Source organism: Ruegeria lacuscaerulensis, from assembly GCF_013034685.1.
In the GTDB taxonomy this organism is placed as follows: Bacteria; Pseudomonadota; Alphaproteobacteria; order Rhodobacterales; family Rhodobacteraceae; genus Ruegeria; species Ruegeria lacuscaerulensis_B.
The window spans coordinates 1-112721 of sequence record NZ_WQGO01000004.1; the positions used below are offsets into that span (position 1 = coordinate 1).

The 112721-nt window shown below is 59.2% G+C and carries 112 protein-coding genes, 2 tRNA genes and 1 pseudogene (1 of these 115 running past the window's edge); 59 read left to right on the forward strand and 56 right to left on the reverse strand.

Features of this window, described 5'->3' with window-relative positions:
• From GOV80_RS22250 to GOV80_RS11070, 5 genes are all read left to right on the forward strand, one after another.
• The coding region (locus GOV80_RS22250) for a hypothetical protein (protein WP_214648007.1) at positions 1-201 on the forward strand (201 nt) is incomplete at its 5' end.
• A gap of 223 nt (positions 202-424) precedes the next feature.
• Positions 425-1180, forward strand: coding sequence for a 5-oxoprolinase subunit B family protein (locus GOV80_RS11055; protein ID WP_170784703.1), 756 nt, complete (start codon positions 425-427; stop codon positions 1178-1180).
• On the forward strand, positions 1177-2175 hold the full coding sequence (locus GOV80_RS11060) for a 5-oxoprolinase subunit C family protein (RefSeq protein WP_170784705.1): 999 nt from the start codon (positions 1177-1179) through the stop codon (positions 2173-2175). The genes GOV80_RS11055 and GOV80_RS11060 overlap by 4 nt, the downstream gene beginning before the upstream one ends.
• Positions 2176-2188: 13 nt before the next feature.
• The gene (locus tag GOV80_RS11065) at positions 2189-2950 is read left to right on the forward strand and encodes a LamB/YcsF family protein (RefSeq protein WP_170784708.1); all 762 of its coding nucleotides are present in this window, start codon (positions 2189-2191) and stop codon (positions 2948-2950) included.
• Between the two features lie 150 nt (positions 2951-3100).
• Positions 3101-4348 carry a hypothetical protein gene (locus GOV80_RS11070; protein ID WP_170784710.1) on the forward strand — a complete coding sequence of 416 codons (1248 nt, stop codon included), beginning with the start codon at positions 3101-3103 and terminating at the stop codon, positions 4346-4348.
• A gap of 85 nt (positions 4349-4433) precedes the next feature.
• On the opposite strand, the gene GOV80_RS11075 is transcribed toward GOV80_RS11070, so the two are convergent.
• Positions 4434-5813, reverse strand: coding sequence for a D-alanyl-D-alanine carboxypeptidase family protein (locus GOV80_RS11075; protein WP_170775802.1), 1380 nt, complete (start codon positions 5811-5813; stop codon positions 4434-4436).
• 281 nt (positions 5814-6094) lie between these two features.
• On the reverse strand, positions 6095-6796 hold the full coding sequence (locus GOV80_RS11080) for an HAD family hydrolase (protein ID WP_170784712.1): 702 nt from the start codon (positions 6794-6796) through the stop codon (positions 6095-6097).
• A 94-nt stretch (positions 6797-6890) separates the two neighbouring features.
• Between GOV80_RS11080 and clpS the strand changes: the two genes are divergently transcribed.
• Genes clpS through hemF form a run of 4 tightly spaced genes read left to right on the forward strand, consistent with a single transcriptional unit; the run spans position 6891 to position 9946 of the window.
• Positions 6891-7232 carry an ATP-dependent Clp protease adapter ClpS gene (gene clpS, locus GOV80_RS11085; RefSeq protein ID WP_170784714.1) on the forward strand — a complete coding sequence of 114 codons (342 nt, stop codon included), beginning with the start codon at positions 6891-6893 and terminating at the stop codon, positions 7230-7232.
• 24 nt (positions 7233-7256) lie between these two features.
• Positions 7257-8222, forward strand: coding sequence for a class I SAM-dependent methyltransferase (locus tag GOV80_RS11090; RefSeq protein ID WP_170784717.1), 966 nt, complete (start codon positions 7257-7259; stop codon positions 8220-8222).
• A 37-nt stretch (positions 8223-8259) separates the two neighbouring features.
• Positions 8260-9057 (forward strand): SDR family NAD(P)-dependent oxidoreductase, encoded by a 798-nt coding sequence (locus GOV80_RS11095; protein WP_170775794.1) that lies wholly within the window; start codon positions 8260-8262, stop codon positions 9055-9057.
• Between the two features lie 4 nt (positions 9058-9061).
• Positions 9062-9946 carry an oxygen-dependent coproporphyrinogen oxidase gene (gene hemF / locus GOV80_RS11100; RefSeq protein ID WP_170784719.1) on the forward strand — a complete coding sequence of 295 codons (885 nt, stop codon included), beginning with the start codon at positions 9062-9064 and terminating at the stop codon, positions 9944-9946.
• A gap of 2 nt (positions 9947-9948) precedes the next feature.
• On the opposite strand, the gene GOV80_RS11105 is transcribed toward hemF, so the two are convergent.
• From GOV80_RS11105 to modA, 5 genes are all read right to left on the reverse strand, one after another.
• Entirely contained in the window at positions 9949-10356 is a 408-nt protein-coding gene (locus GOV80_RS11105) for a hypothetical protein (RefSeq protein WP_170775791.1), read from the reverse strand.
• 31 nt (positions 10357-10387) lie between these two features.
• On the reverse strand, positions 10388-10801 hold the full coding sequence (locus tag GOV80_RS11110) for a hypothetical protein (protein WP_170775789.1): 414 nt from the start codon (positions 10799-10801) through the stop codon (positions 10388-10390).
• A 126-nt stretch (positions 10802-10927) separates the two neighbouring features.
• The gene (modC, locus tag GOV80_RS11115; protein ID WP_170784721.1) at positions 10928-12025 is read right to left on the reverse strand and encodes a molybdenum ABC transporter ATP-binding protein; all 1098 of its coding nucleotides are present in this window, start codon (positions 12023-12025) and stop codon (positions 10928-10930) included.
• Positions 12022-12714 carry a molybdate ABC transporter permease subunit gene (modB, locus tag GOV80_RS11120; RefSeq protein ID WP_170784723.1) on the reverse strand — a complete coding sequence of 231 codons (693 nt, stop codon included), beginning with the start codon at positions 12712-12714 and terminating at the stop codon, positions 12022-12024. The genes modC and modB overlap by 4 nt, the downstream gene beginning before the upstream one ends.
• A gap of 3 nt (positions 12715-12717) precedes the next feature.
• Positions 12718-13497 carry a molybdate ABC transporter substrate-binding protein gene (modA, locus tag GOV80_RS11125; protein ID WP_170784725.1) on the reverse strand — a complete coding sequence of 260 codons (780 nt, stop codon included), beginning with the start codon at positions 13495-13497 and terminating at the stop codon, positions 12718-12720.
• A 196-nt stretch (positions 13498-13693) separates the two neighbouring features.
• Between modA and GOV80_RS11130 the strand changes: the two genes are divergently transcribed.
• Both GOV80_RS11130 and GOV80_RS11135 read left to right on the forward strand, forming a co-directional pair.
• Positions 13694-14947: an aminotransferase class V-fold PLP-dependent enzyme gene (locus GOV80_RS11130; RefSeq protein ID WP_170784727.1), complete on the forward strand. Its 1254-nt coding sequence runs from the start codon at positions 13694-13696 to the stop codon at positions 14945-14947.
• Between the two features lie 62 nt (positions 14948-15009).
• Positions 15010-15085: transfer RNA gene (locus GOV80_RS11135), tRNA-Val, on the forward strand.
• A gap of 449 nt (positions 15086-15534) precedes the next feature.
• Here the strand turns inward: GOV80_RS11135 and GOV80_RS11140 are convergent.
• The 4 genes from GOV80_RS11140 to GOV80_RS11155 all read right to left on the reverse strand — a co-directional run bounded on the left by GOV80_RS11140 (position 15535) and on the right by GOV80_RS11155 (position 20852).
• Positions 15535-17418: an amidohydrolase family protein gene (locus GOV80_RS11140; RefSeq protein WP_170784729.1), complete on the reverse strand. Its 1884-nt coding sequence runs from the start codon at positions 17416-17418 to the stop codon at positions 15535-15537.
• 70 nt (positions 17419-17488) lie between these two features.
• Positions 17489-18667 carry a carbohydrate porin gene (locus tag GOV80_RS11145; RefSeq protein ID WP_170784731.1) on the reverse strand — a complete coding sequence of 393 codons (1179 nt, stop codon included), beginning with the start codon at positions 18665-18667 and terminating at the stop codon, positions 17489-17491.
• The gene (locus tag GOV80_RS11150) at positions 18664-19428 is read right to left on the reverse strand and encodes a DUF3299 domain-containing protein (protein WP_170784733.1); all 765 of its coding nucleotides are present in this window, start codon (positions 19426-19428) and stop codon (positions 18664-18666) included. Before GOV80_RS11150 ends, GOV80_RS11145 begins: the two co-directional genes overlap by 4 nt.
• 26 nt (positions 19429-19454) lie before the next feature.
• Complete coding sequence (locus tag GOV80_RS11155; protein WP_170784736.1) at positions 19455-20852, reverse strand: amidohydrolase family protein; 1398 nt, start codon at positions 20850-20852, stop codon at positions 19455-19457.
• 142 nt (positions 20853-20994) lie between these two features.
• Here GOV80_RS11155 and GOV80_RS11160 point away from each other — a divergent pair, with 142 nt between their 5' ends.
• Together GOV80_RS11160 and GOV80_RS11165 are read left to right on the forward strand one after the other, a co-directional pair.
• On the forward strand, positions 20995-21999 hold the full coding sequence (locus tag GOV80_RS11160) for an AraC family transcriptional regulator (protein WP_170784739.1): 1005 nt from the start codon (positions 20995-20997) through the stop codon (positions 21997-21999).
• 506 nt (positions 22000-22505) lie between these two features.
• Positions 22506-23504, forward strand: a complete 999-nt coding sequence (locus GOV80_RS11165; RefSeq protein WP_170784741.1) for a LacI family DNA-binding transcriptional regulator — start codon at positions 22506-22508, stop codon at positions 23502-23504.
• Here the strand turns inward: GOV80_RS11165 and GOV80_RS11170 are convergent, their stop codons facing one another.
• Both GOV80_RS11170 and GOV80_RS11175 read right to left on the reverse strand, forming a co-directional pair.
• Positions 23505-24638, reverse strand: a complete 1134-nt coding sequence (locus GOV80_RS11170) for a Gfo/Idh/MocA family protein (protein WP_170784743.1) — start codon at positions 24636-24638, stop codon at positions 23505-23507.
• Between the two features lie 36 nt (positions 24639-24674).
• On the reverse strand, positions 24675-25778 hold the full coding sequence (locus GOV80_RS11175) for a Gfo/Idh/MocA family protein (protein ID WP_170784745.1): 1104 nt from the start codon (positions 25776-25778) through the stop codon (positions 24675-24677).
• 127 nt (positions 25779-25905) lie between these two features.
• On the opposite strand from GOV80_RS11175, the gene GOV80_RS11180 reads away from it, so the two are divergent.
• From GOV80_RS11180 to GOV80_RS11190, 3 genes are read left to right on the forward strand one after another with little or no spacing between them, the layout of a single operon-like run.
• Entirely contained in the window at positions 25906-26874 is a 969-nt protein-coding gene (locus GOV80_RS11180) for a PfkB family carbohydrate kinase (protein ID WP_170785466.1), read from the forward strand.
• A gap of 8 nt (positions 26875-26882) precedes the next feature.
• Positions 26883-27719 (forward strand): 5-deoxy-glucuronate isomerase, encoded by an 837-nt coding sequence (locus GOV80_RS11185; protein ID WP_170784747.1) that lies wholly within the window; start codon positions 26883-26885, stop codon positions 27717-27719.
• Positions 27716-28555: a class II fructose-bisphosphate aldolase gene (locus GOV80_RS11190; RefSeq protein WP_170784749.1), complete on the forward strand. Its 840-nt coding sequence runs from the start codon at positions 27716-27718 to the stop codon at positions 28553-28555. The genes GOV80_RS11185 and GOV80_RS11190 overlap by 4 nt, the downstream gene beginning before the upstream one ends.
• Before the next feature lie 2 nt (positions 28556-28557).
• Here the strand turns inward: GOV80_RS11190 and iolB are convergent, their stop codons facing one another.
• The 8 genes from iolB to iolG form a co-directional block, all read right to left on the reverse strand.
• Positions 28558-29364 (reverse strand): 5-deoxy-glucuronate isomerase, encoded by an 807-nt coding sequence (iolB, locus tag GOV80_RS11195; protein ID WP_170772357.1) that lies wholly within the window; start codon positions 29362-29364, stop codon positions 28558-28560.
• Positions 29365-29412: 48 nt separating this feature from the next.
• Positions 29413-30594 (reverse strand): phytanoyl-CoA dioxygenase family protein, encoded by a 1182-nt coding sequence (locus GOV80_RS11200; RefSeq protein WP_170784751.1) that lies wholly within the window; start codon positions 30592-30594, stop codon positions 29413-29415.
• A 47-nt stretch (positions 30595-30641) separates the two neighbouring features.
• Positions 30642-31541 (reverse strand): myo-inosose-2 dehydratase, encoded by a 900-nt coding sequence (iolE, locus tag GOV80_RS11205; protein WP_170784753.1) that lies wholly within the window; start codon positions 31539-31541, stop codon positions 30642-30644.
• Positions 31538-33370: a 3D-(3,5/4)-trihydroxycyclohexane-1,2-dione acylhydrolase (decyclizing) gene (iolD, locus tag GOV80_RS11210; protein ID WP_170784755.1), complete on the reverse strand. Its 1833-nt coding sequence runs from the start codon at positions 33368-33370 to the stop codon at positions 31538-31540. The genes iolE and iolD overlap by 4 nt, the downstream gene beginning before the upstream one ends.
• Positions 33371-33449: 79 nt before the next feature.
• Positions 33450-34268, reverse strand: a complete 819-nt coding sequence (locus GOV80_RS11215; RefSeq protein WP_170784757.1) for an ATP-binding cassette domain-containing protein — start codon at positions 34266-34268, stop codon at positions 33450-33452.
• A gap of 1 nt (position 34269) precedes the next feature.
• Positions 34270-35394 carry an ABC transporter permease gene (locus tag GOV80_RS11220; RefSeq protein WP_170784759.1) on the reverse strand — a complete coding sequence of 375 codons (1125 nt, stop codon included), beginning with the start codon at positions 35392-35394 and terminating at the stop codon, positions 34270-34272.
• Between the two features lie 84 nt (positions 35395-35478).
• Entirely contained in the window at positions 35479-36393 is a 915-nt protein-coding gene (locus GOV80_RS11225) for a sugar ABC transporter substrate-binding protein (protein WP_237215832.1), read from the reverse strand.
• Positions 36394-36556: 163 nt separating this feature from the next.
• Positions 36557-37555 carry an inositol 2-dehydrogenase gene (gene iolG / locus GOV80_RS11230; protein ID WP_170772372.1) on the reverse strand — a complete coding sequence of 333 codons (999 nt, stop codon included), beginning with the start codon at positions 37553-37555 and terminating at the stop codon, positions 36557-36559.
• 173 nt (positions 37556-37728) lie between these two features.
• Here iolG and GOV80_RS11235 point away from each other — a divergent pair, with 173 nt between their 5' ends.
• Positions 37729-37920 carry a hypothetical protein gene (locus GOV80_RS11235; protein WP_170772373.1) on the forward strand — a complete coding sequence of 64 codons (192 nt, stop codon included), beginning with the start codon at positions 37729-37731 and terminating at the stop codon, positions 37918-37920.
• Positions 37921-37961: 41 nt separating this feature from the next.
• On the opposite strand, the gene GOV80_RS11240 is transcribed toward GOV80_RS11235, so the two are convergent.
• From GOV80_RS11240 to GOV80_RS11250, 3 genes are all read right to left on the reverse strand, one after another.
• Positions 37962-38038: transfer RNA gene (locus GOV80_RS11240), tRNA-Arg, on the reverse strand.
• Between the two features lie 21 nt (positions 38039-38059).
• Positions 38060-38584: a GNAT family N-acetyltransferase gene (locus tag GOV80_RS11245; RefSeq protein ID WP_237215803.1), complete on the reverse strand. Its 525-nt coding sequence runs from the start codon at positions 38582-38584 to the stop codon at positions 38060-38062.
• Positions 38538-38849 carry an ETC complex I subunit gene (locus GOV80_RS11250; RefSeq protein ID WP_170772375.1) on the reverse strand — a complete coding sequence of 104 codons (312 nt, stop codon included), beginning with the start codon at positions 38847-38849 and terminating at the stop codon, positions 38538-38540. The genes GOV80_RS11245 and GOV80_RS11250 overlap by 47 nt, the downstream gene beginning before the upstream one ends.
• Positions 38850-39002: 153 nt before the next feature.
• On the opposite strand from GOV80_RS11250, the gene uvrB reads away from it, so the two are divergent.
• Both uvrB and GOV80_RS11260 read left to right on the forward strand, forming a co-directional pair.
• A complete protein-coding gene (gene uvrB, locus GOV80_RS11255; RefSeq protein ID WP_170784763.1) occupies positions 39003-41189 on the forward strand; it encodes an excinuclease ABC subunit UvrB in 2187 nt (728 codons plus the stop codon).
• 90 nt (positions 41190-41279) lie between these two features.
• Positions 41280-41708, forward strand: a complete 429-nt coding sequence (locus GOV80_RS11260) for a hypothetical protein (RefSeq protein WP_170784765.1) — start codon at positions 41280-41282, stop codon at positions 41706-41708.
• Between the two features lie 121 nt (positions 41709-41829).
• On the opposite strand, the gene GOV80_RS11265 is transcribed toward GOV80_RS11260, so the two are convergent.
• The 5 genes from GOV80_RS11265 to GOV80_RS11285 all read right to left on the reverse strand — a co-directional run bounded on the left by GOV80_RS11265 (position 41830) and on the right by GOV80_RS11285 (position 44055).
• Positions 41830-42120: an antibiotic biosynthesis monooxygenase family protein gene (locus GOV80_RS11265; RefSeq protein ID WP_170784767.1), complete on the reverse strand. Its 291-nt coding sequence runs from the start codon at positions 42118-42120 to the stop codon at positions 41830-41832.
• 210 nt (positions 42121-42330) lie between these two features.
• Positions 42331-42684, reverse strand: a complete 354-nt coding sequence (locus GOV80_RS11270; RefSeq protein ID WP_170785470.1) for an MmcQ/YjbR family DNA-binding protein — start codon at positions 42682-42684, stop codon at positions 42331-42333.
• 14 nt (positions 42685-42698) lie between these two features.
• On the reverse strand, positions 42699-43124 hold the full coding sequence (locus tag GOV80_RS11275) for an excalibur calcium-binding domain-containing protein (protein WP_237215804.1): 426 nt from the start codon (positions 43122-43124) through the stop codon (positions 42699-42701).
• 130 nt (positions 43125-43254) lie between these two features.
• Positions 43255-43662 (reverse strand): universal stress protein, encoded by a 408-nt coding sequence (locus GOV80_RS11280; RefSeq protein WP_170784769.1) that lies wholly within the window; start codon positions 43660-43662, stop codon positions 43255-43257.
• 66 nt (positions 43663-43728) lie between these two features.
• On the reverse strand, positions 43729-44055 hold the full coding sequence (locus GOV80_RS11285; RefSeq protein ID WP_170772389.1) for an antibiotic biosynthesis monooxygenase family protein: 327 nt from the start codon (positions 44053-44055) through the stop codon (positions 43729-43731).
• 123 nt (positions 44056-44178) lie between these two features.
• Here GOV80_RS11285 and GOV80_RS11290 point away from each other — a divergent pair, with 123 nt between their 5' ends.
• Positions 44179-44862 carry a hypothetical protein gene (locus tag GOV80_RS11290; protein WP_237215807.1) on the forward strand — a complete coding sequence of 228 codons (684 nt, stop codon included), beginning with the start codon at positions 44179-44181 and terminating at the stop codon, positions 44860-44862.
• A 9-nt stretch (positions 44863-44871) separates the two neighbouring features.
• Here the strand turns inward: GOV80_RS11290 and GOV80_RS11295 are convergent, their stop codons facing one another.
• The 4 genes and pseudogenes from GOV80_RS11295 to phhA all read right to left on the reverse strand — a co-directional run.
• A complete protein-coding gene (locus GOV80_RS11295) occupies positions 44872-47160 on the reverse strand; it encodes a glycosyl hydrolase family 28-related protein (protein ID WP_170784771.1) in 2289 nt (762 codons plus the stop codon).
• A gap of 129 nt (positions 47161-47289) precedes the next feature.
• Positions 47290-47691, reverse strand: a complete 402-nt coding sequence (locus GOV80_RS11300; protein ID WP_170784773.1) for a DUF4864 domain-containing protein — start codon at positions 47689-47691, stop codon at positions 47290-47292.
• Between the two features lie 48 nt (positions 47692-47739).
• Positions 47740-49314, reverse strand: a complete 1575-nt coding sequence (locus GOV80_RS11305) for a lysine--tRNA ligase (RefSeq protein ID WP_170784775.1) — start codon at positions 49312-49314, stop codon at positions 47740-47742.
• A 130-nt stretch (positions 49315-49444) separates the two neighbouring features.
• A pseudogene (phhA, locus tag GOV80_RS11310) lies at positions 49445-50251 on the reverse strand (phenylalanine 4-monooxygenase); the annotation flags it as partial.
• A 102-nt stretch (positions 50252-50353) separates the two neighbouring features.
• Between phhA and GOV80_RS11315 the strand changes: the two are divergent.
• Together GOV80_RS11315 and GOV80_RS11320 are read left to right on the forward strand one after the other, a co-directional pair.
• Positions 50354-50821, forward strand: coding sequence for an Lrp/AsnC family transcriptional regulator (locus tag GOV80_RS11315; RefSeq protein WP_170784778.1), 468 nt, complete (start codon positions 50354-50356; stop codon positions 50819-50821).
• Positions 50822-50904: 83 nt separating this feature from the next.
• Positions 50905-51327, forward strand: coding sequence for a tellurite resistance TerB family protein (locus tag GOV80_RS11320; protein ID WP_170772402.1), 423 nt, complete (start codon positions 50905-50907; stop codon positions 51325-51327).
• Positions 51328-51329: 2 nt separating this feature from the next.
• Here GOV80_RS11320 and dacB read toward each other — a convergent pair whose 3' ends face one another.
• The 3 genes from dacB to GOV80_RS11335 all read right to left on the reverse strand — a co-directional run bounded on the left by dacB (position 51330) and on the right by GOV80_RS11335 (position 53998).
• On the reverse strand, positions 51330-52808 hold the full coding sequence (gene dacB, locus GOV80_RS11325) for a D-alanyl-D-alanine carboxypeptidase/D-alanyl-D-alanine endopeptidase (protein WP_170784780.1): 1479 nt from the start codon (positions 52806-52808) through the stop codon (positions 51330-51332).
• Between the two features lie 66 nt (positions 52809-52874).
• Entirely contained in the window at positions 52875-53495 is a 621-nt protein-coding gene (locus GOV80_RS11330) for a nicotinate-nucleotide adenylyltransferase (protein WP_170785474.1), read from the reverse strand.
• 32 nt (positions 53496-53527) lie between these two features.
• On the reverse strand, positions 53528-53998 hold the full coding sequence (locus tag GOV80_RS11335) for an MOSC domain-containing protein (protein ID WP_170784782.1): 471 nt from the start codon (positions 53996-53998) through the stop codon (positions 53528-53530).
• 137 nt (positions 53999-54135) lie between these two features.
• Between GOV80_RS11335 and ettA the strand changes: the two genes are divergently transcribed.
• From ettA to GOV80_RS11360, 5 genes are all read left to right on the forward strand, one after another.
• A complete protein-coding gene (gene ettA / locus GOV80_RS11340; RefSeq protein ID WP_170784784.1) occupies positions 54136-55791 on the forward strand; it encodes an energy-dependent translational throttle protein EttA in 1656 nt (551 codons plus the stop codon).
• A 128-nt stretch (positions 55792-55919) separates the two neighbouring features.
• The gene (locus GOV80_RS11345) at positions 55920-56516 is read left to right on the forward strand and encodes a hypothetical protein (protein WP_170784786.1); all 597 of its coding nucleotides are present in this window, start codon (positions 55920-55922) and stop codon (positions 56514-56516) included.
• Positions 56517-56645: 129 nt separating this feature from the next.
• Positions 56646-57275, forward strand: a complete 630-nt coding sequence (locus GOV80_RS11350) for a hypothetical protein (protein WP_170784788.1) — start codon at positions 56646-56648, stop codon at positions 57273-57275.
• 404 nt (positions 57276-57679) lie between these two features.
• Positions 57680-57886, forward strand: a complete 207-nt coding sequence (locus GOV80_RS11355; RefSeq protein WP_170378838.1) for a cold-shock protein — start codon at positions 57680-57682, stop codon at positions 57884-57886.
• A gap of 160 nt (positions 57887-58046) precedes the next feature.
• Positions 58047-58607: a L,D-transpeptidase gene (locus tag GOV80_RS11360; protein ID WP_170784790.1), complete on the forward strand. Its 561-nt coding sequence runs from the start codon at positions 58047-58049 to the stop codon at positions 58605-58607.
• Here the strand turns inward: GOV80_RS11360 and GOV80_RS11365 are convergent, their stop codons facing one another.
• A complete protein-coding gene (locus GOV80_RS11365) occupies positions 58608-59267 on the reverse strand; it encodes an arylesterase (protein WP_170784792.1) in 660 nt (219 codons plus the stop codon).
• A 26-nt stretch (positions 59268-59293) separates the two neighbouring features.
• Between GOV80_RS11365 and GOV80_RS11370 the strand changes: the two genes are divergently transcribed.
• Positions 59294-59989: an ABC transporter ATP-binding protein gene (locus tag GOV80_RS11370; protein ID WP_170784794.1), complete on the forward strand. Its 696-nt coding sequence runs from the start codon at positions 59294-59296 to the stop codon at positions 59987-59989.
• Positions 59986-62514, forward strand: a complete 2529-nt coding sequence (locus GOV80_RS11375) for an ABC transporter permease (RefSeq protein WP_170784796.1) — start codon at positions 59986-59988, stop codon at positions 62512-62514. The genes GOV80_RS11370 and GOV80_RS11375 overlap by 4 nt, the downstream gene beginning before the upstream one ends.
• A 2-nt stretch (positions 62515-62516) precedes the next feature.
• Here GOV80_RS11375 and GOV80_RS11380 read toward each other — a convergent pair whose 3' ends face one another.
• On the reverse strand, positions 62517-62963 hold the full coding sequence (locus tag GOV80_RS11380; RefSeq protein ID WP_170772425.1) for an RrF2 family transcriptional regulator: 447 nt from the start codon (positions 62961-62963) through the stop codon (positions 62517-62519).
• A gap of 94 nt (positions 62964-63057) precedes the next feature.
• Between GOV80_RS11380 and GOV80_RS11385 the strand changes: the two genes are divergently transcribed.
• Complete coding sequence (locus GOV80_RS11385; protein ID WP_170784798.1) at positions 63058-63627, forward strand: gamma-glutamylcyclotransferase family protein; 570 nt, start codon at positions 63058-63060, stop codon at positions 63625-63627.
• A gap of 81 nt (positions 63628-63708) precedes the next feature.
• On the opposite strand, the gene gltX is transcribed toward GOV80_RS11385, so the two are convergent.
• Positions 63709-65034 (reverse strand): glutamate--tRNA ligase, encoded by a 1326-nt coding sequence (gltX, locus tag GOV80_RS11390; RefSeq protein WP_170784800.1) that lies wholly within the window; start codon positions 65032-65034, stop codon positions 63709-63711.
• A gap of 218 nt (positions 65035-65252) precedes the next feature.
• On the opposite strand from gltX, the gene GOV80_RS11395 reads away from it, so the two are divergent.
• The gene (locus tag GOV80_RS11395; protein WP_170784802.1) at positions 65253-66185 is read left to right on the forward strand and encodes an MBL fold metallo-hydrolase; all 933 of its coding nucleotides are present in this window, start codon (positions 65253-65255) and stop codon (positions 66183-66185) included.
• 3 nt (positions 66186-66188) lie between these two features.
• Here the strand turns inward: GOV80_RS11395 and GOV80_RS11400 are convergent, their stop codons facing one another.
• From GOV80_RS11400 to GOV80_RS11410, 3 genes are all read right to left on the reverse strand, one after another.
• Entirely contained in the window at positions 66189-67517 is a 1329-nt protein-coding gene (locus tag GOV80_RS11400; RefSeq protein ID WP_170784804.1) for an NAD(P)/FAD-dependent oxidoreductase, read from the reverse strand.
• Between the two features lie 130 nt (positions 67518-67647).
• Entirely contained in the window at positions 67648-67932 is a 285-nt protein-coding gene (locus GOV80_RS11405) for a hypothetical protein (RefSeq protein ID WP_170784806.1), read from the reverse strand.
• Between the two features lie 231 nt (positions 67933-68163).
• Positions 68164-69822 carry an NAD+ synthase gene (locus GOV80_RS11410; RefSeq protein WP_170784808.1) on the reverse strand — a complete coding sequence of 553 codons (1659 nt, stop codon included), beginning with the start codon at positions 69820-69822 and terminating at the stop codon, positions 68164-68166.
• Positions 69823-69968: 146 nt separating this feature from the next.
• On the opposite strand from GOV80_RS11410, the gene GOV80_RS11415 reads away from it, so the two are divergent.
• Complete coding sequence (locus GOV80_RS11415) at positions 69969-71426, forward strand: MORN repeat-containing protein (RefSeq protein ID WP_170784810.1); 1458 nt, start codon at positions 69969-69971, stop codon at positions 71424-71426.
• 2 nt (positions 71427-71428) lie between these two features.
• Here the strand turns inward: GOV80_RS11415 and GOV80_RS11420 are convergent, their stop codons facing one another.
• Positions 71429-72094, reverse strand: a complete 666-nt coding sequence (locus tag GOV80_RS11420) for an SDR family NAD(P)-dependent oxidoreductase (RefSeq protein ID WP_170784812.1) — start codon at positions 72092-72094, stop codon at positions 71429-71431.
• A gap of 286 nt (positions 72095-72380) precedes the next feature.
• On the opposite strand from GOV80_RS11420, the gene GOV80_RS11425 reads away from it, so the two are divergent.
• Positions 72381-73949: a 2-isopropylmalate synthase gene (locus GOV80_RS11425; protein WP_170784814.1), complete on the forward strand. Its 1569-nt coding sequence runs from the start codon at positions 72381-72383 to the stop codon at positions 73947-73949.
• Between the two features lie 153 nt (positions 73950-74102).
• Here GOV80_RS11425 and rlmJ read toward each other — a convergent pair whose 3' ends face one another.
• On the reverse strand, positions 74103-74888 hold the full coding sequence (gene rlmJ / locus GOV80_RS11430; protein ID WP_170784816.1) for a 23S rRNA (adenine(2030)-N(6))-methyltransferase RlmJ: 786 nt from the start codon (positions 74886-74888) through the stop codon (positions 74103-74105).
• Positions 74889-75043: 155 nt separating this feature from the next.
• Here rlmJ and GOV80_RS11435 point away from each other — a divergent pair, with 155 nt between their 5' ends.
• From GOV80_RS11435 to GOV80_RS11460, 6 genes are read left to right on the forward strand one after another with little or no spacing between them, the layout of a single operon-like run.
• Positions 75044-76090 carry a rod shape-determining protein gene (locus GOV80_RS11435; protein WP_039523195.1) on the forward strand — a complete coding sequence of 349 codons (1047 nt, stop codon included), beginning with the start codon at positions 75044-75046 and terminating at the stop codon, positions 76088-76090.
• A 56-nt stretch (positions 76091-76146) separates the two neighbouring features.
• Entirely contained in the window at positions 76147-77049 is a 903-nt protein-coding gene (gene mreC, locus GOV80_RS11440; RefSeq protein WP_170784818.1) for a rod shape-determining protein MreC, read from the forward strand.
• Positions 77042-77578, forward strand: coding sequence for a rod shape-determining protein MreD (locus tag GOV80_RS11445; RefSeq protein WP_170784820.1), 537 nt, complete (start codon positions 77042-77044; stop codon positions 77576-77578). The genes mreC and GOV80_RS11445 overlap by 8 nt, the downstream gene beginning before the upstream one ends.
• Positions 77575-79524 carry a penicillin-binding protein 2 gene (gene mrdA, locus GOV80_RS11450; protein ID WP_170772450.1) on the forward strand — a complete coding sequence of 650 codons (1950 nt, stop codon included), beginning with the start codon at positions 77575-77577 and terminating at the stop codon, positions 79522-79524. Before GOV80_RS11445 ends, mrdA begins: the two co-directional genes overlap by 4 nt.
• The gene (gene rodA, locus GOV80_RS11455; RefSeq protein WP_170784822.1) at positions 79521-80660 is read left to right on the forward strand and encodes a rod shape-determining protein RodA; all 1140 of its coding nucleotides are present in this window, start codon (positions 79521-79523) and stop codon (positions 80658-80660) included. Before mrdA ends, rodA begins: the two co-directional genes overlap by 4 nt.
• Positions 80661-80675: 15 nt before the next feature.
• Complete coding sequence (locus GOV80_RS11460) at positions 80676-81608, forward strand: 2-hydroxyacid dehydrogenase (protein WP_170784824.1); 933 nt, start codon at positions 80676-80678, stop codon at positions 81606-81608.
• On the opposite strand, the gene GOV80_RS11465 is transcribed toward GOV80_RS11460, so the two are convergent.
• The 6 genes from GOV80_RS11465 to GOV80_RS11490 form a co-directional block, all read right to left on the reverse strand.
• The gene (locus tag GOV80_RS11465; RefSeq protein WP_170784826.1) at positions 81597-83609 is read right to left on the reverse strand and encodes a M3 family metallopeptidase; all 2013 of its coding nucleotides are present in this window, start codon (positions 83607-83609) and stop codon (positions 81597-81599) included. The genes GOV80_RS11460 and GOV80_RS11465 overlap by 12 nt on opposite strands.
• Before the next feature lie 58 nt (positions 83610-83667).
• Positions 83668-84705: a HesA/MoeB/ThiF family protein gene (locus GOV80_RS11470; protein WP_170772454.1), complete on the reverse strand. Its 1038-nt coding sequence runs from the start codon at positions 84703-84705 to the stop codon at positions 83668-83670.
• A complete protein-coding gene (gene dut, locus GOV80_RS11475; protein ID WP_170784828.1) occupies positions 84705-85160 on the reverse strand; it encodes a dUTP diphosphatase in 456 nt (151 codons plus the stop codon). Before dut ends, GOV80_RS11470 begins: the two co-directional genes overlap by 1 nt.
• A 15-nt stretch (positions 85161-85175) precedes the next feature.
• The gene (gene coaBC, locus GOV80_RS11480) at positions 85176-86372 is read right to left on the reverse strand and encodes a bifunctional phosphopantothenoylcysteine decarboxylase/phosphopantothenate--cysteine ligase CoaBC (protein ID WP_170784830.1); all 1197 of its coding nucleotides are present in this window, start codon (positions 86370-86372) and stop codon (positions 85176-85178) included.
• A gap of 63 nt (positions 86373-86435) precedes the next feature.
• On the reverse strand, positions 86436-87251 hold the full coding sequence (locus GOV80_RS11485; RefSeq protein WP_170772460.1) for a ChaN family lipoprotein: 816 nt from the start codon (positions 87249-87251) through the stop codon (positions 86436-86438).
• Positions 87248-88126 carry an RNA polymerase factor sigma-32 gene (locus GOV80_RS11490; protein ID WP_170772462.1) on the reverse strand — a complete coding sequence of 293 codons (879 nt, stop codon included), beginning with the start codon at positions 88124-88126 and terminating at the stop codon, positions 87248-87250. Before GOV80_RS11490 ends, GOV80_RS11485 begins: the two co-directional genes overlap by 4 nt.
• A 49-nt stretch (positions 88127-88175) precedes the next feature.
• On the opposite strand from GOV80_RS11490, the gene cobU reads away from it, so the two are divergent.
• The 4 genes from cobU to GOV80_RS11510 are packed head-to-tail and all read left to right on the forward strand — an operon-like array spanning position 88176 to position 91820.
• The gene (gene cobU / locus GOV80_RS11495) at positions 88176-88748 is read left to right on the forward strand and encodes a bifunctional adenosylcobinamide kinase/adenosylcobinamide-phosphate guanylyltransferase (RefSeq protein ID WP_214648008.1); all 573 of its coding nucleotides are present in this window, start codon (positions 88176-88178) and stop codon (positions 88746-88748) included.
• Positions 88745-89323 (forward strand): histidine phosphatase family protein, encoded by a 579-nt coding sequence (locus GOV80_RS11500; protein ID WP_170784836.1) that lies wholly within the window; start codon positions 88745-88747, stop codon positions 89321-89323. Before cobU ends, GOV80_RS11500 begins: the two co-directional genes overlap by 4 nt.
• Before the next feature lie 58 nt (positions 89324-89381).
• Complete coding sequence (locus GOV80_RS11505) at positions 89382-90263, forward strand: glutathione S-transferase (protein ID WP_170784838.1); 882 nt, start codon at positions 89382-89384, stop codon at positions 90261-90263.
• Between the two features lie 45 nt (positions 90264-90308).
• A complete protein-coding gene (locus GOV80_RS11510) occupies positions 90309-91820 on the forward strand; it encodes a YifB family Mg chelatase-like AAA ATPase (protein ID WP_170784841.1) in 1512 nt (503 codons plus the stop codon).
• Here the strand turns inward: GOV80_RS11510 and gshB are convergent.
• The 3 genes from gshB to rsmI form a co-directional block, all read right to left on the reverse strand.
• Positions 91817-92749, reverse strand: coding sequence for a glutathione synthase (gene gshB / locus GOV80_RS11515; RefSeq protein WP_170784843.1), 933 nt, complete (start codon positions 92747-92749; stop codon positions 91817-91819). The genes GOV80_RS11510 and gshB overlap by 4 nt on opposite strands.
• A 61-nt stretch (positions 92750-92810) precedes the next feature.
• Positions 92811-93182 carry a YraN family protein gene (locus GOV80_RS11520; RefSeq protein WP_170784845.1) on the reverse strand — a complete coding sequence of 124 codons (372 nt, stop codon included), beginning with the start codon at positions 93180-93182 and terminating at the stop codon, positions 92811-92813.
• Between the two features lies 1 nt (position 93183).
• Positions 93184-94041: a 16S rRNA (cytidine(1402)-2'-O)-methyltransferase gene (gene rsmI, locus GOV80_RS11525; protein WP_170784847.1), complete on the reverse strand. Its 858-nt coding sequence runs from the start codon at positions 94039-94041 to the stop codon at positions 93184-93186.
• Positions 94042-94129: 88 nt separating this feature from the next.
• Here rsmI and GOV80_RS11530 point away from each other — a divergent pair, with 88 nt between their 5' ends.
• Genes GOV80_RS11530 through murJ form a run of 3 tightly spaced genes read left to right on the forward strand, consistent with a single transcriptional unit; the run spans position 94130 to position 99619 of the window.
• On the forward strand, positions 94130-95302 hold the full coding sequence (locus GOV80_RS11530; RefSeq protein WP_170772477.1) for a penicillin-binding protein activator: 1173 nt from the start codon (positions 94130-94132) through the stop codon (positions 95300-95302).
• Positions 95262-98081, forward strand: a complete 2820-nt coding sequence (locus tag GOV80_RS11535) for a [protein-PII] uridylyltransferase (protein ID WP_170784849.1) — start codon at positions 95262-95264, stop codon at positions 98079-98081. The genes GOV80_RS11530 and GOV80_RS11535 overlap by 41 nt, the downstream gene beginning before the upstream one ends.
• Positions 98078-99619 (forward strand): murein biosynthesis integral membrane protein MurJ, encoded by a 1542-nt coding sequence (gene murJ / locus GOV80_RS11540; protein ID WP_170784851.1) that lies wholly within the window; start codon positions 98078-98080, stop codon positions 99617-99619. Before GOV80_RS11535 ends, murJ begins: the two co-directional genes overlap by 4 nt.
• Here murJ and GOV80_RS11545 read toward each other — a convergent pair whose 3' ends face one another.
• A complete protein-coding gene (locus GOV80_RS11545; RefSeq protein WP_170784853.1) occupies positions 99620-100306 on the reverse strand; it encodes a rhomboid family intramembrane serine protease in 687 nt (228 codons plus the stop codon).
• A gap of 86 nt (positions 100307-100392) precedes the next feature.
• Here GOV80_RS11545 and trpS point away from each other — a divergent pair, with 86 nt between their 5' ends.
• The 13 genes from trpS (at position 100393) to GOV80_RS11610 (ending at position 111862) form a co-directional block, all read left to right on the forward strand.
• Positions 100393-101421 (forward strand): tryptophan--tRNA ligase, encoded by a 1029-nt coding sequence (gene trpS, locus GOV80_RS11550; RefSeq protein ID WP_170784855.1) that lies wholly within the window; start codon positions 100393-100395, stop codon positions 101419-101421.
• Positions 101422-101480: 59 nt separating this feature from the next.
• Positions 101481-102344, forward strand: a complete 864-nt coding sequence (locus GOV80_RS11555) for a branched-chain amino acid aminotransferase (protein WP_170784857.1) — start codon at positions 101481-101483, stop codon at positions 102342-102344.
• 60 nt (positions 102345-102404) lie between these two features.
• On the forward strand, positions 102405-102860 hold the full coding sequence (locus GOV80_RS11560; RefSeq protein WP_170772489.1) for a universal stress protein: 456 nt from the start codon (positions 102405-102407) through the stop codon (positions 102858-102860).
• Between the two features lie 9 nt (positions 102861-102869).
• Positions 102870-103463 (forward strand): 2-hydroxychromene-2-carboxylate isomerase, encoded by a 594-nt coding sequence (locus tag GOV80_RS11565; RefSeq protein ID WP_170784859.1) that lies wholly within the window; start codon positions 102870-102872, stop codon positions 103461-103463.
• A 69-nt stretch (positions 103464-103532) separates the two neighbouring features.
• Positions 103533-104096 carry a NifU family protein gene (locus tag GOV80_RS11570; RefSeq protein WP_170772492.1) on the forward strand — a complete coding sequence of 188 codons (564 nt, stop codon included), beginning with the start codon at positions 103533-103535 and terminating at the stop codon, positions 104094-104096.
• Entirely contained in the window at positions 104086-104673 is a 588-nt protein-coding gene (tsaB, locus tag GOV80_RS11575; protein ID WP_170784861.1) for a tRNA (adenosine(37)-N6)-threonylcarbamoyltransferase complex dimerization subunit type 1 TsaB, read from the forward strand. Before GOV80_RS11570 ends, tsaB begins: the two co-directional genes overlap by 11 nt.
• A complete protein-coding gene (locus tag GOV80_RS11580; RefSeq protein WP_170784863.1) occupies positions 104670-105083 on the forward strand; it encodes a GNAT family N-acetyltransferase in 414 nt (137 codons plus the stop codon). Before tsaB ends, GOV80_RS11580 begins: the two co-directional genes overlap by 4 nt.
• 158 nt (positions 105084-105241) lie before the next feature.
• Positions 105242-106240: a BMP family lipoprotein gene (locus tag GOV80_RS11585; RefSeq protein ID WP_170772498.1), complete on the forward strand. Its 999-nt coding sequence runs from the start codon at positions 105242-105244 to the stop codon at positions 106238-106240.
• Between the two features lie 86 nt (positions 106241-106326).
• A complete protein-coding gene (locus GOV80_RS11590; RefSeq protein WP_170784865.1) occupies positions 106327-107856 on the forward strand; it encodes an ABC transporter ATP-binding protein in 1530 nt (509 codons plus the stop codon).
• 3 nt (positions 107857-107859) lie between these two features.
• Positions 107860-108954, forward strand: a complete 1095-nt coding sequence (locus GOV80_RS11595; RefSeq protein ID WP_170784867.1) for an ABC transporter permease — start codon at positions 107860-107862, stop codon at positions 108952-108954.
• The gene (locus GOV80_RS11600; RefSeq protein WP_170784869.1) at positions 108954-109922 is read left to right on the forward strand and encodes an ABC transporter permease; all 969 of its coding nucleotides are present in this window, start codon (positions 108954-108956) and stop codon (positions 109920-109922) included. Before GOV80_RS11595 ends, GOV80_RS11600 begins: the two co-directional genes overlap by 1 nt.
• Positions 109923-110171: 249 nt before the next feature.
• A complete protein-coding gene (locus GOV80_RS11605; protein ID WP_170772506.1) occupies positions 110172-111092 on the forward strand; it encodes a sulfite exporter TauE/SafE family protein in 921 nt (306 codons plus the stop codon).
• 2 nt (positions 111093-111094) lie between these two features.
• Positions 111095-111862 carry a TIGR02186 family protein gene (locus GOV80_RS11610; RefSeq protein ID WP_170772508.1) on the forward strand — a complete coding sequence of 256 codons (768 nt, stop codon included), beginning with the start codon at positions 111095-111097 and terminating at the stop codon, positions 111860-111862.
• 1 nt (position 111863) lies between these two features.
• Here GOV80_RS11610 and GOV80_RS11615 read toward each other — a convergent pair whose 3' ends face one another.
• On the reverse strand, positions 111864-112592 hold the full coding sequence (locus GOV80_RS11615) for an SDR family oxidoreductase (protein WP_170784871.1): 729 nt from the start codon (positions 112590-112592) through the stop codon (positions 111864-111866).
• Positions 112589-112721: the final stretch of an ATP-dependent DNA helicase gene (locus GOV80_RS11620; protein ID WP_170784873.1), read on the reverse strand. It continues 1400 nt past the right edge of the window; only the last 133 of its 1533 coding nucleotides appear in the window; the start codon falls outside the window, past its right edge; the stop codon is at positions 112589-112591. The genes GOV80_RS11615 and GOV80_RS11620 overlap by 4 nt, the downstream gene beginning before the upstream one ends.

A 112721-nucleotide genomic window follows, 5' to 3' on the forward strand; every position in this document is an offset into this window, starting at 1 on the left:
CCGTCAGCACCGTCTCCAGCGCCCCAGCACCGCCTCAGCAGCGCCGGTGAAGGGGGTTCTAAGGTTTACCGATGGCCTCTGCAACAGCAAAATGACAAAAAGCGAAATTTTTTTGCGAAACTCTTTTTCTTTTATATTTCACAAGCACTTAGGCTGCACTTCGATGACGGAAACCTGCGTCCACCCATCGCAATCACCTAAGTACGCAAACGGCGAACCTCCAATCCAGTCTATATATAGTGGATGATACCTGTTTGGCCACAATAACCCCCGAGTCGAAGGGTGGACTCGACTCGGAATCCGCCCGCCCAAAACCAAGTGGACCGCGCCAAAAAACCAATTTCAACAGAACAGCCCCAGCTTGACCTTGCGCAATCTGACCTAATGGGGTCAGGTCGCAGTCAGGATAAGCGCGCATCATGAAATGACCTCTAAATACGCTGACACTTTTCCCTGTATTCGCACCGTTGGCTTCGACGGGCTGCTGATCTCATTTGCAGATACCATGGCTGAACCTTCCAACAGGGCGGCATTGGCATTTCGGGGGGCAATCGATGCGTTAAACTGGGCCGGCGTTCTTGAGACATCGGCCTCATTGGCGTCGGCCTATGTTCGTTTTGATCCAGCCGTGCTGCCGCATTCTGACATCAAGGACCGGTTGACACACCTGTTAGCACAACAGGACTGGTACAAAGCGGCGATGCCTGCGGGTCGCAGGCTTTGGACAGTCCCTACTGTTTATGGTGGTGAGCTTGCGCCGCAATTGGATGACGCCGCTCAGGCCGCTGGTCTGGAACCGGCCGAGGCTGTGCGGCGCCTCAGTGCCACGCGGGTGCGGGTACTGACCATTGGTTTTGCCCCTGGGCAACCTTACCTCGGGCCGCTTGGGCCGGAATTCAACATACCGCGCCTCAAGGATCTGACCCCTATGGTGCCTGAAGGTGCGCTGGTTCTGGCCATATCACAATTCGTTCTGTTTTCGGGGCCTACACCCACGGGCTGGCGGCATGTGGGGCAAACGGCGTTCCGATGCTTCCGTCCAGATGCGCCCGACAGCTTTGCCCTAAGACCCGGTGACGAGATGCAATTCGTTCCCATATCTGCCGATGAGTTGAACGCCATCCGCGCAGTCAATGGAGACGGGATGGGCGGCGCGACGTGTCAGGAGATCGAAGGATGAGCCTGTCAGTTCTGCGCATCGGTCCCGCCTGCACCATACAGGATCAAGGCCGCACCGGATATCTGGATCAGGGCCTGTCGCGTTCGGGTGCCGCGGATATTACGGCCCTTCACGAAGGCGCGGCGCTGTTGGCGCAAAGCACGGATTTGGCCGCGTTGGAAATGGCCGGAATGGGCGGAGACTTCGAAGCCACTCTAGGCACTGATATCGCCCTGACCGGTGCACCGATGCAGGCCAGCATTGATGGCAGTCCGGCCATGTGGAACGCCTCGCACAGGTTGGAGCCAGGTCAACGTCTGTCCATTGGGGCGGCCACGCAAGGCACGTATGGCTACCTCCACCTGAGCGGCGGGATTGATACGCCTCTGTTTCTGGGGTCTCGCGCGGCCCATCTGACCGCCAAGGTCGGGCGGGCCGTTCAGGCCGGTGATCAGTTGCCTGCCAAAGGCGGGGCTGGACGAGCGGGTATGAAGCTGCGGCCCGATGATAGGTTTTCCGGGGGGCGTCTTCGCGTTTTGGCCAGCTTCCAGACTTCTCTGTTCGATCAGGACACGCTGGATCGGTTCGCGCTGACCAGTTTCCAGCGGGGCGCGCGAGCGAACCGGATGGGGATGCAGCTTGAAAGCACGGGCGAGGGCTTTGCCGCCAATGGGCAGCTCAATATCCTGTCCGAGGTTATCACTCCCGGAGACATTCAGATGACCGGCACGGGCAATCCTTTCATCCTGCTCCCCGAATGTCAGACAACGGGCGGCTATCCCCGCATCGCAACCGTGCTGCCCTGCGACATCGCCCGCGCGGCGCAAACCCCGGCTGGGGGAGAGATACGGTTCGAGTTTGTGTCTCTGGAAGAGGCTATCACCCTGCACGCCGCCTATTTGGCCGATCTGGAGCGGCTACCCGGCCGTGTCGAGCCGATGGTTCGCGATCCACACGACATCCCGGACCTTCTGTCTTACCAGTTAATCGGCGGAGTGATCTCAGCCACCGAGTAAAGGAGAATTGCCGATGCCCAGCGTCGATCTGAATGCGGATATGGGGGAAAGCTTTGGCCCCTGGAAGATGGGCGATGATGACAGCCTGCTGAAGATCATCACCTCGGCCAATATCGCATGTGGCTTTCATGCAGGCGACTGGGATGTGATGGCGCAGACGATGACGCTGGCCGCAGAAAACGGCGTTGGGATCGGTGCGCATCCCGGCTTTCCCGATCTACAGGGCTTTGGTCGCCGCAACATGAAAATACCATACGCGTCCCTGCGCAATCTGGTGCGCTATCAACTGGGGGCCGCGTTGGGTATGGCGCAGGCGGTTGGTACCAAAGTCCGGCATCTGAAATTGCACGGCGCGTTGGCCAATATGTGCTCGGTTGATGTGGATATGGCGCGCGCCTGCTATCAGGGTGCGTTGGACGTGGACCCCGATATCATCATCATGGTGCTGGCCGTCACCAAACAGGAAGAAGCTGTACGCGACCTTGGCTGCAAATGGGTCGGAGAGATTTTTGCCGACCGCGCCTATAATGACGACGGAACGCTAGTGGATCGCAGCCTGCCCGGAGCGGTTATTCACGACCCAGAACTTGCCGGGCAACGCATCCTGAACATGGTGCGCGAAGGAGCCATCATCACTGAATCCGGCAAACGGCTTGAAACTTCGATCGACACCATCTGCCTGCACGGAGATGGCTCAACGGCAGTGCAAATCGCAGCCTCGGTGCGCGAAAACCTGATTGCAGGTGGGGTCGAGGTGACGAAGTTCATTCGCTGATCAGATTGGCTTAAGACGAAGCGGCTACACCCTTGGTGTTGCCGGGGTCAGTTTCAGCCCCTAGCATGACCACAAGTCCATGTTCTGAATACCACAATCCCGGCAACACCCTGTGCCAGCTGCAAGGCGCAGGAGCAAGGAGATAGCTTAATGTCTTTCGATCTGATGTCTTACCAACCGCGTGGCGACAAGAAAAACTCGAATTTTTTCACCGAGTATCTGCCCAAAATCTACGAACGCCGCACCAGCTCGGGCGTTGCCGATCTGGTCGGGGCGATGAAGGCAATCGTGATACAGGTGGAAACTGATGCGCTGTTTGACACTCTGGTCGAGCTCTACGTGATGACACCCTATCGCCACACGGCCAGCTATCTGGGGCACACACATAAATTCTCGGTCCTGCACTCGCATCCCGACTATCCGGCGCTGGTTGTGATGGCGCCACTCAATCCATCGTTCGAAGACTTTATCCCCCGCATCAACCGTATGTATCCGCTGGCGCGGAAGACCCCGCAGACCCGCTATGTCGGAGAGGTTTTTGCCGCTTCCGACCTGACTGCGCTGACCCAAACGCTGCAGGATCAGAATATTCGATTCGAATATTCTGGGGACACCGAAAACCCGTTCTACACGCTGGATGGCCTGCGCTTCACAACCCCGTCGGATTTCACCTGCAACCGGGTGGGCTATTCGACGCTGGATTTCAACGACACCGACAGCCTGGGCCTAGGCGACCGGATTTTGCTGAGCGACGACGAAAAAGCCCGTCTGGATCAGGCCGCCGCATTTGGTGCGGACAGCAAGATTGCACCGCTGATGCTGGGCATTGACCACCTCGCCACGCGGGTTCTGGCCGGCGAGCGTGAGGACGCGATCCTCGAATTTCTGACCATGGTGCCCTACTATTTCTGGGGGGCGTACAACATCTCTGAGATGAATTCGTCCACCAATGTGAACCGAAACCCAAACGTAGATGACGACAAGAAATCGCCTGCCAAAGTGTTCACCGCCAACAACACGCCGTCCTTCGTGAATTCCTTCGCCAAGCTGCCGATGCCGACCGAGGATTTTGTCCGCAATTTCGGCCGTCGCCTGCATCACATGGCGTTCGAAGTTCAGGATGGCGATCACGGCGCGGGTGAAAAGAACGTGGATTTCGTGGTGAATACGCTCAAGGACAAAGGCGTGCCATTTCTGGCCCATGTGGTGGGTGAATGTAAGGATGACCCGAACCTTAAGCAGATCTTCTCGAAACACTCGAAAAACACCCTGCTGATCACCGAATATATCGAACGTTGCCACAAATATGATGGCTTTTTCACCAAAGATAATGTCGCCGCGCTGACCGCAGCGGCCGGACAGGATGAGCAATATCAGCACGGACACGTGTTCGACTGAAGCGCTGATGTTTTGTATCAAGCGCCAAAAAAAGGCTGCGAGTTTCCTCGCAGCCAAATCCAACCAGGAGAGAGAATGTCGGGTCTTATGACGGCCCGATCATGAAACAGGTGACGTTGCGGGCTTGCAGCCTGCGGCACGCCAGATCGGCTTGTTCGCGGGTCATGCCCTGAAACGTCGCATCGAAGCCACGCGCGCTTTGGTTCACTTTGCGCAACGTGCCTTCCAGAGTGGTCATTTCCGCCAGAGCGGTTTTCAACAGCACCTTCTCGGCCTCGTATCGCGTGGTATAGCGGCCCACATTCACACCCCACAAATGTCCACCCGAGGTAGACAGACGGGTGACGATTTCGGGCTCGGGTTCTGGCTGAACATTCGGGTCGGTCGAGGCCAGAACCAGGCTATCCGGGCGCGCTGCGGGGCGCGGTGTGTCCCCCGTTGGAGCCTGCACATCCGCCTGCGCGATGGCTGCGGCGATCCCATTCTGGATGCGTGCATCATGCTGCGCAGCCGTGGCGGCGACGGCCCCGGCCAACTGCACAGTCGCCGCGCTTGGGCGCACAACCGGACGCAGGCTGGTGGTCGGGGCACCGACCAGACGGGCAACCTGCACATTCAGGCCCGCATTGCCCGCATAAGCCGGACGCGAAGGCTTGCGAATGGGCGCGCGCGACGGGGCGCGGCGGAAGCCCATATCCAGCAATTCTGCCACTTTGGCATTGCGCGATGCACCCGATTTGCCGCCAAAGACGGTAGCGATGATCCGTTCATCCTTGCGCTTGGCCGAGGCCACAAGGTTGAAACCCGCAGCCCGCGTGTAGCCGGTCTTGATCCCGTCCGCGCCTTTATAGGCGGCCAAAAGGCGGCGGTTCGTATTGGGCACCGTCTTGATCCCGGCATCGGTCGAACGACGTGAGAACAGGTTGTAATATTGCGGATAATCATACAGCAGATGCCGCCCCAGCGTGGTCATGTCGCGCGCCGTGGACAGGTGGCCCGACTCGGTCAGGCCATGGGCGTTCTTGAAGGTCGTGCGGCTCATACCCATCGCTTTGGCGGTCCGGGTCATGCGGCGGGCAAATGCTGCTTCGGAGCCGCTGATGGCGATCCCGATGGCCGTCGCCGCGTCATTTGCGGATTTCACCGCCGCCGCGCGGATCAGATACCGGAAAGCAATTCGCTGTCCCGAGCGCAAACCCAACTTGGACGGAGGCTCTGCAGCCGCCGCTTTGGTTATGCGAACCTGCGTGTCCAGCTCAATCTCGCCATTCCGAACGGCCTCGAACGCGATATAGAGCGTCATCATCTTGGTCAGTGACGCAGGGTGCAGCCGGGTGTCGGCATTGCGCGAATGCAGCACCTCGCCGGTGCGTGCGTCAATCACCATCGCTGCATAAGGCGCGGCGACAGATTGCACCGGCACCAAGGAAAGCAGCCATACGAATGCTATAAGAAATAAGCCCATTCGGGCCGGAACTGTCCGCCGAACCTGCACGATCTTTGCCTCTGTCTACCTCGGGCCGCCGGGTTTTCCCGGTCAGCAAATCATTTATTTTATTGCCCACCAGCGTAACACAGAGGTCGCGCGAAAGAAACCGAAAGCTGGCTAAATCGTCGTTTGTTTCAAGGCGTGTCGCACCACAATATGTAGAACAGAACCACCGCGCACCCACTAGATCAGCGCCTGACGCAGCGCCTCCACGCCCCTTGGCATCAATTTTTTGTAACTGGGGCCATTCGGCAACATCAGGAAAACGTGTTGATGAACCCCGACAACTCCCCAAGATCCCGCAGTTCTTTGTAGCGCTGTGAGGTGGATGGGACCTCGGCTTCTTCGATCTCCCATATCAGCCCGTGGGGCACATAGACGCCCCAACACCCAGCCTGAATCGGGGCGACCACATCGGACCGCATCGAATTGCCAACCATCATCGCATGTTCCGGCCCATCCCCGTGACGCGCGAAAATTTCGGTGTATGTCCCCGCGGTCTTTTCCGAAACGATCTCGACCTCATCAAACAGCTCGCCCAAACCTGATTGGGCCAGCTTACGCTCTTGGTCGATCAGATCACCTTTGGTGATCAAAACAACCTTGTGAGTCGTCGCGACAGCCTCGATCGCTTCGCGGGCATGGGGCAGCAATTCGATAGGGTGGGCCAACATCTCTTGCCCGGCTTCGATCAATTGGCGAATGACCGAGGCAGGCACTCGGTCTTCCGTCACCTCAATGGCTGTCTCGATCATCGACAAGGTGAAGCCTTTGATTCCATAACCATAATGGCGGATATTACGCTTTTCAGCGGCCAGAAGGCGGTCCATCAGATGATCCCGCTCGGCGTGATCCGCCAGCAGATCAGCAAAATGCGCCTGTGTCAGTTGAAAGAAACGCTCATTGTGCCACAACGTGTCATCTGCATCGAACCCGACGATGGTCAGCTTGTTTTCCATTGCATTTGCGTCCTGCTGGCTCTTTTCTCTGGCCCCTTGGACGTTATATAACCGCTCAGATAAACCGAAGCCTGAATCGGTATAGGTGCGCGCAATGTTTGAAAATCAATGGACAATGTCTGACAATTCGGATGACGAGGGTGACTCGTCCGTCCTGGTCGAGACGCGGCCGAAGACCAAACGCCCGCCGCTGTACAAGGTGTTGCTGTTGAATGACGACTACACGCCGATGGAGTTCGTGGTTCATGTGCTTGAACGTTTCTTCGGCATGACCCATGCGCAGGCGTTCGAGATCATGCTGACCGTGCATAAGAAAGGCGTCGCCGTCGTTGGCGTCTTCAGCCATGAGATTGCCGAGACCAAAGTGGGTCAGGTAATGGACTTCGCCCGCAGGCACCAACACCCCCTGCAATGCACCATGGAACGTGAAGAGTAACCCTGCTCTTCCCGAAAATCGCTGATGTCCCCTCGCCTTGATCTTGCCCTGAACAGCGGCCTTGCGCTGTCACAGCCGCTGACGGTGATCGGTCCGACACCTACCCACGACCTGTCCGCGATGCCGCGCGACGTGCAGGTGGTGCAGTCGTTCAAACCATTCCACGACCATTTTGAAGCGCAGGGGTTTGACGTCACACCCGAGGCCAGACATGCGTGTCAAGACGCGGTAATCTTTCTGCCTCGCGCCAAGTCGCTGGCTCGCAGTCTTGTGCAACAAGCCTGTTTACGCGCCGAGGGCTTAATCGTTGTGGACGGAGCCAAAACCGACGGGGTGGACAGCCTGCTGAAGGACATTCGCAAACGCGTTCCAGTCGAAGGGCCGATTTCCAAGGCGCATGGCAAGATATTCTGGTTCACCTCCGATCCAGCGGCGTTCGCCGATTGGGCTGCGCCCAAGTCGCAAGTGGTGGACGGGTTTAAAACTGCCCCCGGCGTCTTCTCAGCGGACGGAGTTGACCCGGCCTCGGCGCTGTTGCTGGACGCATTGCCCGCTAAACCAGGCGCGCGGGTGGCTGATCTGGGCGCGGGCTGGGGCTTCCTGTCCGCCAACCTGCTGCAAAAACAAGGGCTGCGCAGTCTGCATCTGGTTGAGGCAGACCACATCGCCCTGGCCTGCGCCAAGACCAACGTCACCGACGAAAAGGCATCGTTCCATTGGGCTGACGCCGTGACATGGCGTGCGCCCGAGGGGCTGGACGCGGTTGTTATGAACCCGCCCTTTCACACTTCGCGCAGCGCAGACCCCGCGCTGGGTCAGGGCTTTATTCAATCCGCTGCGCGCAATCTGGCGAAGCACGGAGAGCTGTGGATGGTGGCCAATCGCCACCTGCCTTACGAAACAACTCTGAACGACACATTCGCGCGTGTCGAAGAAGTGACCGGAGACAATCGGTTCAAGGTGTTCCACGCCTCTCGCCCTCGGCGATGATCCCGGTTAACCTGCGCGCAACTCAGGGAGGTTCCGCATGTCCTTTTCCATAACAGGCAAGACCGCCATCGTGACCGGCGGCGCCAATGGCGTTGGCCTGGCAATCGGTCGGCATTTTGCGGATGCAGGCGCCAATGTGATGTTCGCTGACATGGACGAGAAGCGCCTGGCCGAGGAACTGGGCGAACAGGCCGATGACAGCAACATCCGCTTCTTCGCGGGCGATCTGCGTGAAAAACTGACCATTGCAAACCTACTTTCGGCCACGATAGACGCCTTCGACCAAGTGGATATCCTGATCAATGGCTCACGGCAGGTGATCCCGTCGGACCCGCTGGATACCGATGATGACTCGGTCAAAACCTTGCTGAATCAGAACCTGATGCCTGCTCTGCGTCTCAGCCAGGTTGTGGCCAAGCGCATGATCAAACAGGCCGGTGACGGCGACGCGCCCGCCGGATCGATCATCAACCTTTCCTCGATTGCCGCACGCCGTACGCACCCGGACCTGATGGCCTATTCGGTCTCGACCGCCGCGTTGGATCAGATGACGCGATCGTTGGCCGTGGCCTTCGCCCCGCATCGCATCCGCGTAAACTCGATCGCGTTGGGGTCGGTGATGAGCGCCTCGTTGCAGTCCACGCTCAAGGAAAACCGCGATTTCCGCGATGATATCGAGAAACACACCCCGCTGGCCCGCATTGCCGCCCCGACCGAATTGACCGAGACGGCGCAGTTCCTGGCCTCGGACGCGGCAGGGTTCATCACCGGACAAATCCTTACCATTGACGGCGGTCGCACCCTGCTAGACCCCGTCGCAGCCCCGGCCCACTAAGCTTATGTTCGAGATCGAAAAATCCACCGCCTCTGCCTGGTTCCGCCAACTGCGCGACGACATTGTAGTCGCGTTTGAAGCGCTGGAAGACAGCCACGACACCGGCCCCTTTGCCGCAGCTCAACCCGGCCGGTTCGAGGTCAAGGAAACCAAGCGCCATTCGGATGATGGGTCAGACGCGGGCGGAGGATTGATGTCGGTCATGCGCGGCGGTCGTGTGTTCGAGAAAGTGGGCGTCAACGTCTCGACCGTTTACGGCACGCTGGGCGAGCGAGCGCAGCACGCTATGGCAGCGCGCAAGGGCATTCCGGGCATGACCGAGGACCCGCGGTTCTGGGCTTCGGGCATTTCGCTGGTGGCGCATATGCAAAACCCACATGTCCCGGCGGTTCACATGAATACCCGAATGTTCTGGACCCCTCACGCCTGGTGGTTCGGCGGCGGGTCGGACCTGAACCCGTGTATCGAATATGAAGACGACACCGCCCATTTCCACTCCGTCCAAAAGGCGCATCTGGACCCGCATGGGCCGGGACATTACCCGCGCCTCAAAGAGTGGGCGGATGAGTATTTCTATATCCCCCACCGCAAACGCGCACGCGGTGTGGGCGGGATATTCATGGATGACTATTGCACCGGCGTCTGGACGGCGGACTTTGCGTTGACTCAGGATATCGGCCGCGCGTTTTTGCCTGCCTTCCTACCGCTTGTTGAAAAGCGCCGGGTGCAGGGGTTTGATGACGCAGACAAAAACACCCAGTTGGTGCATCGCGGACTCTATGCGGAATACAACCTAGTCTATGATCGGGGCACCAAGTTCGGGCTGGAAACCGGCCACGATCCCGATGCTGTGCTGATGAGCCTGCCACCTTTGGCAAAGTGGGTTTGAGGTCAGAACCCAAACTCCAGGAAATTGTCAAAGCAATAGCCCTGCGCCGAGGCTGCCGACAGATTTTCGCCCACACGTTTGACGGTGACGGAATAACTCGTGCTGGTATCCGCGCCCTCCGGCGGCGTTAGGGAGAACTGCACGGTGCGGGTCTGTTTTTCGTAGGCGCGGTAGATATAGATGCGCTGTGTCGCCTTGGTTCTGAGCGTCCGAATAGCATAATCGCCAATACCACACCAATAGGCCACCGGCGCCGACGTTCCCCGCGTCGAGACTTCGTAAACGCCATTGCCCTTGTCTGCCACATTGATCCGAATGGCCGGGTTCAACCTGAACCCCACCCCAACAGCCTGTGCCAGGCCCGGCACTACAATAGCGATTGCCACAATCGCCGCTTTCCATGATGTCATCTGCGTCCTTAATCGGGCCGAATTGGCCGCGCTATTTCTTCCTTCGGAAATCAATAACGCTATCATAGCACAGGTTTTCGGCCCGCGACGCAGATAAGTTTTCCCCCACGCGGTTAACAGTGAGCGAATAGCCAGGGGTCGTGTCGATGTCCGCCGGAGGATCGAACGAGAATTTGACGGTGCGCGCACCCGGCACATAGGCTTCGGCGATGTAGATACGCTGAGTTCTTGCCTTGCCCAAGGTCTGAACCGCGTAGTCCCCAATACCACACCAATAGACCGGGGCCGACGAAATGCCGACCGGTTCCACCCTGTAGACGCCACCCTCCTCAGGCGTGACAATCACTTGGAACGTGGGGAAAATCCCCACCCCCGGTCTGTTTGACTGCGCGGTCGCGGACCCTGCGACGACGACCAGAAAAATCGCGGCCAGAATAGCTTTCACGAAAATACCTCCGTCCTAAAGGCCTGATGCCACTGGGCTTAGGTCCATAAGACGAATTGAAATATTTAGTTACAAGCGCACGCTTGACCACGATTGCGTTACCCGATTGATAACAAAAGCCAGAAGTTAGCTTTGATTCACCCGTCCGCCCACGTCATGCGGGGCAAGCGCAACTGTCTTGATGACCGCATAACATTGCATTCCGGTTTGCAAACCCAGCGCATCGACCGAACGGCGCGTGATGCGGGCCAGAACCGGACCGGCAGTGGTTTGCAGCGACACGATAGCGCCCGGCCCGTCGCCTGCGCGGATCGTGTCGACCGTGCCAGACAGCACGTTCAGGGCCGAAAGCCCCTCGGGCGGTTTGTTCGACAGGATGACCTCTTGTGCTGGGATGCGGATACGCAGGGTCTCGCCAATTTTATGCGGAATACGCGGCAGAAACAGGCTGGTCCCGCCGGCATCCAATTCCGTGAGGCCATCCGCATGGTGCTTCGACACCCGAACCTGCAACACCGCGCCAACCGCCCGGATACCCGCAGGCGCAACCGACGGGTCGGCCAGAACCTCGGAGGCAGGTCCGTGCCTCACCGCCTTGCCGTCCTGCAAAGCAACGACCGAAGTTGCCAGCCGCGCGACCTCGGCCGCAGAGTGGGTGACGTAGAGGATAGGCACCGAGACCTCGTCCCTGAGTCGTTCGAAATAGGGCAGAATCTCACCCTTGCGCGCATCATCCAGAGCGGCCAGAGGCTCGTCGGCCAGAATAAGGCGCGGGCTGGCCAGCAAGGCCCGGCCAATCGCCACGCGCTGTTTCTCACCCCCCGACAGACCCGCAGGGCGGCGGTCCAGCAGATGGCCGATACCCAGCATCTCGATCACTTTGTCCGGGTTTTCACGCCGCGCGCCCTTGGGTGCGAACCAACGCCCGTAGGACAGGTTCTGGCGCACGGTCAGGTGGGGGAACAAGCGCCCTTCCTGAAACACATAGCCCAGGCGGCGTTTATACGGTGGCAGCCACAAGCCCTGTTCGGTGTCAAACAACTCCCACCCGTCCACGGACACGCGGCCCGAGGCGGGCTTCAGCAACCCCGCCACGGCATTGACAACCGTGGTCTTACCCGAACCAGACCTCCCGAACAGAACCGTCACACCCGAAGGCGCATCAAAGCTGAGATCCAGCTTGATATGAGGCAGATCGTGCTGCAATCGAACGGATAAGCTCATGACCCGGCCACCCTTGCCGCAACGCGACGACCGATGAATTCCGACAGCAAAAGCGCGCCCATGGCGATGATGATCGAGATCACGACCAGTCGGGTCGCCGCCGCCTCACCGCCCGGCACCTGAAGGAAGGCATAGACCGCCGATGGCAACGTCTGGGTTTGTCCGGGGATGTTCGAGACGAAAGTGATCGTGGCACCAAATTCGCCCATCGCCTTGGCAAAAGCCAGAATAGCGCCCGCTATCACGCCCGGCAGGATCATAGGCAGAGTGACGGTTGCGAAAACCATCAGACGCGGGGCGCCCAGCGTTGCGCCGGCCTGTTCCAGCTTTGGGTCAACCGCTTCGATCGACAGACGGATCGCGCGCACCATCAGCGGAAAGGCCATGATGCCGGCAGCCAGTGCAGCTCCGGTCCAGCGGAATGCGAAAACGATGCCGACCTCCGCCAGCACGCGCCCTAGGGGTCCCTGCAGCCCAAAGGTCAGCAACAGCAAATACCCGGTGACAACCGGAGGCAAGATCAAGGGTAGATGCACCAGCCCGTTCAATACCTGCCGCCCCGGAAACCGCCAACGTGCCAGCGCATAGGCCACGAATATCCCAAACGGCAGCGTCACCAGCGTCGCCCAGAAGGACACGCGCAGCGACAGTCGCAACGCCTCAAGCTCATCTGGTCCCAGCCAACCCATGCGTTACTGGCCCGGCAGGGAAAATCCCTGCCTCTCGAACACCGCCTGCGCGGTCGGGGATTGCAAGTGATCCAGAAAAACTTTGGCCTTTGATCCCGCTATTGCGGTCAACGCGGCTGGATAGATGATAGGAGGATGCAAGTCGTCCGGAAAAGTCGCCATGACGCGGGCCCGGTCCTCGACCGTAGCATCCGACCGATAGACGACACCCAAAGGCACCGCACCTGCCGCGACAAGGGCCAGCGCCGCGCGCACATTATCAGTCTGCGCCACCTTGCCCTGCACATCGTCCCACAGGCCCAAATTGGTCAGAGCCGCTTTGCCGTAAATCCCGGCGGGCACCGCATCGACCAGCGCCATGGCCAGATACCCGTCTTCTAATGCCGCCAGCAGATCAGTCTCGACCGCGAACCCGTTCAGCCCTGGGACCGTTGGGCCACCAATCAGAACCAACCTATTGCCCAGCAGATCAACCCGTGATCCGGGCGCAATCAGGCTGCCCTCCTGCAACACATCCATCCACTCGGCATTCGCCGAGATGAACAGGTCTGCCGGAGCGCCCTGCTGAATCTGGCGCGCTAGAACCGAAGAGGCCGCGTAGGACACCGTGACCTCTTGCCCGGTCGCGTCCTCGTACTGGATGGCGATTTCGTCCAACGCGTTTTTCAGGCTGGCGGCAGCAAAGACCAGAACGCCGTCGGCCCCCGCACGCATCGGGGTCAGCATCAGGACGCAGAAAGCGAAAACCGTGACCAGCGCCCGGCGCAGATGTGACAGGATCATTCCCAGCCCGCCCGTTAGATCAACATCCCCTCGGGGATATCTGAGGCAACAGGGCGCACGCAAGTACCGATGCACTTCGACCCCGTCCAGACGCCCGAAATTACGCACAAAAAAGGCGGTGCCGTGTCGCAAAGAGGATTGATCTGCCCGACCGCTGGAAGGATGCTGCTCTGAGCCACAGAACAGGACCACCGTAATGCTGCACACTACTCCCGGTCTGATTGATGCGATCCGCGCGCGCTTTGCCCATGTTGAAACCTGCCCGTTTCAAGGGCCCCGCATCTTCTTTGAAAACGCAGGCGGCGCGCTGACGCTCAATTCGGTGGTACAGACCTCGGCCAAATTCGCCGCGATCCCCGACAATCAGGGCCGCGACAACGTGGCTAGCCATGCGCTGGTCGATATCATCAACACAGCCAAGGCCGATTTGTCGGTGTTCATGAATGCGTCTTCGGGTCAGTTCTTTGTGGGCGAAAGCGGGACCGAACTGCTGTTTCGGATGATCCGCACCGCCTGCGTGAACGCGCCCAAAGGCAGCAAAGTGATCGGCAGCTCGATTGAGCATCCCGCTAGCCGCAGCGCCGCCCGACGCTGGGCCGATATTGCGGGGCTGGATTATGTCAACGTCCAGCACGATGACGAAACGGGGCTGGTCACCGCGGATGCCTACCGCGCCGCAATGACCCCAGACGTCCGTGTGGCCACGATCGTTCACGCGTCGCCCGTGACCGGTATGGGTATGGACGTTGCCGCCATCGCGCAGGCCATCCGCGACGTCTCGCCTGACTGTTTCATCATTGTCGACGGTATCCAGCACGCAGCCCATGGGCAGTTGGATATCGACAGCTACAACGTCGACGGCTATGCGATTTCACCCTACAAAGTGTTCTCGCGTCACGGCTATGGCATTGCCTGGATCTCGGACCGGTTGACCGCCCTACCCCATGACCAGTTGATCGACGCCCCCTCAGACGGGTGGGAGTTCGGAACCCGCGACACCGGCTCTTACGCCACCATGTCCGATGTCGTGGCCTATTTCGACTGGCTGGGCGCGCAGGTCTCGAACGCCACGGACCGCCGAGCAAGGATCGAGGCCGCAGGCCGCGCCATCCACGCCTATGAAACTCATTTGACAAACACCATGATCAACGGCACTGGCAACCTGCCCGGCCTGCGAGATATGGAGCATATCTTGGTCCTGGGTGGCGCAGATAATCCCGCGCGCGAAGGGCTGGTGTCTATCGTTGTGCACGGGATGCCCTCGGCCGAGCTCGTGACCCGCCTGAACCATCAGGGCATCCGCACCCATATCCGCAAAGCCGATCACTACAGCGGCAACGTTCTGACCCCGCTGGGCTTGAACGACTGCATCCGTATATCACTCTGCCACTATAATACCGAGCAGGAAGTGGCCCAACTGCTGGCCGCACTCAAAGAGATGACGGACTGATCAAAGAATTTCTGTCCAACCCTCTTGCGCCCGCGCGCAGGCTTGGCTACATGCACCGTCACGGGTGATTAGCTCAGTTGGTAGAGCGCTTCGTTTACACCGAAGATGTCGGGAGTTCGAGTCTCTCATCACCCACCATCCTTTCCCACAATGTATCAAGGTCTTGCGCGACTAGTGCCTATTGTTGTGCTGCGCGAAAAACTGTGTCCGCTGCGCTTAGACAAAAAAGCTGTCTCCAACACAGGAGAGATAGGCCATGGCAACAATCATAAAACGGCCTACCGAAAAGTGGCAGGCGACGGTCCGGAACGACGGCAATCCCGATCCAAGACCTTTCAAAAGCGTGCTGATCCGGCGAAGTGGACGTGAGAGATTGAGGTGCGCGCCAAGGAGGGTCGTTCACGGAGACAAACAAAGCGATCATTCAGCCGCGCCGCAGCATTCGGCACATTGGGCTCAGAGTGGTCATTCTGATCTGACGGGCAGCTGCCATGCGGACAAAGCTACCCAAAGCTGACTGGTTGCTGATGATCGTTCTCCATTCTAAAGCAGACTTTGTTTTTTTCGCTACTCCGAGGCTCCGCGAATTAGTTTGCTCTTCGTTGTTCTGACTGACTGGGTTTGGATCCGCCTGTTTTGGACATCATGGCCTTCGCGTAGTCGCGTTTTGCCTGCGCAGGGTCCTCGAAGCGAGCATGTAAGACGCAAAAGAATAGGGTACTGTCATCTCGTCCGTTGCGAGGTGTGAACCAATCAAAGGGATCGCTCGGCTTTACCGATGCAGTCTGATTGGTTGGCGAAGTCGCAGGTGCGACACTGGCTTCACTGTTTGAAAAGTCATCAAGCAGTGTTGGTCGGGCAGTGCCAGTATCCGGCGTAAGAATTCCCATGATCTGCTCGCGACCAGCCGGAACAAAGCGCCCACTTTCTTCAACTGGAAACCGGATTGGCTGCCCAGCATAAACATCTCGTTGGACTTCGCTGTTCCGAACAACAATCGTGCCGTTAACAAGCACATACGGAATGCCTTCTGACGGAAGACCTTGCTGACCGAGGGTATAGTTCGCTTTTTCGGTCACAGTCTCCGGATCAAAGATCGTGATGTCTGCGACCATGCCTTCCTGCATACGCCCACGCACCTGCATTGCGCGCAAGCCCGTATCTCCCAATCGCTTCGCGTGTATGTAGCTTAGCTGTGTGAGCGTAAGCATCAGTGGCACATTCGCTTCGCGGGCCAATCTGAGGACAAGCGCGTGGCTACCTGCTGACCGAGGATGCCCGGCATAGTCTTCGTAGGGTGCATCCCAACTCATCAGATTGCCCTCGATATCCAACCCGGCCATACCGTCGCCCGAGATGCCATAGCCTGCGATAGTGATCCAATCATTGAGCCATTGCTCTCTTGGAGGGCTAAAAACAATGGCTGTCCGTCCCGGTTCATTCTCGGCAAAGCTCAAGAACTCGTCTTTGGTCACAAAGCGATCGAGTTGGGGATCAAAGATAGTGTCTTCGTATTTGTACCCCATCGAGCCTTCCCAATTTTCGGGGGCGATGATGGAGGCTCCGTAGTTTCCCGATCCGGCGGTCCAGGGATAGTAACTGGACCAGACGTTATAGCCTTGGTCGCGGGCCATCTGGAGTTTTTCCTGATTTTCCCACCACCCATAATCGTTGTCGTGATGAATGTGCAGCGGCGCGTCGAGCACCATCGCATTGACTAGGATTTCGTTGACGCCGGTCTGTGTCTCAGTGGGTGTCGAGGCACTGGGATGAAACCGGTGATGCACCGAAGTTAAACGCCCGTAACGCGCCGCAGCCCGCTGTGCTTCGAACATCTCGTAGGTTGTGATGCCTTCGCGGGCGTAGCCGATAGTCGATCCCACGCCGAGTGCTCCAAGACGTAGTCCTTCATCCAATTGGGCAGTGATTTCGTTCATCTGCTCGCGGTTGCTTGGAACCGATGACCACCCTTCGACGCCGTCTTCCACGGATTGTGCCCGCAGTGCGAAAAAGTTCCGGAAGTCTATGTCCCCACCTTCCAGCACTAGGCCGTCATGCACCCGCATCCGCGCGAATTCTTGTCCAACGACCGTGCCATAGTTTGCCTGCGTCACGCCTTGGCGCGCTGCGTACCAGTCGTCGATATTCGCGGCCCCGACCTCAAAATCCATTTGCGTCGTAACGCCGTCACGAAGATTGACCTTGATACCCCAAGGATCCAGCCCGTGTTGTTCAAGGTCGATAAACCCGGGCGCCACAACGTGCCCTGTCGCATCGATGGCTTCGCTGCCGCCGATATCTTCGTCGGTAATCGCAGTGATCCAGCCGTTGCCTATTCCAACATTAGCGATCTGGTCGAAACCGGTTTCCGGATCCATTACCCGACCATTGAGAATGACCACGTCGTACGTCTGCGCGACACATAAGGTCGAACACACAGACAATGTGCCAGCCAGAAACAGGGTACGCATGGTTAAGTCCTTTCTTTGGTCAGCAATTCAGGATGTTTCGTAATTTCTTGGCGTCTGCTTTCGCGACACATCAGAAAACGATCCGGGTTCTGAGGCTGAACAGTGTAATGCTGTCCTGCATGGGATTCAGCAGAGGGTTGGAAACGTATTGCAGGGACGGTGTGATCTGCAGTCCGGGTGAAATCGAGAAACGGTAGAAAGCTTCGAGCGTGAACTGGTCACCGTCTATGCCTCTTGCCTCGGCCCAGTTCAGGCCCAGCCCGGCCAAATCGGTATTGCGACCATAGTAGCCCAGACCTGCAGAGACGGACCGGTCATAAAGCGCTGCGGTCCCCTTTGAGGCCCCAGCCCGAAAGAACGGCATCCACTTGTTGTCAACAAACCATGCCGCTGAAAATGCTGCGCCGTAATCTTCCGCTCGACTGCCATCGTCAGCCGCATCCGCATGCCAGAGGGTCAGATGGATATTGTCGAAGTAGATGCGATCAAAGGCGGAGGTGTAACCAAGTTCGAGTGACTTGAAGAGATTGCCGTCGCTAAACACATCAAAGTTTGGATCGGACGGGTCGGCGTTTGCGTCTGATACGCTGGCAATGGCGTAGAGGTTCTCGCTCAGCTTTACCCCACCGGCAATACCAAGGCCTTGGTTGGGCGAGTTAATTGTCGGATTGGTATTGAAAGACAGGTTTTGAAAACCGCTATAGGGGCTTACCAACCCGTAGATATCCACAAAGTCCGTTACATCAATCTGCCCGACTTGCAGCGTCCACGACCCATTCTCGGCCCTTTGGGTCCAGAAAAGGTTAGTCAATAGCAGACCATTGTCGTTGAAGGCTGTTCCCGTGATTGAAAGGGCTCCGCCATCCAGCCCGAGAAACTGCGGAGCAACGCCAGTATAACTGTGCCGGTCTTCGATCTTGAATGTCAGGGAACCCCGTTCAGTTGCCTGCCAACTGCCGTAGAAACGAGCGATGCCGCTGGCCGCTTCGCCGGTTCCCAGATCAGCGTTCGTGGTTTGGCCCAATGCCAAGTAATCAATGTTGAACCGAAACCCACTCTCAGCCAGCCGGTCTTTCCACTCAAACCAACCAGGCGCGATGTTGCGCGGAAAATCAGAACGGTATTGTGGGTCGGTCAGCCCGTCCCCGGGCTCTAGATCAGCTTCGACCGAAGATGGGCCGGATAATCCCTGAGCCGACGCTGCGCCAGCAAAGGCAATGCTCAATGCGGCAACCAAAAGTCTTATCATTCAGGCGCCCTTGCTCCGCCGGTCTTGCGATTTCCCGCCGCCCGGATGCGATCAGCGGCACGCTGCTTCCATTCCAGACTATCTGCTTCAGTTTCCAGAGTTTCGACGCGTTCCGTCTCTAGCTGGAAGGTCGCATTCATCGGCATGAGACCATCCACAACTATCATATTTTGAACGGAAGGATCGATAGTCAGCTTACCGGTCAGCCGAACGGGTTCGTGGACATAGCTGGGCGTCCAGTCCCCGTTCAACCGCACGCGGATCATCTGGTTCGGCGGAGGTGGAGGCATATGACTGCACATCCCTCGTTCCGGCACTAAATACGCGACAGGCCGCCCGTCCGGATCATTCGGAGCAGGAATGGCAAAGCCCGCCAGTGTGATTGTTTGGCCGTCGAATTCCGGATTTCCGTTCGTGCCAGCCTTTCTTCGACGTTCCGTTACAACCTCTCGCTGATCGAGTAGCCAGTCGACATCAATTCCATCAGACGCCAAGGCATCCTCAGTCTCGGTCAAAAGCATTTGCCACTTTTGCCGCTCGTCTTCACTGCCATCATTCTGCTGCAGCCTGCCACGCAATCGCACGACGTAGAGGACATCGTCGAATTGTTCGGGACTGAGATCACGGTAGGGGTCTTCAAAGATCTGCGAGGATGGGTCCGGCAGGTCTGCCCAGTCCAACGCGGTATCGGGCGTCGCCATGGCAGACTGTCCACACCAAACCAACCCTGCCAATACTACGGTGCGAAACACATGGTGCATAGATGCTCTCCGGCTCTTTAGAGGTGTCAATCCAGTGTGTTTTTGTAGATGACGCCGTCCTTCATGATTAGGCGGATCGTCTCGGGGCTTTCGGGCCTCGGGTCGGCACCGAACCACTGATCGCCCGTACCAACGACCGAGAAATCTTCGAGCGGATTACCGTCGATCAGCAGGATATCCGCATAGGCACCTTCTTCGATCACACCCAGTTTCCCGGCGGTATACGGGTTCATGAAGTCACCTGACAAAGCGACCACCTCGCCACCTGTCGATGTCAGCGTGACCATGGATGTGTAGGGCCCGAAAAACTCGTTGTTCAGGTGTTTTTCATAGGCAATCTGGATATTGCAGGCCTCGACGGAACCAACGCAGTCGGTCTGGAACCCTCGCTTCACCGGACATTCCTTCATATTGTCGATGTAGCCTGCAAACGTGGCCGAGGCCGACTTTGCTTTAGCAAGGCTCGACGGGACGTTTGCCACTGCAGGAATATCGAGCAAACCGGGATCGAAGGCCGTCAGGTTAGTGGTAATGTATGCCCCTTTTTCGTTCATGACTTGGGCGATTTCACAGTCAAACGAGAAGCCGTGTTCGATGGACATGACACCTGCGTCAAGCGCACTGAGGATCGCTTCCTTACGATAGGAATGCGCCATGACATAGCTGCCATACTCATTTGCCACTTGCACGGCGGCCCTGATCTCCTCGGGCGATCCAGCCAACAATTGCCATGGGTCGAAGGCCGAAACGACACCCCCGGATTGCATGAACTTCAACTGAGTCGCACCCATGCGGAAGTTGTTGCGCGCGAACCTGTAAACGTCGTCCACTCCGCTCACCTCCTGCGCCAAGTTCAGACGGCTCATGTTTGTCTCTGAACCCGGAGGAGCGGTGAAATTCGCAAAGTCAGCATGACCGCCGCGCGTTCCGATAAATGCACCGGACGGAAAGTAACGCGGTCCGTCAATTTGGCCTGCGTCAATTGCGCGGCGTAACCCGCCATTGGCCCCACCCGCGTCCCTGACTGTGGTGAAGCCCTGCATCAAATACATCTCGGCCATCCGCGCACCGTGTATGGCAAAGTCTTCCCACGTTGTGTTGGCCTCCATCGCGGGCAAGGTCGGCCCCATCAGCATCAGATGCGCGTGCAGTTCGATAAACCCGGGGGTCAGTGTCCGTCCCTCTCCGTCAATGACCGTGGCATTGGGGGCATCGATCGCATCAGTTGAGACGGCCTTGATAAGGTTGCCCTCAACCAGAACGCTCGCATTTTCGATACGCTGTTCATTGACGCCGTCGAAGACATGCACGTTGGTGAAAAGCGTTTGGGGTTCTTCCTGATCCTGAGCGTGCGCGGACGCAGAAAAAGAAAGACCGGCAGCGGCGATTACCGCCGAAAAAAGCGACATTCGTAGACCGGACATAGGTACTCCCTTCATATTCTTATTTTACCAACTGTAGTCCGGAAAACTTTACCGCGGTTGCCAGTTTCGAATTATAATGTTCGAATGTGATGGTAAAAATGGCCACTGGACAGCGCATTCAATCCTAAAAATGGTGAAGAGATTGCCTTTCAACACCACCTCTCAAGAGCATAGCGAGGGCTTTATTCGCCTCTCTTTGGCTGCCCCGTTTTTGCAGTATCTCATCGACCGCGAGATCGATCCGCAACCAGCTTTGGATCAGGTCGGGTTGAAGGCAGAACTGTTGTCTGACCCATCCGTGTTCGTTCATTCAGAGTTGGTCTACGGGTTGGTTAATACCTTCTCAGAAGTTTCAAGGGATCGGTATCTTGGTCTGAATGTTGGGGAGACGTTTGACCTGCAAGCATGGCCACCTTTCGCCCAGGCCTTGCAATCGACAAAGACATTATTCGAGTTTTTTACCCGATTTGTCCGGCTTGTGCCGCAGGAATCCAATTCTGTGCGGCACAGCCTTGTCATTGAAGCGGACAAAGCGACCTATCGTATCGAAAGGCAGCAAGAACCGACTGTTCCACCCGTTCAGGTCACCGGCTTTGGAGCCGCAATCTATGTGCGCCTATTGCAGACCGTCGTCGGCGATTCCTGGGATTCTTCGCGCGTGCGATGGGAAAGCAGATACATCAATGGTCTACCTATCGACTATAAGGGGATCGAGGTTGGCTTGGGAACCTATCCCGGAATGCAAATTAGCTTTCCTGTGGAATGGTTGTTTTTGCACCATGTCTCTGAGTGTTCTGGCAAACCCGTAGCCGCACCGCGACAAGATGAAGAAGTAACCGTGGTGGCAGCTTTGCGATCTGTTTTACGTGACAAGCTAGATGAAATCGATTTGGGACCAAATGTAGTGGCTGGGTTGCTGGGGATACAGCCGGAACGGTTTCTGAAGGCCCTTCAGCAACAAGGCACAACGCTACCCCGCGAAATCAAGCGGCTGCGTGTCGATGTGGCAAAGGAGCACCTAAAAGAAGACCAGATGACAATTGCAGAGATCGGTCTGATGCTCGGCTATTCTGACAAGTCCCATTTCACCCGCTTTTTTCGAGGTCAAACCGGAATGACACCGACCAAGTTCCGCCTTGGTGCATAATTGCTGGACTGCTTTTCCACTTCTTTACAAGTGGGGACCAACAAGTATTCGCAGCACATTTTTTGAAGCCCCTATCTTAGGATCGCAGGGGAACAATTTCCCCATAGCCCCTACGGCAGCTCTTACAGTGCTACGCTTCCGCTTCAGCAAACCTCTGATTAAGTTCGATCGGCAGCAATTCTGATTGAAGCAAGTTGTCATGCGCTATTGAACCGTTGGGAAAACGGTGCGACCCCCAAGCCACTAACAACGCAAGGCTTCTCTCCAAGATAGCACTGGTCGCGGCAGAGGAAAACAGCACCTTATTGCACGTGCGGTTTGAGTTAAAACGCTTCGTTGGCTCCGAGTTTGCCGGAAGGCCGTGTCTTTCATCACCCACCATCCCCTCAATCCAGGCCTGCGGTGATGCGACCTTGTTGCAACCGATTGCAAAATGGGTGCAACGGGGCGTAGTATTTGCCCATGAAAATGTCGAATACCACCTTACTTGCTCACTGGCCCCGTTCATGAGTGTCACACTAAAAGACGTTGCCGCACTTGCTGGGGTTTCGCGGTCCGCCGTGTCGCGCACCTTTACCGAAGGCGCGTCGGTTTCTGCCAAAACCCGCAGCAAAGTCGAAAAGGCTGCAGCCGAGCTGGGCTACAGCCCGAACGCGCTGGCCTCCAGCCTGACCACCGGGAGGACCAAACTGATCGGGCTGATCTCGAACAACTTCCACAACCCGATCTTCCTGGAGGTGTTTGATCAATTTACCCGCGCCCTGCAAGAACGCGGCTTGCGCCCGTTGATCGTGAACCTGACGGATGAGACCGAGCCCGCAAACTCGGTCAGAATGCTGCGGCAATATTCGGTGGATGCCGTCATTGTGGCCTCATCCACCCTGCCGCCCAGCTTTGCAAAGGCGTTTCATGATGCGGGCGTTCCGGTGGTGCACACATTCGGACGGTCGGCCACCTCGCCCGAGGTTCATGTGGTCGGGATCGACAACGTCGAATGCGGGCGGATGGCGGCGCGGGAATTGCTGGCGCGGGGATATCGGCACGTCGGCTATCTGGGTGGTCCCAAGGATGCTACATCGGCAATGGATCGCTATCACGGGTTCATGGAAGAGGTTGAAAAACACCCAAACCTGAAAGTCTCACATTCTTTCGCGACCGGATATTCGTTCGAGGCTGGCCGCGCCGAAATGCTGCGCCTGCTGGCCGGCACCCCGGCCGAAGGGTATTTCTGCGGCGACGACATCCTGTCGATCGGTGCGCTGTCGGCCCTGTCCGACCACGGCCTGCAACCCGGCAAAGATATTGGTATTATTGGTCTGAATGATATGGAGATGTCGCGCTGGGAAAGCGTCGATCTGACGACGATTCACCAGCCGATCAAGCAGATCATCACCGCATCCGTCGATCTGGTCGAAGAGATGCTGAAAGACCCCGAGCGTTACCCCGAGGCCCGTATCTTTCCCTGCCGGGTGATCGAGCGGGGCACGTTACGGCCCCGCCCCTGATCAGCGAAACATTGGCGGGCGCGCGTCGGTCCAGGCACCATGATTTTTGGACGACGCGACCGCCGCGTGAACGGCGGCAATCGACCGCACGCCGTCGGCGGGGGTTGGCAGCCCGTCTCGGACCTCTCCTTGAATGGCATCGGCCAGATCGCAGTAGATATTGGCCACCGCCAGCGGGAATCCTTCGGGGTGAGCAATCGCTACGCGCGACAGGCGCTGCGCGTCGTCATGCAACCCGCCTTCGCCTTTTTCGATGATCTGCGTGCGCCCTCCGACCGGGGTATAGACCAACTGATTGGGCTGCTCGGACGCCCAGCGCAGACCTCCGGTTTCACCAAAGACCTGAATATCAAACCCATGCTGCCGCCCGATAGCCACAGATGACGTCCACAGCCGACCAACCGCGCCGCCCTCGGTGCGGAAGTTGATCATGGCGTCATCCTCCAGCTCACGGCTGACGATGGTCGAGGCCATGTCGGCAGACAGGGTTTTTACCTCATCGTCGCTGATGAAGCTTGCCATGTGCAGTGCGTGGATGCCGCAATCGGCGAACTGCCCGGATACGCCCGCCATCGCTGGATCATAGCGCCAGCGCACACGAGGGTTATCCGCGTCGGTCGCGTCACCGTGGTGGCCATGGCTGAAATTTGTCACTACCAGACGCACCTTGCCAATATCGCCCGCCCGCACCATCGCACGCGCCTGCCGCACCATCGGATAGGCGGAATAGCAATAGTTCACCGCGCAGATTTTGCCCGATGCTTTGGCCACACGCACGATCTCCTCGCCCTCTTCCACGGTCATGGTCATCGGCTTCTCGCATAAAACGTGGAAACCGGCCTCGAGAAAGGCTTTGGCGATCTCGAAATGTGTGGCGTTCGGGGTGGCAATCGTCACCAGATCAATGCGGTCGGGGCGGTCTTTTTCACCAGCCAGCATCTCTTGCCAATCGCCATAGGCACGGTCCCGCGCCACGCCCAGACGCTGCGCATATTCCCGCCCGACTTCTGGGCGATGGTCCAACGCGCCTGCGGCGAATTCAAACATCCCGTCGGCCAGCGCACCCAACCGGTGGGCGGGCCCGATCTGACTGCCCTCGCCGCCACCAATCATGCCCCATTTCAGCTTTGCCATGATCTTAGTCTCTCTGTTATCTTGTCGTTTGTTCGGTCAGAATTGACTGACGTCCTGCCATTTCCGCTGGTCCGAAGACGCAAGCACCGCCGCCAGAACACGGTTCACCTCATGCCCGTCGCGGAAGGTCGGCCAGATGTTTTCACCCGTGTCGATGGCGTGCAGAAAATCCTTCGCCTCGATAATGATCTGGTCCTGATAGCCAGTTCCATGACCCGGTCCCTGACAGAAGGGTTCATAATCCGGGTGCGCGGGTCCGGTCAGGATCTTGGTGAAACCCCGCGACGCCTCGGGGCCTTCCCGGCGATACAGCCACAGGGCATTCTGATCCTCTTGATCAAAGCGGATCGCGCCTTTGGTTCCCGTGATCTCATAAGCATAACCCATCTTTCGTCCCGTCGCGACGCGGCTGAAATAGAGGTTCCCCATGACGCCGTTTTCGAACCGGCACATCATCTGGGCATGGTCGTCATTCGTAACCTCTCCGCCCGGCCTGTGCCGGTGGACGGTTTCTACATCGGCCATCACCTGTGCAATAGGCCCGATCAGGGCCATCGCACCGTTGACCATGTGTGGGGCTAGATCACCGATCGTGCCGTTTGCCATGCCCGTCGTGCGCCAGGTCGCTGGGGCTTGGGGGTCGGCGTAGAAATCCTCGGTATGTTCCCCCCGAAACCAGGTGATGTCCCCGATCTCTCCATCCGCGATCAACTGCCGTGCATATTGGCTGGCAGGTGTTCGGATATAGTTGAAGCCAACCATGTTGATGGCACCCGCTGCTTCGGCGGCCGCCACCATTGCGTGGCTGTCCTCCAAAGAAGCCCCCAAGGGTTTTTCGCACAGCACCGGCTTGCCCAGCGCAAAGGCCGCCTCGGCGATCTGACGATGCGTAGACTGGGGCGAAGCGATCACGACCGCCTCGACCTTTGGGTCGTTGACCAATAACTGCCAGTCATCCGTCGCACGCGCGAACCCATAGGCTGCGCGATAGCGTTCCGCGCTGGCAGGGGTCGAGGCGCAGTTCATCTCAAGACGCGGGCGTAAGGCTGTGTTGAACACGGCGCCAACAGCGGTCATCGCAACCGAATGGGCCTTGCCCATATAGCCGCCACCGACGATTCCAATTCCGATTTCAGGCATTTGCAGCGGCTCCGAACAATATATTTGCAACCGGTTGCAAAATCAGTATCGTGAGAATCGACTTAACGCAAGGACCAACGATCCCTGCACGCCCCTTTTCGCCGGAGGACAAGACGTGAGCGCTTTGATGGATGGGATCAAAGGAAACCGATTTGCCGTTTTCGGACGCGCAGGCATGGATATGTTTGCCGACCCCATCGGCACCAAAAGCGAACATGCCGAAACCTTTCGCGCCGATCTGGGCGGCTCGTCCGCCAATATCTGCGCCGGGTTGGTCAAGCTTGGAAGCCAGGCGTCGCTGATCACTTCGGTCTCGGATGACGCGGTGGGGCGGTTCTGCCTGAACCGGCTTGCGCACTATGGGGTGGATACCTCGTTCATTCGCGTGATTGGCGGTGAATATCGGATTTCGCTGGCGGTCTATGAAAGCTGTGTTGAGAATTTCCAGAACGTCATCTACCGCAACGGCGCGGTCGATTTCCAAGTTACCGAAGAGGATATGGACCGGGTGGACTATGGCCGATTTACCGCCGCGATTTCGGCCGGAACAGTCTTTGCCGCCGAACCCTCGCGCAGCGCGACGTTCCGCGCGTTCGACAATGCGCGCGCCGCTGGGCTGCCGATCATCTTTGACATTGACTACCGACCTTATAGCTGGCCCTCACCCGAAGTGGCCGCCGACGTGCTGTCCCGCGCGGGCGAAGCCAGTGATCTGATCGTGGGCAACGACGAAGAGTTCGGATTCATGGCCGGCGGTATCGAGAAAGGCTTTGCCAAAGCTCAGGAATTGGCCCGCAAGCCGGGGCGCGTCGTCATCTATAAAATGGGTGAAAGGGGCGCGATCACGCTGGCGGATGGGCAGGAATACAAAACCGGCATCTATGCGGTCGACGCCATCAAACCCGTGGGCGCAGGCGACAGTTTCATGGCCGGTTTGCTGGCCTCGATCGCGGCGGGCCATTCGTTGCGCGACGCGGTGATGCGGGGCTCGGCCTGCGCATCGGTCGTGGTCTCGCAACCCGGCTGTGCGCCCGCCATGCCCACCACGGCTCAACTGGACGCCTTTCTTGCGTCCCATCCCGGTCCAACGACCTAGGAGGTCCCATGCATATCGCCCCTTTTGACAACCAGAACAAACCCATCGTGGATGCCGATGATCCGACGGTACCGTTGAACTATTTCAACATCGTCAAACTTAAGAAAGGCGAGGCGTTCGAATATCAGGTGCCCGGCTATGAGACCTGCATCGTGCCCGCCACCGGTAGTGTCGATATCGAAGTCGAGGGTGTGCAATTCACGGCGCTGGGAAACCGGGGCGAGGATGTCTGGGACGGCGAGCCCGAAGGGGCCTATGTGCCGGTAGGCGCCAAGGCGCAGATGGTCTGCGTGTCGGAGAGTGCCGAGGTCTTTGTGGCCGGTGCCAAATATGACAAGGTGCTGGACCCGTTCGATGTGCGCGAGCATGACCTTGTGCAATATGGCAGCGACGACACCAAAACCCATCGCAAAATCAAGCACATCCTCGGTCAGAAACAGCGCGACAAAGTGGGCCGTCTGTTGGTGAGCGAGCTGTTCACCGTCGGTCAGGGCGGCTGGTCCGGTTTCCCCAGTCACAAGCACGACACCAACCGCCTGCCGGATGAGACGCGGCATGATGAGACCTATAATTTCCGTTTCAAACCCAACTGGGGCTCGGGCCTGCAGATGTTGCAGCGCGAGGATAACGAACCGGGGGATGCGTACCACATCGTCGACGGCTCGACCGTTTGCATCGACACAGGCTATCACCCCTGCTGCGTCTTGCCGGGGTATGAGATGTACTACTTCACTATCCTTGGCGGCCTGACGCAGCGGTCACTGGTGCAGTATTTCCAGCCCACACATGCCTATCAGATTGAAACGATACCGGGCATCAAAGACATGATCGCCAAATTCAAATGACCCTCGTTACACTGAAAGAAGTCCTGCAACCCGCCTATGAACAGGGCTATGCTGTAGCCGGGCTGGTAACGCTGGGATGGGAGGACATGCGCGCCTATGTAGCCGCTGCTGACGCTGAAAATGCCCCGGTTATCCTGCAAGCGGGCCCAAGCTGTCGCGAGCACACGCCCCTGCCTGTGTTGGGCAAGATGTTCCGGCATCTGGCGGAAAATGCCTCAGTCCCGGTCGTGGCGCATCTGGATCACGGCTACACATATGAGGATTGCAAGATCGCGCTGGACAGTGGTTTCACCTCGTTGATGTTCGACGGGTCCCGCAAGCCATTGCAGCAGAATATTGACGAGACCGCTGCCATCGCCGAAATGGCCCATGCCGCAGGGATTTCCTGCGAGGGTGAGATTGGCTTTGTCGGCTATTCCGGGGGTGAGGGGTCAAACGGAACCGACCCTGCCGAGGCCGCACAATTCGCCCGGCAAAGCGGTGTCGACGCGATGGCAATCTCGGTCGGCAATGTGCATCTGCAACAAGACAAAGAGGGCGGGCTGGATGAGGCCCGTATCGCCGAGATTGACGCGATGACCGAGGTGCCGCTGGTGATCCATGGTGGTTCGGGCGTGCCGGTCGAGCAACGCGCGCGTCTGGCCCGCGAGACGTCGATCTGCAAGTTCAACATCGGAACCGAGCTGCGCATGGCCTTTGGCGCCGCCATGCGAGAAGCCGTGAACCGTGACCCGGAGCGGTTCGACCGCGTGACCATCCTGAAAGAGACCCATGACCCGGTCGAGGCCGCCGCTCGTACCGTCATTCGGGCCTTTGGTGCACCGCCTCAGCGTTAAGCTCAGGCGTCGCGTTCCATGATCCATTCGACCTCAGGGGCCGGCACAAAGCGCCATTTGCGCAAGGGCCCGGCCATGACGTTCAGATAATACATCTCGAACCCATAGGGGGCGCCACAGGGGTGGTGGCCGCGCGGGACACAGACCACGTCGCCATCTGAAACGGCCATGGTTTCATCCAATTGGCCGTCATCCGTGTAGACTCGCTGAATGCCAAACCCGTTGGCGGGGTTCAGGCGGTGATAATAGGTTTCTTCCAGATAGGTGATGCGGGGATAGTCATCCTCGTCATGGCGATGGCTTGGATAAGATGACCAGTTGCCGTTTGGGGTAAAAACCTCGGTCACAAGCAGGCTGTCGGCGTAGTCTTCCGCCTCCATCGCGATGTTGTTGATATGGCGCGTGTTGGTGCCCTTGCCCCGTTCAGTCAAAGTAATGCCGTCCGGCCCGATACGACGCGCTTGATGTCCGCCTTGACCGGGGGCGGAACACACGGCCAGAACGCAATCAGTTTCCGCAACCGCCTGCCAATCGGTCCCGTTGGGCAAATAAAGGCAATGCGGAGGAGTCTTTTCGAACACATCCATCCGGTCGCCCAGCACGCCCCAATCCTGCCCCGCCCCGGTGATCTGCGCCTTACCTTCGACCATGACCAGGATGACCTCGCGATCACCGGTCACCTCGGAAGCTGTGTCGCCCGCGCGCAGATGGTAGAGGCCAAACCCGACATAGCGCCATCCGGCATTGGCCGGGGTGATGTCATGCACCTTTCCACGCGTGCCGAAGGGTTTTTTCAAAAGGTCCGCCATCTCGTGTTCTCCGTGTTGGGCGGGCATGTTCGCCCGCCCGATATTGTCTTATGCCGCCTGTCGGGTTTCCAGCGCTGCAAGCGCTTGTGCCAGCTGTTCTTCTGTCCACCCTTCGGATACCGCGCCGCGCAGGATATCGGCTTGGCTGGCCGGGGCGTTCCCGCCAACCGGTGGGTCCGTATCCAGATTGGTTGGAAACGGATACCCCTCGGCAGTGGCCGCGATGGCCGCGTCCAGCTCTGGCCCCGACAGATCGCCACGCTGCTTCAGCGCCACCAGCGCCGGGAACGCCCTCAGCGACATGGCGCGCCGGTCGATGGCCTCCATCGCGCGCCCGAAGGCTGAAGAGACCTGAAGCAGGTTTGCCATCCTGTTGATATCCGCGCTGCGGTTCTCGCCCGCCGCATGAAACAGCGCCGGGTTGAAGAAAACGGCATCGCCCTTGTCCAGCGGCAGCTGGATGTAGTTTGCTTCGAAATGGTCGCGGTGGGCTGTGTCGTGAAACGCCAGATAGCCCGGCGCATAGAGCTGCGAAAACGGCAACAGCTTGGTCGGTCCGCTTTGGACCGGCATATCGCAATGAGCGACCGCGCCCTGCAAGGTCAGAGTCGCCGTCACCAAATGCGCATGGGCCGGATACCGCGCGGCGCTTTCGGCGCTTTGAAACCCCAGATGATAGTCCCGATGCGCTTGCTGTGCCTTGCCGCCGGGGCGGACCTGATTGACCTGTGCAGTCATCTGATAGTTCGGACCCAGCCAGGCCTCACACGCGGCCGCAATCGAGGTGTTGCCGAAGTACAGCGCAAAGCCCTCGGGATCCTTCATGCATTGCTTTTGCAGCGCATTCCACACCCGGTCATTGGCACCCGAGGCCGCAAAGTGATCGCCTTCGCCTGCCCCACCTTCGCGCTCTTCGTCGATGATCTGTTGAAACACCTCCGTCGCCCTGTCTATCACGGTGGTATCCGCATAAGCACCTTTCAGCGCGATCACCCCGGCCGAGCTGTTCAACACCTGCCCCCATTCCGCAAGCAGAACTTGACGCCGCGCGCCATCCTCTAGCGCAGGCCGCAGGGCACTCATGTCATAAACGGGTACGTTCTTTTCAATGCCCGCCGCATGCGGCACCGCTGACGCCTGTAGGGCCTGGGAGGTCAACACCTTGAATTCATCCAGATCACAGGATTCCCGGTCAAAATATCCGACATATCCAAGCTCTTGGCTTACCATGATTTTCTCCTTTCTCATGGCTTCGGTGTTGCCCTTCGGGCGGTGAGTTATGCAGTGATCGTCAACCCAGCCTCCCCACAGACTTCGACAATGTGCTCGTAACCCTTCTTCGAATACTCGTAGGGTGGCGCTTTGGCGGGGTCCTGTTCGGCCTCAACCACGATCCAGCCGCTGTAACCCATCATCTTCAGCGCGTTTGCGACGGCCTGAAAGTCGATGCAACCATCGCCCGGCACGGTGAAGGCACCGGCGATAACGGCATCCAGAAAGCTGCGATTGTTCTCGCGCGTATCCTGCACAACCTGCGGGCGGATATCCTTGAAATGGACATGTTGTACCCGGTCACCCCAGCGGTTCAGAGTGGCAATCACATCGCCGCCCCCAAACAGCAGGTGGCCGGTGTCAAAGCACAGCTTCACCTCGGGGCCAGAGCCCTCCATCAGCCAGTTCACGTCGTCTTCGCTTTCGATGATCGTGCCCATGTGATGGTGATAGGCCATGGGCATACCCTGATCGGCCACCCACTTGGCCAATTCGGTGATCTTGGCGGCGTAGGCCAGAACTTCATCCTTCGACAATTTCGGGCGGTCGTTCACCGGGGTTCCGATCTGACCCTGAACGGTGTTCGAACATTCGGCGTATACGATACAGGGGCTGTTCAGCGCCACGAATTGTTCGACCTGTTCGCGCACGGCCTCGCGTTCGATGGCAAAATCATTCACCAGCGACGCGCCCGAACACCAACCACCGCAAAGCGCAATATCGTTCGCCTCAAGATAGGCGCGCAACCCTTCGGTATCGCCAGGCATCCGCTGGCCGCGCTCGACGCCTGTATAGCCGATGTCACGCGACTCCTTCAGCGCCTGCTCCATGGTATAGGCAGCCGTCAGATCCGGCAGATCATCATTCTGCCACGCGATCGGAGAGATTCCGATTTTCACGCTCATTTGGTGTTTCTTTCCTTGATCGCCAACTCGTAAGCCGCGCGTTTTTCGTTCACTTCAGGGCGGATGCTGACCTCGGGCACCGCCACTTCCCACCAGGTGCCACCATATTCGGTCGAGGGGTAGGGATCGGTGTCGATGACAACCACATAAGGCCCCTTGATATCGGCGCGTTTGGCAAGCGCGTCCTCGAGCTCGGCAATCGAGCCGACCTTGACCGAGGTCGCACCCATCGCCGCCGCATGGGCGGCAAAGTCGATATTAGACGGGTTCTCATGCACAGCATGGTCCAGCAGGTTGTTAAATTCGGCCCCACCGGTGCCCATCTGCAGGCGGTTGATGCAGCCAAAGCCCCGGTTGTCGGTGATCACCACGGTGAAGGACACGCCCATCATCGCGGCCGAGGCCATCTCGGAATTGGCCATCATATAGGTGCCGTCGCCGGTAAAGCAGATCACGTCGCGCTCGGGCTCGGCCATCTTGATGCCCATGGCGCCCGCGATCTCATACCCCATGCAGCTAAAGCCGTATTCCATGTGGTAGGCACCGGGACGCGGGGCTTTCCAAAGCTTGTGCAACTCGCCCGGCATGGTGCCAGCCGCGCACATCACCACCGTATCGTTATGCGAGGCGCGCTGGACCGCGCCCACAACCTGCATATCCGTCGGCAGCGCGTTCCCGTCGCCAGGCGCGTCCGTGAGCTTATCGACCTTGCCGTACCAATCGGCCTTGAGCCTGTCCGAGACCGGATCGGCGCGATAGCCTTGCAGGGCAGTGCCCAACTCCTCCAACCCCACGCGGGCGTCAGATTGCAACGGGATCGCGCCGTGTTTTTCAGCGTCATAGGCGTTGGTGTTCAGGCACACCATCTCGCGATCCGGGTTCGAGAACAGGCCCCATGATCCGGTGGTGAAATCCTGCAACCGCGTCCCTACTGCCAAAACCAGATCAGCTTCAGCGCAGACCTCATTGGCCGGTTCGCCCCCGGTCACGCCAACGGGGCCCAGGTTCAACGGATGGTCCCAGGCCAACGCGGACTTGCCCGCCTGCGTTTCGGTGACGGGAATGTTGTGCATTTCAGCAAAGCTTTGCAACGCTTCTGTGGCATCCGAATAGTGCACGCCGCCCCCGGCAATGATCACCGGCCGTTTGGCCGCCTTGAGCGCCGCCGCCGCGCGGGCCAGCTCACCTTCATCCGGGCGGATGCGGCGCTGATACCAGACGCGGGGCTCAAAGAAGCTTTCGGGATAGTCATAAGCTTCGGCCTGCACGTCCTGACAGAAGGACAACGTGACCGGCCCGCAATCGGCGGGGTCCGTCATGGTGCGGAACGCCCGCGGCAGAGCGGTCAGCAGGTGTTCAGGCCGAGTGATCCGGTCGAAGTAACGGCTGACCGGGCGGAAGCAGTCATTGGCACTGACCGTACCGTCGCTGAAATTCTCGGGCTGTTGCAGAACCGGATCGGGCCCGCGCGTCGCAAACACGTCACCGGGCAACAGCAGGACTGGCAGGCGGTTCACATAGGCAAGCGCCGCCGCCGTCACCATATTCGTGGCTCCCGGCCCGATCGAGGACGTCACCGCCATCGTCTGCGTCCGCCGCTTTTGCTTGGCATAGGCAATCGCACAATGGGCCATGGTCTGCTCGTTATGGCCACGATAGGTGGGCAGGCTGTCTTTCACGGCGTGCAACGCCTCACCCAGCCCGGCCACATTGCCATGGCCAAAAATGGCCCAGACGCCTGCGATAAACGGCTCACCGGCCTCGTTCATCTGCGCGCTAAGATAGCGGACCAGAGCCTGCGCCGCGGTCAGTCGGATTGTCTTGCTCATTCGTGTTTCCTTTCAACACAAGGCCCATATGGGCGATCCGTTGAACTTCAGTTTTGCCAATATGCGTGACGGGGCCGTGTCAGACAGTCCCGCCCAACGACCCTTCCAGTTCAGCCAGTTCCTGTCCACCGGCCATGAGGTCCTGCAACTCTTCGGGCGAGATTTCACCGCGTTTAGCAGTACCGAGCGTCTGTCCCCTGTTTAGCACGGTGAACCTGTCGCCAACCGCCAAGGCGTGGCGCACGTTGTGGCTGATAAAGACAACGCCGACACCTTGACTACGCACCTTGTCGATTGTGGCCAGAACGTTCGAGGTCTGGCGCACCCCAAGGGCTGAGGTCGGTTCGTCCAAAATCAGAATCTTCGCGCCGAAATGCACCGCACGGGCGATGGCAACCGTCTGGCGTTCCCCCCCTGACAAGGTGCCGACCGCCTGATCAGGCCCACGCAGGTTAATGCCCATCTTACGCATCTCCTCCATGGTGATCTCATCGGCCAGTTTTTTGTCGAAGAAGTTGATGCCTGCGACTTTCTTCGTCGGTTCATTGCCCATGAAGAAATTGCGGCTGACGCTCATCAGCGGAATCATGGCCAGATGCTGGTGCACCGTCGCAATCCCCGCTGCAATCGCATCGCGCGGGTCTTCGAAATGCATTGGCTTGTCTTCGAAAAAGATCTCACCCGCCGTTGGTTTATGCACCCCTGACATGGTCTTGATGAAGGTCGATTTGCCTGCACCGTTGTCACCTAGCAGGCAATGACACTCACCTGGCCTCAGATCGAAGCTGACCCCGGCCAGAGCGATCACCGAGCCAAAGTGTTTCTGGATATCGACCATCCGAATGATCGGAGCCTGCTCCTGCGCGTCGCCGTGATGGAATTTGGTATCTTCGGTCATCTCAGCGCTCTCCTGTGATGATGCGGCGGATATAGGTGTTCAGGATCACCGCACCCAGCAGGATCACACCCAAAAACACCCGGAAGAGTGAGCTTTCGACCCCCGCAAAGAACAGCCCCTGCTGCACCACGCCAAAGATCAGCGCACCCAAAGCCGCGCCGAGAACCGAGCCATAACCACCGGTCAGAAGCGCGCCGCCAATGACCACGGCAATGATCGCCTCAAACTCTTTCAGCAGGCCGCGATCCGCCCCGGCTGATCCGAACTCCATCACCTGACAGGTGGCGAAAACCGTGGCGCAGAAGGCGGTGAACATGAACATCAGAATCTTGACCCGGTTCACCGGCACACCAGAATTCCGCGCCGCCTCGGCATCTCCGCCCGCAGCAAAAATCCAATTGCCGAACTTTGTCTTGGTCAGAAGGATGTGACCAAAGAGGATGATGGCCAGCGCCCAAATGATCAGCATCGGAATGCCGTCGACCACAGGCTGACCGGCACGCGTACCGCGCTCGAAGGTCTCGATAATGCCCGCATCACCTAACCAGACGAACAGACCCTGCCCGACCTTGCCACCAAAGACTGCAGCCAGCCAATCGCCTTCGGCCACGTCGCGAATGCCACCAATGATGGTTTTGCGCTCAATGGTTTGGGGCAAATAGATGGTGAAGCCGCGCAGAATGAAAAGAAAGGCCAGCGTTACGATAAAGCTGGGCAATCCGGTGCGCACAACGATGTAGCCGTTCACCGCACCGATAAAGATGCATAGCGCGAAGGTCACAATGATCGCCATCCAGACCGGCCAGCTTAGCGTGACCGAGAAGATTGCGATCATCATCCCTGCGAACCCGATCATCGAGCCCACAGAAAGGTCAAACTCACCTGCAATCATTAGTAGGCAGGCGCCCACGGCAATGATCATGAATTGGGCCGAGACAATCGACCAGTTCATAACGCCCTGCGCGTTGAACATGCCGCTGTCAAAGGCGAATAGCAGGAAGAATGTGAACACGGCGACAGTGCCGACCATACCACCCAATTCGGGACGGATCAGGGCACGACGCAACGGCGAGATCTCTTTGATCCGTTCGTCACCGCCCATTGCGGATTGCGCTGATTCAGCCATAGGTGCCTCCCCTCGCGCTCTATAGAATGCTTAGATTTTGCTAGGGTGCGGACGCAGCAACCGCGTCCGCACCGAAATTGAAGATCAGCGGTATTCGCCCGCGAACTCTTCGATTTTACCTAGACCGTCTGCGGTCACGAAACCGGGGCCCGAGTTGATGTTGTTACCCGGCAGAACGCCATAGCGGTGGTAGTTGGCCATCACAACAACCGGCAGATAGGCCTGAAGGAAAGGCTGCTGGTCGATGCCCCACTGGATCACACCGCTTTTGATACCTTTCACGATCTCACCACCCAGATCGAAGGTGCCGAAATAGATGTCACCGGCCATGCCGTTCTCTTCCAGCGCCAGAATGGTCGGATCAGCCGAGGTCGGCCCCAGCGTCAGCACGGCATCCGTATCCGGATTAGCCGAAAGATAAGCCAGAACGCGGTTCTTGATCTCGGCCGGGTCCTGACCAGCGTCGATCATCTGCTCACCCAGTTCGATCCCCAGACCGTCGGCAAAACCCTGACACCGCTCCTGGCTGGAGGGCTGTACGATATAATGGTTCACACATAGGAACGAGCCGATACCGTCGCCCTTGGCGCGCAGACCGGCGGCGTAGCCTGCGTCATATTCCGGCTGGCCGACATACATCAACGCACCCACTTCGCGCGCCTTTTCCGGCGTGCCGGTGTTCATGATGATAACGTCGATGCCCGAATCCACGGCAGCTTTGATCGGGCCTTCCAGAATGTCGGGGTCCGCCAGCGTCGTGATAATCCCGTTCGGACCCGAAGCAGCGGCCTGATCGATGATCCGCGCCATGTCGGCCAAGTCACCGGTGGGCGGATTGCGATATTCAACCTCGACACCCATCTGCTCGCCCGCCAGAGCGATCCCGTTCTTGATGGTGTTCCACCAGCTATCACTGTCCGGAGCGTGGCTGACCAGAATGTACTTCTCGCCCTCGGCCGCAGCGCCAGTGACGCCCGCGAACGCAACGGCGCTGGCCATCAGCACGCCTTTTACAAACTTCTTCATTTCCATTCCTCCCAATAGAACAGTCAATCAGTGTGCCGGGTTTGCCCGGCCATTCGGTTAAACCGAATCTCCTCTGCCCCGGTTCGGCACCGGGCTTTCCTCAGTTTGAGGATATCCGGCAATTTTGCAACCGGTTTCAAAAAACATCCTCCAAAGCGACCGGTTGCCCGGTTTTTGCCGAGCGGGTCGCAGCCTCGGCCATTGCCAAGGCGGTCACGCCATCCTCCAACGTGACGGGCATCGCCATGCCGGTTTGCACCGCGCCGACAAACGCATCCCATTCGGCCCGGTAGGCTGGCATGTAGCGCTCCAGGAAAAAATACGTTGGCTTTGCTCCAACCACGCCATCGACCGTGGATTTGACGACCGTGTTTTCCAGAACGTTATGGGCCTGAAGCAACCCAGCGGCCCCAAGCAATTCAACCCGCTGATCATAACCATAGGCTGCACGCCGCGAATTCTTGATCACCGCGATGGCACCATTGGCGTAAGTCATTGTGGTTACAGCGGTATCCACGTCTCCAACAGCCCCGATTTCGGGATCCACAACCGAGGATCCAACCGCAGAAATCGTGATCGGCGCCTGCCCCATCAGGTAATTCGCCATATCGAAATCATGGATCATCATGTCCCGAAACAACCCGCCAGAGGTTTTGACATAGCTGACGGGCGGCGGAGCTGGATCGAAAGAGGTGATCGATAATAACTCGGCCTTGCCGATATCTCCGCTGGTGTAAGCCTGCTTCAAAGACGCGAAACTGGGATCGAAGCGGCGATTGAACCCGACCATCACGGGCTGACCCGTTGCGGCCGCGACCTGTTGGCAGGAAATTGCCCGTTTCAGGTCCAGATCAACCGGTTTCTCGCACAAAACCGCCTTTCCGGCACGGGTCGCCGCTTCGATCAGGTCCGAATGGGTGTCCGTCGGTGACGCGATCAGCACCGCATCAATCGCCGGGTCATTGATCACCGCCTCGGAGGTGCATGCCTGAGCCCCATATGCGCTTGCCAGAGTTTCGGCGGCCTCGGCCACAGCGTCAGACACGGCGCTCAACTTGGATTGCGCATGCCCGGCTATAGCCTCAGCATGAACACGGCCAATCCGTCCCGCGCCAATCAATCCGACGTTCAGCATGAGGGTTCCTCGAATCTTTATTCCACGCCACAGTGTTGGTTTTTGCAACCGGTTGCAAGAATTTTTTTGCTGTTGCGTATTCCAGTGTCAGCACCCGGTTCGACCGACAGAGGATTTTTCTTGGGTTTCATGATAAGATGCAGCCCTGTTTGCGAGTTCCGGGGGGTGTTGCAATGGTTGAATATGGAATTGCCACGGGTACGGTTGGCGGTTCTGTCGGCGGTGGCGGTGGCTACCGCGGCGGAGGTGGTGGCGGAGGGTCGAATATCTCGTACTGGGTCGGATATTTCGAACAGAACCCCGAGATCATGATCGCCGCACTTGTCGGCATCTTTCTGGTCGCGCGGTATGTTCTGGCGCGGTGATCGCGCGATGCTCGGGCCCGTCGGGCCAAACCGGTGAGAAATGGCGATCCCTGAAGGACTCGAACCCTCAACCTGCTGATTAGAAGTCAGCTGCTCTATCCAGTTGAGCTAAGGGACCGCTGCGCCCTTCTTGCGGTTTTTAAGCGCGGGGTTCAAGGGCCAAGCGCATGAAGGCACTGTTTGGGTCTTCGGAGTAACCAAAGATTGGGCCGCAATAGGAATAGCCCAGCGCCTCGTACAGCTTACGCGCCGCGTCATAGTCGGGCAAATGGGCTGCCCCGGTTTCCAGAACCAGTGCCTGCATCCCTTCAGACCGCGCGACATCCGCCAGATGGGCCATCATGGTGCGCGCCAGACCCCGGCCGCGCGCCGCTACGACGACATGCACGGATTTAACTTCGGCCGTGCCATCCGGCAATGCCTTGAGCGCACCACAGCCGATGGCCTGTTCGGCGTCAAACATCGCCCAGAACCGGATACCAGGCCCCGCAAGGCCGCTGGCATCCATCGTATGATTGCTTTCCGCCGGTCCCGCGGTTTCACTATGGGCAAAATGCGCCTCAATCACCGGGCGCAGCGCGTCCGATGTTGGGTCAGCTTCGCGGATGTCGATCAATTCAGTGCGTCCAGGGTGCGCGCCGGTTGGTGGCGAAATTCTCACCATATCCACCTGCTCGAACGTTGGGTTTGCGCTTGTGCGGCTCGGTCACCTGCGCATCAATTCCGTGGTCCTTGGCGTAATCCAACGCCTCTTCCTTGGTGTCGAATTTCAGGCGCACCTGAGTTTGCGTGTCGCTGGAGGACGTCCAGCCCATCAACGGATCAACCTCACGCGACGAAGCAGGGGCATACTCCAGAACCCACTTGCGGGTTTTGGCCATCCCCGAGGTCATCGCATTTCGCGAAGGCTGGTAAATCCGTGCGCGCATGTCGCCTCTCCGTACTCACTTGGCTGGGCATGTTTATGCGTCAGAGCTGCTGCGTGGACAAGTCCGTAAATGTCGCAACTTGGTGTGATTGAAATGGCCTCTTGAACAAGAACAAAAACAGATCAAAATCAGGCCCGAAAGGAATCTCCCCTTATGGCCTATGCACATTCCGACAAGACCCAGCTGACCTCAGAAGATGTCCGCGCCCGCCTGAAGCTTGAGGGCGGCAAGGCGTTTGTCATGCACACTGATTTTGCGCCCGCAGGCGACCAGCCCACCGCCATCACGGAGCTGGCGGGCGGCGTGCGGGATGGCGAACGCGATCAGGTTTTGCTGGGCGCGACCGGGACGGGCAAGACCTTCACTATGGCCAAGGTGATCGAAGAAACCCAGCGTCCCGCCATCATCCTTGCGCCCAACAAGACGCTGGCCGCGCAGCTCTATGGTGAGTTCAAGGGGTTCTTCCCCGAAAACTCGGTCGAGTATTTCGTCAGCTACTATGACTACTACCAGCCCGAGGCCTATGTGCCGCGCAGCGACACATACATAGAAAAAGAATCCCAGATCAACGAACAGATCGACCGGATGCGCCACTCGGCCACCCGCGCGTTGTTGGAGCGTGATGATGTGATCATCGTGGCGTCGGTGTCTTGTATCTACGGCATCGGCTCAGTCGAAACCTACGGGGCGATGACGCAAGACCTGAAAGTCGGTAGCGAATATGATCAGCGGCAGGTGATGGCAGATCTGGTGGCTCAACAATACCGCCGCAACGACCAGGCGTTTCAGCGTGGGTCCTTTCGGGTTCGTGGGGACAGCTTGGAGATCTGGCCTGCCCACCTTGAGGACCGTGCGTGGAAGCTGTCATTCTTCGGTGAAGAATTGGAACAAATCACCGAGTTTGATCCTCTGACCGGTGAGAAAACTGATACGATGGAGCAGATCCGGGTCTACGCAAACTCGCACTACGTGACGCCGAAGCCCACGATGCAGCAGGCGATCATCGGCATCAAAAAAGAGTTGCGCATCCGGCTGGACCAACTGGTCGGCGAAGGCAAATTGCTGGAAGCCCAGCGACTGGAACAGCGTACCAATTTCGATCTGGAAATGCTTGAGGCGACCGGCGTTTGCAACGGGATCGAGAACTACTCGCGCTATCTAACCGGCCGTGCGCCGGGCGAACCGCCCCCGACCCTGTTCGAATTCATCCCCGACAACGCTATCGTGTTTGCCGACGAATCTCACGTGTCTGTCCCGCAGATCGGCGGCATGTACCGGGGCGACTATCGTCGTAAATTCACACTGGCCGAACACGGGTTCCGCCTGCCGTCCTGCATGGACAACCGCCCCCTGAAGTTCGAAGAATGGGACGCCATGCGCCCACAATCCGTCTTTGTTTCAGCCACCCCGGCAGCGTGGGAGCTGGACCAATCGGGTGGCGTTTTCACCGAACAGGTCATCCGCCCTACCGGCCTGCTGGACCCCGAGGTCGAAATCCGACCCGTCTCGATGCAGGTGGACGATCTACTGGACGAGGTACGCAAGGTGGCCGCCGATGGCTTCCGCACGTTGGTCACGACCCTGACCAAACGCATGGCCGAGGATCTGACCGAATACCTGCACGAACAAGGCATCAAAGTGCGCTACATGCACTCGGATATCGACACGATCGAACGGATCGAAATCCTCCGCGACCTGCGGCTGGGCGCGTTTGACGTGCTGGTCGGCATCAACCTTCTGCGCGAGGGGCTCGACATTCCCGAATGCGGGCTGGTCGCCATTCTGGACGCCGACAAGGAAGGCTTCCTGCGGTCCGAGACCTCTCTGGTCCAGACCATCGGCCGCGCCGCGCGGAATGCCGAGGGCCGGGTTATCATGTATGCCGACAAGATCACCGGTTCCATGGAACGCGCGTTGAACGAGACCAACCGCCGCCGCGCCAAGCAGATCGCCTATAACGAGGAACACGGCATCACGCCTGAGACGGTGAAAAAGAATGTCGAGGACGTTCTGGCCGGTCTCTATGAGGGCGACGTCGACATGAACCGCGTCACCGCCACCATCGACAAACCGATGCACGGCGCCAACCTTGAGGCCCATCTGGACGGGTTGCGCGAACAGATGCGCAAAGCCGCCGAGAACCTTGAATTCGAAGAGGCCGCCAATATTCGGGATGAGATCAAACGTCTGGAGGCGGTCGATCTGGCCGTCGCCGACGACCCCATGGCGCGCCAATGGGCGGTCGAGAAAGCGTCCGAGGATGCGGTGAAATCGCGTGGTCGGTCAACGGCTGGACGTCCGGGGCAACGCGGTGGGAATGTGAAGCGACGGAAGCGTTAGACTGTTGGCGACGCAATACAAAGTTGCAGCACATGGCGTTGTTTGCTTCAGCCGCCTTGCCTAACCGCATTCCGTGGCTAGGTTCAAAGTATGCGAGCCGTTCTGATATCACTGATCCTTAGCACGCCTGCCTTTGCGTGGGATGCAACCGTTGGTCAAATTTGCACGCTTTCGCACGAGACTGACGCAGCGAAAATATTTCTCACCTACGACCCGTCTAAACCGCTTTATTCAATTACCGTGACCCAAACGAACTCTGTTTGGAAACAAGCCCCGTGGTTTGCAATGCGTTTTGAAGGCGCGTCACCGATCGAGATTTCTACATCGCGCCATGTTCTTTCCAATGGCGCAACGTCTTTGACCGTCACGAATACGGGCTTCGGAAACGTGCTTGATGGGTTGGAGTACAACCAAATAGCCTACGCATTCACGCAGGATCATGTGGCCACATTCTCGCTGGACGGCGCTGCTGACCCAGTGCGGGTTTTTCGCGAATGTGCTGGAGCTCAACTATCCTAAGTCATCCGGAACGCAACCATCCCTGACATGGATTTCATCGCGTTTTCACGGCAATGTGGACTAAGTGAGCAAATCTCAATCGGTTTGAACCCGAGCGAGTTTTTCTCGCTCACGTCAGCGTTCACCCCTTATCCCAATGGGCAATCACATCATACCCAACCGGTGTCGGCGGCCCTTCCATGAACTCGGCGAAATGGCCCCACAGTTCGGCCACTTTCGGGGCATTCGCGTTCGAGGTCGCCTCGCTCTCGACCACCGAGATCACATAGCCCGAGCCGTCTTCGTTCATCACATTGGTAAAGCTGTGCATGCCGGGCATGCTCATAATTTCTGACTTCAACGCGTTCATTTTCGCCGTCGCGGCCTCGCGCGTGCCTGGCTTCATTTTGAATTGAGTAATACGCGCAAACATAATGTTCCTCCCTCGTCTGGCGAAATTGCCGTAGGGCGCGATCAAAGAAATCCCGCCGCGCAGACGGTAGCATGGCAGGCACAAATCTCGTATTGATACTTACGAATTCAGCACATTTTCAACCTCGCGCCTTACCCGAGCATCCTGACTGACACTCCAAAGTTGCAACCCAGCGCATAGAACCGAGATGTTGCAGGGCTGCCGCCTAGGTTAAACGCCCAACTCCGCCCGTACCTTCTTGGTCAGCTTCGCCACCACCAAGTCATAAGACGTCACGATATGCTCGCGCAGCGAGGCATCGCTCATCCCGCGTTCCTCATAGACCTGCAACCACTTCATCCCGCGTGAGGCCAGATAGGGCGCGGGGCGGATGCCGGGAACGTCGCTCAGGACCTCAAACGTCAGATCGGTGGCTTTAAAGGTGACGGCGTCGCGCCCTTCATGCCAGCCACAGATCGCAAACACCTTGCCGCCTACCTTCCACACATCTGCATTGCCCCATTGCACCACATGGGTTGTGGCTTTGAGGCTGGCGCAGAACGCGTTAAACGCATCTCGGGTCATCATCACGGATTGAACTAGGGCCGCAGGAATTTGGCGCTGCCGACAGAGCGCTCGACCGGTTGCGCCAGTTGCGGGGCTTCGGCCGTGACCGGAACGGCAAGCTGCTGAGGCGTTTCGCAGGCAACACCATTCCCATCGGGGTCGTTACGCAAGTGATAGCCGAGCTCACCCGCATAATAGGGGCCGGGAATCACTTTCAACGCTGTCGGACATCCAGCCATGGCAATCAGATGCAGCACCGCCTCTTCCTGTTCGAAATCCGAGGTGCGCAAATAAACACTGAATCCAATCACGGCGGTTGTCACCGGCAGCATCAGGATCATCAGCAGGATACGTATCGGAGACAGCGCCCGCCTGCGCAGCGCCTCAGCCCGTCGGATGCGGGCCGGTGCATTCGGATCAGTAAGAAGTGGACGCCGCTCAGGCGCATGTGTTGACATAACAAAAGGCTAATACCGTTTTGTGGCAATATCGAGACCCGAGTTCCCGCCCTCACGTATCTGTGCGGAATTCCGCGTCGAATACGGTCGATTATTTCGTCCGGACGGATATGCCCGATCCGCGGCGCAGCTAGCGCACCACATGCACCGCGCAAGCGGCGTGCCTAACCACGTGGTTGGCGGTCGATCCCAGCAGCAGATCCTGCATCCCCGGTCGGTGCGAGGCCATGATGATCAGGTCGGGTTTATGTTCTTCGGACCAATCCAGAATGGTGCGCCCGGAATGCCCTTCGACAACCACACCTTTGGCATTGGGAAGTTTGGCGGCCAAGCTGTCCAATTCGGTTTGCAGAGCCTTGCGGGCTTCGCGCAGATATTCGGGCGGCATATAGGAAATCGCGTAGTTCGGGATATGCTCGACCACATGCAGCAGCGTGACCTGTGCATCCGGGGTTGCCAACACCTTGGCCAGTTTCAGCGGGCCGGAAATATCCCGCTCGGCATCAAAGGAAATCGGGACCAGAATATTGTGATACATGATGCGCACCTCCGTTCATTTCGCGGTCAGGATGCGCCAATTCGCAAGGCACGGCTTTGATTTAGGTCACGATCCGCTAAAAGTTTCGGCAACATCATACATCACCGGTTCAAAGCTTTTGCACAGCTCGTTGATCTTGCGATTCCGGTCGCGCATTTCCGGGGTGCGCAGCATCGCCAGAAAATCCTCGCGCCGTTCCCATTGCGAGTAATTGGCGATCCGCGTCTGAGCGTCATTGACATGCAGCCCCGCCGCCACAAAGCCGGGCTGCTTCGAGATGAAATCGGCATAGGCGTCAGTCAGCGCCTCAAGCAGGTCTTGACAGGTACCGGGCGTCATCTCGAAGGTCGTGATCACGGTTTGGACGCTGGTGTTCTTGGCAATGTTCGGCATCTGGAATCTCCTGTTATTGAGCCCAGCCTAGCATAGGATTTCCAAAGGTCCCGCCTTTGTTGGCGAATTCAGCACTTTGCCACGGCAGCGGGAATTCGTCATTTCACTAACGATCTGTTAACCATGCTGACCGATGCTGCGCCTATGTACCGGGTTCTTTACCTTTTGTTCATCATGCTGTTGGCCTCGCCTGCGTGGTCGGGCGCATGGCTGCGCGGCAAGGATTCCGCTTTTTCGGCGGCATCGGTGACGGTGTTCAAGGAACCCGACCAGGGGTATGACTATGCATCCGCGCTTTATGCCGAATGGGGTGCTCAGGACAATCTGACAATTGGGTTCGATTTTGAAGAGAACCGAGACCTCTACGGTCATGCGACTGTCTTTGCCCGCATCCCGGTTGCCGATTTGCAGCAAAAGGGGCGGTTTGCCGCAGAGTTCGGGGTTGGTGTGCATCACCGCTATCGTGGAGCATGGGCGCTGTACAAGGCAACCCTGTCCTATGGAAAGGGGTACTCGACCGGATGGGGCAATGGCTGGGTGGCCCTGGATGCATCATTGGAATACCGCACCCACGACGCGCTCTATCGCAAACTGGACCTGACAACGGGCCTGAATTCAGCGCGGCTGATCAACCCTTTGCTTCAGGTCGAGACCGCTTATCGCAGCGGAAGCTCTCTGTTCTGGCGGGTCCGGCCGTCGGCCATGATCCGGTGGCAGGACAGCCCGACAACCTGGGTTCTGGGGCTGGAGCGGAAAGATGCCCGCAATGACACGGGCATCAAACTGGCAATCTGGTCCGAGTTCTGACGCCGCCGCTCAGCGCTCCATTCGGATGATGGTCGAGACTGATCCGCGCAAGGATTGCGCCCAGCGCAGGTTTATAACGTCCTTCCCGCTGCTCTGTTCCAGCTCCACATAAGGTGTGTCGTGGATAGTCCCGCCAAAAGCGTTCTTCAATGGACCCAACACCGTAACCGCGTCACACCCGCGGGCTTTTCCGCCAAATGGAAGACGCGCTTGCGACCCAATACTCCAGACCGACGAATTCGAGCTTTGCGCGTGAACCAGACGCAGCGGGTTTTCAACCTTGGCCGAGATGCCATGAAACGTGTTGTCCCTGAAACTCACGTTCAGATGCGCGAAATGGTTGAAATCCGCGAAAGTCGTATCCACCCGCTCGGCTCGGTCGATCGCGCCGTTGATGGAGCGAAATTTGTTCCCAGCAACAACGACACCATTCAGGAAATGGCCAGGCCCGTGCGGCCGAATGACAATATTGCTGAACCAGGGTGCGACCTCGTTACAATAGAATATATTGTCGGTTATGGTCATCGCGCTGAACGAAAATCCCGCCGTGTACGCCGGATTGGCGTCCCGCTCATTAGTCCACTGCAAAAAGCAATTATCGACATAGTTCTCGGAAATGGTCGAGCTGTTATAGGTCCCGATCATAACCAACCCGGCGCTGCGCACGCCCTGAGCAATGCTGTCGCCCTGGAAGAAGTGGTTGCCCAGCACCAGGTTGTTCGTCCCACCCAGAACGGCAAAATGCAGGAACCTGACAGCACGATTGTGGCGCAGTTTGATATCATTCGCTGTCGCGTTCAGGGCGATGGATCTGCGATCCGAGACGTTGAAAGACTCCTCAGCCGACAGGAACTGGCAATTGTCGATCAACATCCCCTGACAGCCGGTACCGATTGAAGTAATCCCGCGATCCTTCGGACGGCTGACAAAGCAGTTGGTAATCGCAAATGTACTGCCAGACGGTGCCAGACGGATGCCGCTGCATCGCCCGTTGCACTGAAACTCGATCTCTTCCATGCCAAATTTGCGCAGGGTGCTGAAACCCATGAAGTCCAGCAGGTACTTGAACGAAAAAAACGAGAACGACTGCGTGCCCGCCGCATCATAAATCGGGGCGTTCAGAGTGATTTCGCCCGCACCAACATTCTTGGACCGCACGTAAATCTCGCGCCCGACACCATTGCCCCCTACCAAGGACCCAACCGGAATATTCGCAACATTGGCGACATTGGTCAGCCGAGTCGGATCGGATGGGTTGTAGGTTGCGACCGAAGTGAAGGTCTCGGTATCCCAGGCTGCATTGTCTTTGACATCGAACTGGCCATTGCGAATGACGCGACGGGTGGAGAAACCACTCTGCCGGTTCGGAACGGCTGCGGCCATGTCAATCGGGCCGTTTACCGATATCTTGCGTCCACCCATGTCCAGGGATTCATGGTCCGCATTGTTCAACAGCGCCTGAAATGCCTTTTTAAATGCCAACTCCTCATCCCCGAACGCGGTGATATAAGCTGGCAGGTCGAAATTCTTGGTCAACAGCAGCATCTTATCGTCAGGCATCGTGACGGTGCCCTCAAACTCGGTCTCGGACGCGATGGTGGTATTTTCAGTCAGCAGGTAAGTGCCTTCAGACACAAAAACCCGGCGTCCACCCGCAGCCTGGTCCGCCGCGACAAAGGCCGACGTATCATCTGCAACCCCATCACCGACCGCGCCAAAATCGCGTACATCCACAAGGCTAATCATGTCGCGCAGAAAAACACCGGTCACATCCGTGATCTCGATATCGTCCACCCGCACGATCGAGCCATTCGCTCCGATCAGATCAAGTCCGAAATGGCCATAAATCGCGGTCACGCCCCAGGGCATATCCACGCCGGTGCGCTGCCCCGCCCCGACAATCGCGGTGATTTCATGGACGGTGCCATAGCCCGACAGTTGGGTTGCGGGGCCTTGCTCGATCACCCCATCCAAATGTGTCTCACCCGCGCCACCAGCCCAGGCCGCGATCCGAACCTCGGGCAAAGGCCCGCTGATTGCCTTCACCCGCGCCTTGATCTGAAGATAGCACCCCGGCTGCAACGGGGTCTGCCCCATATAACGCAGCTTTTGCGTTGCACTGACTTTGAGGATTTCAAGGCAGCCGCCGAAATCCGCATCCGCCGGAACAAAAGCGCCGGTGCCCGAGCCTTCATAGGTCGGCGAGCCAGGTGTTCCGTCGCCGCTGGACCAGACGTTCAGGCCGTTTGCAAAAGCAGGCGGCATGAACACGATGCCGTCGGTGATTGCCTTGTTCATAGAAATCCCTTTCCCAATCGCACCCATCAGCGCGCATTAACTCAGGGCTCGGGGTCGCCCCGAGCGCAAAAGCCTGAGTACAGAAAGGGTGTTAATCGCTGCTCATGTCACCGTGACGGTGGTGTTGCGTTACGCCGCGGGGTCCGAGTTGCCCAGCAACTGCACGCCATTGATCTTCCAGTCATTTTCTAACTGGATCATCTGATAATCCAGAATATGAGTTTGTCCGGCACCATCAACGATCAGAACCTTTTGCCACAGCGCGCCCGCGATCTCGCGCAGTTCCAGAAACCGAATATCAGAGGGTCGCCAGACCATAGGATAGCCGTTGCGCACCATGTTCCCGAAATTCTCGGGCGTGCGGAAAATGCTCTGGATGTTGGGGCTTGCAAAGGTAAAGGCGGTGGCGAAATCATCCGCTTTGAACGCCTGTATCTGCGCCGCGATATTGGCTTCGATCTCGGTGCTTTGGGCAAATGCACCCGTGGCCAAACCGGCACTCAACGAAAGGGCAAGCAAGATACGACGCATGGGGCTACCTCCTTTGGCAAGGGTAGCCCCACATCATGTCAGGTCAAATCAGGCAAGCTCTCCGGTCAAAGCCTTGTCGATCAGCGCAATCGTTTCGGGCACACCGTAAAGGGCAATAAACCCACCAAAGCGCGGCCCTTGCGAGGCCCCCAGCAGCACCTCGTAGAGCGCTGTGAACCATCCGCGCATCGGGTCGAATCGCTCGCGCCCGATGGAGTAAACCACTGATTGCAGCGCCTCGTCCTCAAGCGGGCCATCATAGGCTTGCAACGCGGCCTTCAACGCTTCCAGTGCCTCACGTTCCTGATCAGTCGGCGCGCGGTGCTGTCGGGTGGGTTTGACGAAATCGTTGAAGTAGCGCACCGCAAAGCCCGCCGCCTGATCCAGATCGGGATGCGTTTCTGCGGTCGCCTCGGGCGCATAGCGGCGGATGAAACCCCACAGCGCTTCTTTGTCCTCGGCACCAGACACCGATGCCAGATTCAGCAACATCGCAAACGGCACCATAAGCGTGGATGCAGGCACGTCACCGCCATGGATATGCCAGACAGGGTTGTTCAACTGCGCCTTCAGCTCTTGCCCGGGATAGGCGCGCAGCTGCTGATGATACTCGTCCACAGCCTTGGGAATGACGTCGAAATACAGACGCTTGGCCGTTTTGGGCTTTTGGTACATGAAATACGACAGGCTTTCCGGCGCGGCATAAGTCAGCCACTCTTCCATCGACAAGCCATTACCCTTGGACTTCGAGATCTTCTGCCCCTGCTCATCATTGAACAGCTCATAGCTGAGCGCTTCGGGCGGCTGTTTGCCCAGCGCTCGGCAAATTTTCGACGACTGCGTGACTGAATCGATCAGGTCTTTGCCGGACATCTCATAATCCACGCCCAGCGCGGCCCAACGCATAGCCCAGTCGGGCTTCCACTGCATCTTGACGTTGCCTCCCGTGACCGGGATTTCGACCTTTTCGCCATCAGGCTCCTGATAAACAATCGTGCCTTTGGCTACGTTACGTTCCAGCGTCGGCACTTGCAGCACGTGGCCGGTTTTCGGGCTGATCGGCAAGAAGCATGAATAGGTCTCGCGTCGCTCGGGCCCGAGGGTCGGCAGCATGATTTCTTGTATCTTGTCGAAGCGCTCCAGCGCGATCAGCAGCGCCTCATCAAACTTGCCGCTGGTGTAGTAATCGGTGGCCGAGGCAAATTCATACTCGAACCCAAAACTATCCAGAAAATCGCACAGCATCGCGTTGTTGTGCTGCGCGAACCCTTCATGCGTGCCAAATGGGTCGCGCACTTTGGTGAGCGGCAGATGCAGGTCTTCTTTCAGCTCGTCCTGCATCGGCACATTGGTCGGAACCTTGCGAAAGCCGTCCATATCATCCGAAAAGCAGATCAGCTTGGTCGGAATATCGCTGATCTGTTCAAACGCATGCCGTACCATCGAGGTCCGCGCGACCTCGCCAAAGGTACCGATATGCGGCAGGCCCGACGGGCCATAGCCGGTCTGGAACAGCACATACCCCTTTTCCGGCGCACCTTGTCTGTAGCGTTTGAGGACCCGGCGCGCCTCTTCGAAAGGCCAAGCCTTGGACGACATCGCGGTTTCACGCAGTTCAGACATTTTTTAGGTGCTCCATCGGGAAATACAGCGCCGGACGCCCCATGCGACCCGTCCGGCCCCTCCTATTGTGCCGGTGCAGCATGAGTCAATAAAGCGCGCTGTTTTTCTGAGCGGAAACCCCGGTTGCGGTTTATTCGGCTGCCGTCACTTTCGGCGGGAACTTGTTCGGCAGCAAACCCATTCGCTGCGCCTGATGCACATCGGCCAGCAGATCCCGATCGGCAGCGGCAAACAGCTCTTCGGGATCGTCCAGCACGAAATATCCCATCTGATGCATGTCGATCCGATACGGCGTTCGCAAGATCGTCATGACATCGAACGGGTCCCGATCGGGAACGTCGCTATCCACGGCATAAACCAGCTCCGTGGGCGAAGACGCCAGCCCCGAGCCCAGCGCCTTGATCTGCCCGTCCTGTCGGCGCAATCCGAATTCAATCGAAAACCAATATAGCCGGATCAACCAAGCATAGTCTTTGTCCCCCGCCTCAACTCCAGCGTTGCCGATCGCATAGCTGAAAGCGGCAAAACGTGGGTCGCTCAGTAGGGGCGTGTGGCCAAAGATTTCGTGAAAGATATCGGGTTCTTCAATATAGTCGAAATCCTCGCGTGAACGGATGAACGATGCAGCAGGAAAAACCCGATCCGCGAGCATGCCAAAAAAGGTCTTGAACCCGATCAGCGCCGGAACCGGTTGAACCCGCCACCCGGTCAGGTCCAGAAGACGCTCGGATATATCCGCGCAGGACGGCACGCGGGTCTTGGGCATCTCCAACCGATTCAACCCGTCCAGATATTCATGCGCCATGTAGCGCTGCACATTTTTCTGCTGGGCTGCATAAAGGTCCGCCCAAACCGCATCCTCTTCGGCGGTATAGACAATATGGCCGCGCGCGTCGGCCTGCTTGGCCACGTATTTGGTGGATTTGGGCATGGAACGTCCTCCTTGATAGAATTTTAGCCCTTACTCGTGGTAAATTTGACTTAATGGCGTGAGGAATTGCTGGAGTTTTGGCCCAAACATTTCAATAATGCGCCAATCATGACCCAAATCCTTCAACCCGCTGACATCGCTATCCTGCAAGAGCTTCAGTCAGACGGACGTCTGTCCATGCAGGATCTCGCCGACCGGACCGGGCTGTCGGCCTCGCAATGCTGGCGGCGAGTACGAGATCTTGAGGCAACGGGTGTCGTCTCCGGTTATGCCGCGCGGGTGCCCGCAAAATCGGTGGGGCTGAATGCGATCGCCTACGTTCACATCGCGTTGAAAGACCACCAAGAGGACAGCATCGCGTCCTTCCTGCGTCTGGTTGAGACCGAAGCCCAGATCGTCGAATGCGCCTCGATCACCGGGGATCACGATTTCATCTTGAAGGTCTACGCGCGCACCCCCGAGGACCTTGAACATTTCATCATGCAACGCCTGTTGAAATCCGGCCTTGTCCGCGACACACGCAGCAATTTCGTGCTGCGCCAGACCAAAACGCGTGGGCCGTTGCCCATCCTGTGACGCTTTGGCCGCCGAAATCCGTTGAACCCGATCCCGGTCCCTCCTATCGTGCGCGTTCAGAACAGCTCTATCAGGACCACGCCATGACCGATCAAGTGCCTCACCCGATGTCTCCGCAGGATTGCCTTGTTGCGATCATGGTGGCGATCTCAGCATCGGACGAAACCATTCGCACGGCTGAACTGGTCAAAATCGAAGCCGCTGTGAACATGCTGCCGGTCTTTGCCGAGTATGACATCGACCGCACCCGCCGCGTCTCGCAGATCGTGTTCGACCTGTTCGAACAAGAGGACGGGCTGGATGCGCTGTTTGGTCTGATCCGGGAAAACCTGCCCGAGCGGCTGAACGAAACCGCATATGCCCTGGCGTGCGACGTGGCCGCTGCGGACGGATCCCTGGCCGAGACCGAACTGCGCCTGCTGGAAGAAATCCGTTACGAGTTGAACGTCGACCGCCTGCACGCCGCTGCAATTGAACGCGGCGCACGGGCACGTCACACCACCTGATCCTAGCTGCCGCTCAGCGTTCCCCAACGTGCGATCAAAGCGCGCTGCAACCTGCGCGACCGCGCATTCCAACTGCGTGCGCCCGCCGGGCGCTCCCGGTTCGCGCGCGGGATTGTGGCCCGGTGGTCGACATCAGCTGTGAAGATAGCAAAGGCCAGTTCGGACCCGTCTGGCGTGGTGATGAAACCTCCCAAACCCGAGACGAAATTCAACGTCCCTGTCTTGGCGTCCACCTTGATCGGGTGGTCTTTGACGGGTCTTCCCTGACTGTCCAACAACCTGAAATTCTTCAATAAAGGCCGCAACGCTCCGGCTTTCTGCGCTGCGATCAACGCCTTGACCAGATCACCCGGCGCGACCCGAGACGCATCCCCCAGCCCCGAATGATCAACCATCTCAATGCCGTTGACCCCATATGCCTCGGCGGCCCAGCGATTCATTTCGTCGGCCGAGTCTTGCAGGGTGTGCAGATCGGCACCACGCGCCTTGGACGCCGTCATGCCCACCAATTCCGCCGTCACATTGGTCGAATATTTCAGCATTCCCCGCAAAATATTGTCCAGCGTGTCACTATAATGCGTGACCAGCAAACTGCCCTGAGGGCTTTCGTTCGTCACCTGCACACGGTCCAGCACAATCCCGTTCGACCGCGCCAATGTCCGAAACACATCCCCGGCGTAGAGCGCCGGTTTGCGTACCGGCAACCACCGGGCGCCACCTTTGCCCAGCGCCCCGCGGGCAACGGTCCAGCGATCTTGCCGCGCGCTTGGATCATAGGTGTAGATCGGGGCTTTCCTGCTTTCGACTCGCATAGTTGCCACATCTACAGCCGGCTTGTAGCGCGCGCTTCGGGCATCCATCGTCACGGTATAATCCGTGCCTTCGCGCTTCCATTCAAAGTGAACCCTGTTGAAGTTCAATGCAATCCCGCTCAGCGCCGGGCTGTATCCCAGATGATCCGGCTGACCGGCATCAATGCTGAACACATAGGGCAACGCCCCGTCATAAACCTTGAACGCACCGCGCACCTCGGTGATCCCGGCCTCTCGCAAATTGGCCGCCATTGTGGCCAGCGCATCCGTATCCAGCAGCGGGTCACCGCCGCCGACCAGAATAAGATCTCCGTTCAGAATGCCATTCTCGACCGGCCCATACGCGATCAGTTTGGTTTCAAAGCGATAGTCTGGCCCCAGTACGTCCAGCGCATAAAGCGCGGTCAGAGCTTTCGCCACACTGGCCGGAGGCAACCTGAGATCTCCGCCCACCGCCTCTAACTCGACACCGGTCTTGACGTCGGCCACGGCAAAAGCCACTTCGCCCCGCAGCCCGGCCGATTGGATCAGCCGTTCGGCCCCGTTTTTCTGTGGTCCACGGATCTGAGGCCGCAACGAAACCAAGGGCGCATTCGCCAGCGCAATGCCGGGGGCCACAACCGCCCCAAGGCTTGCAAGAAAACCACGTCGTGAAAAACGATCAGCCATGGGTCAATAAAATCCCAGAGGGTTCAGGCAAACAACCAGTCAAAAAGGATTATGTGCGCACGAAGGTTATTCCGGCAACACCCCATTTGCCCAGATGCCGCGATTGCGAAGATCAGTTGAACTGACGTCAACCATCGGCATGTTGGCGAAACACCATGCCGGGGCCTCGGCCCGCCCCAGCAAATGCCGCGCCTGCCCGTCGATCCTGTAGCTGGAATAGACCCGTGCCGCCGGCGACATCCGGGCCGAGATGCGATCTCCCGGCCGCGCGACCACGCCCACCGGGATGCTGTCCATGATCAACCGCCAGTCTTTCCAGCGATGAAACTGCGCCAGATTGTCAGCCCCCATCAGCCACACGAACCTGACCCTCGGGTACAACCTGCGCAGCGCCGCCAACGTATCCGCGGTCGCGCGCGTCCCCGTCAGAGCCTCGATATCCGTCACCTCGACCCTGGGATGCTGCATCACATCCCGCGCCGCCTGCACCCGCTGGGACATGGGTGCAGGCCCGCGCTCCTTCAACGGATTTCCCGGAGATACGAGCCACCACACGCGATCCAACCCAAAGGCCTTCATCGCCTCACGCGTGACATGCACATGGCCCTGATGCGGCGGATCAAATGATCCCCCGAACAGCCCAATCACCTGACCGGGCCGCGCATATGGTATCGCGTAACGCTCCATACCCTGCTGATGTTCAGAACTGGGACGGCTTGTCAATCAACCGGCTGCACGACATCACCCAACCTAACCCATCCGGGTTTGACGACCTCAGCGCACCACCCCCCATGGCCGCGCACGGCGGAATAGCCACCTTTACCAAACGCTTCCTCCATCCGGCTGCACGGCGCACAGATCAAGGTAAAACGCAAAATCGCCTCGCCCACCTGCACCTCACGTCCTTTGAGCGCAGCCAGATTGATTCCCGACACGACCACGTTGCGCCGTAAGACTTCAGGCGTAACAGGCCCCTGCCCCAGATAAGAGCCAATCGCCGCCAGATGTTCTTGTTGGATCAAAGTCACCGCTCGCTTGCCCGCACGGGCGCGGTCTCCGTCCAAACCATCGGCGGAGATCATAACGGCATCGACCGGTTGAACCTCGACCCTGCGATCAGGTCGCAGACCAATCCATTCCAGCCGACCCGGCTTGGCCCATCCTGCAATCAGTGCCGCCAAATCCGCCATGCTTCCCCCTTTGCTACAATCGGACAACTACCGCCGCACATCCGAATGCAAAATTCACAAAACCACCAGCTTGCCCCGCCCGCCCCGCTTGGATATCAAGCGGATCAACCCAATTTCCCCGACCCAGAGGACGCGACATGGCCGCCTATCAATATGTCTACCACATGCAGGGTGTCTCAAAGACCTATCCCGGTGGCAAGAAGTGCTTTGAAAACATCCACCTGAGCTTTCTGCCCGGCGTGAAAATCGGTGTTGTCGGCGTCAACGGCGCGGGTAAGTCGACGCTGATGAAGATCATGGCCGGCCTCGACAAGGATTTCACCGGCGAGGCCTGGGCGGCCGAAGGTGCCAAAGTCGGTTACCTTCCGCAGGAACCAAAGCTGGACGAAACCCTGACCGTGCGCGAAAACGTCATGCTGGGCGTGGCGGAAAAGAAGGCGATCCTCGACCGCTATAATGAACTGGCCATGAACTACTCGGACGAAACTGCCGAGGAAATGGCCAAGCTTCAGGATGAAATCGACAGCCAGAACCTCTGGGATCTGGACAGCCAGATCGACGTCTCGATGGAGGCGCTGCGCTGCCCGCCGGACGATGCCAACATTGCCAACCTTTCGGGTGGTGAGAAACGCCGCGTGGCGCTCTGCAAGCTGCTGCTGGAAGCGCCCGACATGCTGCTGCTGGACGAACCAACCAACCACCTGGACGCCGAGACCATCGCCTGGCTGCAACAGCACCTGATCGACTATAAGGGCACCATCCTGATCGTCACCCACGACCGCTATTTCCTGGATGACATCACCGGCTGGATTCTGGAACTCGACCGCGGTCGCGGTATCCCCTACGAGGGCAACTATTCCTCGTGGCTGGAACAAAAAGCCAAACGGCTGGAGCAGGAAGCCCGCGAGGACAAGTCCAAACAGAAGACCCTGCAGCGCGAATTGGAATGGATGCGTCAGGGCCAGAAGGCCCGTCAGGCCAAATCCAAGGCCCGGATCAACGCTTATAACGAGTTGGCTGAGCAGTCCGAGCGCGAAAAGCTGACCCGCGCCCAGATCGTCATCCCCAACGGCCAACGTCTTGGCGGCAAAGTGATCGAGGTCGAGGGGTTGTCGAAACACATGGGCGACAAACAACTGATCGAAGGGCTGGACTTCGCCCTGCCCCCCGGAGGCATTGTCGGCGTCATCGGTCCCAACGGTGCCGGTAAATCGACGCTGTTCAAGATGCTCACCGGTCAGGAACAGCCCGACAGCGGCACCATCACGCTGGGCGACACCGTCGAGCTGTCCTACGTCGACCAGTCCCGCGACGATCTAGCGGACAACGACACCGTGTGGGAGGCGATCACCGGCGGGGCCGAGATCATCCAGCTGGGCGACGCACAGGTCAATTCCCGCGCCTATTGCTCGTCCTTCAACTTCAAGGGTGGCGATCAGCAGAAAAAGGTCTCGCTACTGTCAGGTGGTGAGCGCAACCGCGTCCACATGGCCCGCCTGCTGAAAGAGGGCGGCAACGTCCTGCTGCTCGACGAGCCGACCAACGATTTGGACGTCGAAACCCTGCGCGCGCTGGAAGACGCTCTGGTCGATTTCGCAGGCTGCGCCGTGGTGATTTCGCACGACCGCTTTTTCCTCGACCGCATCTGCACGCATATTCTCGCCTTCGAAGGCGACGCCCATGTGGAGTGGTTTGAGGGCAACTTCGAGGATTACGAAGAGGACAAAAAGCGCCGTCTGGGACCGGACGCGTTGGAGCCTAAGCGCTTGAAGCATAAGAAGTTCGCCCGGTGAGAACCCGAACTTTCAAACATGTGTTCCAATCGCTGTTTCAGGCGATTGGACGCATTGCACGGTTTGGAAAGGCATCGGACCGCGACCATTGCGTCATAGTCGCTAGCAACGGTCGATCCGGAAGTACCGTGACTTATCTTGCCCTTAGCAAGGCACTTAGAAAAAGATACCCTTCAGCGGCAGAACGCTCGGCCTTCGTTGCTCGTCTCAGGGACGCCGAATTCAAAGCCCCGTTCGTCTACAAAACCCATGATTTTCCGCAGGCGTTGTTAGAGTGGCCAGCCGATACCAGAGTGGTTTTTTGCTTCGGTTCCACCAAAGATTCGGCCTTTTCCGTCTATTCGGCAAAAGAACGGTATGGGGAAGATTGGATCCGACAGCATTTTTATCACCTTCATGCGACTGGCGAATACTGCGATCTGTTTCAGCGGGATATTCTGCAACAAGCCAAGCAGATAAAAGAATGGGCCGTATTTGAGGACGTCCCCGTTTTATGTGTTCACTATGATGCGATATGGGATCATCAAAGCGACATATCGGAATTTACCGGCCTGAAAATGAAGCTTCCGAAACGTGAACAGCGCGCGCCCAAAGAGATTCCGACTGAACTCAGGTCGGCGGCAAGCCATGTTTACGATTCGATTGATGAAATTGTCGAAGAACTGCCAAGGTGTTTTATAGCATCACCCAAATACGCTGATATTGTCGCCAAGCTTCCGGTTTAGATGCAAAGCGGAAGGCCAGCGCAAACCCGCTAGCTCGGGCGATCGATGACGCCCCTATTCGCTTGCTTTTGAAAGTTCCGAGTAAGAACCTGCTGATGTTTAAAGGTATTTGTTGGAAAGGGTGAACAAATGACCAGTAATACAGGGGTCTGGTATAGCCGGGTGATGGTAGATTCAACGTTGATTAAACCGTTCACATCGGAACAGGCTTTGAACGATTTACCGGCTGCCGGAGCAGGGTCAAAAAACAACAAGGCAGGGATCGCTCAACCTCGTGATGCATTTTCCGATGTAATTTTTGGAATATATCGGGACCAAAAGCTAAAGGCGCAACCGGATATTTTCAACGGGCCGTACGGCCTTGTTGTTTCTCGCGCGGTTGCTGATGTTTTTCGTGAAGCGGACCTTGGAAAGACGCAGCTTTACCCATTGAAACTTTGCCAGCACGACCGTGTGACGCCGGTAGAGGGGGAGTATTTTACTCTGGCATTGGGGGAGCAGAAAACGGTATTTGTTCCCGAGCAGTCCAAAGGGATTGAAGCTTTGGGGAACACGCCGGAAATCTGGATTCATTTGGGAAATAAACCCAATGATTTTGATTACTTCGTGTCAAGTGACGCTTTGGGTGGGCCCGATCTGTGGACTGATCCGCAACTGCACCGGAGCCTGTTTCTAAGTGACCGTCTTGTCAAAGCGCTGAGGGCTGCAAAGCTCACACGCCGCTTCGGCCTGAGCAAATGCAAGGTTATTTCGGCCTAGGCCATTTCAGCGACAAGACTGCCGTCGCGGGCCGAGAATAAGACAACAACGCCTGCAATGCAGACGCTTTCCGGTGTGCTTCGGGATTTGAAAGTCAAGATTTCCACGCAAACGTCTTATGCTTCAACCGCTTGGGCCTGAACGCGCCCGGTCTCAGACGGTGCTTTTTGACCTTTTCGCAATCCTGAAGTTGCCCTCGAACCATTCCCGTCGCGGTTTGTACCGATTGCGGTACACATAGACGATCACCCTTGCCACATCCCCACACCAATGCCATATCCAAAGGGCTAACGTTTTTCTATTTCGACCTACTGTCTCCTTTTTCGGCGCTCAGTCATTCGATCCAGACTACGACGCCAGGCTGCCGCAAATCCGTGGGCAGCACCAAACAGGAGAATACGGATATGCCCGCAGGCACCGTTAAATGGTTCAACACCACCAAAGGCTACGGCTTCATCGCACCCGAAGATGGCGGCAAAGACATCTTCGTTCATATCTCGGCTGTCGAACGCTCGGGCCTGACCGGTCTGGCAGACAACCAGAAGGTCACCTACGAGCTTCGCTCGGGTCGTGACGGTCGCGAAAGCGCCGACAATATCGAGCTGGCGTAAGCCGGTCCAAGGGCAGGGGTATCCCCTGCCCTTTTGCCAAGCTGCGCTGCGTTTTCAGCGCAACATCACATTTCAGTTACTCTTCGCAGCCGCTTGACCGGATCAGCTATCATCCCGACACTATGGTGATGATTTTCCTGTTGTATTGAAGAGACCCGATATGTTCACACGCCGCACGTTCCTGACGGCCGCCGCCGCGACAAGCCTTGTTCCGCATGTGGCGTCTGCCAAGACGAAGACAGCCGAATACGACCCCACGCCGCAATATGTGCGGATCAAGAAAGAATTCCTGCCGGGGCAGTTGCTGGTCGTTCCCCGCTCATTCTACCTGTATTTCGTGACCGAGCCGCGCAAGGCTATCCGCTATGGCTGCGGGGTTGGTCGGGCCGGGCTGGAATTCACCGGCACCGCCACGATCGACGTCAAGAAAGAGTGGCCCACCTGGCGCCCAACGGACGAGATGATCGAGCGCGAGCCCATCACCTATGCCCGCTTCAAGGATAACGACTATGTCCAGCCGGGCGGTGGCGACAATCCATTGGGCGCCCGCGCGCTGTATTTGTTCCAAAACGGCATAGACACTTATTTCCGCATTCACGGCACGACGCAGCCCAGCACCATCGGAACCGCCGCCTCGAATGGCTGCATTCGAATGTTGAACGCCCATGTCATCGACCTGTACGCGCGGGTGCCGATAGGAACCGTCGTGACTGTGATCTGATTAGTCCGACGCTGCTTGGACCAGTTCCACCACATAGGGGCCTATTTCGGCGACGATCAAAGCCACGCCCTGGGCGTTGGGGTGGATGCCATCGGGTTGCATATATGTGCGGGCTGCATCGGGATCGCCGTCTCGGGTCAGGCCGGCGAAAAAACTGGGTGCATAGCCGGATTGGTACCCAGCGGCCAGTTCGGGATAGATCGTATCGAAGGCCGCTTTGTAGTCGGGCCCGTAATTTCCCGGTGCCTGCATCCCAACCAACAACACATTCACATCTGACGCACGCGCGGCTTGCATGATTTGCTCAAGATTGGCCCGCGACACAGCCGGATCGATCCCACGTAACAAGTCGTTCCCGCCCAAAGCCACGATCATGCCATCCACATCCGGCGTCAGCGTCCAGTGAACCCGCGCCGCGCCGCCGGCGGTGGTATCCCCTGAAACTCCGGCATTGATCAGGCGCACATCCACGCCCTGATCCTGTAACCAACGTTCCAGCTGAGGCACAAACCCGTCCTGGGCGGGCAGCCCGTAACCCTGTGTCAGCGAATCCCCCAATGCAGCAATCACGACCTGTTCGGCTGTGGCGGCAATACCGCAAACTGCAAACAGGCAAGACAACAAAGCCTTGCGCAATATCCGAACCGCTCCATATCCCAAAAGAACGCCTCCGTGTGGATTGACCTATGACGACACCTGTTCTTTCTCTCCAAGATGCGGCTTTGTCGCTGGATGGCAATGCCGGACGGGTGAAAATCCTGCATGGTATCTCTCTATCGGTTCAAAAGGGCGAGACTTTGGGCCTTGTTGGCCCGTCTGGGTCCGGCAAATCCTCATTGTTGATGCTGATGGGCGGGTTAGAGCGTGCGACTGGCGGCAAGATCGAAGCTCTGGGGCGGGATCTGACTGATTTGGACGAAGACAACCTCGCCCGGTTTCGACGTGACGCGATGGGCGTTGTGTTCCAGAATTTCCACCTGATCCCCACGATGACTGCGCTGGAAAATGTCGCCACGCCGCTGGAATTGGCGGGGCTCCGGGACGCGTTTGACCGGGCCGAAAGTGAACTGGATGCGGTCGGCCTATCGCATCGGCGCGATCACTATCCTGCGCAGCTTTCGGGGGGTGAGCAGCAGCGCGTGGCACTTGCGCGTGCATCGGCGCCGCGCCCGCAGATCCTGCTGGCGGACGAGCCAACGGGGAATTTGGATGAAACCAACGGGGCCGCGATTGTTGATCTGCTGTTCGACCTGCGCGACCGTCACGGGGCGACTTTGGTTCTGGTCACGCACAGTCACAGCCTTGCGCGCAGATGCGACCGGGTTGTCCGGTTGCGCGATGGGCGTATTGCAGAAGATATCCAGCAAGAGGCCGCGGAATGAGCCTGCGCCTCGCCGGACGTCTGGCGCGGCGCGAATTGCGCGCAGGGCCGCGTGGCTTCCGCGTGTTTCTGGCCTGCCTCGCCCTTGGTGTCGCCGCCATCGCCGCCGTCGGGTCCGTGCGTCAGGCCATCCAGACTGGGCTTGCACAAGAGGGTGCCGCATTGCTGGGTGGCGACGCCCAGTTGGAATTTACCTATCGCTTTGCCACCGAAGCCGAGCGCGACTGGATGGGCCAAGTGGCCTCTGCCGTCTCGGAGGTCGTTGATTTCCGATCAATGGCCGTCGCGCGGCAAGGCCATACCCCGGAGCGTGCGTTAACGCAGGTCAAGGCCGTGGACGCGGCCTATCCTCTGGTCGGAACACCAGTGCTAGACCCCGATATACCGCTGCCCTCTGCGCTTGACGGGGCTGACGATCTGCCCGGGGCCGTCATGGACCCTTCACTGATCGACCGGTTGGGTTTGTCTGTAGGCGATCGGTTTTCTCTAGGCACGCAAGAGTTTCTGCTGACCGCCGCGCTGATCCATGAACCGGATGGAGCTGCGGATGGATTCGGTCTGGGTCCGCGTACTCTGGTACGCACGCAGGATTTGCAAGCGTCTGGCCTGCTAGCACCGGGCACCTTGTTTTCCACCAAATACCGGCTGGATCTACTGCAATCGGTAGACCTTGCAGAACTGGCGTCGCAGGCAAACACAACGTTCGACGGCACGGGAATGCGCTGGACAGATGCGCGAAACGGCGCGCCGGGCATCGCCGAATTCGTCGCCCGTCTCAGTGCCTTTCTGGTACTGGTCGGGCTTTCGGGTCTGGCCGTGGGCGGCATTGGCGTATCGGCCGCGGTATCTGCATTCCTCGCCCAAAAGACCGAGACAATCGCAACCCTGCGCACACTGGGCGCAGACCGCGCAACGATCTTTCAGACCTATCTGATCCAGATCGGCATTCTCTCGGGTATAGGCGTCCTGCTAGGCATTGCTCTGGGCGGGCTGCTACCGCTGGCGCTCGCCCCGCTGATCGAGGCCCAGCTTCCCATCCCAGCCGTCTTTTCGCTGTATCCAGAACCGCTGGCCGAGGCTGCGCTCTATGGTGTTCTGACCGCCTTTCTGTTTACCCTCTGGCCCTTGGCCCGCACCGAAGAGGTCCGCGCTGCCACCCTATTTCGGGACGCGCTGTCATCGGCCCGCGCCCTGCCTCGCCTGCGCTACATCGTTGCCACCGGGGTGGGGCTGGCGCTGCTGATCGCGTCGGCGGCGTGGTTCAGCGGGTCAGCCCGCCTGACGCTCTGGACGGGCGGCGGGCTGGTTGGCGCGCTGATTCTTCTCTCGGTCGCGGCGATGGCAATTCGTAGACTGGCCCGATACGGCGCGCGCCCCGCGCGTGGACACCCGGCGCTACGCTGGGCCTTTTCCGCCATTTCCGACCCGCGCGAGGGTGCGTCTTCGGTTGTGTTGTCGCTGGGTCTGGGCCTGTCCGTTCTGGCCGCCGTTGGGCAAATCGACGGCACCCTGCGTAACGCAATATCCGGCAATCTGCCAGACGTCGCGCCCTCGTATTTCTTCGTCGACATTCAGAAGGACCAAATGTCCGGCTTTTCCGAACGTCTTGAAACCGACCCTGCCGTCACCCGCGTCGAAAGCGCGCCGATGCTGCGTGGCATCCTCACGCAGATCAACGGCCAACCGGCTCGTGACGTCGCCGGGGACCACTGGGTTCTGGACGGCGACCGTGGCGTAACCTATTCCGCAGCACCCCCGCAAAACACCCGCGTCACCGCCGGAGAATGGTGGGCAGATGACTATTCCGGTACCCCGCAAGTCAGCTTTGCCGCCGAAGAAGCGCAAGAGATGGGCCTGAAACTGGGCGACACCCTGACGGTCAATATTCTGGGGCGCGACATCACCGCTGAACTGACCTCACTGCGCGAGGTTGATTTCTCGACGGCGGGGATTGGGTTCATCATGTCCATGAACCCATCGGCCCTTGCCGGAGCCCCGCACAGCTTTATTGCCACTGTCTATGCCGAAGAGCCCGCCGAAGCCGCAATCCAACGCGACCTGGCTGAGCAATTTCCCAACATTACTGCTATTCGCGTCCGCGACGCCATCGACCGAATCTCGGGGCTGTTGGCAGGGTTGGCTGCAGCCACATCTTATGGCGCAGGTGTATCGCTGCTGACCGGCTTCCTTGTCCTAATCGGCGCAGCCGCCGCAGGAGAGCCCGCCCGCAGGCATGAAGCAGCGATTCTGAAAACACTGGGCGCAGACCGCGGTCGCATCCTGCTGAGTTTTGCCCTGCGCGCTGCCCTACTCGGCGCCGCTGCGGGCGCGGTGGCCCTGCTCACCGGCATATTGGGCGGATGGGCAGTGGCGACCTATATCTTCGACACCGATTTCAGCATCATCTGGGGTTCGGCGCTGGGAATTATTGTCGCCGGCCTCCTCGTGACCCTCGGCGCAGGCCTGTTCTTTGCGCTGCGCCCGTTGGCGGTACGACCGGCCCGCATCCTGCGAGCCAGTGACTGAACTTACCGAACGCAAGCAACCGGCTGCAAGATTTGCAGCAACTGGTCGTTGTCACAAACCAAAGCATCCAACGTGATGTCATCCAGCGACGCATAGAAAACCTCGGCCGCATCCTGCAGCGCAAGGCGCAACCGGCAGGCATCGGTCAAGGGGCAGGTATTGTCCGCATCCGCAAAGCACTCGGCCAACGGCAGGTTGCCCTCGACATGACGAAACACCGACCCGATGCGAATCTGCTCGGCAGGGCGCGCCAGGGTCATGCCGCCATTTCGGCCTCGCTGTGTGCTGAGATAGTCTAGCTGACTCAGTTGATTGATCACCTGCGCCAGATGGTTCTCCGAGATATTGCACACTTCGGCAATCTCGGATTTGGTCACAAGCCGGTCCTGATGTGCAGCGCAATACATCAGCAAGCGCACCGCGATATTCGTCCGTTTGGTAATGCGCATGATCGCCTCCCAAATTTCAAGATGCGACCTTATTGCATGTCCGGCTAAAAAGCGGTTTGACATACATCAATCGGCGGAAAAGGACGCGGCACAGATGGCAGACCCCTATTTCTTTGGCTATGGCAGCCTGGTGAACCTTGCTACCCACGATTTCCCCGATCCCCGCCCTGCGAAACTAAAAGGCTGGCGCCGCTCTTGGAGACATACAGACCTGCGCCCGGTGGCCTTTCTGACAGCCATCCCCGACCCCGATTGCGAGATTGAGGGGATGATCGCCCATGTCCCGAAAAACGACTGGGCGGCGCTGGATGAACGCGAATGGGCCTATGATCGCATCCCGGCAACTCAGGCTGTGTCACATACGCTGACCCACGACGTCGACATCGCCGTCTATGCCGTCCCACATGGCCGCCACACCGAGCCCACGAACCACCACCCCTTGGTACTCAGCTATATCGACGTCGTCGTACAGGGCTATCTGCGCGCCTATGGCGAGGCCGGGGCAGATCGCTTCTTTGCCACCACCGACGGCTGGGAGGCTCCGATCCTGAATGACCGCGCCGAGCCCCGCTATCCGCGACACCAGCAGTTGAAACCGCACGAGACTGAATTCGTGGACTCCCGCCTGCGAAGACTATCCGTCAACGTCGTCCACAGCCCATAGCAAAAGGCCGAGGTCAAAACCCGGCCCTTCTTCTCGTTCCAAATACGGTTGCCGAAGGCACGCGCCAAAGGGCGCGTTCTCTTACCCGCGCGCGCGGATCACCTGAAGCAATGGCAAAAGCGCGGCCATCTCGGGCCCACGCTCCATCCCTGTCAGCGCCTTGCGCAGCGGCATGAACAATCCCTTGCCCTTCCGGCCTGTGGTCTCTTTGACAGCCTTGGTCCAAACACCCCAGGTCTCGCCATCAAACGGCCCTTCGGGCAGCAATGCCACGGCTTCGGTGATGAAGTCACGATCGTCTTCGTCGATCAGCGGCTCTGCCCCATCGCGGCACAATTCCCACCAACCCTGCAGATCGGCCAAAGTGGTGATGTTCTCACGCGCCATGGCCCAGAAGGGCTCGGCCATATCTGCTGGGACACCCGCATCCGTAACCGCATCTGCAACATCCGCCAGAGGCAGAGACTGCAGATGTTTCGCGGTCAGCGGGAATAGGTCCTGCACGTCGAATTTGGTCGGTGCTGCGCCGAAACGCCCGATGTCGAATCCGTCTATCAATTCAGCCATGTCCGAACGTAATTCCACCGGATCGGACGAGCCCAGACGCGCCATCAGGCTTAGCAGAGCCATCGGCTGAACCCCCTGCTCGCGCAGATCGCGCAGCGCCAGCGTGCCCAAACGTTTCGACAGCGCCTCACCTTGCGGGCCGGTCAGCAGCGAGTGGTGCGCAAAGCGCGGGCAAGCGCCGCCCAGCGCTTCAATAATCTGGATCTGGGTCGCCGTGTTGGTCACATGGTCCGAGCCACGCACCACCTCCGTGACACCCATCTCGGTATCATCCACCACGGATGCGATCGTATAGAGAACCTGCCCATCGCCCCGGATCAATACCGGATCAGACACGGAAGAAGCATCAATCGAGATGTCGCCCAGAATGCCGTCATTCCACTCGATCCGCTCGTGATCCAGCTTGAAACGCCACACACCGTTTCCGCGTTCCGCCCGCAGCGCCTCTTTCTCGGCCTCCGACAGGTTCAGCGCAGCGCGGTCATAGACCGGGGGCTTGCCCATGTTCAGCTGCTTCTTGCGCTTCAGGTCCAGTTCGGTCGGCGTCTCGAACGCCTCATAGAAACGACCCATCTCGCGCAGCTTGTCGGCCGCTTCGGCATAGCGATCCAGACGGTCGGACTGACGCTCGACGCGGTCCCATTGCAGCCCAAGCCACTCCAGATCCTGTTTGATCGCATCGACATATTCTTCTTTCGACCGCTCAGGATCAGTGTCGTCGATGCGCAGGATGAACGTACCGCCAGCCTTGCGGGCGATCAAATAGTTCATCAAGGCAGTACGCAGGTTGCCCACATGGATGTAACCGGTGGGCGACGGGGCGAAACGGGTGGTTGTCATAGGTGTCTCCTGTTGGCGCGGCTATTGTCACAGGATGGGCGTTTTGTCCAGCCGTGGGCAAAGGCCCACCAAGGAACTCAAACATGGCCAACACACAACCTAAACAAAAATTCACACGTATTGTTCAACAACGCACCCCATATCTTGGGTCTATAACCTACCAAGAGACGCGCACCGGCCTAGCTTTGAAGCTGGCGTTCTGACAGGGAGACTTAGATATGACCATCAATTTGACGCGAAGAGCAGCCTTGGGCGCCGCGGCCACACTACCTTTTGCTGCAGCTGCGACCCCGCTTTTGGCCGCAGGAACCGAGACCAAAGCCAACTCGACCATCGCCAAATCGTACCACCTCGGTGATTTCACGGTCACGACCCTGTTGGATGGCAGCCTGCCCCGCGATGGTGCCAAGGAGATCTTCGGCGGTGGCGCATCGGATGAAGAATTTGCCAAAGTATCCGCCGACAACTTCATCCCTGCAGACAAGGCGCAGTTCTTCTTTACCCCGACGCTGGTCAATACCGGGTCCGAACTGGTTCTGTTCGACACCGGGCTGGGTCAGGGCGGTATTCAGGCGGCGCTGGCAGATGCAGGCGTCACCCCCGATCAGATCGACGTTGTTGTGATCACCCACATGCACCCCGACCATATCGGCGGCATGACCACCGACGATGCACCAACCTTTGCCAATGCGCGCTTCGTGACCGCCGCACCGGAATATGACTTCTGGGCGGCACAGGATGCAGGCAACCGCGTCGGTGATCTGGTTGCCGCCAAAGTGACCCCACAGGCCGAAAAGATGACCTTCCTCACCGATGGTGGAGAAGTCACCTCGGGCATCACCGCCGTCGCCGCCTATGGGCACACACCTGGCCACACGGTCTATCACCTGGAAAGCAACGGCCAGCGCTTGGTACTGACCGCCGACCTTGCCAACCACTATGTCTGGTCCTTCGCACACCCCGAGTGGGAGGTCCGCTTTGATATGGATAAAGCGGCCGCGACAGCAGCGCGTCGCAATGTTCTGGGTATGCTCGCCGCCGACAAGGTTCCGATGATCGGCTACCACATGCCCTTCCCCGCCGCTGGCTATGTCGAGACCCGCGGCGACGGGTTCCGCTTTGTCCCCGTCAGCTATCAGATGGCAGGCTAAGCTCTAGTATCCTGGGTCCGGCCGCACTTTTGAGCCATCCGTAAAACGGGACAGGCGGAAGGCGGCCGGATCGACACAGGGCGATCGCCCTGTGACCAGATCGGCCATCAACCGTCCCGCTCCGGGACCGATGCCGAATCCGTGGCCGGAAAAACCGGTTGCGATGAATATGCCCGGAATTTCTTCGACGCCCGAGATTACCGGGATTGCATCCGGCGTAACATCAATCATCCCTGCCCAGCTTTGCACCAACTCGGCGTTCCGCAACGCGGGTATGCCCTTTCGCGCGTTCGCCCACGCCCGCCGCAGCACCTTGCCAGACGGCTCAGGGTCCAGAACGCGACACTGTTCGAACGGAGTGACATCCGTAGGCAACCATTTCCGGTCCTGCTTGGCTTCAATGGCCCACCTTTTCGACCACCGAAATCGCAGCGACCGCCACTCCTGCCGGAATGCGGGCAGGAACCACCATGCCAACCGAAAGCTGTCGGGCACGATATCAACCGTGTTTTCATGGCCGGACGCGATCGTATAGCCACCGTCAGCACGCTTGCGCACGGCGAAGTCATCCGACCACAACGCCGCCTCGGGCCCTTCGACCGGAGAGGTGCGCAGCACCGTGTTCAGCACCTTGAGCTGCGGCAAGTCAATGCCCGCATTCCCAGCAAACAAACGCGACCATGCGCCACCGGCCAACACCACGCGATCACAGGCGACACGACCGCGTTCAGTGAAAACACCCGCAATGCGCCCACCCTGCACATCAACACTGCGAACAGCGCAATTGGTCATCAACACTGCGCCGTTGTCGCGCGCGGCCTCGGCGATGGCGGGGGCCGCCCATTGCGGCTCGGCCCGGCCGTCGCGGGGCATGTGCAGGGCACACTCCAGATCGGTCCGATGACTGGGCAGTAAGTCGTCCAGTTCTGCCCCCGATACCATCCGAGCGCCAATCTGCAACCCATCGACATGTCGCGCCCAACGTTCAAGATTTTGCGCATCCCGCGCGCCGGAGGCGCCAAACAGGATACCTGATCGCGTAAACCCGGTTTTACGCCCGGTCCTCTCGTCCAGCCCGTCCCAAATCTTTTGCGCCACGCACATCAACGGAATTTCGCGCGGGTCACGCAGCCCCAATCGCACCCATCCCCAGTTGCGCGAGCTCTGTTCGCCTGCAATCTGGCCTTTTTCGCACAACAGAACCGAGACGCCCCGTTCGGACAGCTCCAATGCAGTTGCCGCGCCGATGATTCCGCCCCCGATCACGACGACGTCTACCACTTTGGGAAGTTTCAGATCAGGTTCAACGGGGGTTGGTTTGGGGCCGGGCATCAACCGCTCATACTGCATTCTATGAAATGCAATGAAGGCGCGGGATTGGGCCCAAGGCAATACGACATTCGGCGCAGATCACAGATTTAAACGACCTGTGTCAATCACGCCATTTTCGGGGATATTCAGACTAAGCCACACCGCATAGTTCGGCCCATTTCTGACGCAGAACCTGGGTAAAGCCGACAACCCGAGTCTCGGCTTCATCCTCCGCAGCTTCGTGCAAGGACAGGTCAACATCGACCAGTTCTTCGCGCAACTCGGTAGGCGTAACTTTGGGCAGAGGCGGCTCAGCCGCGCTCAAAATACCGGCGATGGCGGCATCCACCTCGGCTTCGTTCAGATCCTGCCCCTTGTCTGCCATTGTCTTCCACGGCGGCGGAGCATGAAGAGGTTTGTCATATTCCTCATACATAGCGATACCAAATCGTTAACACAGACACCCAATCTCGGATGTGTCACACCTGCCCCAGCTAGGGCGATAATCAAGCAAAAATGTGTCGGAAAAATGGCGCGCGCTCAAGCAAGCCCTTGAGAAAACATCATCTTGCAACCCATCGCAAGACGGATTGCAGACAATGCCACCCTAGACGCGGCATTGATTACTGATACGATACGATCTGCAGGCGCCGCAGCGGCAGGCGACTCAGGACGGGTCGCGCCAGCGATTCACGATCGGATACCTGCGATCCAGCCAGAAAGCCCGGCTAGTCAGCCGCGTTCCGGGGGCTGACTGGAACCGCTTGTATTCGCTGATATAGATCAGATGCTCAACCCGGCGCGCTGTGGCTGCATCAAACCCGGCCTCAACGCAATCCGCGACCGAGCCTTCGCCGTCGACCAGAATTTCAAGGATCGCATCCAACTCGGGATAGTCCGGCAGGCTGTCGCTGTCTTTCTGATCCGCCCGCAATTCCGCGCTGGGGGGCTTGTCGATGACCGAGGGCCGAATGACCTCGCCCTCCGGCCCCATCATCCAGTCGCGGTGGTTTTCATTGCGCCAGCGGCAGGTCTGAAAAACGCGGGTTTTGTAAAGGTCCTTGATGGGGTTGTAGCCGCCATTCATGTCGCCATAGATCGTGGCATATCCCACCGCGACCTCGGATTTGTTCCCAGTGGTCAGCAACATCTCGCCAAACTTGTTCGAGATTGCCATCAACAGCAACCCGCGCAGACGCGACTGGACGTTTTCCTCGGTCAAGTCTGGGTCACACCCGGCAAACAACGGGGCCAAAGTGTCCGTCACGGCGGCGCGACTGTCCGAGATAGGCACGTAGTCAAAATGCACGCCCAGCGCCTTGGCGACAGCCTCTGCATCGTCCAAGGAACCCTGACTGGTATATTCCGACGGCAACATTACACAGCGGACATTCTCAGACCCAATCGCATCCACCGCAATCGCCGCGACCAAGGCGGAATCAACCCCGCCCGACAGACCAAGCAGCGCCTTTTTGAACCCGGTCTTCCCCATATAGTCGCGCAAGGACTGCACCATCGCGCGATAGTCCTGCTCCCATTCATCTGGCTGAGGCGCGACCTCGGCCGGAACGATCCGCCACCCCTCATCGCCCCGCTCAAGATCGATATGGGTAACGGCCTCGTCAAACACAGGCATCCGAAAGGCCAGCGCGCCGCCGGGGTTCAGGCCAAACGTGCCGCCGTCAAAGACCTGATCGTCCTGACCGCCAACCATGTTGAGGTAAATCAGCGGCAGGCCGGTCTCGACCACGCGCGCCACCATATGATTAAGCCGCACGTCGTATTTGTTGCGGAAATAGGGCGAGCCATTGGGAATCAACAGAAACTCGGCCCCGGTCTCTTCCAGAGTTTCCGCGACATCCGGGTGCCAGCTATCCTCGCAGATCGGGCTGCCTATCCGCGTATTGCCCACCGAATACGGCCCGCCCAACGGACCGGAATCATACAGGCGAACCTCGTCAAAGACCGTTTCATTCGGCAAGTGATGCTTCAGTACCTTGCTGCCGATCTTGCCACCCTTGAGGATCAGATAGGCGTTGTACAGGTTGTCATCCTCGACCCATGGCCCGCCAATCGCCAGCGCGGGACCGTCGGCGCATTGGGCGGCCAATACCTCGACCGCGGCCATGGCAGCGCGGTTAAAGCTGGGCTTCATCACCAGATCCTGCGTGTTGTAGCCAGTGATGAACATCTCGGGGAAGGCGATCATGTCCGCGCCTGCGTCGCGCGCCTGTTTCCATGCCGCGACGGCCTTGGCCGAGTTGCCCTCGATATCCCCTACAACAGGGTTGAGTTGCGCCAGAGTGATGCGGAAACGGTCGGCCATGGTGCCCTCTTGCCCTCGTCAGTTCTTATGCCATTTACCAGATCGCACCGCGAGGAAAAGGCAAATGCGGCAAAACCCGTTGCCCTGCCCCCGGCGGTATCTTAGTTTTGCGCTGTAGAACAACCACCGGCAGGCAGGAAAACCCTATGAACGTCATCCGCACCTCAATCGCCGCTACCGCGATGGCCCTGTTGGTCTTGCCCGCCAGTGCGCAGGATGGGCAGGTCATCATTGCGGATGATGAGGTTGGCGGCGTCTACGAAGGCACTTTCCTGAACGGGCTGCGGCACGGCATCGGTACTTATCGCCTGCCCGACGGCTTCGAATATGAGGGCGAGTGGTCTGAAGGCGAAATTCAAGGCCAGGGCATAGCCCGCTATGCGAACGGGTCAATCTATGACGGCGCTTTCGCAAAGGGTCAGCCGGAAGGGCGCGGCCGGATCATCTATCCCGATGGCGGCAGCTACGAAGGCGAATGGTCTGATGGCACGATCAACGGGCAAGGCACTGCCACCTATGCCAATGGCGCGCGCTATGAAGGCGGGTTCAAACAGGCGCAGTACCACGGCAAAGGAACTCTGACCGACCCCAGCGGATATATCTATGAGGGCGACTGGGTTGAGGGCGCGAAACAGGGCAAAGCCAAGATCACCTCGACCCAGGGCAGCGTTTATGAAGGCGACATCGACAATGGCGTGCGCCATGGACAGGGTACGCTGACCGTGCCCGACGGCATGACCTATACCGGGGACTGGGTGCAGGATCGCATGACCGGCAAGGGGCGCATGGTACAGGCCAATGGGGACGTCTACGAAGGCGATCTTGTCGACGGGCGGCGTCAGGGCAAGGGCAAGGCCACCTACGCCAATGGTGCGACCTATGAGGGCGACTACACCGACGACCGCCGCCACGGCAAAGGCCGGTTCGTGGGCACGGACGGTTTTGAATATACCGGTGAATGGCAGGACGGGCAGATCGAAGGCTTTGGCGAGATGACCTATCCCGATGGCTCCACCTATGTTGGTGACTTCAGCGCCGACCTGCCCCATGGCAAGGGGCTGCACACCTACCCGGACGGCATCATATACGAGGGCGACTGGATCGCCGGTATTTTCGAAGGCTCCGGCAAGGCAACCTACCCCAACGGCGTCGTGTATTCGGGTCAGTTCAAAAACGGCCTCAGCCACGGCACTGGCGTTCTGACCTTCGCCAACGGCTATACCTACGAGGGCGATTGGGCCGAAGGTGCCCGCCACGGCAAAGGGCGCGCCAGCTTCCCGGATGGCACAGTGTATGAAGGCGAATTCGTCGATGGCGTCCGCGAAGGGCTCGGCACGATCACCACTCCGCGCGGGTTTACCTATACCGGCGATTGGGCAGGTGGCAAAATCAGCGGCACCGGGATCGCCACCTATGCCACAGGCGACGTCTATGAGGGTGGATTTGTGGACAACAAACGCCACGGCGACGGAACCATGCGCTATGCCAACGGACAAGAAGAATCAGGCGTGTGGGAAAACGGTGTCCTGCCGGGCAAATCAGCCGCCGAGCCCGAGGCTGCACCGGCCGAAGACACCACATCAGACGCGCCTTCGGACGGCTAGTTTCACCAAGGCACCGGCTGCCCGGCCCAATCGAAAAAACCACCTGTATCGTCCGGGGCCAGCGCCTCGATCACTGACAGCAAATTCTGCGCGGCTTCGTCTGGTTCAACGGTCGCGTGGCGTCCTGCGTATTTTCGAGTGAACTCAGTGCGCACCGTGCCGGGATGCAGCGAAACGCATACCGCCTGCTTGTGTGTCCGCGCCAGTTCGACCGCCGAGGTGTGAACGATCTGATTCACAGCAGCTTTGGCCGCGCGGTAGCTGATCCACCCGCCCAGACGGTTGTCGCCAATCGACCCGACCCGCGCCGACAGCACCGCCACGACGGCCCGCCGGTCCCGCGGCAACAACCGCGCAGCTTGTGCCAAAACCAAAGCTGGCCCCACCGCGTTCAAAGCAAACTGATCCATCATCGCCTTGGCTGACAAAGCGCGGATCGTCTTTTCCGGCTCAGCCCCGTTGATTTCAAGCGCACCAGACGCAACGAAGATCAGGTCATAGGGTCCTCCAAGCGCTGCCAGAGCAGTACTGACGGTGTCTGGCTTGGTCAGGTCAAACCCAACCGAAGACCGGGACAAACCTGTTACCGCGACCGATTGTTTCTCCAACCGCCTACAAAGCGCCGATCCGATCCCGCCCGACGCGCCAATGATGAGTGCTTTTTTCATAGCCCATCACCTAGCAGCCCAAGCGCTTACTTCAACGCATCGCAAAAAACGTCCCTGCGCGTGAAAGACCTGCAAATTCCGTCTTTTCATTCGCGTTCCGCTCTGTATAACCTCAATCCCATGATCAACCACGCAGATATCCTTGTTGCCGACACCGCCCTTCGCGGTGCGTGGCTGCGTGGCCTACTGATCCTAATCCGCCTCTGAGCGTGCCATCCGGCGCGCCCGCTCAGAGGAGGACGCCCGCGCGCCATAGGCTTTAGGACAGAAGAAGAAAGAGATTCCCATGACCAACGTGACCGACCAAGACCGCGTCTTGATCTTTGACACCACTTTGCGCGACGGCGAACAAAGCCCCGGCGCAACCATGACCCATAACGAAAAGCTCGAAATTGCCGAGCTGCTGGACGAAATGGGCGTCGACATCATCGAGGCCGGTTTCCCCATCGCCTCTGAGGGTGATTTCAAGGCCGTCAGCGAGATTGCCGAGCGGTCGAAAAACAGCCGCATCTGCGGTCTGGCCCGCGCCAATTTCGCAGACATTGACCGTTGCTGGGAGGCGGTGAAACATGCACGGCAAAACCGCATTCACACCTTCATCGGCACCTCTCCGCTGCACCGCGCCATTCCGAACCTGACGATGGACGAGATGGCCGATAAAATCCACGAAACGGTTAGCCATGCGCGCAACCTGTGCGAAAACGTGCAGTGGTCGCCAATGGACGCAACACGGACCGAGTGGGACTATCTGTGCCGCGTGATCGAGATTGCGATCAAGGCGGGTGCGACCACGATCAACATTCCCGACACGGTGGGTTACACCGCTCCGGTCGAAAGCGCCGACCTGATCAAACGCCTGATCGAGACCGTACCGGGCGCGGATGAAGTGATCTTCGCCACCCACTGCCACAACGACCTCGGCATGGCGACCGCAAACTCGCTGGCCGCCGTTGCGGGCGGAGCGCGTCAGATTGAATGCACCATCAATGGTCTGGGGGAACGCGCAGGCAACACCGCGCTGGAAGAGGTCGTCATGGCACTGCGCACCCGCAATGACATCATGCCTTGGCACACGGGTATCGACACCACCAAGATCATGCATATCTCGCGCCGTGTGGCGACGGTGTCGGGCTTCAACGTGCAGTTCAACAAGGCGATTGTCGGCAAGAACGCCTTTGCGCACGAAAGCGGCATCCATCAGGACGGGATGCTGAAGAACCGCGAAAACTTCGAGATCATGCGCCCCGAGGATATCGGCTTGTCTGGCACGTCTTTGCCCTTGGGCAAACACTCGGGCCGCGCGGCCTTGCGTGACAAGCTGGAAACGCTGGGTTTTGATGTGGGCGACAATCAGCTGAAAGACATCTTCGTTCGGTTCAAGGATCTGGCCGACCGCAAGAAAGAGGTCTTTGACGACGACCTCATCGCACTGATGACCATGGATGAGCATGACGACTATCTGCAACTGGTGTCGATGAAAGTGACTTGCGGCACCGGCGGTCAGGCAGAATCAACGGTCGAGCTTGAGATGGACGGCAAGGACATCATCGCTACTGAACACGGCGATGGACCGGTTGATGCGACCTTCAAGGCAATCCGTGCGATCTACCCCAACAAAGCGCATCTGCAACTGTACCAAGTACACGCTGTGACCGAAGGCACAGACGCCCAGGCCACAGTCTCGGTGCGGCTGGAAGAGGATGGCATGATTGCAACCGGTCAATCGGCCAACACCGATACCGTCGTTGCCTCGGCTAAAGCCTATATCCACGCGCTGAACCGCCTGATCATGCGGCGCGAAAAGGCCGGACCGGGCGCGGATGCGCGTGAGATTAGCTATAAGGACCTGACCTGAGCGTCTGAAAGCGCAGAGGCTCCCGCCACCGCGGCGGCCCGGCTTCGCCGATCCTTCTTGGGTTTTGGGCCCGGCAGCGCGCCGCAGGCGCGCTGCCGGGCCCAACTCGATTGACGGCATCTTTGATGCTGGCAATCGGGGCGGGAGAGCTTCCTACAACCGCTCAAACAAGGTGGAGAGGCGCGCAAATTCGCCCTGAATGCCAAACGGTGCGTTCACAATGAACATTCCCGACCCGATCATACGGTGCCCCTCGCGCGCGGCTGGAAAGCGCACCTCGTGGCATTCCGCTTTGGTCAGAGTTTGAGCCCGCAGCGCCTCGATCATGGGCTTGTGTCGTCCATCGGTCAGGATCGGATACCACAACGCGATGACCCCAACATTCCACTTCCGGTGCACCTTGGAAATGAATCCCGGCAGGCGGTCATATTCGGATTTCACTTCATAGCTTGGGTCGATCAGCATCAATCCCCGCCGAGGGGTAGGCGGCAGCAAGGAATGTGCCAGCGCATAGCCGTCCTGCTTGTAGACCTTCGCTCCGAACCGCGAAACGGCCAGTGAGAGCGCCTCATATTCCTGCGGATGCAGCTCAGCCAGATGCAAACTGTCCTGATCACGCAGCAAATTGCCCGCAATCAGGGGCGATCCGGCATATGCTTGCGTCCCGTGCGTCGCCTGAACGCTGGCCAACGCCTTCGACAAAGGATGATCGGCACCAAACCACCCGTCACGCCGCGCGCGCTCAATTCCTGCCGCGGCCTCACCGGTGCGGACCGCTTCAGCAGCGTCCAGCTTGTACAAGCCCCGCCCCGAATGGGTCTCGACATAGGTCAGGGGTTTGTCCTTACGCGCCAGATAGTCCAGCATCCACGCCAGCAAAGCGTGCTTTTGCACGTCAGCCAGATTTCCAGCATGGTAAATATGTTGATATGAGAGCATGTTGCCTTCTAAAGTCCCTATCAATAAGGCGGAAAGGTGCTGATTGACGCGGAATCAGCCCTTTTACCGGGCGAGATGGCACCCTATAAGACATCCGTCCCGGAACCGTCGAGTCGCGGGCAGTGGTAATTTTGACGAACGGGATCATTAAAAACATGGGAATCTTTGGCAATCTGGGCGGCTTGTTCACAGCGGACATGGCCATCGACCTTGGGACAGCGAACACGCTGGTTTATGTCAAAGGGCGCGGTGTGATCCTGTCGGAGCCTTCGGTTGTCGCCTATCACGTCAAGGACGGTGTCAAAAAGGTGCTGGCCGTCGGTGAAGACGCCAAGCTGATGCTGGGCCGAACCCCCGGCTCGATCGAGGCGATCCGTCCGATGCGTGAAGGCGTGATTGCTGATTTCGACACAGCCGAGGAAATGATCAAGCACTTTATCCGCAAGGTGCATAAGCGGTCGACCTTCTCGAAGCCCAAGATCATCGTCTGCGTACCCCATGGCGCGACGCCAGTTGAAAAGCGCGCGATCCGTCAGTCGGTTCTGTCGGCAGGTGCGCGCCGCGCGGGCCTGATCGCCGAGCCGATTGCTGCGGCCATTGGCGCAGGCATGCCGATCACAGACCCCACCGGCAACATGGTCGTTGATATCGGGGGCGGCACCACCGAGGTTGCGGTTCTGTCGCTGGGCGACATCGTCTATGCGCGTTCGGTCCGCGTGGGCGGAGACCGAATGGATGAGGCGATCATCTCGTATCTGCGCCGCCAGCAGAACCTTCTCGTGGGCGAATCTACTGCAGAACGTATCAAAACCACCATCGGCACCGCCCGGATGCCAGACGACGGTCGTGGCCAGTCGATGCATATCCGGGGCCGTGACCTGCTGAACGGCGTGCCCAAGGAAATCGAGATCAGCCAGGCTCAGGTGGCCGAGGCGCTTTCGGAACCTGTTCAACAGATTTGCGAGGCGGTGATGACAGCATTGGAAACCACACCGCCCGATCTGGCCGCCGACATCGTGGACCGGGGCGTGATGCTGACCGGCGGCGGCGCGCTGCTGGGCGATCTGGACCTTGCCCTGCGCGAACAGACTGGTCTGGCTGTGTCGATTGCCGATGAAAGCCTGAATTGCGTGGCTTTGGGCACCGGCAAAGCGCTGGAGTATGAAAAACAACTGCGCCACGCGATTGACTACGAAAGCTAAGGCGCGCACCCTTTCGGGGTGAAAACTCGGGCAAGAGCAGCACGGGAAGGTAACCTGTGGCAAACGACCGATCACAGCGCGATGAATACACCGCCCCTCTGCGCCGCCTGCTGTTGGGGATCGTGGTGCTTTGCCTGCTGGGAATCTTTCTGGTCTGGCGCATTGACAGCCCTCGGGTCGAGCGGTTTCGGGCGCAGGTGGTGGACCGCGTGGTGCCGTCGATGGAATGGGCGATGGTGCCAGTCACCGCAGTTGTAAACCTTGTCCGCGATTTCCAAAGCTATCAGCGGCTGAGCGCACAAAACCAAGAGCTGCGCAGCGAATTGCGCCTGATGCGGGCCTGGAAAGAGGCCGCGCTGCAGCTTGAACAGGAAAACGCGCGCCTGCTGGACCTTAACAACGTGCGGCTGGACCCGCGCCTGACCTATATAACCGGGGTTGTGATGGCCGATAGCGGCTCGCCCTTCCGGCAATCGGTGTTGCTGAATGTGGGCGAACGGGACGGCATCATGGATGGCTGGGCCACGATGGACGGGATCGGCGTCGTCGGGCGAATTTCCGGCGTCGGCCCCGATACTGCGCGAGTCATTCTACTGACTGATGCGTCCAGCGCCATTCCAGCAACGATCCAGCCTTCGGGTCAAACCGCGCTGATCACCGGCGACAATACGCCTTCGCCTGCTGTGGAATTCCTGGAAAACCGCGAGCTTGTGCGACCGGGTGATCGGGTCGTGACATCGGGCGATGGCGGCGTGTTTCCTGGCGGCCTGCTGATCGGACAGATCGCCGCCGACCCCGGTGGGCGCCTACGTGTGCGCCTGTCGGCCGATTTCGAACGACTGGAATTTTTGCGCGTGCTGCGCTTCCATTCGGCTCCACGTATCGAAGATTCCGGCGATGTCGTCGGCCCCAGACGCCCCGAAGCCGCCCTGACCCCATCGGAGGTCGGCGATGGATAGTCAGACTTCGCAGCTTTGGGCCAAACGCGGCTTGTATCTGTTTCTGGCCCTTCTGATCCTGTTTTTTCATCTGCTGCCACTGAACGCGCGGCCAGATCGCTGGCCCTTTCCTGATCTGATCATTGCGCTGACATTTGCCTGGGTGTTGCGGCGTCCCGAGTTTGTGCCCATCCCTCTGATCGCGGTGGTGATGTTGCTGGCCGATCTGCTGCTGCAACGTCCTCCGGGTCTGCTGGCCGCGCTGGTTGTGATGGGCGCGTCCTACTTGCGCAACGCAGCACCCGGCTTACGTGACGCCGGGTTCATGGGCGAATGGACCAGCGCCGCCGTTGTCATCACGGCTGTTTTTGCCCTCAACCGCGTCATTCTTGCTATTCTGTCCGTGCAACAGGCAGCATTGGGTCCGGTCGTGATACAAGTGGTTCTGACGATTGCGGTTTATCCGCTGATTGTTCTGCTCAGCCAGAGCGGATTCGGCGTGCGGCGGGTTTCGACCTCGGAGTCCGGCGCAGTAGGAGCCCGCCCATGAAGCCACGCAAACAGAAATCGCAGGGTTTGGCCTATAAAAGACTGCCCCGTCGCGCATTTGTTCTTGGCGGATTGCAGGCCGTGTTTATTGGCGGTCTGGCCGCACGGATGCGGTATATGCAGGTGGATCAAGCGGATGAATACCGCCTGCTGGCTGAAGAAAACCGCATCAACATCCGCCTGATCCCACCGACACGCGGTCGGATTTACGACCGCAACGGGCAGATCATCGGGCAGAACTCACCCTCTTACCGGATCGTGATGGTGCGCGAGGATGCGGGCGACGTAGACGCCGTTATCGCCAGACTGTCTGACCTGATCCCGCTGACCGATGATGAGATCGAGCGCGCCAAGACCGAGATGCGCCGCTCGGCCCCGTTCCTGCCGGTCACGCTGGCCGATCAGGTCACGTGGGAAGATATCTCGAAAGTCGCCGTCAACGCCCCCGCCCTGCCCGGTGTCACGCCCGAGGTCGGCATGACACGGCAATATCCCAGATACGAAGATTTCGCCCATGTCGTTGGCTATGTCGGCCCGGTCAGCGACTATGACCTCAGCCAGATCGAAGACCCCGAACCCGTGCTGCGCATACCTCGGTTCCAGATCGGCAAGGTCGGGCTAGAGGCCAAACAGGAAATCAGCCTGCGGGGTAAGGCCGGGGCCAAACGAGTCGAGGTCAACGCCACTGGCCGCGTCATGCGCGAGCTTGACCGGCAGGAAGGTACCGCCGGGGCCGATCTGCAACTGTCTGTCGATGCCGATCTGCAGCAATACGCGCAGGCACGTCTGGCGGGCGAAAGCGCCGCTGCGGTCGTGATCGACTGCGAAACCGGCGATATCCGGGCGATAAGTTCAGCCCCCAGTTTTGATCCCAACCTGTTCGTGCGCGGCATCTCGGTCGCGGATTACCGGACCCTGACGCAGGACAATTACCGCCCGCTGGCCAACAAGACCGTGCAGGGCACCTACCCGCCGGGATCGACCTTCAAGATGATCACCGCCATGGCCGCGTTGGAGGCCGGAGTGATCGGACCATCGAACACTGTCTATTGCCCTGGCCACCTGAAGGTTGGCAGCCGCCGGTTCCATTGCTGGAAACGCGGCGGGCATGGCACAGTCGATCTGGAAACCTCGCTCAAACGCAGTTGCGATGTCTATTACTATGACGTGGCCCTGCGCACGGGGATCGACAAAATCTCGGACATGGCACGGACTTTTGGGCTGGGCATCAAGCATGACATACCGATGTCCGCCGTGGCCGCCGGGCTGGCGCCCAATCAAGACTGGAAGCGGCGTGTGCATGGGCAGGAATGGCTGGTGGGTGACACGGCCAATGCCTCGATCGGTCAAGGGTTCATGCTGGCCTCGCCGCTGCAACTGGCCGTGATGACCGCACGGATTGCGACCGGGCGATCTGTCTCGCCGCGTCTTGTTCGGTCGATGAACGGGGTCGAGCAACCCTCGGGCGCAGGTGAGCCGCTGGACGTCAACCCGCGTAATCTGGAACAAGTTCGGCAGGCGATGTGGACGGTATCGAATGACCGGCGCGGTACAGCTTATCGCAGCCGCATCATAGCCGATGATTTCCGAATGGCGGGCAAAACCGGCACCAGCCAGGTGCGCAACATCACTAAGGCCGAACGTGCCGCCGGCGTCATCCGCAACGAAGACCTGCCGTGGGAGCGCCGAGACCATGCTCTGTTTGTCAGCTTCGCGCCCTATGACAAGCCGAAATACGCGATTGCCGTGGTGGTAGAACATGGCGGAGGTGGGTCGAAAGCCGCAGCCCCTGTGGCGCGGGACATCATGTTACAGGCGCTCTATAATGGAACGCCGCCATTGGACGCCTATCCGGTTGCCGACCGCGACCGGATCAAGGAACTGCAAAAGAAGCTTGAAGGCGATCGCCGTCCCAAAGCGCGCCCTTCCGAAAAGGACCGCGCATGAGCTATCTTGAGTATACGGTCAAATCCACGCCCTCGGGGTTCCGCAAGTTCTTGTATATGAACTGGCCCCTGACTCTGCTGCTGATCAGCGTGGCCAGCGCCGGGTTCCTGATGCTGTTCTCGGTCGCAGGTGGGTCATGGACCCCATGGGCCGAACCTCAGATGGAGCGGTTCGGGCTGGGCCTGACGGTGATGTTCATCATCGCGCTTGTCCCCATCTGGTTCTGGCGCAACATGTCGGTTCTGGCCTATCTGGGCTCAATTGGCCTGCTGATCGTGGTCGAGCTGTTCGGGACGATTGGCATGGGCGCACAGCGCTGGATCGACCTTGGTTTCATGCGACTGCAACCGTCCGAGGTGATGAAAGTTGCCCTGGTAATGGTGCTGGCCGCCTATTACGACTGGCTGCCCTCGCACAAAACCTCGCGCCCGCTATGGGTGATCCTTCCGGTGATCCTGATCCTGATCCCGGTGTTTTTCGTGCTCAAACAACCCGACTTGGGCACCTCGATCCTGTTGCTGGCCGCAGGGGGTGGGATGATGTTTCTGGCTGGGGTCCACTGGGCCTATTTTGCCGCTGTCATCGCCGCCGTGGTCGGGCTGATCGCAACCGTTTTCAACAGCCGCGGAACCGAGTGGCAGTTGCTCAAGGACTACCAATTCCGCCGGATTGATACCTTTCTAGACCCCTCCACCGACCCGCTGGGCGCGGGCTATCACATTACTCAGTCCAAAATCGCGCTGGGATCAGGTGGTTGGAACGGGCGCGGCTTCATGCAGGGCACGCAATCGCGGCTGAACTTCCTGCCGGAAAAACATACCGATTTCATCTTCACCACATTGGCCGAGGAGTTCGGCTTTGTCGGTGGCATTACCCTGTTGATCCTTTATGGCCTGATCATCGTGTTCTGTCTGGTGACGGCGTTGTCGACCAAGGACCGGTTTTCGTCGCTGGTGACGCTGGGCATCGCGCTGAACTTCTTCCTGTTCTTCGCGGTGAACATGTCGATGGTGATGGGACTGGCCCCGGTCGTGGGTGTGCCCCTGCCAATGGTCAGCTATGGCGGCTCGGCCATGCTTGTCCTGATGGCGGCCTTCGGTATTGTGCAAAGCGCGCATATCCATCGTCCTCGCTGATTTGAAAGGCCCCCGATGCCCGTGAACGTCCTGTTTTCCGCGCGCCCTGAATTGTGGCCCGTGTATGAACCCCTCTTGTCAGACGGCTTGACCAATGCGGGGGTGGATGCGGCAATCGGAACGCAGATGGACCCGGATCAGGTCGATTACGTGGTCTATGCGCCAAACGGTGGGCTATTGGACTTCACGCCGTATTCGCGGCTGAAGGCCGTGCTCAGCCTGTGGGCCGGGGTCGAAAGCATCGCAGATAACGCGACCCTAACCGTTCCCCTCGCTAGAATGGTGGATTTCGGCCTGACGCAAGGCATGACCGAATGGGTGGTCGGCCACGTGCTGCGATACCATCTTGGAATGGACCGCCATATCACTGTTCAGGACGGCACATGGACACCCGAGGCCCCACCGCTGGCCCCTGAACGCACCGTCTGCATACTGGGCCTTGGCATGTTGGGCGAGGCATCCGCGCGGGCACTTGCTGTATTGGGTTTCAACGTCACGGGCTGGAGTCGGTCGCCCAAGGACATCCCCGGTGTCACCTGCCTGCACGGCGAAGACGGGCTACGCGCGGCGCTGACCACAGCTGAAATCGTCGTTCTGCTGCTGCCCGACACACCGGCGACCGAGAACCTGTTGAACGCGGAAACACTCGCCCTGCTGCCTAAGGGCGCATGTCTGATCAATCCGGGCCGAGGCCCTCTCATCGACGACAGCGCCCTGCTGGATGCGCTGAACGCCGGACAAATCGGCCACGCCACGCTGGACGTGTTCCGGGTTGAACCCTTGCCAATCGACCACCCTTATTGGGCGCATCCGAACGTGACGGTCACGCCGCATATCGCCTCGGAAACGCGGCCAGCGACAGCCGCGCAGGTGATCGTTGAAAACATTCGACGCGGTGAGGCGGGTGAACCCTACATGCACCTCGTCGACCGCGCTTTAGGCTACTAGCCCGCGCCCTTTCAGCAAAGCCTCAACCCCCGGCAACCGGCCCCGGAAGGCCAGATACAGGTCTTCGGCCTCGCGCGAGCCACCGGTGGACAGGATGTTTTCCTCCAGCGCCTTGGCGCGGGCGGGGTCAAATGCGCCTCCAGCCTCTTCAAAGGCGGCGAAGGCGTCGGCGTCCATGACTTCGGACCACATATAGCTGTAATAGCCCGAGCTATAGCCGTCGCCGGCAAACACATGCGCGAAATGCGGGGTGGCGTGACGCATTCCAATGGCCGGGGGCATTCCCAGACCCTCCAGCACCTTTGCCTGTTTCGCCATCGGATCGGCGGGGGCCTCGCCATCGTGGAATTCCAGATCGACCAGCGCCGAGGCGACATATTCGACCGTCTGAAACCCCTGATCGAAATTGGCGGCCTTCAGCACCTTGTCCAGCATGTCTTGCGGCATCGGCGCGCCGGTTTCGGCATGGGTGGCAAACTCGGCCAGAACTTCGGGCACTTCCAACCAGTGTTCGTAAAGCTGGCTGGGCAGTTCTACGAAATCGCGCGCGACAGACGTACCCGATATGCTTTCATAAGTCACATCCGACAGCATCTGATGCAGCGCATGGCCGAATTCATGAAATAGCGTCCGGGCGTCATCATAAGACAGCAGCGCCGGATCGCCCTTTGCAAAATTGCAGACATTGATCACGACCGGAGCCTGCACTTTTGGAAACTTGGCCTGCGACCGCATCGCGCTGCACCACGCGCCGGATCGCTTGGAGCCCCGCGCGAAGTAATCCCCGATGAACACCGCGATATGCTGACCATTGCGCGTGACCTCCCAAGCGCGGCAATCGGGGTGGTAGAGCGGCACGTCCAGCGGCCCGAACTCCAACCCGAACAAGCGGTTGGCACAGGCAAAGGCGGCCTCGATCATCCGGTCCAGCTGCAGGTAGGGTTTCAGCGCCGCCTCATCCAGATCATGCTCGGCCTTGCGGCGTTTCTCGGCGTAGTAGCGCCAATCCCACGCGGCCAGTGGGCCATTGACCCCATCCGCCTGCATCATCTGCGTCAGAATCTCGGCGTCCGCATCGGCGCGGGCCTTGGCGGGTTCCCAGACCTGCATCAGCAGGTCACGCACCTTGTCCGGCGTGCGGGCCATCTCGGTTTCCAGCTTGTAGGCCGCGAAATTGTCATAGCCCAGAAGCTTGGCGCGCTCTTGGCGAAGGCTGAGGATTTCGGCGGCATTTTCGCGGTTATCCGTCTTGCCCCCATTCGCGCCACGCGCAGTCCAGGCCTTATAGGCCACCTCGCGCAGATCGCGGCGGGGCGAGAATTGCAGGAATGGGACGATGATCGAGCGGGACAGGGTGACAACGGGACCATCTACACCCTTTTCCTGCCCGGCAGCCCGGGCCGCATCCACGACGAAATCTGGTAGACCTTCCAGATCATCCTCGGACAGGTCCATGAACCACTCACGCTCATCCGCCAGCAGGTTCTGGGTAAAGGATGTACCCAGCGAGGCCAGCCGCGCCTTGATTTCCTGCATCCGCGCGTCTGCATCCCCGGTCAGGGCCGCGCCCGCGCGCACGAAGCCCCGATGGGTCAGCATCAGAACCCGCGCCTGTTCGTCGGTCAGGTTCAGATCATCCTTTCGGTCCCACAGTTCGGCCACCCGCTGAAACAGCGCTTTGTTCGAGGAAATGCCCGAGAAATGCGCCGCCAGTTTGGGTGAAAAGTCCCGCTGCAACTCTTCACGTGCCGGGTTGCTGTCGGCCCCGGCCACGGTGAAAAAGACGGACAGGACCTTGTCCAATTGCTCACCCGCAGCCTCAAGCGCCTCAACCGTATTGGCAAAGCTGGGCGCGTCGGGGTTGTCCGCGATGGCGGCGATCTGCGCGTTATGCGCCTGCAAGGCCGCATCCAGCGCGGGCGCGAAATCGGTGTCGGCAATCGTGTCGAAGGGCGCGATTTCAAACGGTGTGGTCCAGTCGGACAGGATCGGGTTGGTCATGAAACTCTCCTTTGAGCACAACCTAGGAACACAAGGGGGCATGATCCAGTGCGCGCGCTCACTTACCGCAAATCGGACAATCGGCGCGGCGCGACAGGGTGATCTTGCGGCTTTCCCCATAAAGCGCGTCATAGATCAGCATCTCACCGCGCAGAGCCTGCCCAGCCCCGGTGATCACCTTTATCGCCTCCACCGCCATCATCGAGCCCACAACGCCGGGCAGAGGGCCAATCACGCCAGCCTCGGCGCAGGAAGGCGCCAGCCCTGGGGCCGGAGCCTCTGGGAATATACACTGATAGCAAGGGGCATCATGGGCGGGATCAAAGACGCTCAGCTGCCCTTCCCATTGCGACAGAGCACCCGAGATCAGCGGCTTGCCCAGCGCAACCGCCGTGCGGTTGGCCAGATAGCGAGTGTCGAAATTGTCAGTGCCATCGAGGATCAGATCGAAATCGGCAAACAAATCCTGCGCGATCTCATCAGTCAGACGGCGGTGGTAAGGCAGCACGATCACATTAGGGTTTTGCGCCTGCATGGCCTGCTGCGCCGAGAAAACCTTGGGCATCCCGATATCCGCGTCGCGGTGTATGACCTGACGTTGCAGATTGGCATTTTCGACCTCGTCATCGTCGATAACACCGATGGTCCCAACCCCGGCGGCAGCCAGATATTGCAGCGCTGGCGCGCCCAGCCCCCCGGCACCGATAACCAGCACACGGGCCTGTTTCATCTTTTTCTGACCCGGCCCACCCAGTTCCCGCAACACGATATGGCGGGCATAACGTTCCAGCTCGGTTTCAGAGAATTGGTCGGATGGCATGGCGGACTCCTTCGTGGCGGGCGTCGCGCGGTTGCGTAACGCTTTCAGCACCCTTCCATAAACCAGAACCAGAACCGCGAAACCAGCCAGGATCAGCCACATCGCCGCAGAGCCGCCAGTCGCCTGACGTAAGGGGTGCCCGTCCGGTAGAACCAGCTGCGCCGTGATCACGCCCAACAGCAACACCCCGACGGATGTCATCCGCGCGGTGCGCGACACGCCAGCCAGATAGCCAACGCCCCACAGCCCGGCAGCCAGAATGAAAACCAACAGCATCAGCCGCGCCCGGTCGAGCCGAACCCACCCGCGCCGCGTTCGGTGTCGCTGAGCGTATCGGTAGACACAAACGTGGCCTGAACGACCGGAGCCACGACAAGCTGCGCAATGCGTTCGCCGTGGGTGATCTCGAACACCTCCTGCCCGGCATTCAGCACGATCACACCCAGCGGGCCGCGATAATCGCTGTCGATCGTACCCGGCGTGTTGGGTAGCGTGATCCCATGTTTCAACGCCAGCCCGGACCTTGGACGCACCTGCACCTCATAGCCATTCGGGATTTCGATCCGCAGGCCGGTGGGAACCAAGGCGCGCTGTCCGGGGTCCAGCGTTATCGACGCTCCATCCGGTAGGTTGGCTCGAACATCCGCGCCCGCCGCACCAGTGGTTTCGTAGGACGGCAACGGTACTGAGGGGTCAGAGCCGTCCTCGCGGATCACGCGAATTGCAACCATCTTGTTTCCTTTCCCTCACGCGGTCAGCGCGTCGGCGATCTTGCGCGCCAACTGCTCGGCCACAGCGTCCTTGCTCATAAGTGGCCATTCTTCGGCCCCTGCGTCCGAAATCAACGTGACCGCATTCTCGGACCCGCCCATGATGCCGGTGGCGGGGCTGACATCATTGGCCACAATCCAGTCGCACCCCTTACGCGCGCGCTTCGCGGTGGCGTGTTCGATCACACTATCGGTCTCGGCGGCGAAGCCCACGACCAGCGCGGGGCGACCCGTTTCCAGATGCGAGACGCGTTTCAGAATGTCGGGGTTTTCCGCAAATTCCAGCGCGGGCAGGCCGTCGCGGGTTTTCTTCAGCTTCCGGTCCGAGGCGCTGGCCACCCGCCAATCCGCCACAGCCGCCGCAAACACGCCCGCATCCACGGGCAAGGCGGCGTCCACCGCATCCGACATCTGTTGCGCGGTCTCGACCGAAACCACCTGTACGCCTTGGGGCGGAGCCACATCCGCCGGGCCGGTGACAAACACCACCTCGGCCCCCAGCGCGGCGAGCGCCCTCGCCACCGCCGTTCCTTGCGCGCCCGAGGACCGGTTGGCGATATAGCGCACCGGATCGATGGGTTCATGGGTGGGGCCCGAAGTGACCAGAATACGCTTGCCCTGCAAGGGGCCGCCGCACAGATGCGCCTCGACCGCAGCAACGATTTCAAGCGGCTCGGACATACGACCGGGGCCGTATTCGCCACAGGCCATGTCGCCCTCGTTCGGGCCAACAAAGCGGACACCATCCGCCTGTAATTGCGCCAGATTGCGCTGCGTCGCTGGGTGATCCCACATCCGTACATTCATCGCAGGCGCGCAAAGAACCGGCGTGTCCGTCGCCATCAACAGGGTCGAGGCCATGTCGTTGGCCAGCCCGCTGGACATTTTGCCCATCAGATCGGCAGTGGCCGGGGCAACCACTACAAGATCGGCAGAGCGGGAGAGTTGGATATGGCCCATCTCGGCCTCATCGGTCAGATCGAAAAGATCGCGATAGACCTTCTCTCCGGCCAAGGCAGACACGGACAAAGGGGTCACGAATTCCTCAGCCGCGCGGGTCAGAACCGGGGTTACGGCCGCGCCGCGTTCGCGCAGGCGGCGGATGAGATCCAGCGATTTATAGGCTGCGATGCCTCCGCCGATGATCAGCAGAATTCGTTTCGATGCCAGCATGTTCAGCCCTTCCCGTCCCGGTCGGCCCTGACATTAGGCAAGCAGGCCAGACAGTTCCAGCGGTTAATTCTGCGTCTGGAATGCCAGACAGGGGTCTTCGCGTTCGACCGAAGGGCTGTCGATCACCGCGTCAAACTCGCCTGAGATCGCGCCATCCTCGGACTGCCCCAACACAAAGACTTTCAGGCCGGGGCGCAGCCGGGACGTGAATGTCGGAATCCCGCGATCCTTGCGGGCATGCCCATTACCAGTGATCACAGCAATCGGCCCGCCTGTTTCGTCATCGGCACGCAAGATCGAACGCGTCAGAACCGCGTCGCGCAAACGTTGGATGGCCACCATCTGAGGCAGCGCCTCTTGCGGGAGCGCATCGCAATGCGCCGCCAGTTGATCTGCCTCGCGTTCAGCCTGATCCGCAGCCGAAAGAGGCACGGTCAGCCCATAGCGCGCCGCATCCGCGCCCAGCGCCGTGGCAGCACCCCGTTCCATTGCAGCGCGCGCCGCCGCACGGGGAACCATCGCCCCATAGACCGGCGCATCGGTAGCCTGAAAGACCGGGTAATACATGCTGAGGGACGGCCACCCCATCTCGGCCCATTTCAGGATACGGTCCAATTCCTCGGGGTTGGTCGCAGCTTTCTGAGCCAGCCGTTGCGCGCCCTCTTCGGTGACCATTTCCCAGACCACGGCCGAGGGGTTGATGATCTCCAACGCCTCTTTTTGGACGATGTGATGCTGTGGGTTGTCGTGGATTTCACCCAAAATCACTACATCCGCCGCGCGCATTGCGTCGGCAACATCATCAGGAATCAGTCCATCGGCCCGGCCTACACCGGCTGTAACTACAAGCGCACACAGCAGAATCGCAAACTGTCTCATGCGATGAAGTGTTGCACCTCGCGCGATTGCGCTTCAAGGTTCTTGCGCATTTTGACGAAAGCGGCGGCTTCTAGCTGACGCACACGCTCTTTCGACAGACCCAATTCCTGACCCAGACTTTCCAATGTCCGCGCCGGTTCCCGCAATTTGCGTTCGCGCACGATGAACTGCTCACGATCGTTCAGGGATCGCATGGCAGTTACCAGCCATTCACGCAACTGCGCGGTGTCATGGCTGTTCTCGACGGTTTCGGCGGCCTGCTCGCGCTCATCCTCCAGCGCGTCAATCCACTCGCGCCCATCCTCATCTGCGGATTGCACTGCATTCAGCGAGAAATCCGACCCTGAAAGGCGCCCCTCCATCATCTCGACATCACGCAGAGGGACACCGATTTCAGTGGCGATCATCTGATGAAGCTGGTGCCTGTCCAATTCCATCCCTTCCGTCGCAGCTTCACGCTCTAGCCGAGCCTGCACGCGGCGCATGTTGAAAAACAGCGATTTCTGAGAGGACGTCGACCCAGTACGCACCATCGACCAGTTGCGCATCACATAGTCCTGAATGCTGGCTTTGATCCACCAGACCGCATAGGTCGAGAACCGCACACCCCGGTCCGGGTCGAATTTGTCGGCGGCTTTCATCAGGCCCAAACCGGCCTCTTGAATCAAGTCATTCATCGGCGCGCCATAGCGTTTGAACTTGGCCGCCATAGAGATCGCCAGCCGCATATATGCGGTGATCAACCGATGCAGCGCCTTTTCATCGCGGTGGTCACGCCACGCATAGGCCAATTTCAATTCGGTCTCCGCGTCCAGCAATTCGGCCTTCATTGCCTGCCGTGACATCGAAAAATCGTTTGCGTTATCCAGTGCCATGGAAACCTCCCCTTTTCGCAGGCGCACCCCGGCCTTGCCTTGCCGACCTATGGTCGATACGCAGAACGAAACCGGGTGGATCACATGGAAGGTAAGAATAGTGTATCCGGATTTAACCTTTGTGATAGGCGGAGCTGCCTCGGGCAAGTCTGCATTTGCAGAACAACTTACTGTTTCAACAGAAAAAAGCCGCATTTATCTGGCGACATCACAAGTGTTTGATGACGAGATGCACAAAAAGGTGAAGCGGCATGTCGCCCAGCGCGGCGATGGCTGGACCACCATTGAGGCCCCGCTGGACCTGCGCCCGTCGCTGGCCACGCTGGACAAAAGCCAAGTTTGCCTGATCGACTGCGCCAGCATGTGGCTGACCAATCACCTACTGGCTGACAACGATCTGGATCAGGCGCAGGCGGACCTTTTGGATGCTCTGGCCGGATGTCGGGCCCCGGTCATCGTCGTCTCGAACGAGGTGGGCCAGGGCATTGTCCCCGGCAACGCCCTTTCCCGCAGGTTCCGCGAGGCGCAGGGAAGGCTGAACATCGCGCTGGCGGCGCAGGCCGATCTGGTGGTGCAGGTCACGGTGGGGCTGCCCTTGGTTTTGAAAGGGCAGCTTCCATGACCCGGCTGCACCTTGTCCGCCATGGGCCGACCCATGCGAAAACCATGGTCGGCTGGTCCGACCTGCCCGCTGACCTCAGCGACACAGTGGCGCTCCAGCGCTTGCATGACCATCTGCCGTCTGATGCGGTTGTGATCTCGTCCGACCTGTCCCGCGCCGCCGATACGGCTTCGGCCATTCAGGGGACACGCACCCGCCTGCCCCACCACCCCGACCTGCGCGAGATCAATTTCGGCACGTGGGAGCTGCGTGGGTTCCGAGAGATTGAGGCCGAAGACCCCGACCTCGCCTTTGCCTATTGGGACAATCCCGGCGACGTGCGCCCCCCGGATGGCGAAAGCTGGAACGAAGTGCGCGCGCGGGTGGATGCCGTGATCGACCGGCTGATGACCGATCATACCGGGCGCGATCTGGTCGTTGTGGTGCATTTCGGCGTGATCCTGACGCAGGTACAGCGCGCGCTGGACGTGACCGCACAAGAGGCGTTCAGCCACAAGATCGACAACCTCTCGGTCACGGAACTGACCCATCACGGGGATCGCTGGTCGGTCGGTCGGATCAATCACCTCGCGTGATGCACCTGCGCACAAATCACTGATTTACCGACGCGATTGTCCGCGCCATCCTGCACCTATGACCTATGATCTGTTTATCGGGGACCGCCTGTTTTCCAGCTGGTCCATGCGCGGCTGGCTGATGCTAGAACGGTTCGGCCTGCCTTACAAAGCCCATATGATCGGCCTCTATTCCGGCACCATGGCCGAGGATATGAAGCCACTCGCCCCCGCCCGTTTGGTGCCCGCCTTACGCCTGCCCGACGGGACGGTGGTGGGCGAAAGCCTCGCCATGGCCGAAACGCTGGCCGAACGCCACCCCGAGGCCCCATTGTGGCCTGCAGATCCAGCCGCCCGCGCCACCGCGCGCTGGTTATGCGCCGAGATGGTGGCCGGGTTCACCGCCTTGCGCGGCGAATGCCCGATGCAGTTGCACCATTGCTGGACCGGGTTTGAACCCTCAGCAGATACCTTGCGCGACCTTGACCGGATCGAGACCCTTTGGGCCCATGCTCGCAGCGTGTCCGGGGCCACCACCGGTCCGCTGTTTGGCGCCTATTCCCTGGCGGATGTCTTCTATACGCCGGTGGCCGCGCGGATTATCGGCTATGGATTGCCGGTCTCGGACGCAACCCGAGCCTATTGCCTAGCTCTGCTGTCGGACCTGTCCGCACGCCAATGGCGCGCGATGGGATTGACTGTGTCCTATGACCCATTCCCCTACGCACTGGGATTGGCTACACAACCCTGGCCAGTCGGGTCGCTCCCAGCCCGCGCCGTGGATGCAGGCCCCTCGGTCAACGCCACCTGCCCCTATTCCGGCGACCCTGTGACAGATTTCCTTGAATTGGATGGCCGCATCTGGGGCTTCTGCAACCCGTTCTGCCGTGACAAAACCGCCGCAGACCCTGGCGCTTGGCCGAAATTCTCTGACATGGTCGCAGGCGTTAACGATTCCTAAACCGCCTGCGTGCCAGCAACGACCTGTTAACCCAAAAGGTCGTTCATGGTCGCCCGCTCTCATACCGTCGCTTTCCAAGGGGTCGAGGCCCGCCCGGTCGAGGTGCAATGCGCCGTCTCGCCGGGCCTGCCCGCCTTTTCCATCGTCGGCCTGCCCGACAAGGCCGTGTCCGAGGCCCGCGACCGGGTGCGCAGCGCGCTCAGTTCCATGGCCATCGCGCTGCCGTCCAAACGCATCACCATCAACCTTTCGCCCGCCGACCTGCCGAAAGAGGGCAGCCATTTCGACCTGCCCATCGCCGTCGCGCTGCTGTCTGCATTGGAAATAATCCCTCCCGATGCTGCCGAAGGCGCGGTTTCGCTGGGTGAGCTGTCATTGGACGGATCGCTCGTACCCGTCGTCGGCGCCCTGCCCGCCGCCATGACCGCCGCCGCCGAAGATCGCGCGCTGCTGTGCCCCAAAGCCTCCAGCGCCGAGGCGGCTTGGGTCGATGCTACACAGGTTATCGGGGCCACATCACTGGGCGATGTGGTGCGGCATTTCTCAGGTCAGGCCCCTTTATCCGCCGCCCAACCCGGCGAGGTCTGCCTTGCGCCCAGCGTCCGCGACCTGCGCGACGTGAAAGGGCAAGAGCGAGCCAAACGCGCGTTAGAGATCGCCGCTGCCGGGCGGCATCACCTGATCATGCTCGGCACACCGGGGTCGGGCAAATCGATGCTGGCCGCGCGTCTGCCGGGAATTCTGCCGCCTCTGACCCCATCCGAGGCACTGGAAACCTCTATGATCCAGTCGCTCTGCGGATTGCTTGACGAAGGCGGGATCAGCCGCACCCGCCCATTCCGAGAACCGCATCACACCGCCTCGATGGCTGCGATTGTCGGCGGTGGTCGAGGCGCGAAACCCGGTGAGATTTCCTTGGCTCATAACGGAGTTCTGTTCATGGACGAATTCCCTGAATTTCCACGCACCGTTCTGGAAACCCTGCGCCAACCGATTGAAACGGGCGAGGTCATGGTGGCCCGCGCCAATGCCCATGTGAAATACCCCTGCCGCTTCATGCTGGTGGCCGCCGCCAACCCCTGCAAATGCGGCTACCTGACCGACCCTGCCCGCGCCTGTTCCCGCGCGCCGGTCTGTGGCGAGGATTATCTGGGCCGCATCTCTGGCCCGCTGATGGATCGGTTCGACTTGCGGATCGAGGTGCCTCCGGTCGGGTTCACCGATTTGGACCTGCCGCCTTCTGGGTACAGCTCCGCCACCGTTGCCGCACGGGTCGAAGCCGCACGCGCCGTGCAGGCTCAGCGGTTCGAGGGCATGGAGCCCCGCCAGAACGCGGATATGGAGGGTAAGCTGCTGGAGGAAATCGCCGCCCCCGACGCCGAAGGCAAAGAGCTGTTGCTGAAAGCCGCCGAACGGTTCGGCCTGTCGGCGCGCGCCTATCACCGCATCCTGCGGGTCGCGCGCACCATTGCCGATCTTGAGGGCGCGCGGGATATCCGCCGCCCCCATGTGGCCGAGGCGCTGAGCTTTCGTATCAGCGCCCGGGCGGCGTCTTAAACCTTGGCTTCAATCGCCTGCCAGATTTTTTCAGCGATGTTGACACCGTCGAACCGTTCCAGCTCCTGAATGCCGGTGGGCGAGGTCACGTTGATCTCGGTCAGGTAATCTCCGATCACGTCGATGCCGACGAAAATCTGGCCTTTTTCCTTCAGCAAAGGACCAATGGCGGCGCAAATCTCCAAATCCCGGTCGGACAGGCCAATCTTTTCAGGGCGACCGCCCACATGCATGTTCGACCGCGTCTCGCCCTTGGCTGGCACGCGATTGATTGCGCCAACCGGCTCACCATCCACAAGGATCACACGTTTGTCGCCGTTGCTTACATCGGGCAGGAACTTCTGAACAATCAGCGGCTCGCGCGAGAAACCGGTGAACAACTCATGCAACGAAGTCAGGTTGCGGTCGTTGGCATCCAGCCGGAACACGCCCGCACCACCATTGCCATAAAGCGGCTTGAGGATGATATCGCCATGCTTTTCCTTGAAAGCTTTGATTGTCTGCAGATCGCGCGCAATCGTTGTCGGTGGCGTCAGATCGGGGAAATCCAGCACCAGCAGCTTTTCGGGGTAATTGCGCACCCAAAACGGATCATTGACCACCAGCGCCTTGCCCTTCAAACGGTCTAACAAATGCGTCGAGGTGATGTAGTGCATATCGAACGGTGGATCCTGCCGCAGCCAGACCACATCGAAATCGGCCAGATCAACCTCACGCTCAGGCCCCAGTTCAGCCGGGTTTCCTGCCACACGCTGCACCGTCATGTCATGGCCGCGTGCTTTTATGCACCCTTCCTGATACGCCAACTGATCCGGTCCGTAGAAAAACAGCGAATGCCCACGTGCCTGCGCCTCTTCGGCCAGTCGGAATGAGCTGTCTGCATTGATATCCACGGCCCCGATTGGGTCCATCTGAAAGGCGATTTTCATGGCGTGTCCCTCAGTTTCACGCCAGATACATGGCCCAGCGAGCCCGAGGGTTCAATGGGGGTCAGACTTGCCCAAAGGCGTTTTCAACGATTTTGACTGCGCCAGTTGCATCCACCAGCGCTGCGTCAAAGCGCACATTCGTCAGTTGTCCTGCGGGTTCATTTTCCAAAAACTGTGAAGCAGAGGCGCAGATCCGTTTCATCTGACGCTGGTTGATCCGTTCCGCAGCTCGGTCAAAACTGCTGCTTTTCTTAACTTCAATGAACACAAGGCAGTCACCATCCCGCGCGATCAGGTCAATCTCCCCTCCGGTCCCGCGCCAGCGGCGATGTGCGATGGAATAGCCGCGACGTTCATAGTCCGTAGCCACCTGCAATTCAGCGGATTGGCCTGCCTGATAAGAAACTGAACTTCGAACAACGCGTGCGGACATGTCATCTCTTTCCCAGCTTCAGAGCCTTTTGATAGATCGGGCGACGGGGCAGTTTGAACATTTCCGACACCAGATCTGCCGCATCCCGAACCGAATGGGTTTCCAAGGCTTCCTTCAAAGCCTGTTCTACGTCCAATTCATTAACAGTTTCCGAATGCCCGCGATCCACAAGCAGGACAATTTCGCCTTTTACAGTCTGTCCGCTTAAATCAGCCGCCAACTCGGCCAGAGTTCCGCGTTTCACTTCTTCGAATTTCTTGGTCAGCTCCCGGCATAGTGCCGCTTGTCTTGTGTCACCCAACACGGCTGCCAAGTCCGACAGGCAGGCCGCAACGCGTTTGGGCGATTCGTAAAAAACCAAAGTACCCGGCACATCGCGCAACGCTTCGATCCTGGACCGTCGCGCGTTCGACGTGTTGGGCAGGAAACCCGCAAAAAAGAACGCGTCCGTGGGCAGGCCAGCAAGCGTCAGCGCCATCAAAGCCGCCGAGGGGCCTGGCGCGCAGGTGACGGTGTGCCCCGCTTCGGCCGCCTGACGGCCAAGGTCATAGCCCGGATCGGCAATCAAAGGCATCCCGGCTTCGGACGCGTAGGCCACCGAGCTGCCATCCGCCAGAGCTTGCAGAATTTTCTGTCGCGCGCCAGCGCCGCTGTGATCGTGATAGGCCAGAATACGACGGCCTTCCAGCGGAACACCGTGTATCTCCATCAACCGGCGCAGGCTGCGGGTGTCTTCAGCCGCGATCACATCAGCCGAGGCCAACACGTCCAGCGCCCTGAGCGTAATGTCGCGCGCCGTGCCGATCGGAGTGGCAACAAAATACAGGCCCGCGCCCAATCTGACTTTTTGGTGATTCAAAGCTGGACCCTCACAGCGTGACGTTTATTATCGCGGCCTAACAGAATGGCGGAGCATCAAGCCGCTGGGACAGGGAGTTTTCTTTTAGATGTTTAGCGTTTGCAAGCCCGTTCGCAAACTGGCGAAATCCGCCATCGCATTGGCAACCGCGGCGCTTTTGACCGCCTGCGTCCCCGGCGGAACCGGTGGTGGCCCCTCGATCAACACGTCCAAACCTGTTCCCGTGGCCCTGCTGGTTCCAGCAGGTTCAGCGAATTCGGGTGACGCAGCGCTGGCCCGTAGCCTGGAAAACGCGGCCCGCCTGGCCATGGCGGACTTGCAGAATGTGCAAATTGATCTGAGGGTCTATGACACGCAAGGCAACTCGGGCACAGCCTCGGCTGCGGCGCAACGTGCGGTGGCCGAGGGGGCCAAAATCATCCTGGGACCGGTTTATGCGCAGGCCGCAAACTCGGCCGGTTTGGCGGTTTTGAACAACAACGTCAATGTCCTGTCCTTCTCGAACAATACAAGCATCGCAGGTGGCAATGTCTTTGTTCTGGGTCCGACTTTTGACAACACGGCCAACAGGCTGGTCAATTTCGCTGGATCGCAAGGCAAGAACGGAATGGTCATCGTACATTCCAACGATGCCGCAGGCCAGTTGGGCCAATCCGCAATTGCCCGCGCGCTGAGCACCAGCCGGGTGAACAATGCGGGCACGGTCGGCTATGACCGGTCGCAACAGGGTGTGATCAACTCGGTGCCGACGATCAAGGCAACCGTCGATGCCGCAGGCGCGGATTCGATCATCCTGACAGCGACCACAGCGGGGGCTCTGCCGCTGCTGTCCCAGCTTTTACCCGAAGCAGGCGTGTCGCCGGCCATAACGCAATATATTGGCCTGACCCGCTGGGACATCCCGGCACAAACACTAGAGCTGCCGGGTGTGCAGGGGGGCTGGTTCGCATTGCCCGACCCTGCCAAGGCGCAAGCCTACCGCCAACGTTATAACAACACCTATGGCGAAGCGCCTCATCCGATCAGCGGGTTGGCCTATGACGGTATTGCCGCGATCGGCGCTCTGGTCAGTCAGGGAAAAGCAGACGCGCTGACGGCTTCGGCCCTGACCCAGAATGCCGGTTTCCAAGGTGTCGGCGGCATCTTCCGCCTGCGCCCCGATGGCACCAATGAACGCGGTCTGGCAGTCGCCACGATCCAGAATAAACAGGTAGTAGTGATTGACCCTGCCCCACAAAGCTTCTCTGGCGCCGGTTTCTGATCGACCGGCCCTGACGCTGACCCCCAAGGGTGAGCTGATTTGCCCGGCCGAAGATATTTTCGACAGTGCCGCCGTCATGGCCGATCTGTCGGAGGCCTTTGAAAACACCGCAGATAACAGCGCGCGGCGATCCGAGACTGTGCGCGTCCTGCGTGCCGCGCAAAAGGCTGGGCGTCAGGCCATTGCCGACGCGTTTGCCCAGCGCCCGTTCGACGCGCGCCCTTTAACCCATTCCTACACCTATCTGACCGATGGGCTGGTCTGTACGGCGATGCAGGTGGCCAGCCAGGATCTGCACCCTCTGGCGACGCCAACGCAGGGCGAAAGGATCGCGGTTCTGGCAGTGGGCGGCTATGGCCGGGGTGAAATGGCCCCGTCATCGGATGTCGATCTGCTGTTTCTGACCCCCTACAAGATTACCGCCTGGGCCGAGAGTGTTATCGAATCCATGCTGTATATCCTGTGGGATCTGCGGCTGAAGGTCGGGCATTCCTCGCGCACGATCAAGGATTGCCTGCGGCTGGGGGCCGAGGATTTCACCATCCGAACGGCGATGCTGGAACAGCGCTATCTGGCTGGTGAAACAACATTGTCAGATGAACTGAACACCCGCTTGCGGGATGAGCTGTTCAAAGGCAGCGAACGGGCCTTTATCGAAGCCAAACTGCAAGAGCGTGACGAACGCCACCAGAAGCAAGGCCAGCGCTATATGGTCGAGCCCAATGTCAAAGAGGGCAAAGGCGGGCTGCGTGATCTGCAATCGCTCTATTGGATCGCCAAGTACATTTATGGCGTGCAGGACGTGGCCGAACTGGTGCCACTTGGCCTGTTCACACCTGATGAGTTCAACACATTCGTTCAGGCCGAAGATTTCCTGTGGGCCGTGCGCTCGCACCTGCATCTGGTCACTGGGCGCGCAACTGAACAACTGACCTTTGACATGCAGGTCGAGGTGGCCGAGCGCATGGGATACGAGGATCGCGCCGGACGACGCGCGGTCGAGGTGTTCATGCAGCGCTATTTCCGCGAAGCGACGAAGGTGGGTGAGCTGACCCGCATCTTCCTGACTAAGTTGGAAGCCACCCATATGAAGGGTGCGCCTCTGCTTGAGCGGATATTCCGTCGCCGTCCAAAGGCCAAACCGGGTTACAAGGTGGTGCATGGACGTCTGGATGTGGCCAACGCCGAGACGTTTCTGGCCGATAAGCTGAACCTGCTGCGCCTGTTCGAAGAAGGGTTGCGCACGGGGATGCTGATTCACCCGGATGCGATGCGCTTGGTAACAGCCAATCTGAATCTGATCGACGACGACATGCGCGAGGACAAGGAAGCCCAGCGCATCTTCCTTGATCTGATGCTGAAACATGGCAATCCAGAACGCGCCCTGCGCCGGATGAACGAGTTGGGGGTCCTGTCGGCCTTTATCCCGGAATTCGAGCACATCGTCGCGATGATGCAGTTCAACATGTATCACAGCTACACGGTGGACGAGCACACCATCCAGTGCATCGTGAACCTCGCCCAGATCGAACGGGGCGAGTTGATCGAGTCACTGCCGCTGGCCTCTTCGATTCTGAAAAAGGGGGTGAACCGCAAGGTTCTGTATGTCGCCCTGCTGATTCACGATATTGCCAAGGGGCGGCCCGAAGATCACTCGATCCTCGGCGCACAGTTGGCCCGCAAAATTGCACCTCGGCTTGGGTTGAACAAGGCTGACGCGGAAACGGTCGAATGGCTGGTGCGCTATCATTTGCTGATGTCCGACATGGCGCAGAAGCGCGATATTTCCGACCCGCGCACAGTGCGCGACTTTGCTAAGGCGGTGAAGACGGTCAAGCGGCTGGACCTGCTGACTGTCCTGACGGTCTGTGACATTCGCGGCGTCGGTCCGGATACCTGGAACAACTGGAAGGCCACCCTGTTGCGCGCACTGCACGCGGAAACCAAACGCGCGCTTGAGACCGGGATGGAAGACCTCAACCGTGCCAATCGCGGGGCTGAGGCGAAAAAGACCCTACGCGCCGAATTGGCCGATTGGTCCAAGGCCGACCTCAAGACCGAGACCGGGCGGCATTACGACCCGTATTGGCAGGGGCTCAACCTCTCGACCCATGTGGAATTCGCGGAGATGCTGCAGGCACTTGACCGCAGTGGCGACGCGGGCGCGATGGAGATTCGCCTGCAACCGGACGAGGACCGCGACGCCACCCGCGCCTGTTTCGCCATGGGCGACCATCCGGGCATCTTTGCACGGATTGCGGGGGCCTTGGCGCTGGTTGGGGCGAACGTGGTCGACGCGCGCAGCTATACGACCAAGGATGGTTATGTCACGGATGCATTCTGGATACAGGACGCAGATGGCCGCCCATTCGAAGCCAGCCGCCTGCCACGCCTGACGCAGATGATACACAAAACGCTAAAGGGCGAAGTTGTGGCGCGCGACGCGCTGAAATCGCGCGACAAGATCAAGAAACGCGAACGCGCCTTTAACGTGCCGACACATATCATCTTCGACAATGACGGGTCTGAAATCTATACGATTATCGAGGTCGATACCCGCGACCGCCCCGGTCTGCTCTATGATCTGGCGCGCACGCTGGCCGCAGCGAATGTCTATGTCGCCAACGCGGTGATCGCGACCTATGGCGAGCAGGTGGTGGACACGTTCTATGTCAAGGATATGTTCGGGCTGAAATACCACTCCGAAAGCAAGCAGCGTGGGCTTGAGGCCAAGCTGCGCAAAGCCATCACCGAGGGCGCCGAGCGCGCAGAATCATGAAGCAGATCCGGCTGTTCTCGGGCCTGTTCACGGTCGGGTTCTGGACCCTGGCCAGTCGGATATTGGGGTTTCTGCGGGAAATCCTGCTGACGGCTTTTATCGGGCCGGGCCCAGTGATGGACGCCTTTGTGGCCGCCTTCCGCCTGCCCAACATGTTCCGCCGCTTCTTTGCCGAAGGTGCGTTCAACGCGGCCTTCGTGCCGATGTTTTCCAAACGGCTGGAAGGGGACGAGAACGCCGAAGGATTCGCACAGGATGCCTTCAACCTGCTGACCGTGGCCGTTTTAGCACTGGTTGGGCTGGCGATGGTGTTCATGCCCGCACTGGTCTGGATAACCGCCGAAGGGTTCTATGGCGACGACCGGTTCGATCTGGCCGTGGATTATGGTTACGTGGTTTTCCCCTACATCCTGTTCATGTCACTGGCAGCACTGTTTTCGGGCGTTCTGAACGCCACGGGCCGCTTTGCGGCCGCTGCCGCAGCGCCCGTTCTGCTGAACATCTTTGCCTGCACCGCCATGATCGCCGGAGCCCTGTCGGGCGGCGAGGTCATCCGCTGGCTGATCGCCATCATCCCCTTGGCCGGTGTGGCGCAGCTTGCACTGGTCTGGGTCGCGACCGAGCGCGCGGGTATCCGCATCCGTCCCGGCCTGCCGAAACTCAGCCCTGAGATGAAGCGTATGGTCCGCATCGCCGTCCCCGCCGCACTGGCGATGGGGGTGACGCAGGTCAATCTGGTGGTGGGGCAGCTGGTCGCCTCAAAAACCGAAAACGCGGTCAGTTGGTTGTTTGCCGCGGACCGGCTGTATCAACTGCCTTTGGGCGTGGTGGGCATCGCCGTTGGCATCGTGTTGCTGCCTGACCTGTCTCGCCGCCTGCGTGCGGGTGACAAAGACGGCGCCCGCAACGCCTTTTCCCGCGCCGGAGAGTTCACGCTGCTGCTGACCCTTCCGTCAACAGTGGCCTTTGTGATCATGCCGATCCCTCTGGTCTCGGTCCTGTTCGAGCGTGGACAGTTCACCGCCGAGGATACCGCCGCCACCGCGCTGGCCGTGGCGATCTATGGCATCGGCCTGCCGGCTTTCATGTTGCAAAAGCTGCTGCAACCGCTGTTCTTCGCACGCGAGGACACAAAATCTCCGTTCCGCTATGCGGTGGTGGCGATGGTGGTGAACGCGGGGCTGGCCTTTGGGCTTTATCCACTGCTGGGCTGGATCGCGCCTGCAATTGCGGCCTCGGTCGCCGGGTGGGCCATGGTCGGACTGCTGGCGCTGGGCGCGCGACGCATGGGCGAGGAGGCGCGCTTTGACGATCGGTTCAAACGCCGGGCATGGCGGATCGTGGCCGCATCGCTTGGAATGGGCGTTGGCCTATTTGCCGCGCTTTCCCTATTCGGGTGGGCATTTCACCTACCAGGCTGGCGCTATGTAGCACTGTTGGCCCTCATCATCGGTGCTGCAGTGCTGTATTTTGTGCTAGGCCACCTGCTGCGCGCCTTTGAAATCACCGAGTTCAAAAAGGCCCTGCGCCGGTCCTGATCAATCGCGGCGGATACCGCCAATGATCCTTGTCCAACCGCCGGGACCAACCACAAATGACAACGCAAAGCCTGTGGCGAACCCGCCCAGATCCGCCACCCAGTCTAGCGTACCGCCGAAGATCAGACCGAACAACAACTGGATCCCCATCAAAACAGCGATCAGGCTGAAGGCCCGTGACTGGTTTTCGCCCACCAAAGATAACCTACGCCACAAGATCCACGTGAACGCACCGATCAGGCCGTAGACCGGAGGGAACCCTCCCACCAAGGGATAACGCGGATCCAAGAGCAGCGCGTAGACCAGCGCCCCACCAATGCCCGAGACAACAAAGATCACGAGCATCGCAACACTGCCAAAGACCTCGGCCACCATCTTGCCCATGGCCAGAACAAAAACACAGACAAAGACCGCCTGCGTGAAATTGGCCGAGACAAACGGGTAAGTCACAAAGCGGATCAGGTGTTCAAACGGCCAGCGCCCGTTTTTCATCATCCAATCGAAAATGTCCGGCGAAAACGCATAGTGCTGCAAGGCATCCAGCCGCCAACCAATCGCTCCTGGCCCGCCGACTAGACCGCGCGCGCCCAGCATGAAGATCACCTCGATCCCGAAAATGAACAAGACCAGCGCCACCACCACGGGCGGCAAAGGGTTCACGGCGGGTGTATAATTCTCACTGCTCATTGGGCTGGCCTTTCGCGGCTGTTGACGTCCCTTTGCCTCATGGGTAAGCGACGGGGGCTGATTTTTCCAGACGGGAGTTCCCTTCGATGATCGACACCCAGTTCACACCGCGCGTGTTTTCCGGCATCCAGCCGTCGGGGAACCTGCACCTTGGCAACTACCTGGGTGCGCTCAAGCGGTTCGTGGATATGCAGGGCGACGATTTTGAGACCATCTATTGCATGGTCGATCTGCACGCGATCACCGTCTGGCAGGACCCCGCCCGCCTGCGCGAAAAGACCCGCGAGGTCTGCGCAGGCTTTATCGCCGCTGGTCTGGACCCGGAAAAATCCATCCTGTTCAATCAAAGCCAAGTGCCCGAGCACACGCAACTGGCCTGGATTTTCAACTGTATCGCCCGGATGGGCTGGATGCAGCGGATGACGCAGTTCAAGGATAAGGCCGGCAAGAATGCGCAGAATGCCTCACTGGGTCTGTTTGCCTATCCGGCGCTGATGGCGGCGGATATTCTGACCTATCACGCGACGCATGTGCCTGTGGGCGAGGATCAGAAACAGCATTTGGAACTGACCCGCGACATCGCCATCAAGTTCAACCATGACTATGGCGTAGAGTTCTTCCCTGTCACCGAACCCGTCATCGGCGGCCCCGCCCCGCGCGTGATGAACCTGCGGGACGGGTCGCGCAAGATGTCGTCCTCGGACCCGTCGGATATGACGCGGATCAACATGACCGATGACGCCGACACGATTGCCAAGAAAATCCGCAAGGCCAAAACCGACCCCGATGCTCTGCCTTCGGATGTGGATGGCCTTTCCGAACGCCCTGAGGCGCGCAATCTGGTGAATATATACGCCGCGCTCAGCGACCAGACTGCCGAGCAGGTTCTGACCGAGGTTGGCGGCAAGCAGTTTGGCGAGTTCAAACCGATGTTGGCAGAGTTGGCCGTGTCGAAACTTGGCCCGATCTCGTCCGAAATGGCCCGCCTGATGGGCGAAGAGGCCGAGATTGATCGAATTCTGGCCAATGGGGCAGAAAAGGCGCGCGCTGTTGCCGCCCCGATCCTACAGCAAACTTACGAAATCGTGGGCATGGTTGGCGCAAAACAGGGCTGATTGCTCTGGACGTTGCCGCAGCGTCTTCCTAGGTTTGCCGCAAAGCTTGGGAGGGCGTCATGGCAGTCGGCAAGAATATTCGCACCTATTTCGAAGGTCAGTGGCATGACGGGGATGCGCCCATCATGCGGGCAGCCGATCACGGCGCTTGGCTGGGGTCGTCCGTCTTCGATGGAGCCCGCTATTTCGACGGTCTGGTCCCCGATCTTGAGGCGCACTGTGCCCGCGTGAACCGCTCAGCCGAGGCTTTGATGCTGACGCCGTTTGTGACCACCGAGCAGATGGTCGAGATCATCCGCGAAGGGCTGGAAAGTTATGCGCCGGACGCAGCGGTTTATATCCGTCCGATGTATTGGGGCATCGACGGCGACCGCACGGCGATCGTGCCGCTGGAGAACAGTACGGGCTTCGCGATTTGTCTGGAAGAGATTCCAATGGCGCCCGAATCTGAGTCGGTGACACTGGGCTATACGCGCTTCCGTCGCCCGGTTCTGGAGTCGGCGGTTGTGAACGCCAAGGCAGGCTGTCTCTACCCCAACAACGCGCGAATGTTGCAAGAGGTTCGGTCCAACGGTTTCTCAAACGCGCTGGTCGCGGATGCGTTGGGACATGTGGCTGAAACCGCGACCGCCAACATCTTTATGGTCCGGGATGGCGAGGTGCTTACCCCCACCCCGAACGGCACCTTTCTGGCCGGAATCACCCGCGCGCGCCATATCGAAAACCTGCGTGCAGACGGTGTGACCGTGCACGAAGCGATCCTGAGTTTCGAGGATTTCCACAAAGCTGATGAGGTCTTCATGACCGGCAACATGAGCAAAATCACCCCGGTCACGGCGCTGCAGGATACGCAATATCAGGTCGGGCCTATCGCCCGCCGTGCGCGCGAGTTGTATTGGGATTGGGCTGCCAGCACGCGATAGGCTTCGGTTGCCAGCGCGCATCAGGTCGGGCATGATCGCCCGAAATGAATGAGGACACCCATGCGTAAGTTCCTGGTGGTTTTGGATGACAGCCGCGAATGTCTGAACGCAATGCGTTTTGCAGCTATGCGCGCGGCGCATACGGGCGGTGGCGTGACGATCCTGTCGGTCATTCCCCCCGATGAGTTCAACCACTGGATCGGCGTGGCCGAAGTGATGCGTGAAGAAGCCCGTGAACGTATCCACGCCCATTACGAGGTTTTTGCCAAGTGGATGCGTGACAAACAGGGCGTCGACCCCGAATTGGCCATTCGCGAAGGCGATCCCGTACCGCAGATCATCGAACACGTGCAATCCGACCCCGAGATTGGCGTGCTCGTTCTGGGTGCAGGTGTCGAAAAGAAAGGACCCGGCCCGCTGGTCACGCAACTGACCAAGAACTCGGGCAGCCTGCCAATTCCGATCACTATCGTTCCGGGTGACCTGAGCAAGGAAAAGCTGGAAGCGATTACCTAAGGGTCAACCATGACGCGCATCATTCAGTTCTGGTTCGAGTTCGCCTCAACCTATTCCTACCTCAGCGCGATGCGGATCGAAGACGCCGCTGGTCGCCATGGCGTTACGGTCGATTGGCAACCCTTTCTGCTGGGGCCGATCTTTGCTGCGCAGGGCTGGAACGACTCGCCTTTCAACCTCTATCCCGCCAAAGGTGAATACATGTGGCGTGATATGGAACGGCTGACAACGCAACGTGGGCTGCCGTTCCAACGGCCTGGCATGTTCCCTCAGAACGGTTTGAAAGCGGCGCGTTTGGCACTGGCGATCAAGGATGCGGCCCAAAAGGCCAAGTTTGTGCGGGCGGTCTATTCTGCTGAGTTTGCGGACGCTCAGAATATCGCCGACGATGACGTTCTTGCCGGTTGCTTGAGCGCGGTTGGGTTGTCTGCGGATTTCATGGTCCAAGCACAGGACCCGGCGATCAAGGCGGCCCTGATCGAACAGTCCAAAACCGCGCAGGCCAAGGGGCTGTTCGGTGCGCCCAGCTTTCTGGTTGGGGATGAGTTGTTCTGGGGCGATGACCGTCTGGACGATGCGATAAAGTTGGCGACTGAAATTTAGAATCGTTCCAAATCTTGACTTCCCGCGCGTGGACCCGCATATCAGGGACAACTGAAACGGAGCCGCGCCATGTTCATCCAGACCGAATCCACGCCGAACCCAGCCACCCTGAAATTCCTGCCCGGCCAGACCGTGCTGGAGGCTGGAACTGCAGACTTTCCATCGGCAGACGCGGCAGAGAAATCACCTCTGGCCAACCGGATTTTCACCGTCAGCGGTGTGACTGGCGTGTTCTTTGGCAATGATTTCGTGACCGTCACCAAATCGGAAGACGTGCAGTGGGACCATATCAAACCAGCTATCCTTGGCGCGGTGATGGAGCACTACCAATCCGGCCAGCCGGTCATGGCCGCGGATGCAACGACGGAGTCGGGCCACGCAGAACATACCGGCGAAGACGCCGAGGTGGTCAACCAGATCAAGGACCTGCTGGACAGTCGTGTGCGCCCTGCAGTGGCTCAGGATGGTGGTGATATCACCTTCCACGGATTTGACCGCGGCGTTGTCTATCTGCACATGCAGGGGGCCTGCGCGAACTGCCCGTCCTCGACCCTGACACTGAAAATGGGGATCGAGAACCTGCTGCGTCACTACATCCCCGAAGTGACCGAGGTACGCCCTGTTGCCGTCTGATCCGATCATTCTGGCGTTTGACACATCGGCCGCGCATTGCGCGGCCGCTTTGTTAGGCGGGGACCAGTTCGTCGCAACCCGCGTTGAACAGATGACACGTGGCCAGGCCGAACGTCTGATGCCCCTGCTTGAGGAACTGCTGGCCGAGGCAGACTGCACATGGCAGGATCTGTCGGCCATCGGCGTCGGCATCGGCCCGGGCAATTTCACTGGCATCCGCATATCGGTATCCGCCGCACGTGGCCTTGTATTGGGTTTGGGCATCCCTGCGGTCGGAGTCTCGGGGTTCGATGCGCTTGCCGATGGCGCAGAAGACGCGGTTCCCGCCATCCGCGCGCCCCGCGATCAGGTCTATGTGGCGCCTGCTGGTCACGCGCCCGCTCTGATCCCGCTTGATCAGGCAGAATCACTCGGCCCGTTGATCTTCAATGACGACGCTGAATTGCAGGTCCGTGGCATCGCGCATGTGACCCGACAGAGATGGCAGAGCAATGACGGCCCTCCGGCCCCGCTGTATGTGCGGGCCGCAGACGCCGCTCCGTCCAAGGACCTGCCTCCGGTCCTGCTGGACGAATGACCCCCCGCGCCTTGGCCAGCATCCACGCGGCGGCCTTCACGCAGTCGCGACCGTGGACCGAGGCCGAATTCAACGACCTTTTGCAGAATCACTTTACCCATGTGGTTGGAAACGAACACTCTTTCGCACTGATTCAGGTCATCGCAGACGAGGCCGAACTGCTGACAATAGCGACCCGCCCTCAAATGCAGCGTCAGGGATTGGCACGGACGCGGATGGAAGAATGGCACGCTTTGGCTAAAACTTTGGGCGCGACGCGAGCTTTTCTGGAAGTGGCGCAAGACAATGCTGCGGCAATTTCCCTGTATGAAACCTGCGGCTATCGCCCCTGCGGATTGCGACGGGGCTACTATGTGCGCGAAAACAATCAGAAAATTGACGCCGTTGTGATGGAATGTGACTTGACCTGAACGACGTATCAAATTTTTTTCGACCAGTTGGTCAAAAATCAGTTGACCCCGGCTGTTGCAAACGGCCTTAATTCCCGCCATCACAACAGATATGCTCGCTCATAGTGGGTGAACGGGGCTATCTTGGCCCCGACCGACAATAACAACGGGAGTAACAAATGACCCTGATGAAATCCTTGATGGGCGCCGCCGCAGCCGTCGCACTGACCGCAGGTGCGGCCCTGGCTGAACCGGCCCTGATCTTCGACCTGGGTGGTAAGTTTGACAAATCGTTCAACGAGGCCGCCCATAATGGCGCGCAGCGTTGGGCCGATGAAACCGGTGGCAGCTATCGCGAGATCGAACTGCAATCCGAAGCCCAGCGCGAACAAGCTCTGCGCCGCTTTGCCGAGGCCGGTCTGAACCCGATCATCACCATGGGCTTTGCCATGGCCGATCCGCTGTCGGCTGTTGCGGGCGACTATCCCGACACCAAATTCGTCGCAGTTGACGTGAACTGGCTGGACGCGCCCAACGTGCGTCAGATCGGCTTTGCCGAGCATGAGGGCTCGTATTTGGTTGGCATGATGGCAGCGATGGCGTCTGAATCTGGCACCGTTGGTTTCATTGGCGGCATGGACATCCCGCTGATCCGTCACTTTGGCTGCGGCTATGCCCAAGGTGCCAAAGCTGTGAACCCTGACATTGAAGTTGTTGCCAACATGACCGGCACCACCCCTGCAGCCTGGAACGACCCGGTGAAGGGCTCGGAACTGACCAAGGCGCAGATCAGCCAGGGTGCTGACGTGATCTACGCAGCCGCAGGCGGCACCGGCGTGGGTGTTCTGCAAACCGCTGCCGACGAAGGCATTCTGTCGATCGGCGTGGACAGCAACCAGAACCACCTGCATCCGGGTAAGGTACTGACTTCGATGCTGAAACGCGTGGACGTCGCCGTTTATGACGCGATGAAAGCGGGTGAGAACCTTGAAACCGGCGTCTTCGCCATGGGTCTGGCCGAAGAAGGCGTAGGCGTTGCCATGGACGACAACAACGCGTCGCTGGTCTCGGACGAGATGAAAGGCGCGGTCGACAAGGCGCGTCAGGACATCATTGACGGCAATGTCACGGTGACCAGCTACTACGAGAACGACAGCTGCCCCGCACTGCAGTTCTGATATCGCGCGGGCGGGGGTTTAGCCTCCGCCCGGCCTCCTACCCTGCCGCGCGCCATGCGGCCTTTTCGGCAATCTGAGGACAAGACATGAGCGTCCCCGCCATTGAGCTTAAGGGCATTTCCAAAGCCTTTGGGCCGGTTCAGGCCAACAAAGACATCTCGATCAGCGTCACTCCCGGTACGATCCATGGGATCATCGGTGAAAACGGCGCGGGCAAGTCCACGCTGATGAGCATCCTCTACGGCTTTTACAAGGCCGATAAGGGCGAGATCTGGATTAACGGTACCAAGACCGACATCCCGGACAGCCAAGCCGCGATTGCAGCGGGCATCGGGATGGTGTTCCAGCATTTCAAGCTAGTGGAAAACTTCACCGTTCTGGAAAACATCGTTCTGGGCGCCGAGGACGGAGGGCTGCTGGCCCCCTCGCTGTCCAAAGCGCGTAAAGAACTGAAAGCACTGGAAGAAGAATACGAGCTGTTCGTCGACCCCGACAAGCGTATCGACGAGATCGGCGTGGGCATGCAGCAGCGTGTCGAAATTCTCAAAGCCCTGTATCGCAAGGCCGAAATTCTGATTCTGGACGAACCCACCGGGGTTTTGACCCCGGCCGAGGCCGATCAGCTGTTCCGCATCCTCGACCGGCTGCGGTCCGAGGGCAAGACGATCATCGTGATCACCCACAAGCTGCGCGAGATCATGGAAAATACTGACACCGTTTCGGTCATGCGACGCGGTGAGATGACAGCTACAGTCAAAACCGCCGATACAAACCCGCAGGAACTGGCCGAGCTTATGGTCGGGCGCAAAGTGCTGTTGCAGGTGGATAAACTGCCCGCAAAACCCGGCCAGCCCGTGCTTGAGATCGAAAATCTGAGTGTCACCGATGGTGCGGGTGTCGAGCGGGTCAAAGGCATCGACCTGACCGTCCGCGCGGGCGAAATCGTGGGCATCGCTGGCGTCGCCGGTAATGGGCAGTCTGAACTGCTTGAGGTTCTGGGCGGGATGCGTCCGGGTCAGGGCACGATCCGCCTGAACGGCGCGCCCTTGGTGCTAAGCGGGGCGGGCTCGGATGGTCAAACCCGCCGTGCGCAAGGCATTGCGCATGTACCCGAGGACCGCCAGCGCGAAGGTCTGATCATGGACTTTCACGCGTGGGAGAACGTGGCCTTCGGCTATCACCGCGACCCGGCCTACAAGCGGGGGCTGTTCATGGACAACTCCGCCCTGCGCGCTGATACAGAGGCCAAGATGGAAAAGTTCGACGTCCGCCCGCCCGATGGCTGGCTTGCGGCCAAGAACTTCTCGGGCGGGAACCAGCAAAAGATCGTCGTCGCGCGCGAGATCGAGCGGAACCCCGATCTGTTGCTCGTCGGTCAACCCACCCGCGGCGTGGATATTGGCGCGATCGAGTTCATTCACAAACAGATCGTCGCTCTGCGCGATCAGGGCAAGGCGATCTTGCTGGTCTCGGTCGAGCTGGAAGAGATCTTCTCGCTGTCCGACCGGATTGCGGTGATGTTTGACGGACATATCATGGGCGAACGCCTGCCCCATGAGACGGATGAAAAAGAGCTGGGCCTGCTGATGGCCGGTGTTGCGGGAAAGGCCGCGTGAAGCATGGATAAAATGCCCAAATGGGCCGATGTCGTTCTGATCCCGCTGATCAGTCTGGTACTGGCCGCAATCCTCTCGGCGCTGGTGATCCTCGCCATAGGTGAAAACCCCATCGAGGCCGTGAACCTGATGGTCACCGGCGCGCTGGGGTCGACCTATGGCTGGGGCTATACGCTGTATTACGCGACCAATTTCATGTTCACCGGTCTGGCCGTAGCCGTGGCGTTTCACGCGCGTCTGTTCAACATTGGCGGTGAAGGTCAGGCCATGCTGGGCGGTCTGGGTGTCGCCATGGTGTGCCTCTATATCGACTGGCCACACTGGAGTATTGCCCTGCTGGCCGCCTGTGTCGGATCCGCCCTGTTCGGTGCCATGTGGGCGGCAATTCCCGCCTACCTGCAAGCCAAGCGCGGCAGCCACATCGTAATCACCACGATCATGTTCAACTTCATCGCGGCAGCTTTCCTGAACTATATGCTGGTCAACGTGATGCGCCCGCAGGGCTCGCAAGACCCGGCAACCGCACGCTTCCCCGAAGCGGTGCATCTGCCAACATTCCAGTCCATGTTCTCAACCGCCGAGAATGCTCTGTTCCGGGGCGCGCCCGCGAATATCTCGTTTTTTGTGGCCTTGCTGGCCTGTGTCGCGGTCTGGGCGCTGATCTGGCGCACGCGGCTGGGCTATGAAATCCGCGCCTACGGCCATTCGGAAACCGGGGCCGTCTATGCCGGGATTTCCCCGGTGCGCATAACCATTATCGCCATGCTGATCTCGGGCGGATTGGCCGGAATGATGGCCATCAACAACGTCATGGGCGAGGCAGAGCGTCTGGTCCTCAACTCGACCGAGGGCGCAGGGTTCATCGGCATCGCCGTGGCGCTGATGGGGCGGTCGCACCCGTTCGGGGTGTTCCTTGCCGCGATCTTGTTCGGGTTCCTTTATCAGGGTGGCGCAGAACTTGCGCTGTGGACATCGATCCCGCGCGAACTGATCGTGGTCATTCAGGCCCTTGTGATCTTGTTCACCGGAGCGTTGGACAACATGGTACGGATGCCGCTTGAAAAGCTGTTCCTGAGCCTGCGGAAAGGAGCGCAGTGATGGAGGCCTTCGTAACTCTTATCCAAGTCCTCGATTCGACAATTCGACTGGCAACGCCGCTGCTGCTGGCCTGTCTGGCGGGGCTCTATTCGGAACGCGCGGGCATCTTTGACATCGGGCTTGAGGGCAAGATGCTCATGTCCGCCTTCTTCTCGGCCGCCGTGGCTGCTGTGACCGGCTCGGTCTGGCTGGGCCTTCTGGCTGGGATCGGGGCTTCACTGATCCTGTCGGCCCTGCATGGCGTTGCTTCGATCACGTTCCGGGGCAATCAGCTAATCTCGGGCGTGGCGATCAACTTCCTAGCCTCGGGGTTGACCGTTCTGGTCGCACAAAGTTGGTTCCAGCAGGGCGGGCGAACCCCGTCCCTTTTCGGCGGGGGCCGGTTCGAGCCGATCAACTTCCCCTTTGCCGACGCGTTGAGCAGTGTGCCTGTCATTGGGCCAATATATTCCGAGTTGCTTTCAGGGCACTCGATCCTCGTCTACGTCGCTTTCCTGATGGTGCCGCTGACGTGGTGGATTCTGTACCGCACCCGTTTTGGCCTGCGTTTGCGGGCCGTGGGCGAAAACCCGGCCGCCGTTGATACGGCCGGGGTCTCGGTCGTGGGACTGCGCTTTGCTGCCGTGGCCATTTGCGGTGTTCTGTGCGGGATCGCGGGCGCCTATCTGGCGACCGCCCTGCAAGCCGGCTTCGTCAAAGAAATGACCGCCGGTCGCGGGTTCATCGCACTAGCCGCGCTGATCTTTGCCAAGTGGCGGCCCTGGCACGCGATGGGTGCCTGTCTGCTATTCGGCCTGCTTCAGGCAATTGCGCTGCGGTTCCAGAATATCGACCTTGGCGGTGTCATCATCCCTGTACAGGTCATGGACGCGCTGCCTTATATCCTGACCGTGGTCATTCTGGCCGGGTTCGTCGGCAAGGCTGTACCGCCCCGCGCGGGTGGCGAACCCTACGTGAAAGAGCGCTGATAGGTCCAGTTTCAGGATTCCTTTCAGTCCTTTTTGCTGCAGAGCGGCATGTAGAGTTGATTTTACATGCCGCACCCGCTCTAAAGAGGTATGCGAGTGTTTCCTGTGATAGCTGTCCTTGGGAAAAAGCCCACAGTGGCCGGGTTTCTGCGGATTGCCTTAGCGGGTCACAACCGGCTTCCGTCATTTTCTGTTGAAACGAGCTTTGCGGCGTTGAACGGCGCATCTGGCCTCAAGTACTAGTTTATCATGCAGATTTACCTTCCCATTGCCGAAGTTTCCGTCAACGCCTTTCTGCTGCTGGGACTCGGGGGCATGGTCGGGATTCTATCCGGCATGTTCGGTGTCGGTGGCGGGTTTCTGATGACGCCGCTGCTGTTCTTCATAGGCATCCCCCCAGCTGTCGCAGTGGCGACCGAAGCAAACCAGATCGTCGCCTCGTCCTTTTCCGGGGTGTTGGCTCATTTCAGACGAAAGACCGTCGACCTCAAAATGGGGACTGTTTTGCTGACGGGGGGCTTAATGGGCGCGGCCCTTGGGGTGGTGGTATTCAACTACCTCAAAAGCCTCGGTCAGGTCGATCTGCTGGTCACACTGTGCTACGTCGTATTTCTGGGCGTAGTCGGCAGCCTGATGTTTATCGAAAGCCTGAATGCGCTGCGCAAGTCTAAAAAAGGCGGGGCCGCGCCCGCAGCGCGCCGTCAGCGCGGCTGGGTCCACGCGATGCCGTTCAAGATGCGCTTTCGTACGTCCGGCCTTTATATCTCGGTTATTCCGCCGGTTCTGGTCGGCCTGTGCGTGGGCGTTTTGTCCGCCATCATGGGCGTGGGCGGCGGGTTCATCATGGTGCCCGCGATGATCTATCTGCTGGGAATGCCGACAAAGGTGGTTGTTGGGACCTCGCTGTTCCAAATCATCTTCGTCACGGCCTTCACCACGATGTTGCACGCAACCACGAACTACACGGTCGATATCGTGCTGGCTGTCCTACTGCTAGTGGGCGGTGTTGTCGGGGCGCAGATCGGGACCGTGATTGGCGCGCGTATGCCGGCTGAGCAGCTTCGGGTTCTGCTGGCCGCGCTGGTTTTGGTGGTGTGCGGTAAACTGGCGCTGGACCTGCTACTGGAACCGTCCGAGCTGTATTCGCTTGGCGCGGAAGGGGGGCATTAATCATGCTGAAACGGCTGATCCTGTTACTTGCCCTCTGCACCACTCCGGCTTTGGCCGAAGAAGAATCCGTAGTGCTTGGCCTCAGCCAGGACCGCGTTGCAATCACTGCAACCTTCGACGGGTCCGAGATACTGATTTTTGGTGCCGTCAAACGCGAAACACCGATCCCGGACGGCCCTCCGCTTGAGGTGATCGTCGCCGTGGCCGGGCCGTCCAGCCCCGTAACTGTCCGGCGGAAAGAGCGTAAGCTGGGCATCTGGGTCAACACCGACAGCGTTCTGGTCGACCTCGCCCCCAGCTTTTACGCCGTGGCCACAAGCGGGCCACTGAAGGAAATCCTATCGGATACCGAGGATCTGAGATACCGCGTCTCGATCGAACGAGCCATCCGCTCGGTCGGAGCCGCGATGCACATCAAGGGCGCGCAGGATTTTGCGGATGCCGTAGTGCGTATTCGCGAGGATGAAGGCCTCTATTCGATCCGCGAAAACACCGTGGCGGTGGATGAGCAAACCTTGTTCAGAACCTCGATCGCCATGCCCGCTGACCTGACTGAGGGCGACTATGCCGCGCGAATCTTCCTGACCCGAGGTCGCGAAGTGATCTCTGAGTTCGAAACAACGATTGACGTGCGCAAGGTTGGGTTAGAGCGGTTCCTCTACAACATGTCCCGCCAACAACCGGTGTGGTACGGGCTTATGTCGCTGGTCATCGCTATTGCCGCTGGTTGGGGCGCCTCCACGGCCTTCCGCCTGCTGCGCGAAAACTGATCTAGCCGCGCCCGATATAGGGCATCGTCGTGGCCATTACCGTCATGAACTGCACATTCGCTTCGGGCGGCAAAGACGCCATGTGCAGCACGGACCGGGCTGCATCCTCAACATCCATCGTGGAATCCGGCTGCTGCCCCGCAGCAACGGCGCTGTCGACCAGTCCCTGCACCATCTGCGTTCGCGCGTTGCCGATGTCGATTTGACCACAGGCAATGCCAAAGTCGCGCCCATCCAGCGACAGGCTGCGTGTCAGCCCCGTGATCGCGTGTTTGGTCGCCGAATAATGCACCGAATTCGCCCTGGGGACATAAGCGGCAATCGACCCGTTGTTGATGATCCGGCCGCCTTGCGGCGACTGTTGTCGCATGATCCGAAAGGCTTCGCGCGCGCACAGGAACATGCCGTTCAAGTTCACGTTGACGCTTTGGTACCAGTCGTCCAACGCGATCTCATCAATTGTACCACCGGGGGCAAAGATGCCCGCGTTGTTGAACAAGACATCCAGCCTGTCTACCCAGTTCGAAAACGTCCGAAAGGCCCGCGCGACCGCGACCGGATCCGTCACATCTGCCGCCAGCGCGATCGCCTTGGAATGTTGTTGCGCTATTTCATTCAGCTTTTCGGCGCTACGGGCCAACAGGCCGACGGTCCAGCCGTTGTTCAGAAACAGCTCGGCTGTGGCGCGCCCTATGCCCGAGCTTGCGCCGGTTACTATGATCGTCTTCATGTCTCTTCCGCCTCCAATGTCAGCGAGGCCGCCGGAACCGCCCGCAAGTCATCAATGCGTAACGGATAGGTCGGCTTTGCCAGACGATTGCGCACGACCCAGATCAACCGCTCCTGCGCGCGCGTGATC

What these genes read in the sequence shown, in the direction of transcription:
- GOV80_RS11355 (WP_170378838.1), top strand. Translation starts at nt 57,680, where the DNA reads ATGCCCGCAGGCACCGTTAAATGGTTCAACACCACCAAAGGCTACGGC.
- coaBC (WP_170784830.1), bottom strand. Translation starts at nt 86,372, where the DNA reads ATGCTGGCATCGAAACGAATTCTGCTGATCATCGGCGGAGGCATCGCA.
- GOV80_RS11305 (WP_170784775.1), bottom strand. Translation starts at nt 49,314, where the DNA reads ATGTCTGAACTGCGTGAAACCGCGATGTCGTCCAAGGCTTGGCCTTTC.
- modA (WP_170784725.1), bottom strand. Translation starts at nt 13,497, where the DNA reads ATGATCCTGTCACATCTGCGCCGGGCGCTGGTCACGGTTTTCGCTTTC.
- GOV80_RS11395 (WP_170784802.1), top strand. Translation starts at nt 65,253, where the DNA reads ATGACCATCAATTTGACGCGAAGAGCAGCCTTGGGCGCCGCGGCCACA.
- GOV80_RS11270 (WP_170785470.1), bottom strand. Translation starts at nt 42,684, where the DNA reads ATGACCCGAGATGCGTTTAACGCGTTCTGCGCCAGCCTCAAAGCCACA.
- murJ (WP_170784851.1), top strand. Translation starts at nt 98,078, where the DNA reads ATGAAGCAGATCCGGCTGTTCTCGGGCCTGTTCACGGTCGGGTTCTGG.
- GOV80_RS11260 (WP_170784765.1), top strand. Translation starts at nt 41,280, where the DNA reads ATGCGAGCCGTTCTGATATCACTGATCCTTAGCACGCCTGCCTTTGCG.
- GOV80_RS11545 (WP_170784853.1), bottom strand. Translation starts at nt 100,306, where the DNA reads ATGAGCAGTGAGAATTATACACCCGCCGTGAACCCTTTGCCGCCCGTG.
- GOV80_RS11505 (WP_170784838.1), top strand. Translation starts at nt 89,382, where the DNA reads ATGACCTATGATCTGTTTATCGGGGACCGCCTGTTTTCCAGCTGGTCC.
- GOV80_RS11265 (WP_170784767.1), bottom strand. Translation starts at nt 42,120, where the DNA reads ATGTTTGCGCGTATTACTCAATTCAAAATGAAGCCAGGCACGCGCGAG.
- modC (WP_170784721.1), bottom strand. Translation starts at nt 12,025, where the DNA reads ATGAGCTTATCCGTTCGATTGCAGCACGATCTGCCTCATATCAAGCTG.
- GOV80_RS11470 (WP_170772454.1), bottom strand. Translation starts at nt 84,705, where the DNA reads ATGCTGTTGGTTTTCATTCTGGCTGCCGGGCTGTGGGGCGTTGGCTAT.
- GOV80_RS11070 (WP_170784710.1), top strand. Translation starts at nt 3,101, where the DNA reads ATGTCTTTCGATCTGATGTCTTACCAACCGCGTGGCGACAAGAAAAAC.
- iolB (WP_170772357.1), bottom strand. Translation starts at nt 29,364, where the DNA reads ATGGCGGACCTTTTGAAAAAACCCTTCGGCACGCGTGGAAAGGTGCAT.
- GOV80_RS11280 (WP_170784769.1), bottom strand. Translation starts at nt 43,662, where the DNA reads ATGTATCACAATATTCTGGTCCCGATTTCCTTTGATGCCGAGCGGGAT.
- GOV80_RS11335 (WP_170784782.1), bottom strand. Translation starts at nt 53,998, where the DNA reads ATGGCGGATTTGGCGGCACTGATTGCAGGATGGGCCAAGCCGGGTCGG.
- GOV80_RS11415 (WP_170784810.1), top strand. Translation starts at nt 69,969, where the DNA reads ATGAACGTCATCCGCACCTCAATCGCCGCTACCGCGATGGCCCTGTTG.
- GOV80_RS11590 (WP_170784865.1), top strand. Translation starts at nt 106,327, where the DNA reads ATGAGCGTCCCCGCCATTGAGCTTAAGGGCATTTCCAAAGCCTTTGGG.
- GOV80_RS11315 (WP_170784778.1), top strand. Translation starts at nt 50,354, where the DNA reads ATGACCCAAATCCTTCAACCCGCTGACATCGCTATCCTGCAAGAGCTT.
- GOV80_RS11560 (WP_170772489.1), top strand. Translation starts at nt 102,405, where the DNA reads ATGCGTAAGTTCCTGGTGGTTTTGGATGACAGCCGCGAATGTCTGAAC.
- GOV80_RS11380 (WP_170772425.1), bottom strand. Translation starts at nt 62,963, where the DNA reads ATGCGCATTACCAAACGGACGAATATCGCGGTGCGCTTGCTGATGTAT.
- mrdA (WP_170772450.1), top strand. Translation starts at nt 77,575, where the DNA reads ATGAAGCCACGCAAACAGAAATCGCAGGGTTTGGCCTATAAAAGACTG.
- GOV80_RS11215 (WP_170784757.1), bottom strand. Translation starts at nt 34,268, where the DNA reads ATGACCGAAGATACCAAATTCCATCACGGCGACGCGCAGGAGCAGGCT.
- gltX (WP_170784800.1), bottom strand. Translation starts at nt 65,034, where the DNA reads ATGACAACCACCCGTTTCGCCCCGTCGCCCACCGGTTACATCCATGTG.
- GOV80_RS11150 (WP_170784733.1), bottom strand. Translation starts at nt 19,428, where the DNA reads ATGCACCATGTGTTTCGCACCGTAGTATTGGCAGGGTTGGTTTGGTGT.
- GOV80_RS11290 (WP_237215807.1), top strand. Translation starts at nt 44,179, where the DNA reads ATGCTGACCGATGCTGCGCCTATGTACCGGGTTCTTTACCTTTTGTTC.
- GOV80_RS11555 (WP_170784857.1), top strand. Translation starts at nt 101,481, where the DNA reads ATGGCAGTCGGCAAGAATATTCGCACCTATTTCGAAGGTCAGTGGCAT.
- GOV80_RS11615 (WP_170784871.1), bottom strand. Translation starts at nt 112,592, where the DNA reads ATGAAGACGATCATAGTAACCGGCGCAAGCTCGGGCATAGGGCGCGCC.
- GOV80_RS11490 (WP_170772462.1), bottom strand. Translation starts at nt 88,126, where the DNA reads ATGGCACTGGATAACGCAAACGATTTTTCGATGTCACGGCAGGCAATG.
- GOV80_RS11510 (WP_170784841.1), top strand. Translation starts at nt 90,309, where the DNA reads ATGGTCGCCCGCTCTCATACCGTCGCTTTCCAAGGGGTCGAGGCCCGC.
- hemF (WP_170784719.1), top strand. Translation starts at nt 9,062, where the DNA reads ATGTTCGAGATCGAAAAATCCACCGCCTCTGCCTGGTTCCGCCAACTG.
- GOV80_RS11185 (WP_170784747.1), top strand. Translation starts at nt 26,883, where the DNA reads ATGCATATCGCCCCTTTTGACAACCAGAACAAACCCATCGTGGATGCC.
- cobU (WP_214648008.1), top strand. Translation starts at nt 88,176, where the DNA reads ATGGTCGATACGCAGAACGAAACCGGGTGGATCACATGGAAGGTAAGA.
- GOV80_RS11060 (WP_170784705.1), top strand. Translation starts at nt 1,177, where the DNA reads ATGAGCCTGTCAGTTCTGCGCATCGGTCCCGCCTGCACCATACAGGAT.
- GOV80_RS11610 (WP_170772508.1), top strand. Translation starts at nt 111,095, where the DNA reads ATGCTGAAACGGCTGATCCTGTTACTTGCCCTCTGCACCACTCCGGCT.
- GOV80_RS11435 (WP_039523195.1), top strand. Translation starts at nt 75,044, where the DNA reads ATGGGAATCTTTGGCAATCTGGGCGGCTTGTTCACAGCGGACATGGCC.
- ettA (WP_170784784.1), top strand. Translation starts at nt 54,136, where the DNA reads ATGGCCGCCTATCAATATGTCTACCACATGCAGGGTGTCTCAAAGACC.
- GOV80_RS11605 (WP_170772506.1), top strand. Translation starts at nt 110,172, where the DNA reads ATGCAGATTTACCTTCCCATTGCCGAAGTTTCCGTCAACGCCTTTCTG.
- GOV80_RS11420 (WP_170784812.1), bottom strand. Translation starts at nt 72,094, where the DNA reads ATGAAAAAAGCACTCATCATTGGCGCGTCGGGCGGGATCGGATCGGCG.
- GOV80_RS11570 (WP_170772492.1), top strand. Translation starts at nt 103,533, where the DNA reads ATGTTCATCCAGACCGAATCCACGCCGAACCCAGCCACCCTGAAATTC.
- GOV80_RS11485 (WP_170772460.1), bottom strand. Translation starts at nt 87,251, where the DNA reads ATGAGACAGTTTGCGATTCTGCTGTGTGCGCTTGTAGTTACAGCCGGT.
- GOV80_RS11090 (WP_170784717.1), top strand. Translation starts at nt 7,257, where the DNA reads ATGTCCCCTCGCCTTGATCTTGCCCTGAACAGCGGCCTTGCGCTGTCA.
- rlmJ (WP_170784816.1), bottom strand. Translation starts at nt 74,888, where the DNA reads ATGCTCTCATATCAACATATTTACCATGCTGGAAATCTGGCTGACGTG.
- iolG (WP_170772372.1), bottom strand. Translation starts at nt 37,555, where the DNA reads ATGCTGAACGTCGGATTGATTGGCGCGGGACGGATTGGCCGTGTTCAT.
- GOV80_RS11130 (WP_170784727.1), top strand. Translation starts at nt 13,694, where the DNA reads ATGCTGCACACTACTCCCGGTCTGATTGATGCGATCCGCGCGCGCTTT.
- GOV80_RS11295 (WP_170784771.1), bottom strand. Translation starts at nt 47,160, where the DNA reads ATGAACAAGGCAATCACCGACGGCATCGTGTTCATGCCGCCTGCTTTT.
- GOV80_RS11370 (WP_170784794.1), top strand. Translation starts at nt 59,294, where the DNA reads ATGACGACACCTGTTCTTTCTCTCCAAGATGCGGCTTTGTCGCTGGAT.
- GOV80_RS11065 (WP_170784708.1), top strand. Translation starts at nt 2,189, where the DNA reads ATGCCCAGCGTCGATCTGAATGCGGATATGGGGGAAAGCTTTGGCCCC.
- GOV80_RS11375 (WP_170784796.1), top strand. Translation starts at nt 59,986, where the DNA reads ATGAGCCTGCGCCTCGCCGGACGTCTGGCGCGGCGCGAATTGCGCGCA.
- GOV80_RS11140 (WP_170784729.1), bottom strand. Translation starts at nt 17,418, where the DNA reads ATGCGTACCCTGTTTCTGGCTGGCACATTGTCTGTGTGTTCGACCTTA.
- uvrB (WP_170784763.1), top strand. Translation starts at nt 39,003, where the DNA reads ATGGCCTATGCACATTCCGACAAGACCCAGCTGACCTCAGAAGATGTC.
- GOV80_RS11170 (WP_170784743.1), bottom strand. Translation starts at nt 24,638, where the DNA reads ATGGCAAAGCTGAAATGGGGCATGATTGGTGGCGGCGAGGGCAGTCAG.
- GOV80_RS11385 (WP_170784798.1), top strand. Translation starts at nt 63,058, where the DNA reads ATGGCAGACCCCTATTTCTTTGGCTATGGCAGCCTGGTGAACCTTGCT.
- modB (WP_170784723.1), bottom strand. Translation starts at nt 12,714, where the DNA reads ATGGGTTGGCTGGGACCAGATGAGCTTGAGGCGTTGCGACTGTCGCTG.
- GOV80_RS11180 (WP_170785466.1), top strand. Translation starts at nt 25,906, where the DNA reads ATGGATGGGATCAAAGGAAACCGATTTGCCGTTTTCGGACGCGCAGGC.
- GOV80_RS11225 (WP_237215832.1), bottom strand. Translation starts at nt 36,393, where the DNA reads ATGGCCAGCGCCGTTGCGTTCGCGGGCGTCACTGGCGCTGCGGCCGAG.
- GOV80_RS11155 (WP_170784736.1), bottom strand. Translation starts at nt 20,852, where the DNA reads ATGTCCGGTCTACGAATGTCGCTTTTTTCGGCGGTAATCGCCGCTGCC.
- GOV80_RS11500 (WP_170784836.1), top strand. Translation starts at nt 88,745, where the DNA reads ATGACCCGGCTGCACCTTGTCCGCCATGGGCCGACCCATGCGAAAACC.
- GOV80_RS11425 (WP_170784814.1), top strand. Translation starts at nt 72,381, where the DNA reads ATGACCAACGTGACCGACCAAGACCGCGTCTTGATCTTTGACACCACT.
- GOV80_RS11600 (WP_170784869.1), top strand. Translation starts at nt 108,954, where the DNA reads ATGGAGGCCTTCGTAACTCTTATCCAAGTCCTCGATTCGACAATTCGA.
- GOV80_RS11585 (WP_170772498.1), top strand. Translation starts at nt 105,242, where the DNA reads ATGACCCTGATGAAATCCTTGATGGGCGCCGCCGCAGCCGTCGCACTG.
- GOV80_RS11360 (WP_170784790.1), top strand. Translation starts at nt 58,047, where the DNA reads ATGTTCACACGCCGCACGTTCCTGACGGCCGCCGCCGCGACAAGCCTT.
- GOV80_RS11465 (WP_170784826.1), bottom strand. Translation starts at nt 83,609, where the DNA reads ATGACCAACCCGATCCTGTCCGACTGGACCACACCGTTTGAAATCGCG.
- GOV80_RS11245 (WP_237215803.1), bottom strand. Translation starts at nt 38,584, where the DNA reads ATGGTGAGAATTTCGCCACCAACCGGCGCGCACCCTGGACGCACTGAA.
- iolE (WP_170784753.1), bottom strand. Translation starts at nt 31,541, where the DNA reads ATGAGCGTGAAAATCGGAATCTCTCCGATCGCGTGGCAGAATGATGAT.
- GOV80_RS11520 (WP_170784845.1), bottom strand. Translation starts at nt 93,182, where the DNA reads ATGTCCGCACGCGTTGTTCGAAGTTCAGTTTCTTATCAGGCAGGCCAA.
- GOV80_RS11565 (WP_170784859.1), top strand. Translation starts at nt 102,870, where the DNA reads ATGACGCGCATCATTCAGTTCTGGTTCGAGTTCGCCTCAACCTATTCC.
- GOV80_RS11405 (WP_170784806.1), bottom strand. Translation starts at nt 67,932, where the DNA reads ATGTATGAGGAATATGACAAACCTCTTCATGCTCCGCCGCCGTGGAAG.
- GOV80_RS11350 (WP_170784788.1), top strand. Translation starts at nt 56,646, where the DNA reads ATGACCAGTAATACAGGGGTCTGGTATAGCCGGGTGATGGTAGATTCA.
- GOV80_RS11275 (WP_237215804.1), bottom strand. Translation starts at nt 43,124, where the DNA reads ATGTCAACACATGCGCCTGAGCGGCGTCCACTTCTTACTGATCCGAAT.
- GOV80_RS11165 (WP_170784741.1), top strand. Translation starts at nt 22,506, where the DNA reads ATGAGTGTCACACTAAAAGACGTTGCCGCACTTGCTGGGGTTTCGCGG.
- gshB (WP_170784843.1), bottom strand. Translation starts at nt 92,749, where the DNA reads ATGAAAATCGCCTTTCAGATGGACCCAATCGGGGCCGTGGATATCAAT.
- trpS (WP_170784855.1), top strand. Translation starts at nt 100,393, where the DNA reads ATGATCGACACCCAGTTCACACCGCGCGTGTTTTCCGGCATCCAGCCG.
- GOV80_RS11105 (WP_170775791.1), bottom strand. Translation starts at nt 10,356, where the DNA reads ATGACATCATGGAAAGCGGCGATTGTGGCAATCGCTATTGTAGTGCCG.
- GOV80_RS11460 (WP_170784824.1), top strand. Translation starts at nt 80,676, where the DNA reads ATGCCCGTGAACGTCCTGTTTTCCGCGCGCCCTGAATTGTGGCCCGTG.
- GOV80_RS11320 (WP_170772402.1), top strand. Translation starts at nt 50,905, where the DNA reads ATGACCGATCAAGTGCCTCACCCGATGTCTCCGCAGGATTGCCTTGTT.
- GOV80_RS11075 (WP_170775802.1), bottom strand. Translation starts at nt 5,813, where the DNA reads ATGGGCTTATTTCTTATAGCATTCGTATGGCTGCTTTCCTTGGTGCCG.
- GOV80_RS11190 (WP_170784749.1), top strand. Translation starts at nt 27,716, where the DNA reads ATGACCCTCGTTACACTGAAAGAAGTCCTGCAACCCGCCTATGAACAG.
- GOV80_RS11330 (WP_170785474.1), bottom strand. Translation starts at nt 53,495, where the DNA reads ATGGAGCGTTACGCGATACCATATGCGCGGCCCGGTCAGGTGATTGGG.
- GOV80_RS11530 (WP_170772477.1), top strand. Translation starts at nt 94,130, where the DNA reads ATGTTTAGCGTTTGCAAGCCCGTTCGCAAACTGGCGAAATCCGCCATC.
- GOV80_RS11250 (WP_170772375.1), bottom strand. Translation starts at nt 38,849, where the DNA reads ATGCGCGCACGGATTTACCAGCCTTCGCGAAATGCGATGACCTCGGGG.
- GOV80_RS11400 (WP_170784804.1), bottom strand. Translation starts at nt 67,517, where the DNA reads ATGCCCGGCCCCAAACCAACCCCCGTTGAACCTGATCTGAAACTTCCC.
- GOV80_RS11580 (WP_170784863.1), top strand. Translation starts at nt 104,670, where the DNA reads ATGACCCCCCGCGCCTTGGCCAGCATCCACGCGGCGGCCTTCACGCAG.
- GOV80_RS11595 (WP_170784867.1), top strand. Translation starts at nt 107,860, where the DNA reads ATGGATAAAATGCCCAAATGGGCCGATGTCGTTCTGATCCCGCTGATC.
- GOV80_RS11200 (WP_170784751.1), bottom strand. Translation starts at nt 30,594, where the DNA reads ATGGTAAGCCAAGAGCTTGGATATGTCGGATATTTTGACCGGGAATCC.
- GOV80_RS11055 (WP_170784703.1), top strand. Translation starts at nt 425, where the DNA reads ATGACCTCTAAATACGCTGACACTTTTCCCTGTATTCGCACCGTTGGC.
- GOV80_RS11410 (WP_170784808.1), bottom strand. Translation starts at nt 69,822, where the DNA reads ATGGCCGACCGTTTCCGCATCACTCTGGCGCAACTCAACCCTGTTGTA.
- GOV80_RS11285 (WP_170772389.1), bottom strand. Translation starts at nt 44,055, where the DNA reads ATGCCGAACATTGCCAAGAACACCAGCGTCCAAACCGTGATCACGACC.
- rodA (WP_170784822.1), top strand. Translation starts at nt 79,521, where the DNA reads ATGAGCTATCTTGAGTATACGGTCAAATCCACGCCCTCGGGGTTCCGC.
- GOV80_RS11175 (WP_170784745.1), bottom strand. Translation starts at nt 25,778, where the DNA reads ATGCCTGAAATCGGAATTGGAATCGTCGGTGGCGGCTATATGGGCAAG.
- GOV80_RS11145 (WP_170784731.1), bottom strand. Translation starts at nt 18,667, where the DNA reads ATGATAAGACTTTTGGTTGCCGCATTGAGCATTGCCTTTGCTGGCGCA.
- clpS (WP_170784714.1), top strand. Translation starts at nt 6,891, where the DNA reads ATGTTTGAAAATCAATGGACAATGTCTGACAATTCGGATGACGAGGGT.
- GOV80_RS11095 (WP_170775794.1), top strand. Translation starts at nt 8,260, where the DNA reads ATGTCCTTTTCCATAACAGGCAAGACCGCCATCGTGACCGGCGGCGCC.
- GOV80_RS11235 (WP_170772373.1), top strand. Translation starts at nt 37,729, where the DNA reads ATGGTTGAATATGGAATTGCCACGGGTACGGTTGGCGGTTCTGTCGGC.
- dut (WP_170784828.1), bottom strand. Translation starts at nt 85,160, where the DNA reads ATGGTTGCAATTCGCGTGATCCGCGAGGACGGCTCTGACCCCTCAGTA.
- iolD (WP_170784755.1), bottom strand. Translation starts at nt 33,370, where the DNA reads ATGAGCAAGACAATCCGACTGACCGCGGCGCAGGCTCTGGTCCGCTAT.
- GOV80_RS11445 (WP_170784820.1), top strand. Translation starts at nt 77,042, where the DNA reads ATGGATAGTCAGACTTCGCAGCTTTGGGCCAAACGCGGCTTGTATCTG.
- GOV80_RS11300 (WP_170784773.1), bottom strand. Translation starts at nt 47,691, where the DNA reads ATGCGTCGTATCTTGCTTGCCCTTTCGTTGAGTGCCGGTTTGGCCACG.
- GOV80_RS11220 (WP_170784759.1), bottom strand. Translation starts at nt 35,394, where the DNA reads ATGGCTGAATCAGCGCAATCCGCAATGGGCGGTGACGAACGGATCAAA.
- GOV80_RS11080 (WP_170784712.1), bottom strand. Translation starts at nt 6,796, where the DNA reads ATGGAAAACAAGCTGACCATCGTCGGGTTCGATGCAGATGACACGTTG.
- dacB (WP_170784780.1), bottom strand. Translation starts at nt 52,808, where the DNA reads ATGGCTGATCGTTTTTCACGACGTGGTTTTCTTGCAAGCCTTGGGGCG.